Source organism: Pseudomonas sp. RIT-PI-q (assembly GCF_001297125.1).
In the GTDB taxonomy this organism is placed as follows: domain Bacteria; phylum Pseudomonadota; class Gammaproteobacteria; order Pseudomonadales; family Pseudomonadaceae; genus Aquipseudomonas.
Genome location: NZ_LHPC01000044.1, coordinates 111,224 through 225,793 on the forward strand (window position 1 = coordinate 111,224; position 114,570 = coordinate 225,793).

A 114,570-nucleotide genomic window follows, 5' to 3' on the forward strand; every position below is an offset into this window, starting at 1 on the left:
TGACCGCGTGGGAGGTGGCCCATGCTTAAAGCCATGAAACTGAGCGAACTGACCGGCGCACTGAATGCCCGTTTGCTGACCGCCGATGCCACGTTCAACGGCGTGAGCATCGACAGTCGCGCGATCCAGCCAGGCCAGCTGTTCATTGCCCTGACCGGTCCGCGCTTCGATGGTCATGACTATCTCAATGACGTCGCGGCAAAAGGCGCCGTGGCGGCGTTGGTCGAGCGCGAAGTCGCCGACAGCACGCTGCCGCAATTGCTGGTGAAAGACACCCGTCACGCGCTCGGTCAACTGGGCGCGCTGAACCGTGCTGCCTACACCCACCCGGTGGCGGCCATCACCGGTTCCAGCGGCAAGACCACGGTCAAGGAAATGCTCGCGAGCATCCTGCGCACCCGTGGTCCGGTACTGGCGACCCGTGGCAACCTGAACAACGACCTCGGCGTTCCGCTGACCCTGCTCGAACTGGCGCCGGAACACACCGCTGCGGTGATCGAACTCGGTGCCTCGCGGCTCGGCGAAATTGCCTACACCGTCGGCATGACCAAGCCTCACGTGGCCATCCTCAACAACGCCGGGACCGCCCACGTTGGTGAGTTCGGCGGGCCGGAAAAAATCGTTGAAGCCAAGGGCGAGATCATTGAAGGGCTGGCAGCCGATGGCGTTGCCGTGCTCAATCTCGACGACAAGGCTTTTCAAATCTGGAAGACCCGCGCCGGCGAGCGCAAGGTACTGACCTTCGCCCTGAGCAATCTCAGCGCCGATTTCTACGCCAGTGACCTGGACCGCGACGCACGCGGTTGCCCGGCGTTCAACCTGCACAGTCCTGAAGGTGTGGAGCGGGTTCAACTGAACCTGCTCGGCACGCATAACGTCGCCAATGCCTTGGCCGCTGCGGCTGCCGCCCATGCCTTGGGCGTGTCGCTGTTCGGCATTGCCACCGGCCTTGGCGCGGTGCAACCGGTCAAGGGGCGCACCGTCGCGCAACTGGCCAGCAATGGCATGCGCGTCATTGATGACACTTACAACGCGAACCCCACCTCGATGTGCGCCGCCGTTGATATACTCGCCGGCTTTTCCGGCCGCACCGTCCTGGTGCTCGGGGATATCGGCGAGTTGGGCGATTGGGCGGAGCAGGGGCACCGCGACGTGGGCGCGTACGCCCGTGGCAAGGTTTCCACGCTTTATGCCGTCGGGCCAAATATGGTTCACGCCGTAAACGCTTTTGGCGAACAGGCTTATCACTTCACCACTCAGGCTGAATTGATCAAGGCCCTCGGCGCCGAGCAAGACACAAACACCACCATTTTGATCAAGGGCTCGCGCAGCGCTGCGATGGAAAACATCGTCGCCGCTTTGTGCGGGACCAGTCTGGAGAAGCATTAATGCTGCTGCTGTTAGCGGAGTATCTACAACAGTTCTACAAAGGCTTCGCGGTCTTCCAGTACCTGACCCTGCGCGGGATCCTCGGTGTGCTGACCGCGCTGGTTTTGTCGCTGTGCTATGGCCCGTGGATGATCCGTACTCTGCAAAACCGTCAGATTGGTCAATCCGTTCGCAACGACGGTCCACAATCGCACCTGTCCAAATCGGGCACTCCGACCATGGGCGGCGCGCTGATTCTTTCGTCCATCGGCGTCAGCACTTTGCTTTGGGCTGACCTGTCCAACCGTTATGTCTGGGTCGTATTGCTGGTGACGTTGCTGTTCGGCGCCATCGGTTGGGTCGACGACTACCGCAAGGTAATCGAGAAGAACTCCCGTGGCTTGCCAAGTCGCTGGAAGTATTTCTGGCAGTCGGTGTTCGGCCTGGGCGCGGCGATCTTCCTTTATATGACTGCGGCGACACCGGTGGAAACCACGCTGATCCTGCCGATGCTCAAGGACTACAGCATTCCGCTGGGCGCAGGCTTCATCGTCCTGACCTATTTCGTGATTGTCGGCTCGAGCAACGCGGTCAACCTGACCGACGGCCTCGACGGTCTGGCGATCATGCCGACAGTGATGGTCGGCGGCGGGCTGGGGATCTTCTGCTACCTGTCGGGTAACGTGAAGTTCGCTGAATACCTGCTGATTCCTTATGTCCCGGGCGCCGGTGAGTTGATCGTGTTCTGCGGCGCGTTGATCGGTGCGGGCCTCGGCTTCCTCTGGTTCAACACATACCCGGCACAAGTTTTCATGGGCGACGTTGGCGCACTGGCGCTGGGCGCGGCCCTGGGCACCATCGCGGTGATCGTCCGTCAGGAAATCGTCCTGTTCATCATGGGCGGTGTGTTCGTGATGGAGACCCTGTCAGTCGTCATTCAGGTTGCCTCCTTTAAGCTGACCGGTCGCCGTGTGTTCCGCATGGCGCCGATTCACCACCACTTTGAACTCAAGGGCTGGCCCGAGCCGCGTGTGATCGTCCGTTTCTGGATCATCACCGTGATTCTGGTATTGGTCGGCCTTGCCACCCTGAAGCTGAGGTAGAACGAGTGTCTCTGATCGCTTCTGACCACTTCCGCATCGTTGTCGGCCTCGGCAAGAGCGGCATGGCCCTGGTTCGCTTCCTGGCGAACCGGGGCACGTCGTTTGCTGTCGCCGATACGCGGGAAAATCCACCGGAACTGGCCACGCTCAAGCGTGACTATCCGCACGTGGAAGTGCGTTGTGGCGAGCTGGACGTCGAATTCCTGTGCCGTGCCGACGAGCTCTACGTGAGCCCCGGCCTGGCACTGGCGACCCCGGCCCTGCAGGCTGCCGCCGCCCGTGGCGTGAAATTGTCCGGCGATATCGAGCTGTTCGCGCGTAACGCGAAGGCGCCGATTGTCGCCATCAGCGGTTCCAACGCGAAAAGCACCGTCACCACCCTGGTGGGCGAGATGGCAGCGGCGGCCGGCAAGCGCGTCGCGGTTGGCGGCAATCTCGGCACTCCGGCGCTGGACCTGCTGAGCGATGACGTCGAGTTGTACGTGATGGAGTTGTCGAGCTTCCAGCTCGAAACCACCGATCAACTCAACGCCGAAGTGGCCACCGTGCTCAACGTCAGCGAAGACCACATGGACCGCTACAGCGGTCTGCCGGCCTATCACCTGGCCAAGCACCGGATCTTCCGTGGGGCCAAGCAGTTCGTGGTCAACCGTCAGGACGCCTTGAGCCGTCCGCTGATGGGCGAGGGCCAGCCGTGCTGGACCTTCGGTTTGAGCAAACCCGATTTCAAGGCATTCGGTATTCGCGAAGAAGACGGCGAGAAGTTTCTGGCCTTCGAATTCCAGAACCTGATGCCGGTCCGCGAGTTGAAGATTCGCGGCGCGCATAACCAGTCCAATGCCCTGGCAGCATTGGCCCTGGGCCACGCTGTCGGCCTGCCGTTTGACGCTATGCTTTCGGCCCTGCGCACATTCGCCGGTCTCGAACACCGTTGCCAGTGGGTTCGCGACCTGGATGGCGTGGGCTACTACAACGATTCAAAAGCCACTAACGTCGGTGCCGCTCTGGCGGCCATCGAAGGCTTGGGCGCGGACATCGAAGGCAAGATCGTGCTGATCGCCGGTGGCGACGGCAAAGGTGCCGAGTTCAATGACTTGCGCGATCCCGTGGCGGTCAACTGCCGCACCGTGATCCTCATGGGCCGCGATTCCGACAAGATCGGTGCGGCCATCGGCGACGCCGTACCGTTGATCCGCGTCGCTTCGCTGGCCGAAGCCGTGGAGCAATGCCGCGCCGCTGCCCAACCGGGAGACGTGGTGCTGCTGTCGCCGGCCTGCGCCAGTTTCGACATGTTCAAGAACTACGAAGACCGTGGTCACCAGTTCGTCCGTGCTGTGGAGGACCTGGTATGAGCCTGAGAAACATCATCAAGCCGTATCCGTCGCCGATCATCACCGGGCGTGGTATCGACCTCGATTTCCCGATGCTCGCCGGTTGCCTGGCGTTGCTCGGCCTTGGGCTGGTGATGATTGCATCGGCCTCGACCGAAGTGGGGGCCGTGCAGTCGGGCAGCGCCCTGTATTACATGATTCGTCACCTTATCTACATTGTGCTGGGCCTTGGCGCCTGCATCGTCACGATGATGATTCCGATTGCCACCTGGCAACGCCTGGGGTGGCTGATGCTGCTCGGTGCGTTCGGTTTGCTGGTGATGGTGATCATCCCGGGGATCGGCCGTGAAGTGAACGGTTCGATGCGCTGGATCGGCTTCAGTTTCTTCAACGTTCAGCCTTCCGAAATCGCCAAGGTATTCGTGGTGATCTACCTCGCCGGTTATCTGGTGCGCCGGCAGAAAGAAGTGCGTGAAAGCTGGATGGGCTTCTTCAAACCGTTCATCGTGCTGCTGCCGATGGCGGGTCTGTTGCTGATGGAGCCGGACTTCGGCGCCACCGTCGTGATGATGGGCGCTGCGGCGGCAATGCTGTTCCTTGGCGGGGTCGGGCTGTTCCGTTTTTCCTTGATGGTGGTCCTGGCGGTCGCGGCGGTAGTGCTGTTGATTCAAGTGCAGCCGTATCGAATGGCGCGCCTGACCAACTTTGCCGATCCATGGGCCGATCAGTTCGGTGCCGGCTATCAGTTGTCTCAAGCATTGATCGCTTTTGGTCGCGGTGAATGGCTGGGCGTTGGCCTGGGCAACAGCGTGCAGAAACAGTTCTACCTGCCGGAAGCGCACACCGACTTCGTGTTCTCGGTCCTGGCTGAAGAACTGGGCGCCGTGGGTTCCCTGTGCACGGTAGCGCTGTTCGTCTTCGTCTGTATTCGTGGCATGTACATCGGTTTTTGGGCCGAGAAAGCCAAGCAATTCTTCGCTGCCTACATCGCGTACGGCCTCTCGTTCCTGTGGATTGGTCAGTTCCTGATCAACATCGGTGTGAACGTCGGTCTGCTGCCGACCAAAGGCCTGACCCTGCCGTTCCTCAGTTATGGCGGTAGTTCGCTGGTGATTTGCTGTGCCTGTCTCGGCTTGTTGCTGCGCATCGAGTGGGAGAGTCGAACCCACCTGGGCAGTGAAGAGATGGAGTTCCATGAGAGTGACTTCGCCGAGGAGCCACCCCATGGGCGCTAACGTATTGATCATGGCGGGCGGCACCGGTGGCCACGTGTTCCCGGCGCTGGCTTGTGCTCGCGAATTCCAGGCCCGCGGTTACACCGTGCACTGGCTCGGGACACCGCGCGGGATCGAGAACGATCTGGTCCCGGCGGCCGGTATTGAACTGCACCGGATCAACGCCAGCGGTCTGCGTGGCAAGGGCAAATTGTCCCTGCTCAAGGCGCCGTTCATGTTGCTCAAGTCGGTCTGGCAGGCGCGGGCGATCATTCGCCAGTTGCGGCCCGTCTGCGTGGTGGGCTTTGGTGGTTACGTGACCGGTCCTGGCGGCGTTGCTGCCAAACTGGCCGGCGTGCCGGTGATCGTTCACGAGCAGAACGCCGTGGCCGGGACCGCCAATCGGCTGCTGGTGCCGTTGGCCGCCCGAGTCTGTGAAGCGTTCCCCGACACCTTTACCCTGTCGGGCAGCCGCCGTACCACCGGTAACCCGGTGCGCACCGAGCTGTTCCTCGAAACACCGCGACCAGCCCTGGCCGGTCGCAAGGCGCGTTTGCTGATCCTCGGCGGAAGCCTGGGCGCAGAACCGTTGAACAAGTTGCTGCCTGAAGCCCTGTCGCAAGTCGCCCCCGACCTGCGTCCGGAAGTGTTTCATCAGGCCGGCAAAAAACACGATGAAGTGACTGCAGAGCGCTATCGCGCGGCTGGCGTCGAGGCGCAAGTGCAGCCTTTCATCAAAGACATGGCCCAAGCCTATGGCTGGGCCGACCTGGTGGTATGTCGCGCAGGCGCGCTGACCATCAGTGAACTGGCCGCTGCCGGTCTGCCCTCGATGCTGGTGCCTTTGCCCCACGCGATCGACGATCACCAGACCCGCAACGCCGATTATTTGGCCCGTGAAGGCGCTGCCTTCCTGATGCCACAAAGAACGACTGGCGCAGCGGATCTTGCCGCACGCCTGACAGAGGTCCTGATGCAACCGCAACGACTCAACGACATGGCCACCGCGGCACGCCGCCTGGCCAAACCCGATGCAACCCGTAACGTGGTCGATACCTGTCTGGAGGTGGCCCATGGTTGAGAATCAGAAAGCCATGCCGCAACCGGAAATGCGCCGCATCCGTCGCATCCACTTCGTCGGTATCGGCGGCGTGGGCATGTGCGGCATTGCCGAAGTGCTGCTGAACCTGGGCTATGAAGTGTCCGGTTCCGACCTGAAAGCTTCGCCGGTGACCGAGCGCCTGGAATCCTTTGGTGCGCAGATCTTTATCGGCCACCGTGCCGAGAACGCCGCGAATGCCGATGTGCTGGTGACCTCGAGTGCCGTGAACACCTCCAACCCGGAAGTCGCCACTGCCCTTGAACGCCGCATTCCGGTGGTGCCGCGTGCCGAAATGCTCGCCGAGTTGATGCGCTACCGCCACGGCATCGCCGTCGCTGGCACCCACGGCAAAACCACCACCACCAGCCTGATCGCTTCGGTGTTCGCCGCCGGTGGCCTGGACCCGACATTCGTGATCGGTGGCCGACTGAATGCCGCGGGCACCAATGCCCAGCTCGGCACCAGCCGTTACCTGATCGCCGAAGCCGACGAAAGCGACGCCAGTTTCCTGCACTTGCAGCCGCTGGTGGCCGTGGTCACCAACATCGACGCCGACCACATGGCGACCTACGACGGTGACTTCAACAAGCTGAAGAAAACCTTTGTCGAGTTCCTCCACAACCTGCCGTTCTATGGCTTGGCAGTGGTGTGCCTGGACGATCCGGTCGTACGTGAAATCCTCCCGCTGGTGAAACGCCCGACGGTCACTTATGGCTTCGGCGATGACTGCGACGTACGCGCCATCAATGTGCGCCAGCAAGGCATGCAGACCTTCTTCACCGTGCTGCGTCCTGATCGCGATCCGCTGGATGTCTCGGTGAACATGCCGGGCAACCACAACGTATTGAACGCGCTGGCAACCATCTGCATCGCCAGCGACGAGGGCGTCAGCGATGAAGCCATCGTCCAGGGCCTGTCCGGGTTCCAGGGTGTTGGCCGACGCTTCCAGGTCTACGGCGAACTGCCGGTAGACGGCGGCAACGTGATGCTGGTCGACGACTATGGTCACCACCCGACCGAAGTCGCGGCCGTGATCAAAGCCGTACGCGGTGGCTGGCCGGAGCGCCGACTGGTGATGGTTTACCAGCCGCACCGTTACAGCCGTACTCGCGACCTCTACGACGATTTCGTCAATGTATTGGCCGACGCCAACGTCCTGCTGCTGATGGAAGTCTACCCGGCCGGTGAAGAGCCGATCCCGGGCGCCGACAGCCGTAAATTGTGCAACAGCATCCGCCAGCGCGGTCAGCTCGACCCGATCTACATCGAGCGCGGTGTCGACCTCGCGCCGATCGTCAAGCCGCTGCTGCGTGCCGGCGACATTCTGTTGTGCCAGGGCGCCGGTGATATCGGTGGTCTCGCACCCAAACTGTTGAAAAGTCCGTTGTTCGCCGGTGCCGTGGCTGCGCCGGTCGAGGGGAAGTTGAAATGACTGCTGCTTACGCCAACCTCGTCTCCACGATTGCGCCGAAAGACTTCGGCCGCGTCGCCGTGCTGTTCGGCGGCAAGAGTGCCGAGCGTGAGGTCTCCCTGAAGTCGGGTAACGCTGTTCTCGACGCGCTGCAAAGCGCCGGCGTGGACGCGTTCGGCCTCGATGTCGGTGATGACCTGCTGCAGCGTCTGCTCAACGAAAAGATCGATCGCGCCTTCATCATCCTCCACGGTCGTGGCGGTGAAGACGGCAGCATGCAGGGCCTGCTCGAATGCCTGGGCATTCCGTACACCGGCAGCGGCATCCTGGCCTCGGCACTGGCGATGGACAAGCTGCGGACCAAACAGGTCTGGCACAGCCTCGGCATTCCGACGCCACGCCACGCGGTACTGACTTCCGAGGCCGATTGTATTTCGGCGGCGACGGAACTGGGCTTCCCTTTGATCGTCAAACCGGCCCATGAAGGTTCAAGTATCGGGATGGCCAAAGTGACCTCTGCGCTCGAGTTGATCGACGCATGGAAAGCGGCCAGTACCTACGATTCGCAAGTGTTGGTCGAGCAATGGATTCAAGGTCCGGAGTTCACCATCGCTACCCTGCGTGACCAGGTGTTGCCACCGATTGCCCTGGGCACGACGCACAGCTTCTACGACTACGACGCCAAGTACGTGGCTTCCGATACCCAGTACCGGATCCCGTGTGGCCTCGACAGCCACAAAGAACAAGAACTGATGGACCTCACGGCAAAAGCCTGTGAGGCGCTGGGTATCGCCGGTTGGGGCAGGGCAGACGTGATGCAGGACGCCGACGGGCAGTTCTGGTTCCTGGAAGTCAACACCGCACCGGGCATGACCGATCACAGCCTGGTGCCGATGGCGGCCCGTGCTGCCGGTCTGGATTTCCAGCAACTGGTTCTGTCGATTCTGGCTGCCAGCATCACCGGCAATGACGAGCCGCGAGGTTAAGACCATGCAAGGCGCACAGCTGAGACATCAGCCCTCCGCACCGCCCGGCCGCAAGCCGGTGCCGCGGGGTGCCAGCCGAATGGTGGCCAAAGAGCCGATGTCTGCGCGCCTGCCGAAAGCCAATTTTGGTTTTCTGAAAAGCCTGTTCTGGCCGGTGCTGTTGGTTGCACTGGGTTTCGGCACCTACGAAGGCGCGCAGCGTTTGTTGCCGTACGCCGACCGGCCGATCACCAAGATCAACGTGCAGGGCGATTTGAGTTACATCAGCCAGCAAGCGGTGCAGCAGCGGATCGCCCCTTACGTGGCGTCGAGCTTCTTCACCATCGATCTGGCGAGCATGCGCACCGAGCTTGAAACCATGCCATGGATTGCCCACGCCGAAGTGCGCAGGGTGTGGCCGGATCAAGTGGTGATCCGCCTGGAAGAACAACTGCCGGTGGCCCGTTGGGGCGACGAGTCGCTGTTGAACAACCAGGGTCAGGCGTTCACCCCGCGTGAGCTGGCGAACTACGAACACTTGCCACAGCTGTTCGGCCCACAACGGGCGCAACAGCAAGTGATGCAGCAATACCAGGTGCTGAGCCAGATGCTCAGGCCGTTGGGCTTCTCGATTGCACGCCTGGAGTTGCGTGAACGAGGCAGCTGGTTCCTGACCACCGGCGCCGGCAGCGCGGGCCCGGGAATCGAACTGCTGCTGGGACGCGGCAACCTGGTGGAAAAGATGCGCCGCTTTATTGCCATCTACGACAAGACGCTTAAAGAACAGATTACGAACATTGCGCGCATCGATCTGCGCTACGCCAACGGCCTCGCTGTTGGCTGGCGGGAACCTGTAGCGCCCACGACAGCCCAACCCGCTGTCGCGAAGAATTAAGAAGAGGCAGGACCCATGGCAAACGTGCAAAGCGGCAAAATGATCGTCGGTCTCGATATCGGCACCTCCAAGGTGGTGGCGCTGGTAGGCGAGGTTTCGGACGACGGCACGCTGGAAATCGTCGGGATCGGTACGCATCCGTCCCGTGGCCTGAAGAAGGGCGTGGTGGTGAACATCGAGTCCACCGTGCAGTCGATCCAGCGCGCGATCGAAGAAGCGCAGCTGATGGCCGGTTGCCGGATCCACTCGGCGTTTGTCGGCGTGGCCGGCAATCACATTCGCAGCCTGAACTCCCACGGCATCGTCGCGATTCGTGATCGCGAAGTCAGCTCCGCCGACCTTGAACGCGTCCTCGACGCCGCCCAGGCCGTGGCGATCCCGGCTGACCAGCGCGTGCTGCACACCCTGCCGCAGGATTACGTGATCGATAACCAGGAAGGCGTTCGTGAGCCCCTGGGCATGTCCGGCGTACGTCTGGAAGCCAAGGTCCACGTGGTCACCTGCGCCGTCAACGCCGCACAGAACATTGAAAAATGCGTGCGCCGCTGCGGTCTGGAAATCGACGACATCATTCTCGAGCAGCTGGCTTCCGCGTATTCGGTCCTGACCGACGACGAGAAAGAGCTGGGCGTGTGCCTGGTGGACATCGGCGGCGGCACCACCGACATCGCGATCTTCACCGAAGGCGCGATCCGTCACACCGCGGTGATCCCGATTGCGGGCGACCAGGTGACCAACGACATCGCCATGGCGTTGCGCACCCCGACCCAGTACGCCGAAGAAATCAAGATTCGCTACGCCTGCGCCTTGGCCAAACTGGCCGGTGCCGGTGAAACCATCAAGGTCCCAAGCGTGGGCGACCGTCCACCGCGCGAGCTGTCCCGCCAGGCCCTGGCCGAAGTGGTCGAGCCGCGTTACGACGAGTTGTTCACGCTGATCCAGGCCGAGCTGCGTCGCAGTGGCTACGAAGACCTGATCCCGGCCGGCATCGTGCTGACCGGCGGTACGTCGAAGATGGAAGGCGCGGTCGAGCTGGCCGAAGAAATCTTTCACATGCCGGTCCGCCTGGGCGTGCCGCATGGCGTCAAGGGCCTGGATGACGTGGTGCGCAACCCGATTTATTCCACCGGCGTTGGCCTGTTGATGTACGGCCTGCAAAAGCAGTCCGACGGGATTTCGTTCTCGGGCATCAGCAGCCGCGACAGCTACAGCAATGAAGAGCCGAAACCGGCCTTGCTCGATCGCATCAAGAGCTGGGTACAAGGCAACTTCTAAAGAATTACCGCAACACCGCAGCACCGCAACAAAAAGCAGTAGGCGAAAAAACTAGAGAATGTAAGGAGAGGGAAAATGTTCGAACTCGTAGACAACATCCCCGCAAGCCCGGTTATTAAAGTTATCGGTGTTGGCGGAGGCGGCGGCAACGCTGTCAACCACATGGTCAAGAGCAACATTGAAGGCGTTGAATTCATCTGCGCCAACACTGATGCCCAGGCGCTGAAGAGCATTGGCGCGCGGACCATCCTGCAACTGGGCACCGGCGTGACCAAAGGTCTGGGCGCTGGCGCCAACCCTGAAGTAGGTCGTCAGGCCGCTCTCGAAGACCGTGAGCGCATTGCCGAAGTCCTGCAGGGCACCAATATGGTGTTCATCACCACTGGCATGGGCGGTGGTACTGGTACTGGTGCTGCGCCGATCATTGCTGAAGTGGCCAAGGAAATGGGGATTCTCACCGTTGCGGTGGTGACCCGTCCGTTCCCGTTCGAAGGCCGCAAGCGCATGCAGATCGCTGACGAAGGTATTCGTCTGCTGTCTGAAAGCGTCGACTCGTTGATCACCATTCCCAACGAGAAGCTGCTGACCATCCTCGGTAAAGACGCCAGCCTGCTGTCGGCTTTCGCCAAGGCCGACGATGTACTGGCCGGTGCCGTTCGCGGTATCTCCGACATCATCAAGCGTCCGGGCATGATCAACGTCGACTTTGCCGACGTACGGACCGTGATGAGCGAAATGGGCATGGCGATGATGGGCACTGGCTGCGCCAGCGGTCCGAACCGTGCACGCGAGGCCACCGAAGCGGCCATTCGCAACCCGCTGCTGGAAGACGTGAACCTGCAAGGTGCACGCGGCATCCTGGTGAACATCACCGCCGGTCCTGACCTGTCCCTGGGTGAGTATTCCGACGTAGGTAGCATCATCGAAGCCTTCGCTTCCGAGCACGCCATGGTCAAGGTCGGTACTGTTATCGATCCAGACATGCGCGATGAGCTGCACGTGACCGTGGTTGCCACGGGGCTGGGCGCGAAAATCGAGAAACCTGTGAAGATTATCGACAATACCGTTCACACTTCCATGGCTTCCCAGCCACAACAACAAGCCCCTGCACGTCAGGAGCAGCCAGCGGTAAACTACCGTGACCTGGACCGTCCAACTGTCATGCGCAACCAGGCTCAGGCCGGTGCTGCGACTGCCGCGAAGATGAATCCGCAAGATGATCTGGACTACCTGGACATCCCGGCTTTCCTGCGTCGTCAGGCTGATTGATGGAATGTATCAGGGCTATGAAGTTGATTGGTGTTCAGCAAAGGTCTGGTCTGCTATCATCGCCAGCCTTTGTTGATACCAGTTCGCAATTTGCGCTGAAGCGGCCCAAGCCATGATTAAACAACGCACACTGAAAAATATTATCCGTGCCACAGGTGTAGGTCTGCACTCCGGGGAGAAGGTATACCTGACCCTCAAGCCCGCACCTATCGACACCGGCATTGTGTTTTGTCGTGCCGACCTCGACCCTGTGGTGCAAATTCCTGCCCGCGCGGAAAACGTTGGTGAAACCACGATGTCGACCACATTGGTCAGTGGTGACACCAAAGTGGATACGGTGGAGCACTTGCTCTCGGCCATGGCTGGCCTGGGCATCGATAACGCCTACGTCGAGCTCTCCGCGTCCGAAGTTCCGATCATGGATGGTAGCGCTGGACCTTTCGTATTCCTGATTCAATCGGCCGGCCTGGAAGAACAGGACGCAGCCAAGAAGTTCATCCGGATCCTGCGCGAAGTGACAGTGGAAGACGGCGACAAGCGCGCCACTTTCGTCCCTTTCGAAGGCTTCAAGGTGAGCTTCGAGATCGATTTCGATCACCCGGTTTTCCGTGACCGCACACAAAGTGCAAGCGTGGATTTTTCCAGCACTTCGTTCGTAAAAGAAGTCAGCCGCGCCCGTACCTTTGGTTTCATGAGTGACATCGAGTACCTGCGCAAGCACAACCTCGCACTCGGCGGCAGCGTTGAAAACGCTATTGTGGTCGACGCGGATGGTGTACTGAACGAAGACGGCCTTCGCTATGAAGACGAATTCGTGAAGCACAAAATCCTCGATGCAATTGGTGACCTCTACCTGCTGGGCAATAGCCTGATTGGTGAGTTCAAGGGCTTCAAGTCCGGCCACGCATTGAACAACCAGCTGCTGCGCAAGTTGATTGAGCAGACAGATGCTTGGGAAGTCGTGACTTTCGAAGACGCCAGCACTGCACCGATCTCTTACATGCGTCCAGTTGCGGCCGTGTAAGTAAAAAACCTCTCTAGTTTTTAAAGGCTACCTTCGGGTGGCCTTTTTTTATGTCCCAAGGAAAGTGATGCGGCGTCAGTGATGGCCTCTTCGCGGGCAAGCCTCGCTCCTACAGGAGATAGAGTACCCTTGTAGGAGCGAGGCTTGCCCGCGAAGGCGCCATCCGCCGCACAACCTATCTTCAGTCGGCAGCCACCACCCGATTGCGCCCACTTTCCTTCGCCTGATACAGCGCCTTGTCCGCCGCAAACAGCAAACTCTCCAGGCTGGTCTCGCTCGCCGCCGTCCAGGTGGCGATACCGATACTGACAGTAATAGGCGTCTTATCTCCCGCCATCGACGGCAGCTGCTCCACCGCCGCACGAATGTTTTCGGCTATCTGCTGTGCGCCCATACGGTCGGTTTCCGCCAGGATCACTGAACACTCCTCCCCGCCGTAACGAGCGACCAGGTCGGTGGGACGTCGCACGTTGGCGCAGATCACCTTGGCCACCGCGCGCAAGGCATCGTCGCCGCCCTGATGGCCGTGGCGATCGTTGAACGCCTTGAAGTGGTCGGCGTCGATCATCAACATCGACGGTGGCTTGCCGGAACGCTGGGCGCGAAACCATTCATGGCGCAGGGTCTGATCCAGGGTTCGGCGGTTGGCGACGCCGGCCACCGCATCGGTAGCCGCCAGTAGCGCCAGCTCTTTCTCGGCGCTATGGCGCAGGCGCAGCTCCCGGCAGAGCAGCCAGGTCAGCCACAGCAATCCGATGCACAACACGCCGGTGGCGCCGCTGATCACTATCGCTGTGCGCTTCCAGGCCGCGAACACTTCGTTGCCGGAGAGGGCGACGATGACCGTCAGCGGCAGGTTGCCGACCCTGGAAAAGGTGTACAGACGCTGGTGATGGTCCATGCTCGACACGCTGTCAAAGCTGCCATTGCCCTCACGCAGGATGCGCATGACGTTGGGCCGGCTGGCGAAGCTTTTACCGATCGAATCGTTTTGCAGGTACGGCTTTTGCGCCAACAGAATGCCGTCGTCATTGATGATGTTCAGCGTGCTGCCGGTGCCGATGTCCAGGCTGTTGAACAACTGGTCGAAGTACCCCAGGCGCATCGACGCCACGGCCCACCGAGAAACTCACCGGTGGAGGAGGAGATGCGCCGGCTGAACCTGATCCGCCATTCATCGCGGTCTTCACAGTTGCAGCGGGGCTTGAATGGCCGGCTGATGAACATGCCGGTGTCGCGGTTGGCAGCATGGGCGATGAAGTAGTCGCGATCAGCGAAGTTGCCGGGCTTGGGGTTGATCAGCGATGAGTCAGCGAGCACGTCGCCGTGCTTGTCCAGCAACAGGATGTCGCCCTTGAAGCGCGCGGTGGTGGAGCGGTCAAAAAGTACCAAGTGGCGGATCTGCGGCGAAACCTGTTTCAGATCGTCCCGTTGCGACGCGGCAATCAGCCCTTGCAGGGTGAGGTCGTAGAGTTCGACGGTGCGCAGTACGTCAGCGTCGATCAACTGCGCGATCGTGGTCGCGCTGCGAGTGGCGGCGTCCTGGGCATTGCCGTGTTCGCGGATCAGCAAATAGGCCACGATGCCGAGAATCGCAAAGACAGTCAGGCAGCTACCGAGGATCACCATGAGTTCAGGTCGCCCGGTCTTGGCTGAAAGGTGTGGGATACGGCTTGCGATCATGGGTCTGATATCTGCTCGATGGACTGTGTAAGCGTAGTTCCATAAACGTAACAGCCGTAATGGGACTGCCCGTCGCAGAGATGAGTCTTGAGGCTCTGGTGTCACGCGGCGAATGTATAAATCCCGAGCAAAAAAAAGGCCAGCTAAACATGCTGACCATTTATTTTGTTAGCGGGGTCAGAAACGTTGATCGGCTAGTCGACGATCACCTGGACTCATCGGCGGCCGGGGGGTTGGCAGCCATCGTTGCAGCGATTGCAATGAACAGTGGGCCGAGCTCCTGGATAAAGACACGTGCGCTACCGCTCCCCGGGGTCATGAGTGTCCGTTGTTGAATCGACGTTTTGTATTTCCTGTCGAGAGCGAGGACGTGCGTGGTGCTTTCTGCACAACGAAAAAAAGCCGCTGATAGCAGCGGCTTTGAAGACAACTTTTCAAAGGGAAGAGCCGATGAAAAGTGTCGAGGGAAACAGAGCGAAGACGATCGATCAGCTGTCTTTCTCAACCCGTTGTTGGGCCTGAGTGGTCGACGCTTGAGGGGTTTGCGCAGCCTCCTGGGCCTTGGCCGTCATTTCGCTCTGATACTGTTCGTAGGCTGCAACTCGCGCAGCATTTTGCCCGGCGAAAGTCTGCGACTCTTCAGCGATGGCGAACGGAGACAGGAACAATGAGGACAAAACGAAAGCGCTGGCAATACCCATAGTGTTGGACATCTTTAAAACCTTCTTGCTTGGCAAGTGCTGTTTGGTGGCGCAAAGATAAGGGGCTTTAGAGAAGGGAAAAAGAGCGGATTCATGAAAGGACTATTGCGCGAAAGGTAAGAGTCGCTACGCGATACCTGTAGCAGCTGCCGAAGGCTGCGTCCGGCTGCGCAGCAGTCGTAAATTCAGTCACCGCGGTCTGTCAGATGAATCGCGTGTGCAGGGTTTACGACTGCTGCGCAGCCGGACGCAGGCTTCGCCAGCTGCTACGGGATTAGGGTGCAGTCTGGAGGGTCAGACGGGCAGGTGGATGCCGAAGGTATTCATGCCATGGTCACTGCGCACAAACACATCCCCGCCGTGCATCAGCGCAATCGCCTTGACGATTGCCAAGCCCAACCCATGGTTGTTGCCACTGTTGCTGCGCGACGCATCAACCCGGTAAAAGCGCTCGAACAGTCGTGGCAAATGCTCGCTGGCAATCGGCGAGCCGGGGTTCGCAACGCCGATGCTGACCTGATGCCCCTCGACCTCGATCCGCACCTCAATCACCTGCCCAGGCTCGGTGTGCTGCACCGCGTTGCTCAGCAGATTGATCAACGCCCGGCGCAGATGCGCAATCTCTATTTGCACCTGCGCATCACCACTGACCTGCACTTTGACTTGGGCATCTTCAAGGATGAAATCCAGGTATTCCAGGGTCGTCGCCACTTCATCCGCCAGCGAGGTGGAGGTCAGTTTGGTGGCCTTGCTGCCTTGGTCGGCGCTGGCGAGGAACAGCATGTCGTTGATGATCGAGCGCAGTCGCTCAAGCTCTTCGAGGTTCGATTGCAGCACTTCGAAATAGTGTTCCGCCGAACGTCCGCGCGTCAGTGCAACCTGGGTCTGGCCAATCAGGTTGGTCAGCGGCGAGCGCAATTCATGGGCCACATCGGCGTTGAACGATTCCAGCCGCGAATAAGCCTGTTCGACCCGCTCCAGCGTCGAGTTGAACGAGTTGACGAACTGATTCAACTCCGGTGGCAATGACGACATGCGCAAACGCCCGGAACGCAATGGCGGGGCCAGGCGCTGGGCTTCCTGTGACAGTTTGATCAGCGGTTTGAGACCGATCCGCGCCACCCAATATCCCAGGGCCGAGGCCAGCAGCACGCCGATGATCGCCAGGCTGATCAGGGCAATCAGCAAGTGGTGCTGAGTTTGTAAAAATGTCTCGGTGTCGATGCCGATCATGAAGCGCAGCGGTGGTCGCTGATCCTTGGCCGGGAACTGGCTGACCAGCACTTTCAATGGGTAGGGCTGATCCGGCAACTTCAAGTCGCGCATGCCCAGCGGCCCTTCGGCAAAGGCGCGGATCTGCGGCGTCGGGTTGCCGTATTCGTAGTGCGGATCGCCACTGATGATCCAGAAACTGATGCGCTTGTCTTCTTCGCCGAGCAACTTGAGCTTGTTGTTGATCTTCACCCAATGCTCGGGCGTGCCGTAACGCCCGACCGTGGATTCGAGCACGCTGTAACGCGCGTCCAGCTCAGCCTCGGGCAGCAGACCCAGACCTTTGTCGACCTGTTGATACAACGCCCAGCCGATCAACAGAAACACCAAAAGCGCCACCAGCGTAAACATCCCGCTCAGGCGCAAGGCAATCGAGTTACTGGACACCACGGCTCTCCAGCACATAACCCATGCCACGAATCGTGTGCAGCAATTTCTCTTCGAACGGCCCGTCGAGCTTGGCCCGCAGACGTTTGATCGCGACTTCGACGACGTTGGCGTCACTGTCGAAATTGATGTCCCAGACCATTTCCGCGATGGCGGTTTTCGAGAGGATTTCACCCTGACGGCGGGCCAGCACACTGAGTAGCGAGAACTCTTTGGCGGTGAGGTCTAGACGAGTGCCGGCACGGGTAGCCTTGCGGCTGATCAAATCGATCCACAGGTCGGCGATGCTCACCTGCACCGGCTCATGACCGCCGCTGCGCCGGGTCAGCGCTTGCAGGCGCGCCACCAGCTCAAGGAAGGAAAACGGTTTGCCGAGGTAATCGTCGGCACCGTCGCGCAGGCCCTTGATGCGATCTTCCACACGCTCGCGGGCGGTGAGCATGATCACCGGGGTTTGCTTGCGCGCACGCAACGCGCGCAGTACGCCGAAGCCGTCGAGGCCCGGCAGCATGACGTCGAGGATGATCACCGCGTAGTCACTTTCCAGCGCCAGGTGCAGGCCTTCCACACCCTCGCGCGCCAGGTCCACGGTGTAACCCTGTTCCGTCAGGCCACGGTGCAAATAGTCCGCGGTTTTTTCTTCATCTTCGATAATCAGAACGCGCATGACCCCGCCTCAGTCTGTGGTCGCCAGTGCCGGCAGCGGCGCTGGTTTGGGCCTATGGAATAGCCGCTCAAGCCACAAGTATATGACCGGAGTGGTAAACAACGTCGGCGCCTGGCTCACCAGCAAGCCGCCGACCACCGCGATGCCCAAGGGCTGGCGCAGTTCGGCGCCGGTGCCGTAGCCGAGCATCAGCGGCAGGGCGCCGAGCAGGGCGGCGAGGGTGGTCATGATGATCGGCCGGAACCGTGTGATACAGGCCTGGTAGATCGCTTCTTCCGGTGGCAATCCCCCTTTGCGCTGGGCTTCGAGGGCGAAGTCGATCATCAGGATGCCGTTTTTCTTGACGATGCCAATCAGCAACACCAGGCCGATCAGCGCCATGATCGAAAAGTCCTGGCCGCAGATCCACAGCATGATCACCGCCCCGAGCCCGGCCGATGGCAGGGTCGAGATGATCGTCAGCGGATGCACGAAGCTCTCATAGAGCACGCCGAGAATGATGTACACCGCCACCAGCGCTGCCAGAATCAGCCACGGCTGGCTGGCCAGCGAACTCTGGAACGCCTGGGCCGCGCCCTGGAAGTTGCCGCTCATGGCCGCGGGCATGCCGATTTCAGCCTTGGCCTGGTTGAGCATGATCACCGCATCCCCCAGCGCCACGCCGGGTGCCAGGTTGAACGAGAGGTTGGCGGCCGGGAACATGCCGTCATGGGCGATGGACAACGGGCCGACCGTTGGCGCGTCGAACTTGGCCAGCGCCGACAGCGGCACCATTTCGCCGCTCAGGGGCGAGCGCAGGTAGAAATAGTTGAGGCTTTCGGCCTTGCCGCGCTGTTTGGTGTCGAGTTCCAGAATCACGTTGTACTGGTTGATCTGGGTCTGGAATTCGTTGATCTGCCGTTGGCCGAAGGCGTCGTACAGCGCTTCGTCGACGTCGCTGGCGGTCAGGCCAAAACGCGCCGCCGCGCTGCGATCGATGCTGATGTGGGTGATACTGCCGCCCAGTTGCAGGTCGTTGGAAATGTCGCGGAACGCCGGGTTGCTGCGCAGTTTTTCCGTGAGGCGCTGGGTCCAGGTGCTCAGGACCGCACCGTCGTTGCTCTTGAGCACGTATTGGTACTGGGCGCGGCTCGGGCCGGAGCTGAGGTTGATGTCTTGGCCGGCGCGCAGATAGAGCACGATGCCTGGGACTTTCATCAGTTGCGGGCGAATCCGGTCGATGAACTGGCTGGCCGAGACGTCGCGGTCGCCGCGTTTTTTCAGGGAGATCCAGAAGCGGCCGTTGGCGATGGTCTGGTTACTGCCCGAAACCCCGACCGAGTGGGAAAACGCCTGGACGGCCGGGTCAGCGGCGACGATTTCCGCCATCGCCAAGTGTTTTTTCACCATGTCGCCGTAGGAAATGTCGGCCGCCGCTTCGGTAGTGCCGAGGACGAAACCGGTGTCCTGCACTGGAAAGAAACCTTTGGGGATGAAGATGTAGCCGGCGATGGCCAGGGCCAGGGACAAGCCGAACACACCAATCATCAACTTCTGATGGGCGAGGGCGCGGCGCAGGAGCTTTTCATAGCCGGCCAGCAAGCGTTCGCCGAACGTCGGTTTGCTGTGGGCATGATGCACCGGAGCACGCATGAACAGCGCGGCGAGGGTCGGCGCCAGCGTCAGCGACACCACCACCGAAATCATGATGGTCGAGGTCGCCGTCAGGGCAAATTCCTTGAACAGCCGCCCGACCACGCCGCCCATGAACAGCAGCGGAATAAACGCCGCCACCAGCGAGAAACTGATGGAAACCACGGTAAAACCGATCTCGCCGGCGCCTTTGATCGCCGCCTCGCGCATGCCGTCGCCGGCCTCCAGGTGCCGGTGGATGTTCTCCACCACCACAATCGCATCGTCGACCACAAACCCCACGGCCACCACGATTGCCACCAACGTCAGGTTGTTCAGGCTGAAGCCCATGATGTACATCAAGGCGAAGCTGGCGGTCAGTGAAACGCCGAGCACCGCCGACACAATCATCGTCGCCGACCATTGGCGCAGGAACAGCGCCATCACCGCCACCACCAGCATGATCGCAATCAGCAGGGTGATTTCCACTTCATGTAGCGACGCGCGGATGGTCTGGGTACGGTCGACCAGCACTTTGACCTGCACCGAAGCCGGCAGCATCGCTTCCAGGCCGGGCAGGGCCGCTTGAATGCGGTCCACGGTCTCGACGATGTTGGCCCCCGGTTGCCGGGAGATCACCAGGTTCACCCCCGGCTGATCACCGGCCCAGGCTTGCACGTAGGCATCTTCCGAACCGTTGACGACTTTGGCCACATCCTTGAGATGAACCGGTGCGCCGTCCTTGTAGGAAACGATGAGTTGGCTGTATTCCTCGGGGTGAAATAGCTGATCGTTGGTCGACAGGGTCGAGATACTCGACTCCCCGTACAGCGCACCTTTGGCCAGGTTGAGGCTGGTGTTCTGGATCGCCAGGCGAATGTCCGCCAGGGTCAGGCCGATGGCCGCGAGTTTGTCCGCCGAGGCTTGCACGCGGATGGCCGGACGTTGCTGACCGGTGATGTTGATTTGGCCTACGCCGTCGATCTGGCTGATCTGACGCGAAAGCAGGGTTTCCACCAGGTCGCTGAGTTCGGTGCCGGGCATCTGGGTCGAGTTGACGCTGAGGATCAGCACCGGGCTGTCGGCCGGGTTGACCTTGCGCCACGTCGGCAGGGTCGGCATGTCCTTGGGCAGTTTGCCGGCGGCGGTGTTGATCGCGGCCTGGACTTCCTGGGCGGCAGTGTCGATGCTTTTGTCGAGGGTGAATTGCAGGGTCAGGTTGGTCGAGCCGAGGGCGCTGCTCGAGGTCATTTGGGTCACGCCGGGGATGGCGCTGAATTGCACTTCAAGGGGCGTCGCCACGGACGAGGCCATGGTTTCCGGGCTGGCACCGGGCAATTGGGCCGCCACCTGGATGGTCGGGAATTCGGCTTCCGGCAGCGGCGCAATCGGCAGGCGCGGGAAGGCGATGACGCCCAGCAGCACCAGCGCGAAGGTCAGCAGGATCGTCGCGACCGGATGATCGATGCACCACGCAGAGACCGAGCCATGGCCCTTCATGGTTTCGGCTCCGATTGCACCACTTGCGGTGGATCAGTCAGGACCTGGACCGTCGAACCCGGCTTGAGCCGCGACTGGCCGTCGCTGACCAGTATATCGCCCGGATTGACGCCCTTGATGGTGTCCTGGCCGCTGCCTTGATAGACCATTTGCACCTGGACGGTTTCGACCTTGTCACCTTTGACCCGGTAGACGAAGTGTTGATCGAGCCCGCGTTGTACGACCGTGGGCGGTACGACCAGCGCATCTTTATCCAGCGCTGTCTGAATTTTTACCGTCACCAGCAGACCCGGCCAGAGTTTCTGCCCGGGGTTGTCGAATTCAGCCTTGGCGCGGATGGTCCCGGTGTTGGTGTTGATCTGGTTGTCGATCAGGGTCAGGTGCCCTTCGCCCAGCAGGTTGCCGGTTTCGCCATCGGTGTCGGCGCCGATGTAGGCCTTCACTTTTGCCCGCTGCGGGTCACCGATCAGGCCTTGCAGGGTCGGCAGCATTTGTTGCGGCAGGGAGAACTCTACGGCGATCGGGTCGATCTGGGTCACGGTGAACAGGCCTTGGGCGTCGGTCATGCGCAGGAAGTTGCCTTCGTCGACTGTGCGAATACCGACGCGACCGGTCACCGGGGAGCGAATCTGGGTGTAGGAAAGCTGAACCTGTGCGGCGTCGATCGAGGCTTGGTTGCCTTGGGCAGTGGCCTTGAGTTGGTTGACCAGGGCTTGTTGCTGGTCGTAGGTCTGTTTGGATACGCCGTCGTCGACGCTCAGCAGTTTGTAGCGCTTGAGGTTGACCAGGGCAACTTGCAGTTGCGCCTGGCTTTCGCCCAATTGGGCCCGGGCCTGGTCGAGGCTGGCGCGGATCGAGCGGTCGTCGATGGTGGCCAGCAGGTCGCCTTTGTTGACGAGTTGGCCTTCTTTGACCAGCAATTTGGTGAGGATGCCGTCGATCTGTGGGCGCACGACGACGCTGTGCAGGGACAGGACCGAGCCGATGCCGCTGACGTAGCGAGGGACGTCTTTTTCGGTGACGCTGACCACTCGCACGGGGATGGCGGTGGAGGTGGCGAGTTTTGTCGTGGCGGGTTTGGTGGCGTACCACAGGCCCAGCGCTGCCAGAACGATCAGAAGGGCGACGAGCAGGGCGGGTTTTTTCTGAATTCGCATGCGAGTGGGGCGCCGGGGCTGGGTAGTCGGTAGGTTGGTATTTTCCTTTATAAACCTGTTTGACGGTCAGGAAGGTGACTGCTAACTGACGGCGCTGTCAGTTTCCGCCTGTACGCGCTCGTACTGTAGGAGCTGGCTTGCCAGCGAAGGCTATATGTCAGGCGGTAGATTTTTTGCGGGTGTACATATCCATTTCTGCGGTAACGGCCTCTTCCGGTTTCGCCCTAACTTGTAGGAGCTGGCTTGCCAGCGAAGGCTGTGTGTCAGGCGACAGATTTTTTGAAGGTGTACATATCCATTCCTGCGGTAACGGCCGCTATTGGTTTCGCCCTTACGGCGAGTCACTTGGAAAAGCCCCAAGTAACCAAGGGCTCTTGCCCCTTTCGTTCGGTGCCTCGCCTAGGCTCGGCATGCCCTCGCTCCGGTCCTGCTCCGTGGGCCCGCCGCCATCGGCCATCCCTGGCCGGGGGCGGCTAACCCGGCATCCATGCCGGGTTGCCCACTGCGCAGAACCTGCGCTCGGCCTCACGATGGGGCGCTCAGATCAAGATCAAAAGCCAAGGCGAGCTAACGCTCGGCCTGATGAGTGGTGAAAAGCCGAAGCTGCACACCGGTCTGTTTCTGTAGGAGCTGGCTTGCCAGCGAAAACGGGCTGACAGCCAACCAATTTCTCGCAGGTGTCCCCCGTTCAAATTTGGGAGCGAGCCTGCTCGCGAAGCTGTTGATCTTGCCGTTGCCGTTGCCGTTGCCGTTGCTGTGGCTGTGGTTGTGGTTTTTGAACTTGATCTTGATCTGCCGCCCCTTTCCCAGAGGCCGAACGCAGGCGTTGCGCAGGGGGCACCGCGGCAAGGATGCCGCGGTAGCCGCCCCGGCCATGGATGGCCGATGGCGGCGGGCCCCCGGAGCAATGCCGGAGTGAGGGCATGCCGAGCCTTAGCGAGGCACCGAATGGAGGGGCAAAGCCTTTTGCTTACTTTTCGGCGTCTGGAAAAGTGAGTCGCTGTAAGAGCGAAACCATAAGCAGCCGTTACCGCAGCAACGGATATGTGCACCTGAAAAAGAATGGTTGGCTACCAGGCCGCCATCGCAGGCAAGCCAGCTCCCACATTTGGACTTTGTACATCTGCAAGAGAATGGTCGGCTATCAGGCCGCCTTCGCTGGCAAGCCAGCTCCTACATTTGAATGGGGTGCATCTGCAAGAGATTGGTTGGCTGTCAGGCCGCCATCGCTGGCAAGCCAGCTCCTACATTTGAATGGGGTGCATCTGCAAGAGAATGGTCGGCTACCAGGCCGCCATCGCGAGTAGGCTCGCTCCCACATTTGGGCTGTGTACATCCGCATAACCGCGAACTCAATTCGCCACCCGAACCCCACCCATGCTCCCGCTCAGTTCATAGGCCGTGAGTTCTGCCTGGTGCGCCGCCAATATCTCCGGCAGCGAACCACGCAAGTACTCGACCCAGGTCTTGATCTTCGCATCCAGGTATTGCCGCGATGGGTAGATCGCATACAGGTTCAGTTCCTGCGAGCGATATTTGGGCATCACCCGTACCAGACTGCCGTTGCGCAACCCTTCAATCGCCGCATACACCGGCAAAACCCCAACCCCCATGCCACTGGTAATCGCAGTCTTCATCGCATCAGCAGAGTTCACCAGAAACGGCGAGCTGTTGATGGTGACCATCTCCTGACCCTCAGGCCCGTCGAAGGTCCACTTCTCCAGCGGAATCACCGGGCTCACCAGCCGCAAACAAGCGTGGTTCAGCAGGTCGCTGGGTTTCTGCGCGCAGCCGTTAACTTTCACATACGCCGGCGAGGCGCACACGATGCTGTAGGTGATGCCCAGGCGCTGCGAGACGAAACCCGAGTCCGGCAGTTCGCTGGCCAGCACGATGGACACGTCGTAGCCCTCGTCCAGCAAGTCCGGCACGCGGTTGGCCATGGTCAAGTCGAAAGTGACGTCGGGGTGGGTCTTGCGGTAACGGGCAATAGCGTCGATCACGAAGTGCTGACCGATGCCGGTCATGGTGTGCACTTTGAGCTGCCCGGCCGGGCGCGCGTGGGCGTCGCTGGCTTCGGCTTCGGCTTCTTCGACGTAGGCCAGAATCTGCTCACAGCGCAGCAAATAGCGCTTGCCGGCTTCGGTCAGGGCGATACGACGAGTGGTGCGGTTGAGCAAGCGGGTTTGCAGGTGGGCTTCCAGGTTGGAGACCGCGCGCGAGACGTTGGCCGTGGTGGTGTCGAGTTGCACGGCGGCGGCGGTGAAGCTGCCGGCCTCGGCCACGTAACTGAAGGCGCGCATGTTTTGCAAAGTGTCCATGGGGTGCTCTCTGGGCGAATGACAAATTGTGACACGAAGTTTCTGCTTTTTTACAGGCGACTAAAGGTGGACCAACGGATTATCGCGCGAACGGTAACAAAGATTCACAGGAATCCCGGCTTATCGCCAACAAGGCACACCCCTAGAATTGCGCCAATCCCTGTAGGAGCGAGGCTTGCCCGCGAAGAGGCCATCACTTTCAACATTGATGTTGGCTGACACACCGCCTTCGCGGGCAAGCCTCGCTCCTACAAGAATCTTGTGCCTCCCCCCACCTCAGGAATTTTCAGCAGTGCCGCGTCGCATCAGCAGAGCGCTTCAGACGCTCAGTGTTTTGGCTTTAACCCTGGCAATCAGCGGCTGCATCGGAACCGGAGGTATTGCCCCACAGGGCAAGGCACTGGAGGCCAATTCATTGGCCACCGACGAAGCGATCCAGAGCGCCGCTCAGGATGCACACTGGCCCACCGCCCAATGGTGGCAGGCTTATGGCGACCCGCAACTGAACCGTTGGATCGACCTCGCCGTGCAAGGCAGCCCGACCATGGCCATGGCTACCGCGCGGGTGCGTCAGGCCAAGTCCATGGCCGGTATCACCGAGTCGGCGGAGTCGTTGCAGATCAATGGCGAATCCACGCTCAAGCGCCACAACTGGCCGACCGATCAGTTCTACGGGCCGGGCGAGCTGGCCAACACCACCACGTGGGACAACAACGCTGCGCTGGGCTTCAGCTATGCCCTCGACCTCTGGGGCCGCGAAAGCAACGCCACCGAGCGCGCCGTCGACATGGCTCACATGACTGCCGCCGAAGCGCGACTGGCCCAACTCGAATTGCAGAACAACATCGTTCGCGCCTACATCGAACTCTCGTTGCATTACGCGCAACGAGACATTGTCGAGGCGACCTTGAAGCAGCAACAGCAGATTCTCGACCTGGCGCAGAAACGCCTGAACGGTGGGATCGGCACGCATTTCGAAGTCAGCCAGGCCGAGACGCCGCTGCCGGAAACCCATCGCCAGATCGATGCGCTGGACGAGGAAATCGCCCTGAGCCGTAATCAACTGGCCGCACTGGCAGGCTTTGGGCCGGGGGAGGGTGCGCAGTTGCAACGGCCGACGTTGTCGTTGGGGGCGGCGCTGAAGCTGCCGTCGTCGCTGCCGGCACAATTGCTCGGTCAGCGTCCGGACGTGGTTGCCAGTCGCTGGCAAGTGGCGGCCCAGGCACGGGGCATCGATGTTGCCCACGCCGGTTTCTACCCTAACGTCGATCTGGTCGGCAGCCTTGGCTACATGGCCACCGGCGGCGGGGCGCTGGAGTTCCTGACCGGCAAGAAGCTCAACTACAGCGTCGGCCCGGCGATCTCGCTGCCGATCTTCGACGGCGGCCGTTTGCGTTCGGAGTTGGGCGAAGCCTCGGCCGGGTATGACATCGCCGTGGCCAAGTACAACCAGACGCTGGTCAACGCGCTGAAAAACATCTCCGACCAGTTGATCCGACGCGAGTCCATGGACAAGCAGCAGGCGTTCGCCGCCGAGTCGGTGGCCACCGCGCAGAAGACTTACGACATCGCGATGGTCGCCTATCAGCGTGGCCTCACCGACTACCTCAACGTGCTGAACGCCCAGACGCTGTTGTTCAAACAGCAGCAAGTCCAGCAGCAGGTTCAGGCGGCACGCCTGAGTGCGCATGCCGAGTTGGTGACGGCGCTCGGTGGCGGGCTCGGTGCCGGCAGCGATGTGCCGAAAGACAGTCAGACCGCGGCACCCAAAACTCCGGTCCTGCTTAAAAGCATCATGAATTGAACACAAAACCTGTGGGAGCGAGCTTGCTCGCGATGACTGCGGGTCAGTCGACATCATTGTTGAATGTCAGACCGCAATCGCGAGCAAGCTCGCTCCCACAGGGATTGCGTCTTGACTGAATCTCAGCACAACCTTTGACCATTGAGCAGGATTCCATGACTCCCTTGCCCGCACCTTTGCGCTGGCTGTATTCCCTTGAATGGCGCCGGGGTTTCTTCGACTGGGCGCGCAGCGATGGCGTGACCTGGGTGTACATTTTCAAAGTGCTGTTCGCCGCGTTCCTGACCCTGTGGCTGGCCATGCGTCTGGAATTGCCGCAGCCGCGCACGGCGATGATCACCGTGTTCATCGTCATGCAACCGCAAAGCGGCCACGTGTTGGCCAAGAGCTTTTATCGCTTCCTCGGCACTTTGACCGGGTCGGCGGTGATGGTGGCGTTGATTGCCTTGTTTGCGCAAAACACCGAACTGTTCCTTGGCTCGCTGGCGATCTGGGTCGGCATCTGCTCGGCCGGTGCGGCACGTTATCGCAACTTCCGCGCCTACGGTTTTGTGCTCGCCGGCTACACCGCGGCGATGGTCGGCTTGCCCGCCTTGGCGCACCCGGACGGCGCGTTCATGGCGGCGGTCTGGCGGGTGCTGGAAATCTCCCTGGGGATTCTCTGCTCGACCCTGATCAGCGCCGCGATCCTGCCGCAAACCGCCAGCGCGGCGATGCGCAACGCGCTGTATCAACGCTTCGGCGTGTTCGCCTTGTTCGTCACCGATGGCTTGCGTGGGCGCAGCAAACGCGACGCCTTTGAAGCCAGCAACGTGCGCTTCATCGCCGAAGCGGTGGGCCTGGAAGGGCTGCGCAGCGTCACCGTATTCGAAGACCCGCACATGCGCCGACGCAACGGTCGACTCAGTCGCTTGAACAGCGAGTTCATGGGCATCACCACGCGCTTCAACGCCTTGCACCAACTGCTCGAACGCTTGCGCAGCAGCGGCACCGATCATGTGGTTGCGGCGATCAAACCGGGTTTGCAGGACCTCGCCGAATTGCTCGACGGCTTCACCGGTCGAGCCTTGACCGATGCCGATGCCCGACGCTTGGTGATCGCGCTGACCACCTACAAAGAAGGTTTGCCGGCGCGGGTTCGCAGCCTGCGCGCGACCTTTCAGGAGAGTGATCCCAGCGACGCCGAACAACTGGATTTCCACACGGCCTACGAGTTGCTCTACCGCTTCGTCGACGACTTGCACAGTTATGCACAGACCCACGCGTCGCTGGCCGATCACAGCCACGAACGCGAGCAATGGGATGAGCCGTTCACCCCGCAAACCAACTGGATGGCGTCGGCCGCATCGGGGATTCGCGCGGCGTTCATTCTGGTGGTGCTGGGCAGTTATTGGGTCGCCACAGCCTGGCCGAGCGGGGCGACCATGACCCTGATCGCCGCCGCCACCGTCGGTCTTTCCGCCGCCACGCCGAACCCGAAGCGCATGGCGTTTCAGATGGCCTGCGGGACGTTCCTCGGGGCGTTGATCGGCTTCTTCGAGATGTTTTTCATCTTCCCGTGGATCGACGGTTTTCCGTTGCTGTGCGTGATGCTGGCGCCGGTGATCGTGCTCGGTTCGTTCCTGACGTCGCGGCCGCAATATGCCGGTGTCGGCCTCGGTTTGCTGATCTTCTTCAGCACCGGTTCGGTGCCGGACAACCTCACGGTCTACAACCCTTACGCGTTCATCAACGACTACATCGCCATGGTGCTCGGCATGCTGGTGTGCGCCGCGGCTGGGGCGATCATATTACCGCCCAACAGTCGCTGGTTGTGGCGTCGGCTCGAGCAGGATCTGCGCGGCCAGGTGGTGTATGCCATCAGCGGCAAGCTCAAGGGCCTGGCGTCGGGTTTTGAAAGCAGCACCCGCGACCTGTTGCATCAGGCCTACGGTCTCGCCATGGGGCAGCCGCAGGTGCAGCGGGACTTGCTGCGCTGGATGTTCGTGGTGCTGGAAGTCGGGCACGCGATCATCGAGTTGCGCAAGGAACAGGCGATCCTGCCGGTGCACCCAGCCTATGCCGAATCGCAGCCGTGGCGTCAGGCGATCCGGGTGATGGGCCGCTCGCTGGTGCGGCTGTTCCTGCAGCCGAGCCAGAGCAATCTGGAGCGCGGACTGATTGCCGTCGACCATGCGATCAGCCGCGTGCAAGCGACCGATGAACCTTTCGCCCCGCACTTCGACACCTCGGCGTTGCGCCGGGTGAAGAGCTACCTGCACTTCATCCGCACCTCGTTGCTCGACCCGCAATCACCGCTCGCCGCCTATGCCGCCAGCAAGCCCCAAGGACTTGAACATGCCTCGTGAAATCGCCTTCCACGGCGTGTACATGCCGACCATGACGCTGATGTTTTTCATCGCGGCGGCGCTGGCCTGGGCACTGGACCGGTTCCTCTCCGGGTTCGATTTGTACCGCTTTTTCTGGCACCCGGCGCTGCTGCGCCTGAGCCTGTTTACCTGTCTGTTCGGCGCCCTGGCGCTGACTGTTTACCGTTGAGAACACTCTGATGAAAAAGCTCTTCAGCCTGCTCGCCACCCTGCTGGTGCTGGCCCTCGCGATATGGATCGGCCGGACCCTCTGGGTGCATTACATGGACACGCCGTGGACCCGCGACGGCCGGGTGCGCGCCGACATCATCAACGTCGCCGCCGACGTCACCGGCGAAGTGGTGGACGTGCCGGTGCGTGACAACCAATTGGTCAAGAAGGGCGATTTGCTGATGCAGATCGACCCGGAGCACTACCGCATCGCGGTCAAGCAGGCGCAGTCGCTGGTGGCCTCACGCAAGTCGACGTGGGAAATGCGCAAGGTCAACGCCCATCGTCGCGCCGACATGGACAACCTGGTGATCTCCAAGGAAAACCGCGACGACGCCAGCAACATCGCCGACTCGGCCCTGGCCGATTACCAGCATGCCCAGGCGCAACTCGAAGCCGCCGAACTCAACCTCAAACGCACCGAAGTCCGCGCGGCGGTGGATGGCTATGTGACCAACCTCAACGTCCATCGCGGCGACTACGCACGCATCGGCGAAGCGAAAATGGCTGTGGTCGACATGAACTCGTTCTGGGTCTACGGCTTCTTCGAAGAAACCAAACTGCCCCATGTGCGGGTCGGCGATAAGGCGGACATGCAGCTGATGAGCGGCGAAGTGCTGAAGGGGCATGTGGAGAGTATTTCGCGCGGCATCTACGATCGTGATAACCCGGAAAGCCGTGAGCTGATTGCCGATGTGAACCCGACGTTTAACTGGGTGCGGCTGGCGCAACGGGTGCCGGTGCGGATTCACATTGATGAAGTGCCGGATGGGGTGCTGTTGGCGGCGGGGATTACTTGTACGGTGGTGGTTAAGCAAGGTGATGGTGCATAGCTTGTAGACCGAGTCGCGCCCTTCGCGGGCAAGCCTCGCTCCTACATTTAACCGAGTTCTCTCAGGAGGATGCGATCGAATGTGGGAGCGGGCTTGCCCGCGATGGGCGCGCCTCGGTCATCCGCCGGGTGAAAAAATCACCCGTTGCAGAACGTCTCCTGCAAGTGCCGCCAAACCACCTTGCCACCGGCCTGTTTCTCAAACACCACGGTCGAGCGCCGATCCGAGTGCAGTCCGGTCGCATCGGTTTGTTGTTCGCGGTAACTCACGGTTGCGCCCGTGTCGTGCAGCGCAATGCCACGCAACTCACTGAGCTCGATGCGGAACCCGAGTTTCCTGCCACCCGCCAGCAGGAACAATTCGTTCAACGCGTCGAAATCCAGCACCCGGCCCAACGGCGAGACCATGGAAAACTGCGGGGAAAAACGCGTCAGCAGGTGTTCAAGTTCGCTCGCCTCCCGCTCCTCGGCCAGCCACTGTTCGATGGCGATATGGGCCTGGATCACTTCGTCGAAGTATTCGGTGTAGTCGGTCATGTGGCTTCCTGAAATTATGTGGAGTCTGTTCTGACGCCTTCGCGGGCAAGCCTCGCTCCTACAGGTGATGCACAACATTCAAAATGGCGCTAATCCTGTAGGAGCGAGGCTTGCCCGCGAAGAACGATAACTCGGTCTCAGAGCTGCCCACGCAACCCGAAGCGCTTCATCAACCCCGACTCCAACAACCCCTTGGGCAACAGCCCCGCCAACAACGGCAATGCCCGGCTGCCATTGCCCAATCGAATCAGGCGCGGCGGTTTGCTCTGTTGCACGGCCTTGAGCAAACCTTCGGCAAATTCACTGGCCGGGGTCGGGTTGTCCTGGGAAGCCTTGGCCCGCGCGCGAATGCCTTCACGCAAGGGGAACCACGGCGATAGTTCAGTGATTAACTGCTCAGCCTCATGCCCGGCATTCTTGGCGAAACTGGACGCGATAGCGCCCGGCTGGACCTCCATCACCCGCACGCCGAACGGCGCCAGTTCCATGCGCAACGCATCGCTCAAGGCATGCACCGCCGCTTTTGATGCGCAGTAGGCACCGGCAAACGGGGTCACCAAAACCCCCGACACGCTGCCGATATTGACCACTATTCCTTTGGCCCGGCGCAGCACGGGAAACAGCGCGCGCGTCACGCCGACGATGGCAAACACATTGGTTTCGAACTGGCGCTGCATGGCCGGCACACCGCCATCGAGCAGCGGCCCCATGGCGCCGTAACCCGCATTGTTGATCAGCACATCGAGGCCGCCATGTTGCTGGTTGATCCGCTCGCTCAACTGTTCGAGTGCGGCGCCGTCGTTGACGTCCAGTTGCACAGCGGTGAAACCGGCCGCCGCCAGAACGGCCACATCTTCAGCCTTGCGGGCGCTGGCCCAGACGGTGTAACCGGCGACTTTGAAGGCGTCGGCGAGGGCGCGGCCAATGCCGCTGGAACAACCGGTAATCAACGCAACGGGCATGGCGCGGTCCTTGTGCAAAGGGAAGAAGGAAGGATCAGTCGGAGAAACTACCCTGCAAACGCTCGGCGCGAAACTCCAGGGTTTCCGGGCGGTAGCCGGGGCGCAGTGGCGGCAGTGGCAAGCAGTCTTCCCAGCTACCGCCAGCCTGTAGTTCGCCGGGACCGCGATAACGTGGGGCGCTGTATTGATTGTCGGCGAGATTGACCGTGTCGCCGGGTGCATAAGCGGCGACACGCCAGCGCAGTTCGGTCAGCGGCACGTCGTTGCCGTTGTTCATGGTCAATTGCAGCGGCCGGTCTGCGGGGCAGTGTTGCGGCGCATAGCTGATGCGCAACTCAAGACGCTGCAGTTGCTTCACCTCACGGTGGTCCATCCAGATCACCCACGTGGCGACTACGCCCAATCCAACGGCGGCGGCCAGGGACACCGGCAGGGCTTTGGCGGGATAGCGCAACAACAGGATGAGCCAGGTGAAGACCAGCAAAACGCCGATGAACATGACGCTAAACCTCGGGAGCAGAGAAGGTCATCCTACCTAAGCGTGGGTGCGGTTGGCGATGGGTAGGGCAAGATCAAAAGATCGCAGCCTTCGGCAGCTCCTACAGGTGTGCACATAACCTGGTAGGGGCTGCCGAAGGCTGCGATCTTTTGATCTTGTTTTGTTGAATACAAAAAAGCCCCCACCCAACCCGCTGCGGATAGGGAGCGCAGCGGGCTGGACGGGGGCTTCTTGTGCTACTGAACGCTTACTGCGCGATGGTTTTCACCGATACGCCACGCTCAATCGGGTTCGAACGACCGTAGATATCTTCAAACCGCTCGATATCGTCTTCACCCAGGTAGCTGCCCGATTGCACTTCGATGATCTCGAGTGGAATCTTGCCCGGGTTGCGCAGACGGTGAACCGAAGCGATCGGGATGTAGGTCGACTGGTTTTCAGTCAGCAGGAACACGTTTTCGTCGCAGGTCACTTCAGCAGTGCCGCTGACCACGATCCAGTGTTCGGCGCGGTGGTGGTGCATCTGCAGCGACAGGCACGCGCCCGGCTTGACCGAGATGCGCTTGACCTGGAAGCGGCCGCCCATGTCCACCGAGTCGTAGGAGCCCCACGGACGATAGACTTCGCAGTGGGTCTGGGTTTCGCTGCGGCCCAGTTCGTTGAGGGTGTTGACCATCTGTTTCACGCCTTGGACCTTGTCCTTGTGGGCGATCATCATGGCGTCCTTGGTTTCGACGACCACGATGTTTTCCAGGCCGATCACCGACACCAGTTTGCCGTTGCCGTGGATCATGCAGTTTTTGCTGTCCTGAATGACCACGTCGCCTTTGGTGACGTTACCGTTGGCGTCTTTTTCATTCACTTCCCACAGCGACGACCAGCAGCCGACATCGCTCCAGCCGGCAGTCAGTGGCACGACGCAGGCGCGCTGGGTTTTTTCCATCACGGCGTAGTCGATGGAATTGTCCGGGCAGCAGGCGAAAGTGGCGGAGTCGATGTCGACGGTGTCGGCATCCTGCACGCTGCGTTCCAGGGTCAGGACGCACGTGTCGTAAATGTCCGGATCGTGCTTTTTCAGTTCTTCGAGGAAGCGGCTGGCGCGGAACAGGAACATGCCGCTGTTCCAGAAGTAACCGCCGGACTGGACGTATTCGGTCGCGCGTTTCACGTCCGGTTTTTCGACGAAGTGCGAGACACGGCTGACGCCTTCGGGCAGCAGCGAGTCATTGGTCGACTTGATGTAGCCGTAGCCGGTTTCCGGTTTGGTGGCCGGTACGCCGAATAGCACCATTTCGCCGTTTTCGGCGGCGACGGTGGCCAAGGCGAGGGCGCGTTGCAGGGCTTTCTGGTCTTCCAGCACGTGGTCGGCCGGCAGTACCAGCATCAACTCGTCGCGACCTTCATTGACCAGCATCATCGCGGTCAGGGCCACGGCCGGCGCGGTGTTGCGACCGAACGGTTCCATCAGGATGCGCTGGGTGTCCAGCTTGCGGGCACTCAGCTGCTCGTTGACGATGAAACGGTGGTCTTTGTTGCAGACCACGATCGGGGTGTCCATGCCTTCGAACACCAGGCGTTCCAGGGTTTGCTGGAACAGCGTGTGTTCGCCGGTCAGGGCGAGAAATTGCTTGGGGAATTGCTTACGCGAAAGCGGCCAAAGACGTGAGCCGCTACCACCTGACAAGATCACCGGAATCATGTTGTTACTCCTTGAAAATCGTATGGGTCAGAGCTACTGCGTTCTGTCGTTTCACTCTTGTTCTTATTCCGTGTCCGGACTGACACCTTGACCTTGTGGGAGCTGGCTTGCCTACGATTGCATCACCTCGGTCTGAACGTTGCACCGAGTCGTCTGCATCGCGGGCAAGCCCGGCTCCCACAGGGAAATGGGTCAATCCGGAAAATTCATTAGCGCGTCGAAACCGGGCGTTTTACCCAGACTGGCGACAGGCTGCTGCCGCTGCCGGTGACGTACAGCACCGCCGCTTCGCCGCGTTCCAGGGCAACCGGTTTCACATCGCCGACTTTCGTTGCGCCATCGTATAGCGCCAGGCTGACTTTCACCGGGTTGATTTCACGCTCGCCACGGCCCTTGGCCGCTACGGTCGGAACCACTTCGGTCTTGCCGTCGGCGGTTTTCAGGGTCAGGGCCTTGTCGCTGAGGTTCTGCACGCGAACCAGGGATTTCTGCTTGTTCTTGAACGGCGGCTCTTCGATCAGTTGTGGCGCGCCGCTGGCGTTGTTGACCAGGGTGTAATAGTGGTCACCGGCCAGTTTCACCGGCAGGGACTGGCTGCCGACCTTGGCGCTGTAATCGCCGCCGGGCATGAAGCTGAAGTCACTGCTGGACAGCGGCGCGACATCGCTCAGGTTGGTGCTGCCGACGGTGGCGCTGACTTCAGCGTTACCGGCGTTGTAGATACGCACGAAGCTCGAACCTTTCGGAGCGGTCGGACCGTAGAGCGCTGCATCGCCAGCGAAGGCGGACATCGACAACACGCTCATGCCTGCAACGAGGGCGAAGGTCTTGGCGAGACGGCGAGGAGTAGTAGTGAAAGTCATGGTAGTACCTCTCTCTTTCAGTTTTGCGCCCGGTCGGGCGTCTCGGATTTAGTGTTTGCGGCTACGTTTTGTTGGCGGGCGCCGGCTTGTTTAAGCTCTGCGACCCACTGCGGGTCGGCGTCACCGATTTCGTTGTTCACAGGCAGATAACGTTCAGGAAACTCCCAGATCAGCACTTGTGGCGGGCTGTTCTTGAAGGCATCGCTTTTCAGGTAGCTGAGCATCGGCAGAATCGGGCCATGGCCGTCTTCGGCGTAATTGACCACGTCGCTGTGCAGCGCTTCTTTCAGCGCACCGACGAAGTTCCAGTTAGGGTTGGCGCTGTAGCTGGTGCCGATCAGGGCCACCGGCACTTCAGTGTTGGCGAACAACGCGTCGTCACCGGCAGGCTGGCCTTGGGCTGCCACGGTGTTGCGTTTTTGCAGAGGCTCTGGCGCCGGCATCAGGTTTTCAAACAGCGGATCCAGCGGCAGGAACAAACGCAGGTCGCCCTTGTGCGTCACCTTCTCCGCCGGTTCAGTGACGAAGTCTTGCGGTTCGCCGCTGAGCGGGGTTTTCTCGGCAATGGTTTTGGCCAGGGTCTCGGCGGCGATTTGCGCGCCTTCCGGGGTCCAGTGGGTGTCGGTGCGCAGGAACACTTGCTGACCGTCCAGCTTGGCCTTCAGCATCGGGCCGAACAGGTCGGGAGCGAGGATCTTGGTGGCCGCCACACGAGCGTGGAAGTCCTCATAAAGGTTGGCGTGAATGCTCGAAGGCTTCACTTCACCCAAATGTTCCGGGTACAGGCGAGTCTTGGCCGGCACAATCGCCATGACCAGTTTCACGCCTTTTTCCTTGAGCTCTTGGCGCACGCCTTCGACCAGCGCGTAGTTGCCTTGCAGGTTCAGCTCTTCGTTGACGATCGGGTTGAATTCCTCATCGCTGTACAACCACTGGTCGCGACCGAGCACAACGCCCGGACGACCTTCGTTGAACAGTTTGAAATCCAGCGCGGCCCAAAGATTGGTGCCCAGGCGCTTGATCGGGAACTCGTCGTCGTAATGTGTTTCAACGGCTTTGGTCCAGCGGCCGTTGAGCACCGTCGTTTCGGCTGAGGTGTTGAAGCCGAAGAAACTGCGCGTGGACCACACACCCAGCACCAGCAGGGTCAGCAGGAACAGCGCGATGTAGAGGATGCGTAATGAGCGGGTCATGGTCAGATCCCTCAGAACTGGAAGTAAAGGAACGGCGAGAAGCTTTGCGCCGAGAGTTTGAAAATCGAGGCGATGAACAGCACCAGTACCAGCGTGCGCATCACGTAACGCGACCAGTCAGCGGTCCAGTAGGCCGGTTGCACCGTCGCTTCAACGCCGACGGTGTAGCCAGGCTGGTGGATGCTGCCCGGGTTGTCGCCCGGTACGGCCTTGATCATTCCAGGCGTTGCAGTGGCCGGGCCATCGGCCTCGACGTTCACGGCAGGCTTGGTCTTTTCAGGCGGCAGGTTGCTGTAGAAATCACGAATGCCGAAGAACGCCAGGGTCATGTAAGCCACCACCAGGGTCGCCACTTGCAGACCGGTGAGGCTGGCCTGGTTGAGTTCCGACAGCGACCATTCGCCGAAGCTGAACATCGCGCCGTACATACGGCCGGCGACGTGCAGGTTTTCCGAGCGGAAGATCACCCAGCCCATGACCACGAGCAGGAACGTCAGCGCCCAGCGGATCGGGTTGATGCTGCGCGGCGAAGTGTTCAGGCCCAGCGCTTTTTCAATCGCCAGCCACATGCCGTGCCACGCACCCCAGACGATGTAAGTGATGTTCGCGCCGTGCCACAGACCACCGAGCAGCATGGTCAGGAACAGGTTGCGATAGGTCATCAGCGTGCCTTTACGGTTACCGCCCAGCGTGATGTACAGGTAGTCACGCAGCCAGGTGGACAGGCTGATGTGCCAGCGACGCCAGAACTCGGTGATCGACTGGCTGATGTACGGCTGCTTGAAGTTTTCCATGAAGCGGAAACCCATCATCAAGCCCAGGCCGATGGCCATGTCGCTGTAACCGGAGAAGTCGAAATACAACTGCGCGGTGTACGCCAGGGCGCCGAGCCAGGCATCGCCGGTGGTCGGGTTCTGCAAGGCAAAGCAATGGTCGGCCACCACCGCGAGGGTGTCGGCGATGAAGACCTTCTTGATGAAGCCCTGCATGAACCGCGTGGCACCTTCGGAGAATTTGTCGAGGGTGTGGGTGCGGTTGTTGAACTGGTCGGCGAGGTCGCGAAAACGCAACACCGGGCCGGCGATCAAGTGCGGGAAGATCGCCACGAACGCTGCAAAGTCGATCAGGTTACGAGTCGCCGGTGTGTCACCCCGGTAGACGTCGATGATGTAGCTGATGGACTCGAAGATGTAGAACGAGATCCCGATCGGCAACAGCACGTGGGTCAGGATGAACGGCGACAGACCGACCGAGGTCATCATCGCGTTGATGCTGTCGACGCCGAAGTTGGCGTACTTGAAGTAGCCGAGAATGCACAAGTCGACGGCCACGCCCAGGAGCAACCAGCGCTGCGCCGGTTTGGTCCTGACGCCGGCGGCACCGACTTTGAGGCCGATCCAGTAGTTCCACAGCGTGACGGCGGCGAACAGCGCCAGGAAGTCCACGCGCCACCAGGCATAGAAGACATAGCTGGCGATCAGCAGCAGCAGGTTGCGATAGCGTATTCCGCTCAAGTAGTACATGCCGAGAAAGATCGGCAAGAACAAAAACAGGAACACATTGGACGAAAATACCATCCCGATCTCTCCGTGTTTAACCAACAATCGGGGACCGCAGCCCCCCCAAACCCCCCACCCAAAAACGGGGGAATAACACTTAACTCACATCGTGTACTGACCTGTAGGAGCGAGGCTTGCCCGCGAAGGCGGCGTGTCAGTCGACATCATTTGTGAATGTCAGACCGAATTCGCGGGCAAGCCTCGCTCCTACAGGGGTTTTGCGTTTGTTCTACGAGCCCTTGCCTTTTTCGTTGGCCGGGTCGTAGACCTTGGTCAAATCCCCACCGAGGCGGAAGGTCTTGAACGGCTGCATCTCGTGCTTTTTCTCCAGCACATCCGGCGAGCAGGTGTAGAGCGTGCAGAACGGTTCGAGCCAGGCGAATTTCGAGTCGATTTTCAGGTCGGTCATGTCCTGTTCTTTACCGTTCTTGTTCTCGAATTCGTCCGGGTCTTTAACCCCGGCCAACACTCGATCACCCAGGCGTTTCAGCGCGCCGTTGTTTTCCTGACGCAAGTCCACACCGTTGACCTGGGCGAAACTGGCGATCATCGCCAGCGGCGGCAGGGCATAGTTGTGGTAGGCGAGGGCGCGTTGCTGGCGCTTGAGTTCGTTGGGCAGGAAGCCTTGGGCGTCGATTTGATTAGCGCCGACCTTGTATTCCTTCACGGCCCAATCGAACAGATCGCGGCGATTGGTGGCGACCGACGTGGCCATCACCGACCAGGCAGCCCAGTACGAGTGGTTGTTGGTCTTGTCGAGCGGCAGGTTGTCCCAATCGCTGACGACCTGATCGGCCATTCTGCTGAACCAGGCTTCAATCAGCTGCGACTCTTGCTGATGGTTCGCCAACGGATGGGAGTCGGAGAACTTCAGGCGAATGTACGACGACGCCATGCTGCCCAACGCCCATTTGCGCATGGACTTGCCGGTGTGGTTGAAGTCCTTGGACATCAATGCATCGGACTTGGCCCAGGCGGTCAACCAGTTCAGGGTGCATTCCAGCTGTTCCGGACGACCGTCACGCATGAACTGCATCACACGCTTGCTGGTGCCGCGCTCCATCTTGGTGATGTCGGCGGTGGTGTCGCGGAAGGCTTTTTCCGAGACCTCGTTCAGGGTCGAACGGGCCTTGTCGGAGCCTTCGTACTTGCTGCGAAATTGCAGCGAGCCGGTGTACGGCGTCGGCATGGCGTCGCAGCCGTCGGCCTTGTCGCCGGTTTTGACTTTTTCAATCGGCGCGAAATAACCCTGGGGTGGACGCAGGGGCGCGGCGGCCTGAGTCGCACCGGCAAACATGGCCAGGCTCAACAGGGACGGTGCGATCAATCTTTTCAAAGTTCGGGTTTGCATAGTTGCCTCATTGCCCGGCCTGAGCGGTACGCTGCCCAGTGCCAGGGAACACGTTGCGTTTGCAGATTTTCGCTTCGACTTTCTGCGGCGCGGCACCTGCTTCAGGGCCCTGGATTTCGACGGCCAGCAGATTCTGCGAGGCCCAGTCTTCGTCCGTGCGCAACTCAAAGGCGAAACGCCCGTCGGTGTCGGAGGTTTCCGGTTTCTCGATCTTGATGTCCTCGTGGCGACCGTTCATGTACCAGAGGGTGGCTTGCAGAACTTTCACCGACGGATCGGCGAAGCGGATGTCAACCTGGTGGCTGCTGTTTTGCAGGTTCAGGTTCTTGCTGTTGACCATCAATTCGTTCTTGCCCGGTTTCAACGTGGTGCTACCGGTCATCTGTGCATCCTTACCTTCGCAACCGTTGTCCAGTAGCGCCATCATCTGGCGGTAGATGGTTTCCTGGTCCAGGCGATAGAGCGGCGAAAATTCCCAGATCAGAATCTTCGGCGGCTTGGTCTGGAACTCTTCGCTGCCCAGGTACTGCAGCATCGAACCTTCCAGGCCACCGCCGGGGAACGCCACGTTGAGGATGTCGGCGCCGATGGCCTCTTCGAGGAAACCGGCGAAGTTGTAGTTCTTGCCACTGTGGCTGGTGCCGACCAGGGTGATCTCCGGATTACCGGAATCACTGAACAGATCGCCATCGGCTGCTTCGCCTTTTGGCTCGGTGGTGAACTGATCCATGTACTGGATCGCGTAGCTGGTGCCACAGAGTTGACCGGCCATGTTGTGTAACGTTCCGGTCTTACCCATGCGACCCGACTTATGGCTCTCGAATTCGCGCTTCGGAACGTCGGCAAACGCCGGCATTTTCTTGATTTGCTCACCGACGATTTTCGCCGTGCGCTGGGCACCATATGGCGTCCAGTGTTGGTCGCCGCGGAAGTAGAAATCGTGGGCCGGCAGGGTGTCGGGCAGCGACTCATTGGTCAGCGGCGACAGGTCCGGCACGGTGTAACCCATGGCGGCGAAACGGCCGAGCATGGTCTTGTAATTCTTCAGGGCCTTGTCGAAATCGAACCTGGCCTTGTCTTCCGGATTGAGCTTGTTGCGATTCACCAGACCACGCGTGGGTTGATAAACAACAACGAGCTCCACGCCTTTGCTCTTGAACGCGTCATGCAATTCTTTCATGCGTTTGTAGCCGGCGGGCGTGGTGTCGAATTCGGTGCGCAAGTCTTCTTGCGTACGGAACAACCAGTCGCCCTGAGCCTGCACCAGCGTGGTGAAGTTCTGCTGATAGCGCGTGGTGTAGTTCTTCGCGTCGTGGGCTTCCGGGCACAAGTTGCAGCACGGTTCGGCGCTGAAGCTCGGTGCTTTTGCTTCATCGGCACGCGCGCCGGCGCTGGCCGCGAAAATGCCGGCGGCCAGGGCCGACAGGCTGAGTAATTTGATCAAGTGTGGGTGCATAAAATTATCCTCAGTCCCGCATTTCGGTCTGGCGTTCGACAGGGTCGATCAGCACGGCTTTCTGCTGGCGTACCAGCAGGTCGAGAATTTCATCCTGGCGCTCGCCGAGAATCCCCGAGAAGCTGATGCCGCTGGATTTGGTCGGGGCAAGCATGGACACGCGATACAACTCGACGCTCAGCGGCGAGTCGATCGACAGCGGCCCGCTGCCGTTGCCGGCCAGTTCGCCGCCGACCACGATCAGCGACACCTCGGCGTCGAACGGGTCGAGCTTGATGTCCCGGTCGGTGTCGCTCAGGTCCTTGATGTGCCCGTAGACACCGGTCAGGCCGTTGGCCATCGACAGGTTTTCGTAGAGGCGGATGTTCACGCTGTTACGAATACGGATGCCGTGGCGACGGTTGCTGATCACCTTGTTGGCATACAACAGGTTGTCGGCACTCTCGTAGAGGGTGATGCCGTCCGTGTGGTTCTTGTAGATCTCGTTGTAGGCGATCAGGTTGTTCACGCTGTTACGGTCGATCACCAGGCCCGACAACTTGTTGTCGTAGCTGCGGTTGTTGAAGATGAAGCTGTCGTTGACCTCACGGGAAATAATGATCCCGTGCTTCTTCTTGGTCCCGTACACCGTGTTGTCGGCAATGATCAGACCGTGGGAACGGTCATGCGGGTCGATGCCGTAGACGATGTTGTCTTTGTAGGTGTTGCCCTTGACCACGAAGTCGCGGGTTTCGTAGCAGTAGAAGCCGTACCACATGTCCGAGAACTCGGAGCCGACGATCCAGCCAGTCGGTTCAGGGCGCTTGAGCACCTTGGCCATGTTCGGCGTGTATTGGGAAATACTCACGCCGTAGGACTTACTGTTGGCATAGCCGAAACTGGCGATCTTGCTGTTCGCGATGTAGGTCTCGGTGCCGCCCCAGGACAGCAGGAACGGACGGAATTCTTTCGGCGAGTTGAACGTCGCCGGACCGTTGTCCTTTTCACGCCAGCCAGTGATGTTGGTATCACGCACAAACAGCTGACCGTCGTTGACCAGGAACGAACCGGCCTCTTGGGACAGGCGCAATTCCTGGGTCTGCTTGTCGATTTCGAGGATGCCGTTCTTACCGACCACGATCGGCAACTTCGCCAGGTACACGCCCGGCGAGGTTTCGCTGAAGTACTGCTTGGGCAGCTTCTTGGCCAGGTCCTTGAGGTTCATGTAGCCGTCGTCGATGAAGATCGCCTGCGGGATGCCGTGCTGACGCACCACCCACTCGGCCATCTTGTTATCGCCGCCGATGAAGTCCTTCAGCGCGTCTTCCTGCATCATTCGACGCACGCTGATTTTGCCGGCCTTGGTGCGCACGATTTTCGCGGCAATGGCTTCGGCGGTGTAGCCGGAGGTGTCCGGCAACTTCGGTTTGGCCAGCTCCAGCGGCGCGGTCGGGGCGCTGCTGACGGTGTAGGTCTTGGCCTGTTGCAAGCCCTTGGCAATGGTCGCCGGCTGCCCTTTTGGCACAGGGGCGGCCGGCTCCACATTGGCGAAGGCCGCCGAGCTTGCCAGCAGCATCGCGCCGGCCAGCAAGGTGATCGAGCCTCTCTTCGGACTGTTCATGTCAGGAACTCCCTTCGCGGTTCGCATCAGAAGCGCCAGATCACGTCGATAAACGCACGGTGCATGTACGAGTCGACGCCTTTGCCGTAGGCATCGCCTGGCTTGAACACACCGCCACGCAAACGCACCAGGGCCGAAGGCTCATCGATCGATTGGCTCAGGGAGGCCGGCAGCAGGCCTTGCTTGAAGTATTTGGTGACGACCACGTCCATTTCCTGGCCGAGGTCTTTGCTGCCATCTTCCAGCGGCAGCGAGGTGCTGGAGAGCACCGCGCCGGTGACGTCGTCGGTATCGTTCTGTACGGCATTGATGCCGTTGCTGCCGACCGGCTTGTTGCCGTCTACGCGCCAGAATTTGTGGTAGATCACGCTGGCGTCGTATTCGTCGTTGAGCATCCACGAACCGAACAGGGTGGCGGACTGCATGTTGTTCATTTCGCCGCGGAACGCTTCGCCGAAACGGTGAACCCGCGATTGAGTACCGGTGTAGTTCGAGCGGTTACTTTCCAGACCGTTCTGTTCGTAATCGGCGCTGGCGCGGGCATAGGCTGCACCGACTTGCCATTGTGGATCGAGGCGCAGACGCACGCCCAGGTCGGTGGCCCAGCCATCGACGTTGCCACTGGTTTTGGCCTGGGCCGGCGCGGTGCCGTCGGCGTTCAGCGGGTTGACCTTGTCGCGGTCGCCGCTCATGCCGGTCACGCTGCCCCAGTAATTGACGGTGTTGGTGTTGCGCCAGTTGTAGGCATCGCTGTCGGCGGTGAGGCCGATCCAGCTGAGGTCGCCATTCTGTTTCTTGTCCAGCGAATCGGCAGCCACACCCGGCTCGGCGTAGTCCAGCTTGCCGTCATCGTGGGTGTGATGACCGCGAATACCGACCCAATTGCCTGGCGTCCACTGATACGCCGCATCGGCGTAAGCGTGCAGGCGATCCTTGTCCTTGGGCGCCAGTTCGGTGAGGTCGGTGCGGTATTCACTGAAGCGTTCGGCAACACCGGCGTTGGCGCGCAACAGGGTGGTGTCGAAGGTCCAGTTCAGGGCTTCGATGTTGGTGTCGCGCCATTGCCCGTCGTCGTTACGCAGGCGTTGGCGACCGAGCTTGAGCATCTCGCCGGGGTACGGCGTCAGGCCGCTGTAACCGACCCAGAACTCGCGCATCGCCAGGTAGTTTTTCTTGCTCTTGCGATCACCGTTGTCGGTGGTCTGGGTGCCGTCGCTGTCGGACTGTTGCAGGGTGTCCGTCTCGATGATGTCGGTGGACGTGACCGCCTGACCCATGGCGTAGCCGCTCCACGCGCCGCTCTCGCCATAGATCCATGGACGCAGGTCGAGGCCGACGCCGTTGACGTCGCCGCCGCTCTGCGTACCCAGGTCAGTGTCGTCTTCGGACTGGGCGGTGACTTTCACGTCAAGACCGTAGTTCTTGCTTTCGGTCAACGCTGCCAGGGTCGGGCACGACCACAACAGGGCAAATGACAGGCCGATACCGGCCTTAACGAATGGATTCAACTTCATAGGGATTCCTCGCCGTCTTCTTCTTGCAGGGCATGCAGTTCCAGCGTGTTCTGGCTCAAGGCACCACGAACGGCCTGTTCTTGTTTCAACAGGCGTTGGGCCTCGGCGAGCTGGGCAGGCGGCAGTTGCGCTTCGAGTGTTTGCGCAAGCTCGGTGGCTTGCGGGGTGTCCTGAGCCTTGGCCAGCTGGCTGAAGACGTAAGCGTTGACCGGGTCGGGCCTGGTGCCCTTGCCTTGGGAAAACAGTTGAGCGATGGCGAAGTCGGCGCTGTTCTGGCCGTTACGCGCAGCCTTCAACAGGTGATCCAGGGCTTTTTGCGAGTAGACCTTGCCCAGGTAACCACGACGGTAAATCTGGCCGAGGTAGTAATCGGCGGCGACTTCTTTATCGACGGCTTTCTGGAAATGTTCTTCGGCGACCTTGGCGTCGGCCGGCACCCATTTGCCTTCGTAGTAGAGCTTGCCCAGCAACAGTTCGGCGCGCGGTTGATCCGCGGCGCGGCCGTTGTCCAGGTACTTCATCATCGCGTCGACGTCGCCCAATTCAGGGAAGTCGTAGAGCAATTGCGCGAGGCTGACCCAGGAAGCGGGGTAGCCGGGGGCAATGCTTTCGAGCAGCGTCTGAGCGGTTTTCTCGTCGGTCTTGCCCAGGCTGGCATCGCCGAGTACGCGGGCGACGCTGTCCATGCGCTGGGCGGACACCGTGCCGCGAGCGTGAGCGGCTTGCATCTGTTTGATCAGTTCGGCCTGTTTCTCTGGCTGGGCTTTTTTCTGATAGACCGTGGCCAGTTCGACGTAGCAGATATCAGTGGTGTTCAACGCCGCTTTGCAGATGGTTTCCACTTCGTCCAGGTGCTGGTCGTAAGTGCCTTGGGTGCGATACAGCAGCACCTGGGCCAGGCCCGCTTCCGGCTTGCCTTCGGCGCGCCATTGGCTGATCTGCTGCTGGGCGTTGACGTTGGGGAAACTGTGGGGGTATTGCAGGTACAGCATCGCCAGCGGAATCAGGGTGTTGCCTTCGCCATTGGCCGAGGCTTTTTTCAACAGGCCTTCGGCTTCGTGCTGTTCGGCTTCGGTAGAGCCGGGTTTGGCCACCAGCAGGCGACCCAGGCGAGCCTGGGCCCGCGGCGAGACATCGGCCGCGGCGCGGTAAGTCGCCTCGGCCTGCTTGATCTGCGCCGGGTCACGACTGTCGACCTGGATATCGGCCAGGCCCACTTGGGCTTCGCTGTAACCGAGGTCGGCCAGTTGCTTGTAGTTCTGTTGAGCCAGCGCGGTGTCGCCGCGCTTGAGGGCTTCGTTGGCCAGGCGCTGGTCGGGCAGGCCGGCGCAACCGGCCAGGCTGACTGCCAGGGCCAGTGAGCACAGCACATATCCCCTGTGGGAGCGGGCTTGCCCGCGATTCATGCGACTCGGTGCTTCAGAACGACCGCATTGATCCAATCGCGGGCAAGCCCGCTCCCACAGGGATCGCGGTGTTTTGAGGAGATTGATGATCATCACGGGCATGTCCTCTTTAAAGACCGGCGGCCATGGCTTTGTCGATCAGCCAGTTCATGTTCGGACCACGGGTGCTATTCACTTCAACCGGGCGACCGGCGAACTTGCTGTCCAGTGGCTCGTCAGGCTTGATTTGCACGCGGATGTCGGACGACAGGTCGGCGCTTTTCAGGCTGGTGCTGCTGATGATCGTGCCGCTGCGGGTTGTGTCTTCGCCGGCAATCTGGAAGCTGACCTTGGCGCCTGGCAGCACGTCGCCGAACTGGCGATAGGAGAAGCGCGCTTCGACATTGGCTTCGCTGTTACGCGGCACCAGTTGGAAGATCACGTCGCCCTTGCTGGCGTACTGACCGTCGGCGACCAGTTGCTGGGCCACGGTGCAATCGCACGGCGACGTCAGGGTGCCGGTCATTTGCTTGCCGAACAGTTCTTCAACCTTGGCCGGTTGCAGTTGATCTTCGTCCAGATGGCCCTTGAGCACGTCGAGCATGCTGGTGCTGAAGGTCGCCAGCGGTGCGCCTTTAGCGGCAACGCCGTCGGGTTTGATCAGGCTCTGCACCGTGCCGTCGCGCGGCATGGTGATGTTCATGCCGGCCACGCTGACCAGGCCGGCCTGGGCGTGGCTGACGAAGTACATGCCGTACACCGACTTGAAGACGAAACCGAATGCCGTCAGGCCGACGAGGAAAATCGCCAGGCTGAACGTCACCGCACGCAGGCGACCAAATGCCGACATGCCATCGCCGCCGTCCTTGACCTTGCGCGCCTTGGTAAAGTTGTCGCGCTGCAGGGTCGCCAGCACTTCACCCATGCTGACGATGTCGCCGGCCAGGTGCGAAGTGATCAGGTGGCGCAGGGTGGAAATATCCTGGGGTTCCAGGTTCTGGAACTGGCAACCGACACGACCGGTCTGGCGATCGAAGGAGCGCACTTGCAGCTCCACGTCCATGGCCAGGCCGAGGTTATCGATGACGAATTGCAGGCGAGCCTTGTACACATCACCGATCTTCAGTGGCAACTGACCGGCATTAAAGGCCAGGCCGCCAGCGGAGAGGTCGAGGACTCGAGCTTCAACCGGGGTCCGGTCAGGACCGAAGAAACGCAACTTGGCCGGAATTTTCACTCGGGCGTGTTGGCGCTGGGCTTCTGACTCATGCACTACGTTGGCGTTGACGGCGGTATTCATATGGGCGATTTCCTAGTTAATTCAGGCGAGTTCGGTCAGACCATCATCAGCAGCACGGCAACAAAAATGCTGCCGGCGGAGAAGGTCATGGTCCGAGACGACCAAGTGTTGAACCAACCTTGAAAGCTGGCGAGATCACGGGTCAGGGAAGTGGGCTGGCGACTCCAGGACTGTCGGTCGAGGCGGAAGAACACGTAGATCTTCACCAGCGCGCCAACGATCTGGTTGTAATAGAGAATCGCCGGGTAGGCCGGGCCGATCCGGTGACCGGACAACGACAGCAGCACGGTCAGGATCAGGCGGGTAATGCCGATCCACAGCAGGTAAGCCAGGATGAAGGCGCCGCCGTACTTGAAGCTGGCGATCAGCGCGACGGTCAAGCCCAGCAGCGAGGTCCACATCGACACGCGCTGATCGAACAGCACCACCGAGGTGAACAGGCCGAGGCGTTTAACCCCCAGGCCCAGGGCGCGGGCGTTCTGGCGCAGGTTGTTGCCGTACCAGCGGAACATCAGTTTGCGACTGGCCTTGATGAAGCTTTTTTCCGGCGGATGTTCCACGGTGTGGATCGCGGCGTCCGGTACGTAGAACGTGTCGTAGCCCAGGCGCATCAGGCTGAACCAGCTCGACTTGTCATCACCGGTCAGGAACTTGAAGCGGCCCAGGCGCCAGTGTTGCAGCGAGTCGCTTTCCACGTCGGCGATGAAGTCCGGGTTGGTGACCACGGTGGCGCGGAATACTGACATCCGGCCGGTCATGGTCAGTACGCGCTTGGACAGGGCCATCGAGCACATGTTGATGTGGCGTTGGGCAAAGCGCAGTTTGTGCCATTCGGCCATGACGTAACCGCCGCGCACTTCGCAGAACTCGTTGGTGGTCAGGCCGCCGACATTGCCGAACAGCTGGAACCACGGCACGGTCTTGAGCACGACGCCCGGGGCCAGCACGGTGTCGCCATCGATCACTGCAACCACGGCGCGGTCGTCCGGCAAGTGGCGGGAGATGGCGCGAAAACCGTAGGCCAGGCCGTCACGCTTGCCGGTGCCGGGAATACGCACGAAGTCGAGCTTGACGCGAGCCGGTGGATTCATCCGCGACCACAGGCTTTTCACCAGCTTCTCATCGGACATTTCCACGATGGAGCAGACCATGGTGGTTGGCAGGCCGCAGTCGATCGCTTCGCGAATCACCGAGGCATAGACCTGAGCGGTGGTCAGGGCGTCGATACGGAAACTGGTGACCATCAGGAACACATGCGAGGGGTCTGCCGATTTGCCCAGCTTGCGCACTTTGCGCCGCAGGTGCGGGTAGACCACGTACAGGAACAGCATGCCGCGCAGAAAGTGCGTGGCACCCATCGAGTAGCGCCAGATCCCGATGAAACCAATCAGGAAGATGAAGTCCTTCGACTCGGAGTCGAACGTGGACGCAGGCAACGCCATGGCGATGCCCATCAAAATACTTAGGTAAAACAGCCAACCGGCGGCCTGAAGTAGGCCGTGCTTTAGCCTGTGCATAATCTGCATCCGTCTCTATCTCGGGCGAGCCTGTGGGGTGGCCCGATGGGGTTAAGGCAGGCTTACGAAAACTGGCGACACCCGGTCTGGGTGACGCCAGAAATCCTGTAGGAGCTGGCGAAGCCTGCGATCTTTTGATCTTTCGCTTGAAACTCAAATGGATCTGGAAAGATCGCAGCCTCGTTTCTCTCGACAGCTCCTACGACCGCGTTACCAGCAGATGCCTTCGGTGCGATCAGTTACGCTGGTGGCTTGGGACATGAAGCCGACCAGGTCGATCACTTGCTTGCCGTGTGGCGCCTGTTCCGCCAGAGCGCGGAATTTCTCGTCACGGTTGCCAAGGATGATCACGTCGGCGTTGTTGATCACGTCGTCGAAGTCAGCGTTGAGCAGGGACGAGACGTGAGGGATCTTCGACTCGATGTAATCGCGGTTGGCGCCGTGAACACGGGCGTATTCGACGTTGCTGTCGTAGATGCTCAGGTCGAAACCCTTGCCGATCAGCATTTCCGCCAGATCAACCAGCGGGCTTTCGCGCAGGTCGTCGGTGCCGGCCTTGAAGCTCAGGCCCAGCAGGGCGACTTTGCGTTTGTCATGGCTGGAGACGATGTCGAACGCGTTCTGCACTTGCGATACGTTGCTGCGCATCAGCGAGTTGAGCAGCGGTGCTTCCACGTCGAGGGAACCGGCACGGTAGGTCAGGGCGCGGACGTCTTTGGGCAGGCAGGAACCGCCGAAGGCGAAACCAGGGCGCATGTAGTATTGGGACAGGTTCAGCGTCTTGTCCTGGCAGACCACATCCATCACGACACGACCATCGACGCCGACGGCCTTGGCGATGTTGCCGATCTCGTTGGCGAAGGTCACCTTGGTGGCGTGCCACACGTTGCAGGTGTACTTGATCATCTCGGCGACAGCGATGTCCTTGCGGATGATCGGCGCGTCGAGTTCTTCGTACAGCGATTGCAGAACGTCACCCGAAGCCTTGTCGAATTCGCCGATGACGGTCATCGGTGGCAGGTCGTAATCGGCGATCGCGGTGCTTTCACGCAGGAACTCAGGGTTCACTGCAACGCCGAAATCAACGCCGGCTTTCTTGCCGGAGCAGTCTTCGAGGATCGGGATCACCACGTTGGCGACGGTGCCCGGGAGCACGGTGCTGCGAACCACGATGGTGTGGCGGGAGGTCTTGTCACGCAGGACAAAACCGATCTCGCGGCACACGGCTTCGATGTAGTTCAGTTCCAGGTCGCCGTTCTTCTTGCTCGGCGTACCGACGCAAATCATCGACAGGTCGGTGTCGCGAATCGCCTCGGCGAAGTTGGTCGTGCCGCGCAATTTGCCCGTCTCGATACCTTTCGCCAGAAGCTCGCCCAGACCCGGTTCAACAATCGGTGATTTACCGGAGTTGATCATATCGATTTTGTCTTTGGAGATATCGACGCCAACGACGTCATGGCCCCGTGCAGACAGGCAACCGGCACATACTGCACCGACGTAACCCAAACCAAATATGCTGATGCGCATCGCATTTACCTCTGTGTTGATCAAGCCATTACATGGCCGGAGTTAATGGTATTCAGCGGTCATAGTGCACTCGGAAGTGCGGCATACAGGCGCCACAATGCCGCGTGCAGGCATATAAGTTCCGAGTGTCTAAATAAGTTCACTCAAGATGTGCGCAACTAGGCTTTTATTGTTATTGCTGGCCCTGTTAGGCAGCTGGTCTTCTGGTCAGAAGACTTTGTGCAAAGGTCTTGCGCGCTCAATGCCAGGCCAGAAGCCCGTAAATCAAGCGGTTGGGTGCTCAGGTGAGCACGTTTATAGGGGCGCAGCCTTGGCCGTGTAGGGGATATTTATGATGCTTATCTCCTGGTCCTTCATGTGTTGCGCAAATCAGGGATTATTAAGCAGAAGTTCATGTGACAACTTCGCTATGTGAATCTCTTCTTTGCGTAAGTTATCTCGTACAAGCACGGTGAGAATCGTTACCGGTGGTATGAGCGGCGCATTTGGACATAGTTCCAGTCCGCCCATCGCGAATCTTGAAATTTCTTGAAATATTGAGAAAGATGGCACTGCTTTCATATTGCTAGCAACACCTGTTTCACCCTTGATACATAGGGTGATGGGCGGATTGAATAGTTAATTGCCACTACCGATAAAAATTTTCAGTGCCACTACTGAAAAAAATCATCAAAGTCGAGTGAAACAAAAGTTAGAAAATCGAGTGCTTGTATTTTGGCGCCAGGAATATGGCGAATCAGGCGGGAAATTGTTGGACGATCAGGCGATGGCGCACGACGAATCAGGGAGGTCGTGCGCCGATCGTTTGCTTACTCTGGCGCGTGATCGCGCAGGAAAACCAGCGTGTCCGGTTTAGACTGCTCGGCGCTGTAGCGATAGCCTTGTGCATCGAAATGTTTGAGCGCTGCCGGGTCGTTGACACGCTCTTCGATGACGAAACGGCTCATCATTCCGCGGGCTTTTTTCGCGTAGAAGCTGATGATTTTGTATTGGCCGTTCTTCAGGTCCTTGAACTCGGTGTTGATGATGCGTGCGTTGAGAGCGTTGCGTTTGACCGCCGAGAAGTATTCGTTGGAGGCCAGGTTCAGCAGCACATCATCGCCCTGATCGGCCAGCGCTTCGTTCAGCCATTCGCTGATCCGCGTGCCCCAGAAGGTATACAGGTCCTTGCCACGGGCATTCGCCAGTCTGGTGCCCATCTCCAGCCGATACGGCATCATCAGATCCAGTGGGCGCAACAGGCCGTACAGGCCGGACAACATGCGCAAATGCTGCTGGGCGTAATCGAAATCGGCTTCGCTGAAGGTTTGCGCATTGAGCCCGGTATAAACGTCGCCCTTGAAGGCCAGCAAGGCCTGTTTGGCGTTGGCCGGAGTGAAGGCCGGGGTCCAGCTGCCGAAACGCGCGGCATTGAGCCCGCCAATCTTGTCGGAGACGTGCATCAATTCGCTGATCTGCGCCGGCGTCAACTCACGCAGCTGCAGGATCAACTCCTGGGAATGGTCGAGGTATTGCGGCTGGGTGAAGCGCTGGGTCGCCGGCGGCGTTTCGTAATCGAGGGTCTTGGCGGGGGAAATCACCATCAGCATGAAGTCGTCTCCTTTAATCGTGGGGCGATTCTAGGGGGTTGTCGGTGTTGACTCCAGCTATGGGTGTCATAGGTGATCGGTGGTGTCATGGGAAAGATCGCCGCCTCGCTTCACTCGACAGCTCCTACGGGACCGAGTTGACGTGGAATTGGGATAACCCGGACGCGATGATCCCTGTAGGAGCTGTCGAGCGAAGCGAGGCTGCGATCTTTTGACCTTCCCGAGATATAGTGCCGCGCGGGTTTTGTTATGGAGACATCCCATTGCGTATCGTTTTTCTATTCATTGCGTGGCTGTTGAGCTTCGGTGCCCTGGCGGCGCCGGGCGATGTGGCGACGCTTGATCGCAGCACATGGCCGGAACAGCTCGGCAACCCGACCTTGTTCGACGTCGCCTCGCGGGCCGAGATCCTGATGTTCGCCCGCGTCCTGCTGGCCAGCGAATCCCTGGATGAGGCGGGCCTGGCCCGGCGCCTGGGCTTGCGCACGATCAATCTGGACGCGATCAACCGCGTGCGCGAGCACCTGTGGCAACGCTTGCTGGCCAACTACAACTTCGCCCAGCAGAGCTGCGACCAGGATGCGTCTTTCTGTTTTCTGGTCGAGGACATGGACACCCTGCGCCAGCAAGCGGCCAAGTTTCAGGTCAGCGATGACAGCTACTACATAAAGTGGGCCGAGCCGAGCCGACTGTTTCATGCCCAGTACCTTGACGAACAATTGCGCAAGGCTGCGCTGTTTCCGCAGACCAGCAGCGAAGTCGATCGTTTTGGCGACTATGAGCGCAACGGCGACGAGATGCATGACCGGCTGTTTCTGCTGACATTCGACAGCGCCGCCAACGCCGCGCCGGACAACACCGCCTGGGCGTCGGACTACCTGCGCAAGTGGAACATGAGCGCTACGTTCTTCGTTCTCGGCAAGGACATCCAGGCCCGTTTGACAGAAAGTCCGGTGGCCAGCCTGCAAGCGACTTACTCCAAGCAGTGCATCGGCGTGCAAGGTTGGGAGTTCCGCTCCCACAGCCACTGGCAGGACTGGCAGGATTCGGTACGGCGCAGCGTCGACCTGGTGAAAAACAAACTGCCGGAAAACTACGTGCCGCTGTTTCGTCCCCCGGATGGCCAGCGCCGTTCGGACGCTGAAGCGTTCTTCAGGTCCCAGGGCTTGCAAGTGGCGTTGTGGGACATCGATGCCCAGGACGGCGCCGGCAAGCTCAAGGGCAATCAGAGTGCGCAACGGGTGTTGACCCTGATGCTGCTGTGGCGACACGGGGTAATCAATTTCAACGTAAAACAGGACGCAGTGAAGACGGCGTTGCCCTGGCTCGTCGCGCAAACGGCGCCCAGCGGGATCGGCTGGGAAGACTGTCAGGATGCGTTTCGCTGAAAACGACGAAAAGCCCGTAAACATTGGGCGAGGGGCGATTTTTGAAGGGAATTCGATGCAGGCGGACTTCCGACTTTAACGGCACATTGCCTGCACGCCAAGGGCTATTCGTCACTCTGAAAAATAAACTTCAAAAAAACGTCAAAGTGCTTTTTTCTGTCACAGGTTTTGGAGTATTACGAAGACAGACCGCCGAAACCTGCAACACAGGTGGCGTCTCCCAAGACCCAGCTTGATGCAGTTCACTTGCGTCCACTCTTTGTCGGTAGTGCGGGGTGAAATTCGGCGGCCACTTCGAGGCGCAGCACTGTCACGGTATTGCGTCGACTGGCTCCCACAAAGGTGACCGAGTATGGATGATCACGGACGTAGTTCTTCCTCCAACCAGCCAATCCTTTATGTACTCGATACCAACGTATTGATTCACGATCCAAACGCCCTGCTTAATTTCGAAGAACACCACGTCGCGATCCCGATGACCGTGCTTGAAGAGCTCGACAAGCTCAAGAGCGGGCATCACAGCGTTGCGGCCGAATGCCGTCAGGCCATTCGCCTGATCGACAAGACCCTGGGCGATGCCAGCCCCGAAGACGTTGAGCTTGGCGTACCGATCCAGCGCGGCAAAAGTGGGCCCAAGGGTTTGCTGTCAATTCTGATGAGCAAACGCGCCGAACCGAACATCATTCTGCCCGAGCATCTGAACGACAACATCATCATCAACCAGTTGATCGACCTGCACGCGCGCGAACCAAAACTGCCCGTGGTGCTGGTTACCAAAGACATCAACATGCGCCTCAAGGCCCGGGCGTGCGGGATCGCGGCCGAGGACTACAGCACCGACCAACTGGTTGACGACGTCTCGTTGCTGCCCAATGGTTATCACAACATGGACGGCTCATTCTGGGATCGGGTGAAGAATGTCGATACCCGTCAGGACCACGGGCGCACCTGGCACCAGGTGCAGCTGATCGACAACCTGCCAGCTGTGCACATCAATGAGTTCATCATCGACGAACAGGGTTTTGTCGGCTGGATCAAGGAGATCGAGGAAGACCGGCTGCTGATTCTCGACCTGCATCAGGAACCCCTGTTGCACCAGGAAGCCTGGGGCCTGAAACCGCGTGACATTTACCAGAGCCTGGCGCTGTACGCCTTACTCGATCCAGATATCCACCTGGTCAACCTGACCGGGGCTGCGGGCTCGGGTAAAACCATCCTGGCCCTGGCGGCGGCGATCGAGCAGACCATGGTCAGCAAGCGCTACCGTCGAATCATCGCCACCCGTAGTGTGCAGGGCCTGGACCAGGAGATCGGTTTCCTGCCCGGCACCGAAGCGGAAAAAATGGAGCCTTGGCTGGGCGCCATCACCGACAACCTCGAAGCCTTGCACATGGATGACGAAAACACCCATGGCAGCGTCGATTACATCCTCAGCAAAGTGCCGTTGCAGTTCAAATCCCTCAACTACATCAGGGGTCGCAGCTTCCAGCAGAGTCTGATTTTGATCGATGAATGCCAGAACCTCACGCCGCACCAGATGAAAACCATCATCACCCGTGCCGGCGCCGGTTCCAAAGTGGTGTGCCTGGGCAACCTGGCACAGATCGACACTCCATACCTGTCCGCGACCAGCTCGGGGCTTACGTACCTGACAGAACGCTTCAAGGATTTCCCCAACGGTGTGCACATCACCCTGCAAGGGGTGCCACGCTCGATCCTGGCCGAATACGCCGAATCGCATCTGTAACCGCTTCACCCGAACCGGGCGGCACCAAAGCCGCCCGGTTTTTTTATGCCTGAATGATTACCTGTGGGAGCGTGGCTTGCCCGCGATGGCTTCACCGCGGTGTACCTGCTGAACCGCAGCGCCTGCATCGCGGGCAAGCCACGCTCCCACAAGGTTGTGGTAACCCGACAATCAAACGTGCGGAAATTTGACTCGCAGGTTTACAATCGGGGCTCCTGATCAGGAGTAACCCCGTGCTGACTCATCTCGATTCCCAAGGTCGCGCCAATATGGTCGACGTCACCGAAAAAGCCGTGACGTTCCGTGAAGCGACGGCCCAAGCGCTGGTGCGCATGCTGCCCGAAACCCTGCAGATGATCGTCAGCGGCGGTCACCCAAAAGGTGATGTGTTCGCCGTGGCGCGTATCGCCGGCATTCAGGCGGCGAAGAAAACCAGCGATCTGATCCCTTTGTGCCATCCGCTGATGCTCACTGGCGTCAAGGTCGAGCTCAGTGCCGAAGGCGACGACACCGTGCGCATCGTTGCGCGCTGCAAATTGTCCGGGCAGACCGGTGTAGAGATGGAAGCCCTGACCGCCGCCAGCGTCGCGGCGCTGACCATCTACGACATGTGCAAGGCCGTTGACCGTGGCATGACCATCGAAAGCGTGCGTCTGCTGGAAAAGCTCGGCGGCAAGAGCGGCCATTTCCAGGCGGATCAGCCATGAACGTCACCGTGAAGTTTTTTGCCCGTTATCGTGAAGCGCTGGGCGTGGATTCGGTCAAGGTTGAAGGCGACTTCGCCACCGTCGACGACGTGCGCGCACTGCTGGCCGGCCGTGAGGGTGCTGATGTGCTGGGCGAGCAGAACCTGATGTGCGCCCGCAACGAAGACCTTTGCCAACTCGACGAACCGGTGAGCGATGGCGATGAAGTGGCGTTTTTCCCCACCGTGACCGGAGGCTGAGCCATGGCCATTCGCGTTCAAGCCATGGCGTTCGATCCGGGTGCTGAAGTCAACGCCATGCACGCTGCCAATGTCGGTGTTGGGGCGGTGGTGAGTTTTGTCGGCTACGTGCGCGACTTCAATGACGGACTCGACGTCGCCGGGATGTTCCTTGAACACTATCCGGGCATGACCGAAAAAGCCCTCGGCAAGATCGCCGTTGAGGCCGAGCAGCGCTGGCCGTTGCTCAAGCTCGAAGTGCTGCACCGCATAGGCGCCCTGGAACCGGGCGAGCCGATCGTCTTCGTCGGCGCCGCCAGCGCCCATCGCCAGGCCGCATTCGATGCCTGCGCGTTTGTCATGGATTACCTGAAAACCCGTGCGCCGTTCTGGAAAAAAGAAAACACCAGCGATGGGGCACGTTGGGTTGAAGGGCGTGACAGCGATCATGCGGCGGCGGATCGCTGGAAGCAGTAATTCCTGCCGTGTTCTTGAGTCCGTCTTCGCGGGCAAGCCTCGCTCCTACAGTTCGATGTTGTTCACGCAATGGGTGAACGACACAAAACCTGTAGGAGCGAGGCTTGCCCGCGAAGAGGCCATCCGCACCACCCAACTTCCCGTTGAATCACTCCGACCGCCGGCGCAGCAGAGCCGCGCGCACGCGATTGACGAATTGTACGTAGAAGTCCAGTATGGAATTATAAGTACAAAAAAGGCGTTACCCCCGTTTCTGCTCTTTCTTCTGTCTTGCCAAACCAACAACAACCCGCGAGAAAACGAACATGAAGAAATTCCCCCTCATCACCGGCCTGGCCCTGAGCCTGTTGGCGTGCAGCACGTTGTTCGCCGCCGATAAGACCCTGCGTATTGGCATCGAAGCGGCTTACCCTCCGTTCGCCTCGAAAACCGACAAAGGCGAAATCGTCGGTTTCGACTACGACATCGGCAATGCCCTGTGCGCGCAGATGAAGGTCAAGTGTGTGTGGGTCGAAGGCGAATTCGACGGTCTGATTCCTTCCCTGAAAGTGAAGAAAATCGACATGGCGCTGTCGTCCATGACCATCAACGAAGACCGCAAGAAGTCGGTGGACTTCACCCACAAATACTACTTCACCTCATCGCGACTGGTGATGAAGGACGGTGCCGTTGTCGATGACCAGTACGCCAGCCTCAAGGGCAAGACTATCGGCGTGCAGCGCGCAACCACCACCGACCGTTACGCCACCGAGGTTTTCGAGCCGAAGGGTATCAACGTCAAGCGCTATGGCAACAACGAAGAGATCTACATGGATCTGGCAGCCGGTCGCCTCGATGCGATTTTTGCCGACACCATTCCGTTGAACGATTTCCTGTCGATGCCGCGCGGCAAAGGCTATGCGTTTGTCGGGCCAGAGCTGAAGGACCCGAAATACGTGGGTGAGGGCGCCGGGATTGCGGTGCGCAAGGGTAATGCCGAGTTGGTCAGTGAACTGAACACGGCCATCGACGGCATTCGCGCGAATGGCGAATATCAGAAGATTTCCGAGAAGTATTTCAAGTCCGACATCTACGGCGATTGATCAATTGCCATCGCGGGCAAGCCCGCTCCCACAGGGATCAACGGTAAACACGGGATTTGTGTTTCATGAAGATCATTGTGGGAGCGGGCTTGCCCGCGATGAGGCCCTGTCAGCCGAAACATTTCTCAGGGCCTACCCCTTCAATTCCTTCAAATGCTTGTAAACCGTCGCCCGCCCCATGTTCAGCACATTGGCCACATAGTTCGAGGCGCTTTTGCCTTTGAACGCGCCTTCGGCGTGCAGCGCCAGCACCAGTTCGCGTTTGTGGTCGCGGGTCAGCACGCTCAGGCTCAGCTGACGCTCGCGCAGCCAGGCGTGGAGGAAGGTGTTGATCCGCTCCTGCCAGTCATCGCGAAACAGTGAATCCGGTTGCGGGATCAACTTGGTCGGCGACAGGAACAAGTCCAGCGCCGCCTTGGCATTCTCGAACAGCGAAATATTCAGATTGATGCACAGCACCGCCAGCGGATGACCGTCGCTGTCGCGCAGCACGCTGCTCAGGCTGCGAATTTTCTGACCATCCCAATTGAGCTTTTCGTACGGCCCGATGTTTCGTTCGCTGACATCGTCGCTGAGCATGTCCTCCAGCGCAGCGTCATCGCCGATTTCCCGTTTGGACAGGTTGTTGGCGATGTAATCGATCTTTTGCGTGCGCAGATCGTGCAGCACCACCTCGGCGTGGGGGAAGAACAACGTGGCGATCGCGTCGGCGATTGCCCGGTAATTATCCAGGGCCGGGTCTTTTTCAGGTGCATTCATAAGGTGGAGCTCCAGGCAGCATCAGCGCCCCATCAAAAAAGGGCGCTGGAAGTTTGCCGCAATCGTGTCGACACGTCACCTGAGGACGAAGATCAGCCCAGGCGAGCGGGGGAGAGCATCCCGGCGTCGAGGCCGAAACGGGTGAGTTGCTCGGGCAAGGCTTCGCCGCGTACCAGTGCGGCGCTGGCCTGGCCCATGGCGGGCGAGGTCTGGATGCCGTAGCCGCCTTGTGCCGCGACCCAGTACAGGCCCGGCACGTGCGGATCGAAGCCGGACAGCAAATCGCCGTCGCTGACGAAACTGCGCAAACCGGCCCAGGTTCGGGTCGGACGGCGGATGGTCAGCGTGGTGGCTTCTTCGATCTGGTAGATGCCCATGGCGATGTCCAGCTCTTCCGGCTGCACGTCGTGCGGTTCCACCGGGTCGGCGTTGGCCGGCGAGCCGAGGAACATGCCGGCGTCGGGTTTCATGTAGAACGATTCGTCGAGGCTGACCAGCATTGGCCAATGGTGAATGTCCACGCCTTCCGGGCCGGCGAAGATGAACGCGGCACGGCGCTTGGGTTGCAGGCCCAGTGGCTTGGCGCCGGCGAGTTCACCGATCTTGTCAGCCCAGGCACCGGCAGCATTGATGATCACCGGGGCGCTGAAGGTCTGGCCATTGGTTTGTACGTGCCACAGGCCTTCGGTGTCACGGGTTAGGCTCAGGACCTCGCTGTCGGTGTGAACCTCACCTTTATTGCGCCGGATACCCCGCAGATAACCCTGATGCAAGGCGTCGGTGTCGATGTCGCTGGCGGTCGGGTCGTAGATCGCGCCGTGGACTTTTTCCCGGCGCAGGATCGGCAGGCGTGCGCAGGCTTCATCGGCGCTGAGCAGTTGCATCTCGGTCACCGTAGCTTTGGCGCTGAGGTATTGATTGTTCAGCTCGGCCGGGGCGCCAGTGAAGTCCACGGTCATTTCGCCGCGCGGGGTCAGCAGCGGGTGCTCGCAGAAACCGGCTGGCGGGGCATCGAAGAAATCCCGGCTGGCCAGGGTCAGCGCGCGAACCTGCGGTGTGCCGTAGGCAGCGGTGAACAGCGCGGCCGAACGTCCGGTGGAGTGGTAAGCCGGATGGGATTCGCGTTCGAGCACGATCACCCGAGCGTGCTGCGACAGCCAGAAACCGGTGGAAGCGCCGGCAATCCCGCCGCCGATGATGATGAAGTCTGCCTGGCTCATGAACGTCTCCTGATGGGGCGAAAATGCCAAAATTGTAGAGCCCCCCTGCTGGACGGTGGGGCTGGCACCTTGGAACACTGGAACACTGGAACACTGGAACACTGGAACACTGGAACACTGGAACACTGGAACTGTAGGAGCTGTCGAGTGAAACGAGGCTGCGATCTTTTGATCCTGTTTTTTTCAAGATCGAGATCAAAAGATCGCAGCCTCGTTTCACTCGACAGCTCCTACGGGGAGCGGTGTTCAGGGGTAAAGGGTTGTGGTGTCAGGGCTGCAAGCGGTAGATGGCATTCGCCAGCGCGATGTCTTCCAGGCCCAGGCCGATCGAGCGGAAGAACACATGACGGTCGTAGTCAGGGCGTTTTACCTTCTCGCTGAGTAGATCGGGCAGGTCGCCGACGATGGCGCTTTTGTCCCAGCCATGTTGCTCGCCCGCAATCAGCATCTCGCCGGCCGAGCCCGGGGTGGTCAGACGATAGTCGCAGTACACCTGCATGTCATTGAGGCTCTGCGGCGGCACTTCGTGGGCACGCGGGGCGTTGGTGCTGATCGACGTGATCAGCGCCGGTTTGCTCAGGCTCGCCGGGTCGATTACCGGGCCGGCGGACGAGGTGCACAGCATGATCACGTCGGCGTCCTGGATGGCGGCTTCGCGAGTGTCGACGATGGTCAGGCGCGGATCGAGGCTTCTGAGCCGGGCCAGCTCCTCGGGGGGGCTATCGCTCAGGCCCGGCGAGTACAGGCTGATGCTCTGCCAGTCACGCAGGCCCTTCACATAATGCAGGTGCGCCTGAGCCACTTTGCCGCTGCCGATGATCGCCAGGCGCTGTGCGTTAACCGGTGCGAGCGCGTCGACCGCCACTGCGGTGGTCGCAGCGGTGCGCGCCGTCGTCAGTTCGCCGGCATCGCAAAGCAGCAGCGGTTGGCCGGTCTGCATCGACATCAGCAGGGTCCAGGCGGTCACCAAAGGGCCTTGCTCGCGGACGATGTAAGGCGAGGTCTTGACCCCGTAAACGCCATCTTCGGCCAGCACGCCCAAGTAGTTGATAAAGTCGCCGGCACCTTGTGGAAACTCCACCAGTTGCTGCGCCGGTTGCACCGCTTGCCCGGCGGCCAGGTCACGGAACAGTTTGCGCAGGATCTGCGGCACGTCGACCTGCGCCAGCAACTCGCGGGCCTGGGATTGGTTGATCACGTAAGGCGTACTGGACATGGTCGGCTCCGGGGCTGGAAATAAACTAATTTGTCTATTATGGACTTTTAGTTGTCTCGAACAAGCTCCTGTTGAAAAAACCAGACGAAAAAAAAGCGCAGTCCGTTTCCGGCTGCGCCTCTTTATCAATACGCCTGCGTTATGGACGCTTGCGCTCAACCGCCCGCAACAGATGCGTCGGTGGTGTCTCACAGCTGATCTTGCGACCCAGCAGCGCCTCGATGGACGGTAGCTGGTAGGAGTCGTCTTCACCGGCAAAACTGATGGACACGCCATCGGCGCCGGCGCGACCGGTACGGCCGATGCGGTGCACGTAGTCGTCCGGAACTTCCGGCAGGGTGAAGTTGATCACGTGGCTGATGCCATCGATGTGGATACCGCGACCCGCGACATCGGTGGCGACCAGCACGCGGATCTTGCCTTCGCGGAAACCTTCCAGGGTCTTGATGCGCTTGTGCTGCGGCACGTCGCCGGACAGCTGCGCGGCGTTGACACCATCGCGCACCAGGCGTTCTTCGATGCGCCGCACTTCATCCTTGCGGTTGGCGAAGACCATCACCCGCTCCCAACCGTTGTCGTTGACCAGGTTGTAGAGCAGTTTGTATTTGTCGGCACCGGCTACGGCGTAGATGTGCTGCTCGACGTTTTCGCTGGCCACGTTCTGCGACTCGATCTCGACGATCGACGGGTCGGTGGTCCATTGCTTGGCCAGGTTCATCACGTCTTCGGTGAAGGTCGCGGAGAACAGCAGCGTCTGACGCTCGTTCTTCGGCGGCGTCTGGCGAATGATCTGACGCACTTGTGGGATGAAACCCATGTCGAGCATCCGGTCGGCTTCGTCCAGGACCATGACTTCGACCATGTCCAGGTGCACGTCGCCGCGCTGGTTGAAGTCCAGCAGACGGCCCGGGGTGGCCACGAGGATGTCGCAGTGACGGGCTTCGAGGTTTTTGAGTTGCTTGTCGAAGTCCATGCCGCCCACGAACGTCATGACGTTGAGGCCGGTGTACTTGGTCAGGTCGGCGGCGTCCTTGGCGATCTGCACCACCAATTCACGGGTCGGCGCGATAATCAGCGCCCGCGGCTCACCCATGTAGCGCTCTTTCGGCGGCGGGGTTTCCAGCAGTTGGGTGATGATCGAGATCAGGAACGCAGCGGTTTTGCCGGTGCCGGTCTGGGCGCGACCGATGGCGTCTTTGCCCGCGAGGGTGAAGCCCAGCACTTGCGCCTGGATCGGCGTGCAATACGGGAAACCCAGGTCCTGGATGGCATGCATCAGTTCGGGGGCGAGTTTGAAATCGTGGAAACGGGTTTTGCCTTCCTGGGGCTCGACGGCGAAGTCTTCGAGTTTCCAGGGAATGACCGGCGCTTTTGGCTTCGGTTCGCGACGCGGTTTTGCAGGTTTTGGAGCTTCGCTGCGCGGTGGTTCGGCGGCGAGAATCTCGACAGGGTGGGCGGCCGGTGTGGTCACTGGCTCGTGTTTCGGTGCCGCTGCGGGTGCGGTCCGGCCAGGCTGATGACCGTCGGTGCGGTGGCTGGGGATGTGAGACGGAGCGCTGGAGACTGGCGCGAGCTGCTCAGTCTCGCTTTTACCGAACATTTTCTTGAGTGCTTTGAGCACGGTCATCTCATCAATTGATTAAGGAATATACGCCGGCCAGTGTAATGCAAGAATCGGGCGCGGCGTAGTGGGATGATCAATGGGCGCTTTTTAACGCAAAAGGCTAACGCAAGCGCTCGGCGAGCCAGACGCCGATATCACGAATTTCCTCGGGTAACACTTCATGGCCCATTGGGTATTCCTGCCATGTCACGGTGACACCATGCTGCTTTAAATACTCGTAGGCAGTGCGGCCCATGGAGTTTTGCACGACGTCATCGTACTGGCCGTGTAAAGACAGCACGGGAATGCGCTGCTGGCTGGCCGAAAGCTCCAGTTCATCGCTGAAGGTCGGTGCATAAGTAGAGAGGGCAAGTACGCCACCCAACGGCCCCTGCCATTTAAGGAAAGCGGCATGCAAGACCACGGCGCCGCCCTGGGAAAATCCGGCGAGGAAAATCCGTGAGGCGTCTATTCCGCTGGCTCGCTGTTCTTCGATCAAATCAATGACCCTTTGCGCGGACACTTCCAGCTGTTCGCGGTTGATCGCGCGCGCCGGGCTCATGGCCAATATGTCGTACCAGCTCGGCATCTCGTAGCCACCATTAATGGTGACAGCGCGGGTCGGTGCTTGAGGCAGAACGAAGCGAGTGCTCAGCAGGGTTTCCTGCAGCGCTTCGGCCACCGGGAGAAAGTCGTAGCGATCAGCGCCGAGGCCGTGCAGCCATATAACGCAGGCGTCTGCGGGCTTGACGGGTTGAAGTATCAGGGGCTCGGTCATGGCTGCTCCATTTTTGTGCGCGCGCTCTCATTAAGTGCGAGGTCTGAGTGCGTGTCTGGTTGATCAGTTAAGAAGATGTCGCAAGGCTACAAGTTTTGCTATTGACCTGCCGCTGAATCGCTTCTGCGGACGGTGTGGTACGGGCTTTGCTATGGGAGAACGGTGCAACCCATCTCGCGCCTTGCGGTAACACTATCAGTGTACTGCTGGCGACGGGATAGCAAAGAATCCGGTGATGGATGTTCGCCAGTGGCCGCTACGGGCTTCGCGAACGTGAAAGGGCTACAGCCCGTTCGGCCGATTGGTGAGAAGTGAGTTGTCCATGATGTGGATTTTCTCCTACTAGACTCATAGCGCAGGTCCTACGTCGGTTGACCCTAAAAAAAGCCAACACGGGTCGACTACGCCTCATAAGGGTGCGACAGGACTCAAGCTCCGACACAACAAGAGCAAAACTGGAGGTTTGAATGAAGATGTTGAAATCCACCCTGGCTATCGTGACTGCAGCCGCAGTACTCGGTGTCAGTGGGTTCGCTCAGGCGGGTGCAACCCTGGATGCAGTGCAGAAGAAAGGTTTCGTACAGTGCGGCGTAAGTGACGGTCTGCCGGGCTTCTCGGTTCCGGACTCTACCGGCAAGATCATCGGTATCGATGCTGACGTCTGCCGCGCTGTGGCCGCTGCCGTTTTCGGCGACGCGACCAAGGTCAAGTTCAGCCAGTTGAACGCCAAAGAGCGCTTCACCGCGCTGCAGTCCGGCGAAATCGACGTGCTGTCGCGTAACACCACCTGGACCAGCTCCCGCGATTCGGGCATGGGCCTGGTGTTTGCCGGCGTGACTTACTACGACGGCATCGGCTTCCTGGTGAACAACAAGCTGGGCGTAAAAAGCGCTAAAGAGCTCGACGGCGCCACCATCTGCATTCAAGCCGGTACGACTACCGAGCTGAACGTTTCCGACTACTTCCGCGGCAACGGTCTGAAATACACCCCGATCACCTTCGACACCTCCGATGAAAGCGCCAAGTCGCTGGAATCCGGTCGTTGCGACGTGCTGACCTCCGACAAATCCCAGCTCTACGCACAACGCAGCAAGCTGGCGACCCCGACCGACTACGTCGTTCTGCCGGAAACCATCTCCAAGGAGCCATTGGGCCCGGTCGTGCGTAAAGGCGACGAAGAGTGGTTCAGCATCGTCAAGTGGACCCTGTTCGCCATGCTCAACGCTGAAGAAATGGGTATCACCCAGAAAAACGTTGAAGCTGAAGCCAAATCCACCAAGAACCCGGACGTTGCTCGTCTGCTGGGCGCTGACGGTGAATACGGCAAAGACCTGAAAGTGAAGAAAGACTGGGTCGTGCAGATCGTCAAGCAAGTAGGTAACTACGGTGAAGTGTTCGAGAAAAACCTCGGCAAGAGCACTCCACTGGCCATTGACCGCGGGCTGAACGCTCTGTGGAACAACGGCGGCATTCAATACGCACCACCAGTGCGCTGATGGTTCTATCACCCGGTGGGCCAACCGCCGGGTGATGTTCTGTTCCATTATTTCCGGGGCACTTCATGCAAAATTCAATCGGCGCACCAAAGCAGAGGCTCAGCCTTAGCGATCCGAAAGTGCGTGCGTGGCTGTTTCAGATCATCACCATTGTGGCGGTGGTGTCGATGGGGTGGGATCTGTTCGATAACACGCAGACCAACCTTCAACACCGGGGCATTACTTCCGGTTTCAGCTTTCTGGAGCGCAGTGCCGGTTTCGGCATCGCTCAACACCTGATTGACTACACCGAATCGGACACCTATGCCCGAGTGTTTGTCATCGGCCTGCTCAATACGCTGCTGGTGACCTTTATCGGCGTGATCCTGGCGACGATCCTCGGGTTCATCGTCGGTGTGTCACGACTGTCGAAGAACTGGATCATTGCCAAGCTGGCGACAGTGTATGTAGAGGTTTTCCGTAACATTCCGCCGCTGCTGCAAATCCTGTTCTGGTACTTCGCGGTGTTCCTGACCATGCCGGGGCCACGCAACAGCCACAACTTCGGCGACACTTTCTTCGTCAGCAGCCGTGGCCTGAACATGCCGGCCGCGTTGACGGCGGACGGTTTCTGGCCGTTTGTCGTCAGCATCGTCGTGGCCATTGTCGCCATTGTGCTGATGAGCCGCTGGGCCACCAAACGCTTCGAAGCGACCGGTGTGCCGTTCCACAAATTCTGGGTGGGCCTGGCGCTGTTCCTGGTGATCCCGGCGCTGTGCGCCTTGATCTTCGGCGCGCCACTGCACTGGGAAATGCCCAAGCTGCAAGGCTTCAACTTCGTCGGTGGCTGGGTGCTGATCCCGGAACTGCTGGCGCTGACCCTGGCCCTGACGGTGTACACCGCGGCGTTCATCGCCGAGATCGTGCGTTCGGGCATCAAGTCGGTCAGCCACGGCCAGACCGAAGCGGCGCACTCGTTGGGTCTGCGCAACGGCCCGACCCTGCGCAAGGTAATCATCCCGCAAGCCCTGCGTGTGATCATTCCGCCGCTGACCAGCCAATACCTGAACCTGGCGAAAAACTCCTCGCTGGCGGCCGGTATCGGTTACCCGGAAATGGTCTCGTTGTTTGCCGGTACGGTGCTGAACCAGACCGGGCAGGCGATCGAGGTGATTGCGATCACCATGAGCGTGTACCTGGCGATCAGTATCAGCATTTCCCTGCTGATGAACTGGTACAACAAGCGCATTGCGCTGATCGAGCGGTAAGGAAAAGCGCATGAGCACTCATACTTTCAAACCTGACATGCCACCCCCGAACCGCAGTATCGGTGTCGTGGCGTGGATGCGCGCGAACATGTTCTCCAGCTGGCTCAACACCCTGTTGACCCTGTTCGCATTCTACCTGATCTACCTGGTGGTTCCGCCGATCCTGCATTGGGCGATCCTGGACGCCAACTGGGTGGGCACCACCCGCGCCGACTGCACCAAGGAGGGCGCCTGCTGGGTGTTCATCCAACAGCGCTTCGGCCAGTTCATGTACGGCTACTACCCACCGGAACTGCGCTGGCGCGTGGACCTGACCGTGTGGCTGGCAGTCATCGGCATCGCACCGCTGTTCATCTCGCGCTTTCACCGTAAAGCGGTGTATGGCCTGAGCTTCCTGGTGCTGTACCCGATCATTGCCTACTTCCTGCTGCACGGCGGCCTTTTCGGTCTGACCACGGTGGCGACCAGCCAATGGGGCGGCCTGATGCTGACCCTGGTGATCGCCACCGTCGGTATTGCCGGTGCGTTGCCGCTGGGGATTGTCCTGGCACTGGGTCGTCGCTCGAACATGCCGGCGATTCGAGTGGTCTGCGTGACCTTCATCGAATTCTGGCGCGGCGTGCCGTTGATCACGGTGCTGTTCATGTCTTCGGTGATGCTGCCGCTGTTCCTGCCTGAAGGCATGAACTTCGACAAGCTGCTGCGGGCACTGATCGGCGTGATCCTGTTCCAGTCGGCCTATGTGGCTGAAGTGGTGCGTGGCGGTCTGCAAGCGATTCCCAAAGGTCAGTACGAAGCGGCCGCAGCGATGGGTCTCGGTTACTGGCGCAGCATGGGCCTGGTGATTCTGCCGCAAGCCTTGAAGCTGGTTATCCCTGGCATCGTCAACACCTTCATTGCGCTGTTCAAGGACACGAGCCTGGTGATCATCATCGGCCTGTTCGACTTGCTCAACAGCGTCAAACAAGCCGCCGCCGACCCGAAATGGTTGGGCATGGCCACCGAAGGCTATGTGTTCGCGGCCCTGGTGTTCTGGATTTTCTGTTTTGGTATGTCCCGCTACTCCATGCATTTGGAACGTAAGCTGGACACTGGCCACAAGCGTTAGGAGCGTAGTTTATGAGTGAAGCGATCAAACAGCCTGTGAGCCCTGAAGGCATTATTCAGATGCAGGGCGTGAACAAGTGGTACGGCCAGTTCCACGTGTTGAAAGACATCAACCTGAACGTTAAACAGGGCGAGCGTATCGTCCTGTGCGGCCCGTCGGGTTCCGGCAAATCGACCACCATCCGTTGCCTCAACCGCCTGGAAGAACACCAGCAGGGCCGCATCGTGGTCGATGGCGTGGAACTGACCAACGATCTCAAGCAGATCGAAGCGATCCGTCGTGAAGTCGGCATGGTGTTCCAGCACTTCAACCTGTTCCCGCACCTGACCATCCTGCAAAACTGCACCCTGGCGCCGATGTGGGTACGCAAGATGCCCAAGCGCAAGGCCGAGGAAATCGCCATGCATTACCTGGAGCGCGTACGCATTCCGGAGCAGGCGCATAAATTCCCGGGGCAACTGTCCGGCGGTCAGCAACAGCGTGTGGCGATTGCCCGTGCCCTGTGCATGAAACCGAAAATCATGCTGTTCGACGAACCGACTTCGGCACTCGACCCGGAAATGGTGAAAGAGGTGCTCGACACCATGATCGGCCTGGCCGAAGACGGCATGACCATGCTCTGCGTAACCCACGAAATGGGCTTTGCGCGTACCGTGGCCAACCGCGTGATCTTCATGGACAAGGGCGAAATCGTCGAACAGGCGGCGCCGAACGACTTCTTTGATAATCCGCAGAATGAGCGGACGAAGCTGTTCCTGAGCCAGATTTTGCATTGATGGCAGGCTGACAGGTAAAACAAACCCGGCCTCGCGCCGGGTTTCTTATGTCTGCTGTTCAGGACACGGTGAGTGTTTCATGCTCTTTGTGAACGGTGTCCTTGAACCCTCTCAAGTCTGCGCCTTCGGCCAAGGTTCGCGCATCGACGAGCAAATGCGGGTAACGATCAAGCAAACGCATCAGCACCATCAATGCTTTGGGTGGAAGCAGTTCGCCGCGCTCATAACGAGAAAATGCGTTGTGTCCGCCTCCGGACAACAGCAGAACCGCTTCTTTTTGCGACAGATGCAGCTTGCGGCGGATGCGCTTCATCTCGTCGCCAATCATCTTTCTGCCAGCGAGGACCAACTCGTCGCCGGCATCCGAATGGCGCTCCGAGCAGCCGGGGTCGAGTATGACTTCCCCGCATGCCTGGCACTCCCATCCAGACAAATCATCAATCCGGCGCTCCATTCCTTTCACGCTCATGGTTTCACCGCGACCTTCGAAGTGCCGCATTCCTTCAGGTGCCCCGCAACTGAAGCATTGTTTAGTGTTCATGGGTTTTTCTCCTTGAATGAGATCACCGGAGGTTCACCGCCTGAGCAATAAGTGACCTTGATGTAAATCTCCAGATCGTGCGAAGTGATGTGGTACACGTCTTGCCAAACCCGATGATCGCTATAGGTCGTCATCGATTTGTACAACATCCGGCTGTGTAATTCGAAAACGACTTCCTGCATTTCCTTGCTGGTGAAACCCAGGTCTCTGCCGTATTTCCGTGCGGTCGTGGTAAATGCGTTTTTCCCAAGCCTCCTGACATCTTCCTTGATCACCATCAGGTTGTAATGGGGTGTGTTCTTCTCCATTCTTAAACCTATCCCTGAAATTACCCTTAAAGGGTAATTTTGACTAATCGAAAATCCCGCTCCATTTCCCTCTCTCTGACCGTAGGCGGTTGCCGTCCTACATGAAGCTGACTAACATGTCAGAAAATTCATCCTATGATTGGATGAAAGGGCGATTCCTATGTCAGACATTTCTCCATTAATTAAACGTTCCCTGGTCGATCAGGCCCTTGAACAGTTGCGCCTGCGCATCACCGAAGGTGTCTGGACTGTCGGTCAGCGCCTGCCCACCGAACCCGAGCTATCCGCTGAGCTGGGCATCAGCCGCAACACCGTGCGTGAAGCCATGCGCGTTCTGGCGTTTTCCGGGTTGATCGAAATTCGTCAGGGCGATGGTAGTTACCTGCGGGCGGTCATCGATCCGCTGGACACCATGAAGGCGCTGTCCCGCTGCTCCCACGAGCAGGCCCGGGAGACTCGACACATTCTGGAAGTCGAGGCCATCGGCCTGGCCGCGCTGCGCCGTACCGATGAAGACCTGGTGGCATTGCGCGAAGCGCTGGGTGTCAGCGGCAGCCATTACCACGGTGATCTCGACAGCTACATCGCCTGCGACCTGGTGTTCCATCGCCGTCTGGTGGACGCCGCGCATAACCCGACGCTCAGCGAGTTGTATGGCTATTTCTCCAGCGTCGTCGGGGCGCATTTGCGCGAAACCCTGAACATCACGCCCCGACGCCAAGAAGTGTTCGACCTGCACATCGAACTGCTCGATGCCGTCGAGCAACGCGACCCGGAAAGGGCCAAAGCCCTGTCGAGGCAGTTGATCAATGAACCTTGAAACCGAGAACCCCATGTCCAGCCACAACAGCAACCTGACACCCCCCAAGCGCACGGCGGAACTCGAAGAGTTGCTGATCGACGCCGAGGCCGATGACGAACAGGTGCAGCAAAGCCATCCGATTCTGCGGCGGCCGTGGCTGTTGTTGCTGGGGCTGATTCTGGTGGCGCTGAACCTGCGCCCGGCGCTGTCGAGCATGGCGCCGATGCTCAGTGAAGTCTCGAAAACCCTCGGTTTGTCGGCGGCTAAAGCCGGTTTGCTGACGACCTTGCCGGTACTCTGCCTCGGCTTGTTCGCACCATTGGCGCCTGTGCTGGCGCGACGTTTCGGCGCGGAACGGGTGGTGTTGGGGATTCTTCTGGCCCTGGGCGGCGGGATCATTCTGCGCAGTTCGTTCGGCGAGATCGGGCTGTTTGCCGGTAGCGTGCTGGCCGGCGCCAGCATTGGTGTCATCGGCGTTTTGCTGCCGGGCATCGTCAAACGCGACTTTGCCAAACATGCCGGGACCATGACCGGGGTCTACACCATGGCCCTGTGTCTGGGCGCGGCGATGGCGGCCGGCGCGACCGTGCCGTTGAGCGAGCATTTCGACAAGAGCTGGGCACTGGGCCTTGGTTTTTGGGTGGTTCCGGCGTTGGTTGCGGCGATTTTCTGGTTGCCGCAAGTCGGTCAGAAACATGCCACGCACAATGTCGCCTACCGGGTTCGCGGTTTGCTGCGTGATCCGCTGGCCTGGCAAGTAACGCTTTACATGGGGCTGCAATCGTCCCTGGCGTACATCGTGTTCGGCTGGTTGCCGTCGATTCTGATTGGTCGTGGTTTGACGCCGACCCAGGCGGGCCTGGTGCTTTCGGGTTCGGTGATCGTTCAACTGGCCAGCTCACTGGCGGCGCCATGGTTGGCGACGCGCGGCAAGGATCAACGCCTGGCGATCGTGATCGTCATGGCCCTGACCCTCGGTGGTTTGTTCGGTTGCCTCTATGCGCCGCTCGAAGGCCTGTGGGGCTGGGCGATCCTGCTCGGTCTGGGGCAGGGCGGCACGTTCAGCCTGGCGCTGACCCTGATTGTGCTGCGCTCGCGGGACGCGCATGTGGCGGCGAACCTGTCGAGCATGGCCCAGGGCTTCGGTTACACCCTGGCGTCCATGGGGCCGTTCGCGGTCGGTATCGTGCATGACTGGACCGGTGGCTGGACCGCATTGGGCTGGATCTTCGGCGTGATCGGTCTGGGCGCAATCATCGCCGGCCTCGGCGCCGGGCGTTCGCTGTACGTGCAAGTAGAAAGCGAAAAGGTCTGATAACCGCGCACTGGCGGTATTCGGCCCGCGAATGCCAATAGTGTTCCGCGCATTTGTTGACTATCGTGCAGGCACTCTTACGAAGCGATTTTGTAACCCAGGGAGCCTGCACATGAGTGATGCCCACAACGCATTGATCACCCAGTTCTACCAAGCCTTCCAGCGGCTGGATGCCGAGGCCATGAGTGCCTGCTACACCGATGATGTGGTGTTCAGTGATCCGGCGTTCGGCGAACTGCGCGGCCGTGATGCCGGCGACATGTGGCGCATGCTCACCACCCGGGCCAAGGATTTTTCCCTGTCGTTCGATAATGTGCGCAGCGATGAACGCACCGGCGGCGCTCATTGGGTGGCGACGTACTTGTTCAGCCAGACGGGCAACACCGTGGTCAACAACATTCAGGCACGCTTCGTTTTTCGTGACGGCAAGATTTGCGAGCATCACGACAGTTTCGATCTTTGGACGTGGTCCCGACAGGCGCTGGGTTTTAAAGGACTGCTGTTGGGCTGGACGCCACTGGTGAGAAACGCCGTTCGCGCTCAAGCCTTGAAGGGGCTGAAGGCATTTCAGGCCAGTCGCTGATAAGATCGCGGCTTGTTTCCTTTCAAGTCCTGATCGTTACGTGACCACCCTTAGCGAAAATTCTGTCGACGCCGATATCCCCGTGAGCAAGCCCTGGTTCGTCTATCTGGTTCGCGCGGCCAATGGTTCGCTCTATTGCGGGATCAGTGATGATCCCGTACGTCGTTTCGCCACTCACCAGAGTGGCAAGGGCGCACGCTTCTTTCTTTCCAGCCCGGCCGTGGCACTGGTCTACACCGAAGTCTGTCGCGACAAAAGCGAAGCGCTGCGCCAGGAGCGACTGATCAAAAAACTCAAGAAAAGCGCCAAGGAATGCCTGTGTAGGAGCTGGCTTGCCTGCGAAAGACGTTAACGATGACGCGTTTATACTGGATTGACGCGGCGTTCTTGGGTCCATCGCTGGCAAGCCAGCTCCTACAGGTCATCATTCTGATTGATCAGTGCCCATCAGGCAGATCTGTAGGCTGCCTCCGGATTGCGCGCTAAGCTGCGGATTCCTAATCCGTGCGGCGGAGCCGAGCATGTCAGAGTTGATTCTTCATCATTACCCGACGTCCCTTTTTGCCGAAAAGGCCCGCTTGCTGCTGGGTTTCAAAGGGCTGTCCTGGCGCTCGGTGAAGATTTCGCCGGTGATGCCAAAACCTGATTTGACCGCGCTCACTGGCGGCTACCGCAAGACCCCGGTGTTGCAGGTTGGCGCGGATATCTATTGCGACACCTCTTTGATCGCCCGCCGTCTGGAACAGGAAAAAGCCTTGCCGGCATTCTTCCCGGAAGGTCAGGAAATGATCGCCGCGACCTTCGCTGCCTGGGCCGATTCGGTGGTGTTCCAGCATGCGGTCAGCCTGGTGTTTCAGCCGGAATCGATCGCCGTGCGCTTCGGCCATTTACCGCCGGAAGCGATCAAGGCGTTCCTCGCCGATCGTGCCGCGTTGTTCAGTGGTGGTAGCGCCACTCGGTTGTCGGCCGAGCAGGCCCGGCACCAATGGCCGACGATCATGGCTCGACTGGAGCAGCAGCTTCTGCGCGAGCAGGGCGACTTCCTGTTCGGCGAGCCGTCGATTGCCGACTTTGCCCTGGCGCATCCATTGTGGTTTTTGAAGGCGACACCCGTGACCTCACCGCTTGTGGATAACTATCCAGCGGTGTCGGCCTGGTTGGCGCGGGTTCTGGGTTTCGGTCATGGGGCGCCGAGCGAAATGACGTCGCAAGAGGCGCTGGCTGTTGCACGCAACTCCACGCCCGCAGCGCTGCCGGACGAACAGTTCGATGAGCCGAATGGATTTGAGGCAGGCCAGCAGGTGGTGATCGCTGCGACCGATTACGGCGTTGATCCGGTGGCCGGGGAATTGCTATTTGCCGGCAGCGAAGAACTGATTCTGCGTCGCGAAGACGAGCGTGGCGGTGTGGTGCATGTGCACTTCCCGCGGTTTGGATTTCGTATCGAAAAACGCTGAACCCCGTAGGAGCGAGCGGTGCGGCGATCCGACTTGCCCGCGAAGAACGATGATGCGGTCTAGCTATTACACCGCGTCATCGTTCTTCGCGGGCAAGCCTCGCTCCTACAGGGTTAATTCAGGGCGGCGAGTATCGCGTCCGGGTCATACCCGCGGATCAGCGTCCCGTTCACATCAATGATCGGGATCCCGCCACCGCCCAACGCTTCATAGGCCTTGCGTGCCTCGGCATCTTTCTCGATATCGAATTCCTTGTACGGAATGCCTTTCTGGTCGAGAAAGCGCCGGGTCAGTTTGCAGTAACCACACCATTCGGTGGCGTAGAGCACAACATTGGCCTGGGCCTGGGTCTGCTCCGACACCACTTGGGAGGGGTTGAACACTCGCTCGATCTTGCCCCAATTCTGATAGACCACGACCACCAGCAGGATCAGCAGGAATTTCTTCAGCACGCCGGCCAACATCAGTTGCGTCGCTTGAGCTGGTCGGTCAACTGCGTCGGCAGGCCTTTGATGATCAGCGTGCCGGCTTCTTCGTCGTACTCGATCTTCGAACCCAACAGGTGCGCTTCGAAGCTGATGGACAAGCCCTCGGCGCGACCGGTGAAGCGGCGGAACTGGTTCAGGGTGCGTTTATCCGCCGGAATCTCGGGCGACAGGCCGTAGTCCTTGTTGCGGATGTGATCGTAGAAGGCTTTCGGGCGTTCTTCGTCGATCAGTTCCGAGAGTTCTTCCAGGCCCATGGGTTCGCCGAGCTTGGCCTGGCTGCTGGCGTAATCGACCAGGGTCTTGGTTTTCTCGCGGGCGGACTCTTCCGGCAAATCTTCGCTTTCAACGAAGTCGCTGAAGGCCTTGAGCAAGGTGCGGGTTTCGCCCGGGCCGTCGACGCCTTCCTGGCAACCGATGAAGTCGCGGAAATACTCCGAAACCTTTTTGCCGTTCTTGCCTTTGATGAACGAAATGTACTGCTTGGACTGCTTGTTGTTCTGCCACTCGGAAACGTTGATCCGCGCCGCCAGGTGCAACTGGCCCAGGTCCAGGTGCCGGGACGGGGTCACGTCCAGCTGTTCGGTCACTGCAACGCCTTCACTGTGGTGCAGGAGCGCGATGGCCAGGTAATCCGTCATGCCCTGCTGATAATGCGCAAACAGCACGTGGCCGCCCACAGAGAGGTTCGACTCTTCCATCAGCTTTTGCAGGTGTTCCACCGCCACGCGGCTGAACGCGGTGAAATCCTTGCCGCCCTCGAAGTATTCCTTCAGCCAGCCGCTGAACGGATGCGCCCCGGACTCGGCATGGAAGAAACCCCAGGCCTTGCCTTGTTTGGCGTTGTAGCTTTCGTTGAGGTCGGCAAGCATGTTCTCGATGGCGCTGGACTCGGCAAGTTCAGAGTCGCGGGCATGGAGAACTGCGGGTGTGCCGTCGGGTTTTTTGTCGATCAGGTGGACGATGCAATGACGGATCGGCATGGGCTTCTCGGCTGATTGAAGAGAGGAGGGCGTGCTCCCCGAAAAAGCGCTCAGTGTCCCGCAACCACTGGTTTTGGCGCGGCGCGAAGGGCAATTCGCAGCCGACCGCCGGTGCTTATGCAGTTTTTTACCGGTTTAGAGCAATAAAGCTGACCAAATGGGTAGCTAGAGGCGGATATTTCCCCGTCTCTGTGCTAGTTTTGCCCCGTCTTACGCGAAGTCACTGCGTTAAGCGTGCATTCAGCATCTGTCAGGTCGAACCAAACCCGGATTTCGGTATCTATAACCCCGATCCCGTGGTTATTGGCCGAGGGTGCCAGATCCAGAAGATCGGGCTCGATGGCTGACACTGCACTCTGCAATCCATATGAATTTGATAGGGAAGGAACACTACATGGCTCTTACTAAAGACCAACTGATCGCCGACATCGCTGAAGCTATCGACGCGCCAAAAACCACCGCGCGTAACGCTCTGGACCAACTGGGCCAAATCGTTGCCGATCAGCTGGAAAACGGCGGCGAAATCACTCTGCCAGGTATCGGCAAACTGAAAGTGACTGAGCGTCCTGCCCGTACCGGCCGTAACCCTTCGACTGGCGCTGCCATCGAAATCGCTGCCAAGAAAGTTATCAAGCTGGTTGTGGCCAAAGGCCTGACCGACGCTGTTAACAAGTAAGACTTGTTAAAAAAAACCGTGCTCCGGAGCAATCCGGGCACGGTTTTTTTGTGTCTGATTTTTTTTCAAGACATTACAGATCCTTGTGGGAGCGGGCTTGCCCGCGATGACGGTGTGTCAGTCGCCTTCCTTGTCATCTGACACATCGCTTTCGCGGGCAAGCCCGCTCCCACAGGGATTTCAGCGCTCAAAAATTTGAATTGTCAGGCTGAATCAGCTTTTTTTTACCCAGCGTTGACGCCATACCTGCTGCTCGGATTTGGTCTGGAAAGTCCAGGCAACGAAGCGGCTTTGTTTCTGCCCCTGGGACATTTCCACCACCTGGCTTTCCAGTACGCCGGCCTTTTTCAGCGCGGTCTGGATCACCGGCAGGTTCGAGGCTTTCGACACCAGGGTGCTGAACCAAAGCACTTTGTGCTGGAAATGCGCGCTCTCGGCAATCAGTTGCGTCACAAAGCGTGCTTCGCCACCTTCGCACCACAGTTCGGCCGATTGACCGCCAAAGTTCAGCACCGGCAGTTTACGTTTCGGGTCGGCGCGGCCCAGGGCGCGCCATTTACGCTCGCTGCCCTTGGTCGCTTCGTCCATCGAGGCGTGGAACGGCGGGTTGCACATGGTCAGGTCAAAACGTTCGCCGGGTTCGAGCAGGCCCAACAGAATGTGCTTGGGATTGCTTTGCTGACGCAACTGGATGGCTTTGTTCAACCCGTTGGACTGCACGATAGCTTTCGCGGCGGCAACGGCCGTCGGGTCGATTTCCGAGCCGAGGAAGTGCCAGCGGTAGTCGCTGTAGCCGATCAATGGATAGACGCAGTTGGCACCCATGCCGATATCGAGCACCTTGACCGGCGCGCCGCGCGGGATCTCGCCGTCGTTGACGCTGGCCAACAGGTCGGCCAGGAAGTGCACGTAATCGGCACGGCCCGGAACCGGTGGGCACAGATAGTCGGCGGGAATGTCCCAATGGGCGATGCCGTAGAACGACTTGAGCAGCGCCCGGTTGAACACCCGCACCGCGTCCGGGCTGGCGAAGTCGATGCTTTCCTTGCCATACGGGTTGATGATCACGAACTTCGCCAGTTCCGGCGTGGTTTTGATCAGCGCCGGGAAGTCGTAGCGACCCTGATGGCGATTGCGCGGGTGCAGGCTGGCCTTCTCGCGCGGTTCCACGGCTTTGGCCGGGGTGGCGGAGTCAGGCTTCTTGCGCGCAGGGCGGGGTGTGCGGGGGGCGTTCATGGGCGTGGTCGATTCGGGTATGGCTAAAAGTGGCGGGTATTGTCACCCATCCAGCCGTTGTGAACCCAATTGTAAAGTTCGCCGCTGTTCCCTGTGGGAGCGGGCTTGCCCGCGATGAGGACATCACATTCATCATTGATGTGGCTGCAAGGACGCCATCGCGGGCAAGCCCGCTCCCACAGGGATTTGTGGTGTTTTGGGGGGAAAGGGGCGGGCACAAAAAAGGGAGGCCATTGCAGGCCTCCCTTTTTCATCACGAGTTGCCGTTACAGGCTGGCAATCCGCGCATGTTGCTCGGCCAGCTTGCCCAAAGCCTGTTCAGCTTCAGCCAGTTTGGCGCGTTCTTTCTCGATGACGTCGCTAGGGGCCTTGTCGACGAAACCGGCGTTGGACAGCTTGCCGCCAACCCGCTGAACTTCGCCCTGCAAGCGCAGGATTTCCTTGTCCAGGCGCGCCAGCTCAGCGTCTTTGTCGATCAGACCGGCCATCGGCACCAGCACTTCCATCTCGCCCACCAATGCGGTGGCGGACAGCGGTGCTTCTTCGCCGGCAGCCAATACGGTGATCGATTCCAGACGCGCCAGTTTCTTCAGCAGCGCTTCATTCTCGGTGAGGCGGCGCTGATCTTCGGCGCTGACGTTTTTCAGGAACAGGTTCAGCGGCTTGCCTGGACCGATGTTCATTTCGCCACGGATGTTGCGCGTGCCGAGCATCAGTTCCTTGAGCCATTCGATGTCGTCTTCGGCAGCCGGATCGAAGCGCTCTTCATTGGCCACTGGCCAAGGTTGCAGCATGATCGTCTTGCCTTCGATTCCGGCCAGCGGCGCGACGCGCTGCCAGATTTCTTCGGTGATGAACGGCATGAACGGGTGCGCCAGGCGCAGCGCGACTTCCAGCACCCGAACCAGCGTACGGCGGGTGCCGCGCTGACGTTCGACCGGCGCATTTTCGTCCCACAGCACAGGCTTGGAGAGTTCCAGATACCAGTCGCAATATTGGTTCCAGATGAACTCGTACAAGGCTTGTGCGGCCAGGTCGAAGCGGAACTGGTCGAGTTGACGAGTCACTTCGGCTTCGGTGCGCTGCAGCTGCGAGATGATCCAGCGATCCGCCAGGGACAGTTCGTAGGCTTCGCCGTTCTGGCCGCAGTCTTCGCCCTTGTCCAGAACATAGCGCGCGGCGTTCCAGATTTTGTTGCAGAAGTTGCGATAGCCTTCGACGCGACCCATGTCGAACTTGATGTCGCGACCAGTGGAGGCCAGCGAGCAGAAGGTGAAGCGCAGGGCGTCGGTGCCGTAGCTGGCGATGCCCTCGGCGAACTCGTCGCGGGTCTGCTTCTCGATCTTCTTCGCCAGTTTCGGCTGCATCATGCCGGAGGTGCGTTTCTGCACCAGCTCTTCGAGCTCGATACCGTCGATGATGTCCAGCGGGTCCAGGACGTTGCCCTTGGACTTTGACATCTTCTGGCCTTGGCCATCACGCACCAGGCCGTGCACATAAACGGTCTTGAACGGAACCTGCGGCGTGCCGTCTTCGTTCTTCACCAAATGCATGGTGAGCATGATCATCCGGGCAACCCAGAAGAAAATGATGTCGAAACCGGTCACCAAGACGTCGGTGGAGTGGAATTTCTTGAGGAATTCGGTCTGCTCTGGCCAGCCCAGGGTGGAGAAGGTCCACAGGCCCGAACTGAACCAGGTGTCGAGAACGTCGTTGTCCTGTTGCAGCGCAACGTCCGGGCCGAGGGTGTGCTTGGCACGCACTTCGGGTTCGGCGCGACCGACGTAGACTTTGCCCGACTCGTCGTACCAGGCCGGAATCCGGTGGCCCCACCACAACTGACGGCTGATGCACCAATCCTGGATGTCGCGCATCCACGAGAAGTACATGTTTTCGTACTGTTTCGGCACGAACGCGATGCGACCGTCTTCAACGGCGGCGATGGCGGGCTCGGCCAACGGCTTGGTCGACACGTACCACTGGTCGGTCAGCCACGGCTCGATGATGGTCCCGGAGCGGTCGCCTTTCGGCACTTTCAGGGCGTGATCGTTGACGCTGACCAACAGGCCGGCAGCATCGAATGCCGCGACGATCTGCTTGCGCGCTTCGAAGCGGTCCAGACCGGCGTATTCGGCCGGGATCTTGCCGTCGATGCTTTCGTTCAGCGTGCCGTCGAGGTTGAACACCTGGCAGGCCGGCAGTACGGCGGCGTTCTTGTCGAAGATGTTCAGCAGCGGCAGGTTGTGGCGCTTGCCGACTTCGTAGTCGTTGAAATCGTGGGCCGGGGTGATTTTCACGCAGCCGGTGCCGAATTCAGGGTCGCAGTAATCGTCGGCGATGATCGGGATGCGGCGGCCGACCAGCGGCAGCTCGACAAATTTGCCGATCAGGGCTTTGTAGCGTTCATCGTTCGGGTTAACCGCAACGGCGGCGTCGCCGAGCATGGTTTCCGGGCGAGTGGTCGCGACGATCAGGAAATCGTTGCCTTCAGCGGTCTTCACGCCGTCGGCCAGCGGGTACTTGAGGTTCCACAGGAAACCTTTTTCGTCGTGGTTTTCCACTTCGAGGTCGGAAATCGCCGTGTGCAACTTGGTGTCCCAGTTGACCAGGCGCTTGCCGCGATAGATCAGGCCGTCTTCGTGCAGGCGCACGAACGCTTCTTTAACGGCTTCCGAGAGGCCGTCGTCCATGGTGAAGCGCTCGCGGCTCCAGTCGACGGACGAGCCGAGGCGGCGGATCTGACGGCTGATGTTGCCACCGGACTGATCCTTCCACTCCCAGACTTTCTCGAGGAATTTCTCACGACCGAGGTCGTGACGACTCTGGCCCTGGGCTTCGAGTTGGCGTTCCACCAGCATTTGCGTGGCGATACCGGCGTGGTCGGTGCCCGGCTGCCACAGGGTGTTGCGACCCTGCATGCGGCGGAAACGGATCAGGGCGTCCATGATCGCGTTGTTGAAGCCGTGACCCATGTGCAGGCTGCCGGTGACGTTCGGCGGCGGGATCATGATGGTGTAGGACTCGCCCGCGCCTTGCGGGGCGAAGTAATTCTCTGACTCCCAGGTGTTGTACCAGGAAGTTTCAATGGCGTGCGGCTGGTAGGTCTTATCCATGCGCGGCGGGACCCTATTGGCATTTATTCAGGAAAAGCCGGCAAGTATAGCGGGGATGTTCCGATGCGCGTAGAGCGAGGTGACAACGGGTGGGCGAAATTTGTGTTCGGTTGCAGGGCGATTTTTGTCTGTAAGGACGTCATCGCGGGCAAGCCCGGCTCCCACAGGGCTGATGTCGATCACAATGTTGTGGTACGACCGATAACCTGTGGGAGCGGGCTTGCCCGCGAAGGCAATCTATCAGGCCACCCGATTCAAATCGTTATGACGCGTTTCCTTCAAACACAGCACCGCGATCAAACCCAGCACCGCCGCCCCTGACACATACCCGCCGACATAACTCAATCCACCCATCGCCACCAGTTTCTGCGCAAAGAACGGCGCCGCCGAGGCGCCGACAATGCCGCCCAGGTTGTACGCCGCCGATGCGCCGGTATAGCGAACGTGGGTCGGAAACAGCTCCGGCAACAGCGCGCCCATCGGCGCAAACGTGACGCCCATCAGAAACAGTTCGATGCACAGAAACAGTGCCACGCCCCAGGTCGAGCCCTGGGTCAGCAGCGGTTCCATCAGGAACCCGGACAGAATCGCCAGCACCCCGCCGATAATCAGTACCGGTTTACGCCCGTAACGGTCGCTGGCCCAGGCTGAGAGTGGTGTCGCGGCGGCCATGAACAGTACGGCGAAGCACAGCAGTGCGAGGAATGTTTCGCGAGTGTAGCCGAGTGTGGATACGCCATAGCTCAGCGAAAACACGGTCGAGATGTAGAACAGTGCGTAGCACACCACCATCGAGCCAGCCCCCAGCAACATCGGCGCCCAGTATTGGCTGAAGAGCTCGACCAGCGGGATTTTCACCCGTTCCTGGCGAGCCATGGCGTTGGCGAACACCGGGGTTTCGTGGAGCTTGAGGCGCACGTACAGGCCCACCATCACCAGCGCGGCACTGAGCAGGAACGGTATCCGCCAGCCCCACGAGCGAAACTGTTCGTCATCCAGTGTCATCGCCAGGGTCAGGAACAGGCCGTTGGCCGCGAGAAAACCGATCGAAGGGCCAAGCTGCGGAAACATGCCGAACCAGGCGCGTTTGCCCTTGGGCGCATTCTCCGTCGCCAGCAACGCCGCGCCGCCCCATTCGCCGCCCAGCCCCAGACCCTGGCCGAAACGCAGTACGCAGAGCAGGATCGGCGCCCAGGCCCCGATGCTGTCGTAACCCGGCAGCACGCCGATCAGCGTGGTGCACACGCCCATCAATAATAGAGAAGCAACCAGGGTCGACTTGCGGCCGATCCGGTCACCGAAGTGGCCGAACAGCGCCGAGCCCAGCGGGCGGGCGAGGAAGGCGATGCCGAACGTAAGGAACGCCGACAGCATCTGCGCAGTGCCGGAGGTCTGCGGAAAGAACACCGGACCGATCACCAGCGCTGCCGCAGTGGCGTAGACGTAGAAATCGTAAAACTCGATGGCGGTGCCGATGAAGCTCGCGGTGGCCACGCGCGTGGCGGAGTTCGTCGGTTGCGCAGGCGTGGTTTCGGTATAGATCGTGCTGGTCGTCATGCAGTTATCCCTGACAGTCATGTGCCCGTTTGAGCGATTTATTATGGTCGAATACCCAGGGATGTGGGTTTAACGCAGAGTGCGGGTAGCACTGGATGTGGCGGGGCTTGGGTAAGCGGTCGGATTATGCCACGGGAAATGGTGCTTTTTGTAGGAGCCAGGCTTGCCGGCGAAAGCGGCCTCAAGAACGCCTTCGCCGGCAAGCCTGGCTCCTACGCAATCGTGTAATCAGGCGACTGTGGGCGCTGTCGCCGTATGCCAGATCAACACCCGGGTGACCCGATTGTCTTCGGTCTCCAGAATCTCCAGCCGATAACGGCCGATCTTCAGGCATACCGCGCTTTCCGGAATGGTTTCCAGCGCCTCGGTCACCAGGCCGTTGAGGGTTTTCGGGCCATCGCTGGGCAGGTGCCAGCCGAGACTTTTGTTCAGGTCGCGTATGGATGCGGCGCCATCGATCACCAGGCGCCCGTCGGCCTGCGGATGGATATGCGGGTTATCCAGGCTGTGCTGGCTTTCGAACTCGCCGACGATTTCTTCGAGAATGTCTTCCAGGGTCACGATGCCAAGCACTTCGCCGTACTCGTCGACCACCATGCCCAGGCGTCGCTGCTGCTTGTGGAAATTCAGCAATTGCAGCTGCAACGGCGTGCTTTCGGGCACGAAGTAGGGTTCGTGACTGGCAGCCAGCAAGGCTTCCAGGGTCAGGCTCCCATCGGCCAGCAAGTGGCGGATCTGCCGGGTGTTGAGCACCGCTTCGACCTGGTTGATGTCGCTGTGGAACACCGGCAGGCGCGTGCGTTTGTTGTGGCGCAGTTGTTCGATGATCTCTGAAAGGGAGTCGTCGAGGTTGATCCCGTCGACATCACTGCGCGGCACCAGAATGTCATTGACCGTAATGTTGTCCAGCGCGTGGATGCCCGACAGCGGGTGAGGGCGGCGAGTGGCTTGCTCGTGATCGTCGTGTCGATCTGTCGGTGCCTCGTCTTCGCTCTGCTGCACCACTTTGGCTTTACGGGCGAATGGTCGCATCAGCAACTGGCTGATGCCATTGAGCACCCAGGCGGCGGGGTAGAGGATTTTCAGTGGCGCGCGGAGCAAGGTGTTGCCCAAGGCTAGAATCGCATCCGGATAACGCACGGCAAGGGTGCGCGGCAGGTAGTCGGCGAACACCAGCAGAATGGCGCCAGCCCCGATGCAAGCGACCCATGGACCGTTTTCAGCCCAGGTAAAAATCGCCAGCAAGGTGCTGATGACTACTACCAGGGCGCGGCACAGGGTATTGCAGAGGATCAGGCTGTTGAGCGGAAAACTCAGCTTCGCCACCGGTTTGTCGCTTGAGCGCGAAGCGGTGCGTTGAGCCAGCAAGTGCTGTTGCGCCGCTTCGATGGCGGTAAACAGCCCCGACCATAAAATCAGCAGGGCCATGACTGCGAACATCGGCCCTATGGGCAAGTCGTCCATTAATGCCGCCCGTCAGATGTGCAGGATGTATTCGCGAACCAGTTTGCTGCCGAAATACGCAAGCATCAGCAGGCAGAAACCGGCGAGGGTCCAGCGAATCGCCTTGTGTCCGCGCCAGCCGAGGCGGTTACGGCCCCAGAGCAGCACGCTGAAGACAATCCAGGCCAGGCAGGCCAGCAAGGTTTTGTGCACCAGGTGCTGGGCGAACAGGTTGTCGACGAACAACCATCCCGAAATCAACGACAGCGACAGCAGGGTCCAGCCAGCCCAAAGGAAACCGAACAGCAGGCTTTCCATGGTTTGCAGCGGCGGGAAGTTCTTGATCAGCCCGGAGGGGTGTTTGTGCTTGAGTTGATGGTCTTGAACCAGCAGCAGCAAAGCCTGGAACACCGCGATGGTAAACATGCCGTAGGCGAGGATTGACAGCAGGATGTGGGCGAGAATGCCTGGTTCTTCGTCGATGATCTGCACGGTTCCGGCGGGGGCGAACTGTGCCAGCAACACGGTCGCAGCCCCCAGCGGGAACAGCAATACAAGCAGGTTTTCCACCGGGATCCGCGAGCAGGCCAGCAGGGTCAAGGCAATGACCGCGGCAGCGATCAGGCTGGCAGCGCTGAAAAAGTCCAGGCCCAGACCGATCGGCGTCAGCAGATGGGTGAACAGGCTGGCGCTATGAGCCAGCACGGCCAGTACGCCGAGCGTGACCAGCAGGCGCTTGTTCGCCTTGGCGCCGGTGGCCAGACGAGTGCCCTGATAGAGAGTCGCAGCGGCATATAAGCAGGCGGCGGCGAGGGTAGTAAGCAAGCTGGGTGACAAGGGGAGCATAAATCCTGTTAGGCAAGCCCGAAAGGCGCTGAGTTTGGCATAGAACCCACAGTGCACGAAAGACCATGCAACCTGACGGCGAGGTGTCCGCCGGGCGCAGTCTTCGCTATAATCCGCGACCTGCCCACGCCGCAGGCTCGCCGAGCACATGTTTATCACGGTCTGGGCCGCCATTACCTCGGTCTACATAGGGCCTGAAAGGATCGCGCATGTTTGAAAACTTAACCGACCGTCTCTCGCAGACGCTGCGCCATGTCACCGGCAAGGCCAAGCTGACCGAGGACAACATCAAAGACACCCTGCGTGAAGTGCGCATGGCGTTGCTCGAAGCCGACGTCGCCCTGCCGGTGGTCAAGGACTTCGTCAATTCGGTCAAGGAACGCGCCGTCGGCACCGAGGTGTCGCGCAGCCTGACGCCGGGCCAGGCCTTCGTGAAGATCGTCCAGGCCGAACTCGAAAGCCTGATGGGCGCGGCCAACGAAGATTTGAACCTGAGTGCCGTTCCGCCTGCCGTCGTGCTGATGGCCGGTTTGCAGGGGGCTGGTAAAACCACCACCGCCGGCAAACTTGCGCGCTTCCTTAAAGAGCGCAAGAAGAAATCGGTCATGGTCGTGTCCGCGGACGTTTACCGTCCGGCGGCGATCAAGCAGCTGGAAATGCTCGCGGGTGAAGTCGGTGTTACCTTCTTCCCGTCAGACCTGAGCCAGAAACCGGTCGACATCGCGCAAGCGGCTATTAAAGAAGCAAAACTCAAATTCATCGACGTGGTCATCGTCGATACCGCCGGTCGCCTGCACATCGATGAAGAGATGATGGGCGAGATCAAGGCGTTGCACGCCGCGATCAACCCGGTCGAAACGCTGTTCGTGGTCGACGCCATGACCGGCCAGGACGCCGCCAACACGGCCAAGGCCTTCGGTGATGCGCTGCCGCTGACCGGTGTGATCCTGACCAAGGTCGACGGCGACGCCCGTGGCGGTGCCGCCCTGTCGGTGCGTGCCATCACCGGCAAGCCGATCAAGTTCATCGGTATGGGCGAGAAGAGCGAAGCGCTCGAACCGTTCCACCCTGAGCGTATTGCTTCGCGCATCCTCGGTATGGGCGACGTGCTCAGCCTGATCGAGCAGGCCGAACAGACCCTCGACAAAGACAAGGCCGACAAACTGGCCAAGAAGCTGAAGAAGGGCAAGGGCTTCGACCTCGAAGACTTCCGCGATCAGCTGCAACAGATGAAAAACATGGGCGGCCTTGGCGGCCTCATGGACAAACTGCCGAACATGGGCGGTGTGAACCTGGCGCAGATGGGCAATGCCCAGAACGCGGCAGAGAAACAATTCAAGCAGATGGAAGCCATCATCAATTCCATGACCCCGGCCGAGCGCCGCGACCCTGAGATGATCAGCGGTTCGCGCAAACGCCGGATCGCCATGGGTTCGGGCACTCAGGTGCAGGACATCGGTCGCTTGATCAAGCAGCACAAGCAGATGCAGAAGATGATGAAGAAATTCTCCGCGAAAGGCGGAATGGCCAAAATGATGCGCGGCATGGGCGGTATGTTGCCCGGCGGCGGCATGCCTAAGATGTAAAGATTTCGCGCAAGGGCTTGCCCTTGTGCTGCCCCACACGGAAGTGGGATCTCCAGCAAACCCGCACTTGGCGGGAGCTGACTGGCCGTTTTCAACGACGGCTCTATAGCAAATCTTGATGGCGGCCGAAAGACCGTCGGAAAAAGACATTTGCAAAAGTCCGGATATTCCTTAGAATATGCGGCCTTTCGGGCACCTATGCCCGCTGTGCCTTTAGATTTGCAGCACCGACTACAGGAACGATGTTCACATGCTAACAATCCGTCTTGCCCTTGGCGGCTCCAAAAAGCGCCCGTTTTACCACTTGACCGTAACCGACAGCCGCAACCCGCGCGACGGTTCGCACAAGGAACAGGTTGGTTTCTTCAACCCTGTTGCTCGTGGTCAAGAAGTTCGTCTGTCCGTGAACCAAGAGCGCGTAGCCTACTGGCTGAGCGTTGGTGCACAACCTTCTGAGCGTGTTGCTCAGTTGTTGAAGGAATCTGCTAAGGCTGCGGCCTGAGCAATATGAACGCGACGCCAGCTGTTGCTGATGATTTGATCGTTATCGGCAAAATTTATTCTGTTCATGGCGTTCGCGGCGAAGTGAAGGTGTATTCCTTTACGGATCCGACTGAAAACCTCTTGCAATACAAAACCTGGACGCTCAAGCGCGAAGGCAGCGTAAAGCAGGTTGAGCTGGTCAGCGGACGCGGGAACGACAAGTTCCTGGTCGCGAAGCTCAAGGGTCTCGATGATCGTGAAGAAGCTCGTCTTCTGGCCGGTTATGAGATCTGCGTGCCACGCAACCTGTTCCCTGAATTGACCGACGGCGAGTACTACTGGTACCAGCTGGAAGGTCTGAAGGTCATTGATCAACTCGGGCAATTGCTCGGGAAAATCGATCATCTTCTGGAAACCGGCGCCAATGATGTAATGGTGGTCAAGCCTTGCGCTGGCAGCCTGGATGATCGCGAACGCCTGTTGCCCTATACGGAGCAATGTGTGTTGGTTGTCGATCTGGCCGCAGGCGAGATGAAGGTGGAATGGGATGCGGACTTCTAAACGTGGCTAATTTGCGCGTAGAAGTGATCAGTTTGTTTCCCGAGATGTTCTCCGCCATCAGCGAGTACGGCATCACCAGTCGTGCGGTGAAACAGGGGCTCTTGCAGCTCACCTGTTGGAATCCGCGAGACTACACGACGGATCGACATCACACTGTGGATGATCGCCCATTTGGCGGTGGTCCGGGCATGGTGATGAAGATCAAGCCCCTGGAAGATGCTCTGGTTCAGGCCAAGGCAGCAGCCGGGGAGGCGGCGAAGGTAATTTACCTGTCCCCCCAAGGCCGTCAACTGACTCAGTCGGCGGTACGCGAGTTGGCGAATTCGGATGCATTGATCCTGATTGCCGGCCGCTATGAAGGCATTGACGAGCGTTTTATTGATGCTCATGTCGATGAAGAGTGGTCGATTGGCGACTATGTACTGTCTGGCGGCGAGCTGCCGGCGATGGTCCTGATCGATGCGGTTACACGACTGCTGCCTGGAGCTTTAGGGCATGCGGACTCCGCCGAGGAAGATTCCTTTACGGATGGTTTGCTGGATTGCCCGCACTACACCCGACCGGAGGTGTATGCGGATCAGCGTGTTCCCGACGTATTGCTAAGTGGCAATCACGCGCACATCCGGCGTTGGCGTTTACAGCAGTCCCTTGGTAGGACCTTTGAACGACGCGCCGATCTTCTGGAAAGCCGCTCGCTTTCTGGAGAAGAGAAGAAGCTGCTCGAGGAATACATCCGCGAGCGGGACGATAGTTAACAACGTATCGATGGTAGATCCGACGATTTACCTTAGGAGCACAGCATGACTAACAAAATCATCCTTGCACTCGAAGCAGAGCAGATGACCAAAGAGATCCCTACCTTTGCCCCGGGCGACACCATTGTCGTTCAGGTGAAAGTGAAGGAAGGCGACCGTTCGCGTCTGCAAGCGTTCGAAGGTGTTGTTATCGCCAAGCGTAACCGCGGCGTAAACAGTGCATTCACCGTTCGCAAAATCTCCAACGGTGTTGGCGTAGAGCGTACTTTCCAGACCTACAGCCCGCAAATCGACAGCATGGCCGTTAAACGTCGCGGTGACGTACGTAAAGCCAAGCTGTACTACCTGCGTGACCTGTCCGGTAAAGCAGCTCGCATCAAGGAAAAACTGGCTTAAGTCCAGCTTCCGATGCAGAAAAAAGCAGCCTACGGGCTGCTTTTTTGTTGCCTGCGATTTATCGGTGCTGCCGGGGTTTGCGTGCATGATCCGGAACCGGGTTGTGTCTTCGATTCTGTAGGAGCGAGGCTTGCCGGCGAAGACGGACTTACATTCCACATTGATGTTGGCTGATATGACGTCTTCGCGGGCAAGCCTCGCTCCTGCAAGAGATCACGACGTCGTCACCGTAATTGCATCAGGCACTGTGAAGGTCTCTGCGGCTATGAAAGACTTACTCTCGGATTCCCGCTACCTGAGCCTTTATGCCCGCCATCGATCATCCACTGATAGACCAGTTCCTCGACGCCCTGTGGCTGGAGAAAGGCCTTTCCGATAACACCCGCGATGCCTATCGCAGTGACCTGGCCCTGTTTAACGGCTGGCTGCAGGAGAAGGGCCTGGAGTTGATCAATGCCGGGCGCGAATTGATCCTCGATCACCTGGCCTGGCGCCTCGAGCAAAACTACAAACCCCGTTCCACCGCGCGATTTCTCTCTGGCGTGCGTGGTTTCTATCGCTATTTGCTGCGGGAAAAACTGATTGCTGTCGATCCGACCTTGCGCGTCGATATGCCGCAACTTGGCAGGCCGTTACCCAAATCCCTGTCGGAAGCAGATGTCGAGGCGCTTTTAAAAGCTCCGGACTTGAGCGAAGCCATCGGTCAGCGGGATCGCGCCATGCTCGAAGTGCTGTATGCCTGCGGCTTGCGGGTGACGGAACTGATCAGCCTGACGCTGGAGCAGGTCAATCTGCGTCAAGGCGTGCTGCGAGTGATGGGCAAGGGCAGCAAGGAACGGCTGGTGCCGATGGGTGAAGAGGCGATTGTCTGGGTTGAGCGCTACATGCGCGATGGCCGTGACGAGCTGCTCGGCGGGCGGCCCAGCGATGTGATGTTCCCCAGCCAGCGCGGCGAGCAGATGACCCGGCAGACCTTCTGGCACCGGATCAAGCACCAGGCCAAGGTCGCCGGGATCGGCAAGTCGCTGTCGCCGCACACGCTGCGACACGCCTTCGCCACGCACTTGCTCAACCACGGCGCTGACTTGCGGGTGGTGCAAATGCTCCTCGGCCACAGCGATCTTTCGACCACCCAGATCTACACTCACGTAGCCCGCGCACGCTTGCAAGACCTGCACGCCAAACACCACCCACGCGGCTAGTCGCAACCCTTGTAGGAGCGAGCTTGCTCGCGATGATCTCAAAAGCGCCGTGTTGAGCCAGTAAGCACGCGTTATCGTTAACGACCATCGCGAGCAAGCTTGCTCCTACAGACTACGTCTTGCGACAGGCGCATTCGGCCACGCGGGCCTTATGTGGTAGGCTTTGCCGGTTTGCACGATGGGCGATTATGACCCGGTGTTTCGGCACGGGCGTTCTGATCGTCCCATTTGTCCGCCTTCAGGAGTTCTCATGCGTCTGACCCAGATTTTCGCCGCCGCAGCCATTGCGTTGGTCAGCACCTTTGCCGTCGCCGATGACGCGGCCGACAAAGCCATTCGTAAAAGCCTGGAAAACCTCCAGCTCGACGTTCCGGTAGAAACCATCACCGCCAGCCCGCTGCCAGGCCTGTACGAAGTCAAGCTCAAGGGCAGCCGCGTGCTCTACGCCAGTGCCGACGGCCAGTATGTGGTTCAGGGCTACATGTTCCAGCTCAAGGACGGCAAACCGGTCAACCTGACCGAGAAGACCGAGCGCTTGGGCATTTCCAAACTGGTCAACGAAATTCCGGTGGCTGAAACCGTCGTCTACCCGGCGATCGGCGAAACCAAATCGCACATCACCGTGTTCACCGACACCACTTGCCCGTACTGCCACAAACTGCACGCCGAAGTGCCCGAGCTGAACAAGCGCGGCATCGAAGTGCGTTATGTCGCGTTCCCGCGTCAGGGTCTGGGCTCGCCGGGTGACGAACAGCTGCAAGCGGTCTGGTGCTCGAAAGACAAGAAAGCCGCCATGGACAAAATGGTCGACGGCAAGGAAATCAAGGCCGCCAAGTGCGATAACCCGGTTTCCAAACAGTTTGCCCTCGGTCAGTCGATCGGCGTAAACGGCACACCGGCCATCGTTTTGGCTGACGGCCAAGTCATTCCGGGCTACCAGCCTGCGCCACAAGTCGCCAAACTGGCGCTGGGCGCGAAGTAAATTCGCATCGTCACGGTCAGCCATTGACGATCGTGGTCCGGCGGCAACAGGTGCCGGGCCATTAATAGAGAACCGCGAGCATGCGGTTGTTTTCACGGCCGGCCTTGAGTCGGCCGTTTTATGGGGAGTTCACAGTGAAACCGGTCAAAGTAGGCATCTGTGGGTTAGGAACCGTCGGTGGCGGGACCTTCAACGTACTTCAGCGCAACGCCGAGGAAATCGCTCGTCGTGCCGGGCGTGGAATCGAAGTGGCACAAATTGCCATGCGCACGCCAAAGCCTCAGTTCCAAACGACCGGTATTGCGATTACCAACGATGTGTTCGAAGTGGCCACGAACCCAGAGATCGACATCGTTATAGAGCTGGTGGGCGGCTACACCGTTGCCCGTGAGCTGGTACTCAAGGCCATCGAGAATGGCAAGCATGTGGTCACCGCGAACAAGGCGCTCATCGCCGTTCACGGTAACGAAATTTTCGCCAAGGCTCGCGAGAAGGGCGTGATCGTCGCGTTCGAAGCGGCCGTGGCCGGTGGCATTCCGGTGATCAAGGCGATCCGCGAAGGCCTGTCCGCCAACCGCATCAACTGGGTGGCCGGGATCATCAACGGCACCGGTAACTTTATCCTTACCGAAATGCGCGAAAAGGGCCGGACCTTCGAAGACGTCCTCGCCGAGGCGCAAGCCCTGGGTTACGCCGAAGCCGATCCGACGTTTGACGTCGAAGGCATCGACGCAGCCCACAAGCTGACGATCCTCGCGTCCATCGCGTTCGGTATTCCGCTGCAATTCGACAAGGCCTACACCGAAGGCATCACCAAGTTGACCACCGCTGACGTGAACTACGCCGAAGCGCTGGGCTATCGCATCAAGCACCTCGGCGTGGCGCGCAGCACGGCTGCCGGCATCGAGTTGCGCGTGCACCCGACGCTGATCCCGGCGGATCGCCTGCTCGCCAACGTCAACGGCGTGATGAACGCGGTGATGGTCAACGGTGACGCTGCCGGTTCGACCCTGTTCTACGGCGCCGGCGCCGGCATGGAGCCGACCGCTTCGTCGGTGATCGCCGACCTGGTGGACGTGGTTCGCGCCATGACTTCCGACCCGGAAAACCGCGTGCCGCACCTGGCCTTCCAGCCGGACTCGCTGTCGGCGCACCCGATCCTGCCGATCGAAGCCTGCGAAAGCTCCTACTACCTGCGCATTCAGGCCAAGGACCATCCGGGCGTGTTGGCCCAGGTGGCGAGCATCCTGTCGGAGCGCGGCATCAACATCGAATCGATCATGCAGAAGGAAGTCGAAGAACACGACGGCCTGGTGCCGATGATCCTGCTGACCCACCGTGTGCTGGAACAGCGCATGAACGACGCGATTGACGCCCTGGAAGCCTTGGCTGGCGTGGTCGGTCCGGTTGTACGGATCCGCGTCGAGCATTTGAACTAAGTCGTTTTTGTTCACCGGGCCCGTGAGCGGGCCCGGGTTTGCGAACACAGTCTATTGGAGCCAGTCATGCGTTATATCAGTACCCGCGGCCAGGCACCGGCCCTGAATTTCGAAGACGTCCTGCTGGCAGGTTTAGCCACTGACGGCGGCCTGTACGTGCCGGAAAACCTGCCTCGTTTCACCCAGGAAGAAATCGCTTCGTGGGCCGGCCTGCCCTATCACGAGCTGGCCTTCCGGGTGATGCGCCCGTTCGTGACCGGCAGCATTCCTGATGTCGATTTCAAAAAGATTCTCGAAGAAACCTACGGCGTGTTCTCGCACAACGCCGTGGCGCCGTTACGTCAGCTGAACGGTAATGAATGGGTATTGGAGCTGTTCCACGGCCCGACCCTGGCGTTCAAGGACTTCGCCCTGCAACTGCTCGGTCGTTTGCTCGACTACGTGCTGGAAAAGCGCGGCGAGCGCGTGGTGATCGTTGGCGCCACCTCCGGTGATACCGGTTCGGCTGCCATCGAAGGCTGCAAGCACTGCGAAAACGTCGACATCTTCATCCTGCACCCGCACAACCGCGTGTCCGAAGTGCAGCGTCGCCAGATGACCACCATCTTCGGTGAGAACATCCACAACATCGCCATCGAAGGCAACTTCGATGACTGCCAGGAAATGGTCAAGGCCAGCTTCGCCGACCAGAGCTTCCTCAAGGGCACGCGCCTGGTGGCGGTGAACTCGATCAACTGGGCGCGGATCATGGCCCAGATCGTTTACTACTTCCACGCAGCCCTGCAGTTGGGCGGCCCGGCGCGTTCGGTGTCGTTCTCGGTGCCGACCGGCAACTTCGGCGACATCTTCGCCGGTTACCTGGCGCGCAACATGGGCCTGCCGATCAACCAGTTGATCGTCGCTACCAACCGCAACGACATCCTGCACCGCTTCATGAGTGGCAACCAGTACGTCAAGGAAACCCTGCACGCCACGCTGTCGCCGTCGATGGACATCATGGTCTCGTCGAACTTCGAACGCCTGCTGTTCGACCTGCACGGTCGCAATGGCGCGGCGATTGCCGGTCTGATGGACACCTTCAAGCAGGGTGGCGGTTTCAGCGTTGAACAGGAACGCTGGACCGAAGCACGCAAACTGTTCGACTCCCTGGCCGTGGATGACGCACAAACCTGCGAAACCATTGCCGAAGTCTACGAGCAGACAGGCGAGTTGCTGGACCCGCACACCGCCATCGGGGTGAAGGCAGCGCGTGAGTGCCGTCGTAGCCTGGATATTCCAATGGTGATCCTGGGCACGGCCCACCCGGTCAAATTCCCGGACGCCGTGGAAAAAGCAGGCGTAGGAAAAGCGCTTGAACTGCCTGCACATCTTTCTGATTTGTTTGAGCGAGATGAGCGTTGCACCGTGTTGCCCAATGACCTGAAAGCCGTGCAGGCCTTTGTCAGTCAGCATGGCAACCGTGGCAAGCCTCTGTAACCGGTAAACGCTGTCACATTTTGAAGCCCGTCTCCTGACGGGCTTTTTCATGTGTGCATGCCACACTTGGCGCATTCATGTTCATGGAGTGCCGTCGATGAAGCACCGCTGCTGAAGGGCGGGCCAGTCGATTACAAGGAAGTGGCAATGCAGTTTTGCAAAGGGATAAGGCCAGCCGTGTGCTGGGTGTTTTTGATTGGCGTCATGGGCATTGCTCAATGGACGTCGGCGGCGCAATTGGCGATTCCTGAGGTCACAGGCGCCATGATCGAATTGGATGCGCAGGAGCTGAAATGGATTGCCGAGCACCCGCGAGTCATTGTCGTGTCGACGCAGTATCCGCGGTATCTGTTCAAGGATGAGCAGGGCCAGTGGAGTGGTTTGAACAACGATGTGCTCCTGCGCATCAGTGCCATGACCGGATTGCGCTTCGTGCACGAGGAGACATTTTCCACCGAACAAATGCTCGGGCGACTGGAAAATGGCTCGGCGGACATGAACACGACGCTGGCCATGAATGACGAGCGCAAGGCGTTCCTGGATTACAGTCATGCCTTCGGTGGCGCGGGCTGGGTGTTTGTCGGGCGGGCAGGGGAGCCGGTGCTGCAATCGCTGAAACAGCTGTCGAAACGCGTGTTGGTGCTGCCGGCCAGGCATGCACTCGAGTCGGTGATTCGCCGTGACCATCCGGCCATTGAGTTGCGCTCGGTCAAAACCTACGCCGAGGCCCGGGCGCTGGTCGAGAGTGGCGAGGCCTACGCCACCATCGAGAACGAAATCGGTGCGCACCTCTATCCGTCGGGACAGCTGCAGATCGGGCATACGCTGGAGGGAAAGTGGGACCCCGATTACCTGACGGTGCGCAAAGGCCATCCGCAGTTGCTGAGCATCCTCAACAAGGCGCTTGAGGCCTTTCCACCTGCTGAATTGCGCGCCCTTCGTCTGAAATGGCTCAACGGGATTGCCCCGGCTTCAGCGCCCACCACTTGGCAGCGGATGACACAGTGGGGCTGCTGGGGTGTGTTGGTCGCCAGCCTCTTCGGGCTGCTTTCCGTGCTTTGGAACCGTCGACTCGCGGCGCTGATTCAACAACGCCTGGCCGCCGAAAAAGACCTGCGCGATCAACTGGCGTTTCAGCATGCGTTGATGGACGCCATGCCCGATCCGGTGTTTGTGCGTGATCTGCAAGCGCGTTTGATCATGTGCAATAAACGTTATGAGGAGGGTTTGTCGACCCGCTTCGATCAGGTCCAGGGACGGCAGCTGATCGAACTCGATGTCTTGCCCAAAGCGACCGCCGAGCTGCTGCATGCAGAGTTCATGGCCCAGCTTGGCACTCGCAAGAGCCGTTTCAGTGAACGTCAGTTGCTGTTCAACAGCGGCGTCAGGGATATCTACCAGTGGACGGTGCCGTTTTACAGTGCCGATGGGCAATTGCGGGGCCTGCTGGGCGGTTGGAGCGATATCGGCAAGCGCACGGCGCCGAGGTGAGGCGACTGTTTTTTCTCTGTCATCTTTGCCGTGCATGCTCAACCGACCAGAGACGCCGGGTTGTCTGCAGTCGGTAACCAGAACTTTCTTCTCGGGCCAGTGGTCATTTAAGGTAGACATGCCCCAGGCACTTTGTTTTCGGACTATTGAGTGGTGATCGAGATGGAAAGTATCAGTCTATTGCTCGGTGAGGCTCTGAGCCCGTATCAGGTTACGTTGACCCCGTCGGGGGCCCATGGCGAATGCCTGGTGACACTGAAGAGTTCGACCGGCGCTATCGTGGTCGAACGGGAGTTCAATCAGGCCCAGTTGACCGATAAGCGTCTGCTGACGGATGTGGTCGACGGTTTGCATCGCGACGTACTGATTGCCGAAGGACGTCTGGAGCCCTGTGTCATCGCGGCATTGCGCAATGCGGCTCAGGACAAGATCCTGGCCAGCCGTAATTGAATTGTCGTTTTGTGGGAACCTTCCTGCTCCAGGGTCGTCAGAACATGTAACAGCAGGATCAAGCATTGTGCTCCGGTGCTTGTAGCTTGCTGCTACTGGTCTTTATGTAGGCCACGTTTAACCCCGAGTCGTCTCCCCACTTCTCGGGGTTTCTTTTGCCTGCGATTTGTCACTGCCCGGCCTGATGCTCGAAAAACTCCTTGGCCGCTTGCAGGTACTCACTGCGACTTTCCGGGTCGAGCCAAGCGGCGTAGGCCTCGCTCAAATGCTCGCGGGGCAGGGTGCGCAGCAGTTGGTTGATCTCGATGATCGCCTGTCGGCCCTGGGGGGTATCGGTGCAGCCGATGTAGCCCGACAGGTATTTGCCCGTGCCGCGAATCGGGTAGAACTGCAACTCATCCTCGGCGATGCCTTGTTGCAGGGCCTGGTAGCGAATTTCCGGACGATACCCCAATAGCAGCTGCAAGCGTCCCAGACGCTGCATTTGCAACAGGCTGCCCAACGCGTTGTTGCCGTAGTGGAGCGTCAGCGTCTTGGGTGGCGCTTGTTTGAGCTGCGAGTCGAGAAATTCGCCGTAGTTGCGCTCGGCAATAATGCCCAGGGTCACGTTGCCGGTGGCCAACAAGGCCGCAAGGTCAACCTCTCCCTCCTTGATGAAAGGCGTCAGGACCTCCCGATCAATACGTCGCACGGCCAGGCCATTGCTCATGGCGCGAAAGACCGGGATGGAAAACGCGATCCAGCGTTCGCGCTCCTTGCTCCAGTTCAGCGCCGCATCGCAGGTGAGGGAGGGCTCGTGGAGCATCTGCAATCCGCGAGCACGATTGACCTTGATCACGCTGTGTTGGTACTGAGGCATGCCGGCGATTAACGTCGGCAGCAATTGATCGATGACCCCTTGGCCCTTCTTCGGCCCTTCAAAAATAAACAGCGGCGGTAGATCCCGCTTCAGCCAAACCAGGTTTTCTTTCGATTGCGCCAACGTTAACGGTGCCTGACCGGCGAGGCAGAGGACAATCGCCAACGCGCACGCTGTTCGTCCGCTGCACGTCAGGCAGAGGTTGATGGGCCGCGCAATCAAGCGCCTCAGTTTAGATGGCTCCGTCTTCACGCAGCTTTGCGATCTGTTCCAAGTCGTAACCAAGATCGTGGAGTACCTGCGCATTGTGTTCGCCCAACTGCGGCCCGACCCATTCCGAAGTGCCAGGTGTCTCTGAGAGTTTCGGCACGATTCCCGGCATCTTGAAATCTTTGCCGTCCGGCAACTTGGCTTTCAGAAACATTTCCCGGGCCAGGTACTGAGGATCACTGAACATGTCTTCGGCGCTGAAGATCCGGCTGGCGGGTACTTCGGCCTGATTCAACCGCTCGATGATCGTGTCCAGCGGCAGAGAATTGACCCAACGATCAATGACCCCGTAAATCTCGTCGCGACGGCTATCGCGTCCGTCGTTGCTGGCCAGAACCGGGTCGTTGCCCAGGTCTTCGCGCCCGATGATCAACATGAAGCGCTTGAAGATCGCATCGCCGTTCGCGCCGATCTGTACATGTTTGCCGTCGGCGCTGGTGTGGATCGAGGAGGGCGTGATACCGGGCATGATGTTGCCGGTGCGTTCGCGGATGAATCCGAACACGTCAAACTCCGGGACCATGCTTTCCATCATGGCGAAGATCGCTTCGTACAGTGCCACATCGACCACTTGGCCCTGGCCGCCGTTGACCTCGCGATGACGCAGGGCCATCAGTGCACCGATCACACCCCACAGTGCGGCAATCGAGTCACCGATGGAAATCCCGGTGCGCACCGGTGGCCGGTCCTCGAACCCGGTGATGTAGCGCAGGCCGCCCATGGACTCACCGACCGCGCCAAAACCTGGCTGATCCTTCATCGGCCCGGTCTGGCCGAAACCGGAGAGACGCACCATCACCAGTTTCGGATTCAGTGCGTGCAACACGTCCCAGCCCAGGCCGAGTTTTTCCAGAACGCCGGGGCGAAAGTTCTCGATCAGGATGTCTGCTTCACTGAGCAGTTTTTTCAGAATCGCCAGGCCATCCGGGTGTTTCAGGTTCAGGGTCAGGGACTTCTTGTTGCGCGCCTGGACGAACCACCACAACGAGGTGCCTTCATACAACTTGCGCCATTTGCGCAGCGGATCGCCACCGTCCGGGGATTCGACCTTGATCACTTCGGCACCGAACTCACCGCAGATGCGCGAGGCAAACGGGCCGGCGATCAACGTACCCAATTCAATGACTTTCAGACCTGAGAGTGGTTTGGCGGTGAACGGCATGCTGGATCCTGTAGGACAAATATTGAGCGAAGGCGGAGTTTTAGCATAGCCGACCGTCAGTCGCCCGAAGTTGATCGCCTTCTATTCGTTGATTGCCTGCGGCATCGGTTAGACTTGCCGCCTTTCCTCGTATCAAGAAGCCCGTTCATGGCCCAGCCGTCCACGACCTACAAGTTTGAACTGAACCTCACCGACCTTGACCGCAGCGTCTACGAGAGCGTGAAGCAGACCATCGCCCGTCACCCTTCGGAAACCGAAGAGCGCATGACCGTGCGGCTGCTGGCCTACGCCTTCTGGTACAACGAGCAGTTGTCGTTCGGCCGTGGTCTGTCAGACGTGGACGAACCTGCCCTGTGGGAAAAGAGCCTGGACGACCGTGTCCTGCACTGGATCGAAGTCGGCCAGCCGGACGCCGATCGCCTGACCTGGTGCTCGCGTCGCACCGAGCGCACCAGCCTGCTGGCCTACGGCAGCCTGCGCGTCTGGGAAACCAAAGTGATCCCGGCGATCAAGAACCTGAAAAACGTGCACATCGCAGCGGTGCCTCAGGAAGTCCTGGAAACCCTGGCCAAAGACATGCCGCGCGTTATCAAGTGGGATGTGATGATCAGCGAAGGGACGATTTTCGTCACCGACGACCGTGGTCAGCACGAAGTCCAGTTGCAGTGGTTGAGCGGCGAGCGCGGCTGATTATTCGCCGCTGATTCGCGTTCCCCGGTTTTATCCTACGTATTCAAGAGAAGCACCTGTCACCCCATGCGCATCGAACCTCGCCTGCTGCCCGACACCCTGCCATTCCTTGGCGATCTGCCACCGCTGTTGACCCGTTTGTACGCAGCGCGGGGGGTGCAGACCGAGGCTGAACTGGATAAGAGCTTAAAGCGCCTGATTCCATACGAGCAGCTTAAAGGCATCGATGCTGCTGTGGATTTGCTGGTGACGGCGCTTGAACAGCGTCAGCGGATTCTGATCGTCGGCGACTTCGACGCCGATGGCGCCACCGCCAGTACCGTGGGCGTGCTGGGCTTGCGTCTGCTGGGCGCGGCGCATGTCGACTATCTGGTGCCGAACCGTTTCGAGTACGGCTATGGCCTGACACCGGAAATCGTTGAGGTGGCGCTGACCCGCACGCCGCAGTTGCTGATCACCGTGGACAACGGCATCTCCAGCGTCGAAGGCGTGGCGGCGGCGAAAAAGGCCGGGTTGAAGGTGCTGGTCACCGATCACCACTTGCCCGGCGACGAGTTGCCGCTGGCCGATGCCATCGTTAACCCGAACCAGCCAGGCTGCGAGTTTCCGAGCAAGGCGCTGGCCGGTGTCGGGGTTATTTTCTATGTGCTGATGGCGCTGCGTGCGCGATTGCGCAGCTTGGGCTGGTACGAGAGCAAGCCGCAGCCGAACATCGGTGAGTTGCTGGATCTGGTGGCCCTGGGCAGCGTCGCCGACGTGGTGCCGCTGGATGCCAACAACCGGATCCTGGTGCACCAGGGGCTGGAGCGGATCCGCGCCGGGCGTGCTCGTCCGGGGATCAAGGCGATCCTCGAAGTCGCCAAACGCGATCATGCGCGCATCACTTCCACTGATCTGGGTTTCATTGTCGGCCCACGCCTGAACGCGGCGGGGCGGCTGGATGACATGAGCCTGGGCATCGAGTGCCTGCTCACCGAAGACGCTGGCATGGCGCGTGAAATGGCGGCCCAGCTCGACGGCATGAACCAGGATCGCAAGTCCATCGAGCAGGGTATGCAGCGCGAGGCGCTGGCTCAGCTCAAGGATTTGCCGGTGGAGTCGATGCCGTTCGGTTTGTGCCTGTTCGATCCCGAGTGGCACCAGGGTGTCATCGGGATCCTCGCGTCGCGTATGAAAGAGCGCTATTTCCGCCCGACAATCGCCTTCGCTGATGCGGGAGATGGCTTGCTCAAGGGCTCGGGACGTTCGGTCCAGGGTTTTCATATTCGCGACGCCTTGAGCGTGGTGGCGGCGCAGCATCCGAACCTGATCAGCAAGTACGGCGGCCATGCGATGGCTGCCGGCCTGACGCTGCCGGAAGCGAATTTTCCGTTGTTCGCCGAGGCCTTTGACGCTGAAGTGCGTAGGCAATTACGCGAAGAAGACCTGACCGGGCGCCTGCTGTCGGACGGCACATTGGCGGTCGAAGAATTCCACCTGGAACTGGCGCGTGCCTTGCGCCACGCCGGCCCTTGGGGGCAGCACTTCCCGGAGCCGCTGTTTCACGGGGTGTTCCAACTGGTCGAGCAGCGCGTCGTCGGTGAACGCCACCTTAAGGTGGTGCTGAGAAGTGAATGTGGCTCGGTGAAGCTCGATGGCATCGCTTTTGGGATTGACCGCGATATCTGGCCGAATCCGACCATTAAATGGGTGGAATTGGCCTACAAACTCGACCTCAACGAGTTTCGCGGGAATGAGACTGTTCAACTGATGATTGCTCATATCGAACCGCGTTAAGCCCTTCGCGGGCAAGCCTCGCTCCTACAGGTACGGGTGATCCTGTAGGAGCGAGGCTTGCCCGCGAAAGCGATTTCCCTCACACCGAATCCCTCGGAATCCTCCCGCATCCCACGATGTCGACTAGGCTCTAAGCACTGCTTGATAATCCTTGTGACGTCTTGTCAATTTTTTGCCCGCGGGGGCGGGTGCTGCACCTTTTTCCTGTCACTCGTCGACTTTTCAAACAGAACCCTGGAGCCTGCCCACTGATTCGAGAGGTGCCCCATGAGTCTGCTGCTTGAACCCTATACCCTGCGCCAATTGACCCTGCTCAACCGCATTGCCGTGTCACCCATGTGCCAGTATTCGAGCGTCGATGGCCTGGCCAATGACTGGCACCTGGTCCACCTCGGCAGCCGCGCTGTCGGCGGCGCCGGCCTGATATTTACCGAGGCGACGGCCGTCACTGCCGACGGCCGCATCACCGCCGAGGACCTCGGCCTGTGGAACGATGAACAGATCGAGCCGCTGCAACGCATCACCCGTTTCATCGCCGCCCAGGGCGCCGTTGCCGGCATTCAGTTGGCTCACGCCGGGCGCAAGGCCAGCACTTTTCGCCCGTGGCTGGGCAAGCATGGCAGCGTCAAGCCTGATGATGGCGGCTGGGTCCCGGTCGGTCCGTCACCGATTGCTTTCGACCCGCAACACACGCAACCCAAACAGCTCGATGAAGGGGAAATCGCCAAGGTTATCCAGGCCTTTGTCGAGGCGGCAAAACGCTCGCTGACCGCGGGCTTCAAGGTGGTGGAAATCCACGCCGCCCACGGTTACCTGCTGCACCAGTTTCTTTCGCCACTGAGCAATCAGCGCCGCGATCAATATGGCGGCTCGTTCGAGAACCGCATTCGGCTGGTGCTGCAAGTCACCGAAGCGGTGCGGGCCGTCTGGCCGGAAGAGTTACCGGTGTTTGTGCGGGTATCGGCCACCGATTGGGTGGAAGACGGCTGGAACCCCGATGAAACGGTGGAGCTGGCGCGCCGCCTGAAAGGCTTGGGCGTGGACCTGATCGATGTGTCGTCGGGTGGTACGGCGGCCAACGCGGAGATTCCGACCGGGCCGGGTTACCAGACCCGCTTTGCCGAACGTGTACGCAAGGAGTCAGGCATTGCCACCGGTACGGTAGGAATGATTACCGAGCCGGCGCAGGCCGAGCACATTCTGCGCACTTGCCAGGCCGACATCATCTTCCTCGCCCGCGAGCTGTTGCGTGATCCGTACTGGCCGCTGCATGCCGATGATGACCTGGGAGGGCACAAGGCAATCTGGCCGGCGCAATACCAGCGGGCCACCCATCGGGACCAGCCGATCCATGAGTCGGATCTGCGCGACTGAAGATCAAAAGATCGCAGCCTTCGGCAGCTCCTACACGCAAACGCATCCCCCTGTAGGAGCGTAGGAGCTGTCGAGTGAAACGAGGCTGCGATCTCTTGATCCTGACCCAACAAAAAACCCCGCGCTCTTTCGAGACACGGGGCTTTTTTAATTGAGGCTGTCCAGTCAGGCCGCTTCGATCTTGCTGCGGTTCTGCTCGACCTTGTTCAGGTAATCCTTGAGCTTGTCCTGTTCTGCCGGAGTGGTGAACAAGCCGAGTTTGCTGCGGCGCCACAGAATGTCATGCGCGGTGGTCGCCCACTCTTCGCTGCACAGGTAATCGACTTCGCGGGTGTAGAGACCGCCGCCGATGTGTTCGCCCAAATCACTGAGGTTCTGCACGCCTTCGAGCATGCGCCAGGTGCGGCTGCCGTAGGTAGTCGACCAGCGGCGCGAGATCTCCGTCGGCACCCAGTCGAACTTGTCACGGATCAGCGAGCTCAGCGCCTGCGGGGTGGTCATGTCTTCGCCGCCCGGCAGGGTCGCGGTGGCCGTCCAGCTTGGCTTGATGTCCTTGAAGTACGGGGCCAGTTGCGCCAGCGCCGACTCGGCCAGTTTGCGGTAGGTGGTCAGCTTGCCGCCGAACACCGACAGCAGTGGCGCTTCTTCACCACTGCCCGACAGCGCCAGGGTGTAGTCGCGGGTAACGGCCGACGGGTTGTCGGATTCGTCGTTGCACAGCGGACGAACACCGGAATAGCTGTGCAGGATATCGTCGCGGCTGATGCGTTTCTTGAAATGCGAGTTGACCACTTTCAGCAGGTAATCGGTTTCGCCTTCGGTGATTGCGACTTTCGCCGGATCGCCGGTGTACTCGCGGTCGGTGGTGCCGATCAGGGTGAAGTGGTTCAGGTACGGAATGGTGAACACGATGCGCTGATCTTCGTTTTGCAGAATGTGCGCGTGTTCGCCTTCGTACAGTTTTGGCACGATCAGGTGGCTGCCCTGGATCAGGCGGATGCCGTAAGGCGATTCCATCTTCAGGTCGTCACGAATGAACTTGGCGACCCATGGGCCAGCCGCGTTCACCAGTGCCTTGGCGCGGATCGAAAACAGGCTGCCATCGGCACGTTCCAGGTGCAGGTGCCACAAACCCTTGGTGCGACGAGCGCTGACACAACGGGTCTGGGTGTGAACGTGGGCGCCATTTTCGCGGGCGGCCATGGCGTTCAGTACCACCAGGCGAGCATCGTCGACCCAGCAGTCGGAGTATTCGAAGCCTTTGGTGATTTCGCTTTTCAGCGGGCTGTCCGGGCCGAACTTGATGCTTTTCGAACCTTCGAGTTTTTCCCGTTTACCGAGGTGGTCATACAGGAACAGACCGGCGCGAATCATCCATGCCGGACGCAGGTGCGGGCGGTGCGGCAGCACGAAGCGCATTTGTTTGACGATGTGCGGCGCCTTGGCCAACAGCACTTCGCGCTCGGCGAGGGCTTCACGCACCAGGCGGAATTCGTAATGTTCAAGGTAGCGCAGGCCACCGTGGATCAGCTTGCTGCTGGCCGACGAGGTGTGGCTGGCCAGATCATCTTTTTCACAAAGGAACACCGAAAGACCGCGACCGGCGGCATCCGCTGCGATCCCCACGCCATTGATCCCACCACCGATGACGGCGATATCGTAGACCTCGGCGAGAGGGGGCGTAGGCAAGGTAGAAGTGGGCATCGGCTGGCCTCGGGCTTTTCTGATTTTCTGTATTGGAATTCGAACATTAATGTTCATTTGCGAAAATGGTAGCCCATAAAGCCGCGCACAGCCAGTTAACTTCGATTGAAAATACTCATCGAAGGGCGGTTAAAGGAAAATATTCGAACATTTAGAGGCGCGATAGAGCGCAAGAGATGTGTTGCCTGGACGACCGCCATCGCGGGCAAGCCCGCTCCCACAAGGGTTAACGCATAACCTGTGGGAGCGTGGCTTGCCCGCGATGGCGCCGCTACAGGCGCCGAGGATGTGAGGGGAGGTTAGACGACTTCGAGTCGAATCTTGTGCTGACTCAACAACTGCGCCAGCGCCGGCACAGGCTGCTGGTCGGTCACCAGGCAATCGATCAGGCTGATCGGCCCCAGGCGAATCATAGCGTTGCGCCCGAACTTGCTGGAGTCGGCGGCGAGGATCACTTGCCGGGCGTTGGCGATGATCGCCTGGGACACCCGCACTTCCTGATAATCGAAGTCCAGCAAACTGCCGTCTTCATCGATACCGCTGATGCCGACCAGGGCGAAGTCAACCTTGAACTGGTTGATGAAATCGACACTGGCCTGACCCACTACACCGCCGTCACGTCGTACGTTGCCGCCGGTCAGCAACACGTCGAAGTCGTCCTTGGCACTCAGCATCGAGGCCACGTGCAGGTTGTTGGTGATGATCTTCAGGTGGTTGTGGTTGAGCAGCGCGCGGGCAATCGATTCGGTGGTGGTCCCGATATTGATAAATAACGAGGCGTGGTCGGGAATCTGCGCCGCAATGGCTTCGCCGATGCGCTGTTTTTCATCGCGCATCTGATCGGCGCGCATGGCGTAGGCGGTATTTTCGACGCTGGAATCGTAGGCTGCGCCGCCATGGTAGCGACGCAACAGATTGGCTTCCGCAAGCTGATTGATATCGCGGCGGATGGTCTGCGGTGTAACGACGAACAGCTGAGCCATTTCCTCGATGCTGACATAGCCGCGTTCGCGGACCAGTTCGAGGATTTGCTGCTGACGGGGAGGCAGATTCATGGGGCTTCCTTTGGGCTGCCGTGCAAAAATTTGCCCATGATGCCGCAGGAATCCGCTCCCGACCAGTTACATACGGATACGACTACTCAGGTTAGCTTATTCAGCGCCTTCATGCGGTTCCCAATCACGGGTGCGACTGACCGCTTTCTTCCAACCGGAATAGAGTTTTTCCTTGGCGGTTTCGTCCAGGGCCGGCTCGAATTCGCGCTCGATCACAGCCTTGCCGCGCAACTCATCCAGGCTGCCCCAGAAGCCGCATGCCAGGCCAGCCAGGTAGGCCGCGCCGAGTGCCGTGGTTTCACGCATTTGCGGACGCTCGACCTGCGTGCCGAGGATGTCGGCCTGGAACTGCATCAGGAAGTTGTTCGCCACCGCACCGCCGTCCACGCGCAGGGATTTGAGGCGTTCGCCGGAGTCCTGTTGCATCGCGTCGAGAACGTCTCGGGTCTGGTAGGCAATCGACTCCAGCGCTGCGCGAATAATGTGGTCCACGCGTACGCCGCGAGTCAGGCCGAACAGTGCGCCACGGGCATAGGGGTCCCAGTACGGAGCGCCCAGGCCGGTGAAGGCCGGGACCAGGTACACGCCGTTGCTGTCCTTGACCTTGTTGGCGAAGTATTCGGTGTCGTGGGCGTCGTTGATGATTTTCAACTCGTCACGCAGCCACTGAACGGTCGAACCACCGTTGAACACTGCGCCTTCCAGTGCGTAGGCGACTTCGCCACGTGGGCCGCAAGCGATGGTGGTGAGCATGCCGTGCTTGGACTTCACGGCTTTGTCGCCGGTGTTCATCAGCAGGAAGCGGCCGGGGCCGTAGGTGTTTTTCGCCGGGCCGGGCTCACCGCACATCGGGCCGAACGGGGCGGCTTGTTGGTCGCCGGCGATACCGCCGATGGCGATGCCGCTTTTGGTGTGGCCATAGATTTCGGACGAGGATTTAACTTCCGGCAGCATCTCGCGCGGAATATCCAGCACCTCCAGCATCTTCGCATCCCACTCCAGGGTGTGGATGTTGAAGAGCATGGTGCGCGAGGCGTTGGTGTAGTCGGTGACGTGGACTTTGCCGCCGGTAAATTTCCAGATCAGCCAGCTGTCGACGGTGCCGAATAGCAGCTCGCCTTTGCGCGCACGTTCGCGGCTGCCTTCGACGTTGTCGAGGATCCACTTGAGCTTGGTGCCGGAAAAGTACGGGTCGGTGACCAGGCCCGTGGTGTCGCTGATGTATTGTTCGTGACCGTCGCGCTTGAGTTGCTGGCAGATCTCGGTGCTGCGGCGGCACTGCCAGACGATCGCGTTGTAGATCGGGCGGCCGGTGGTCTTGTCCCAGACCACGGTGGTTTCGCGCTGGTTGGTGATGCCGATGGCTGCGACCTGGTCGTGATGCAGGCCGGCTTGGGCCAGGGCCTCGACCATCACGGCGCTTTGGGTGGCGAAGATTTCCATCGGGTCATGTTCGACCCAGCCAGGCTGCGGGTAATGCTGGACGAATTCCCGTTGGGCGGTGCAGACCACGTTCGCGTCGCGGTCGAAAATGATCGCGCGGGAGCTGGTCGTACCCTGATCGAGGGCAATGATGTAGTTCTTGTTCTGTGTGTCGGTCATGTCGATTGCCTTGGACGAAAAAAGGAGTGGAGTCAGGCGCGCGATCAATTGGCAGGATCACGCGCCAGCGGAATCAAGAAGTTCTTGGTTTGCCGTCGATGGCCGGTGCTGCTTCCTTTGTAGCAGGTTCGGCACTCGGCAGATGACGGGCAATCAGCCCGCGATATGCCGCAGCACCCAGGCAGGCACCGACAATCGGTGCGAAAACCGGAATCAGGAAATACGGGATATCGCGCCCGCCGGTGAAGGAAATTTCACCCCAGCCAGCGAAGAAAGTCATCAGTTTAGGACCGAAGTCTCGCGCCGGATTCATTGCAAATCCGGTCAGCGGCCCCATCGAACTGCCGATCACCGCAATCAGCAGGCCGATCAGCAGCGGCGCCAGCGGGCCCTTTGGCAGGCCGTTGTTGTCGTCAGTCAGAGACATGATCACGCCCATCAGGATCGCGGTGATGATCACTTCAACCAGAAAGGCCTGGGCGGTAGACAAGACCGGGTTGGGGAAGGTGGAGAACACCGATGCCAATTCAAGGCTGGCCTGGGTGCCACGAACCATATGGTGAGTTTGTTCGTAATCGAAGAATAGATTGCTGTACAGCGTGTACACCAACAATGCGCCACAGAAGGCGCCCGCGACCTGGGCCAGTATGTAGAACGGCAATTTGCGCTTTTCGAAGTCAGCGAAAATGCTCAGGGCGATGCTGACGGCAGGATTGAGGTGAGCACCGGAAACCCCGGCGGTCAGGTAGATCGCCATGCTCACGCCAACGCCCCAGATGACGCTGATTTCCCACAGGCCGAAGCTGGCACCCGCTACTTTGAGCGCGGCAACGCAACCCGTACCAAAAAATATAAGCAGTGCAGTACCGAGAAACTCAGCCATGCATTGGCTGGAGAGCGACGGTTGTTGTAAAGCAGTTGTCATTGAAAACCTCTTTTTTGTTGTTGTCTGGCGCTTTTTTCATCATGGCCAAAGCGCGATTTCCTCCGAGGCAGAATCCCCATCCTGTTCCCGGTTTACTGCTGGGTGCTGCAGTGACACATTCGTACAGTATTCACATTCGAAAAAATATAGACAAGAAACGCTGCTGTCAAAGGTCGAAAGTGAACCATCAGTCACAATTCAACTATTAGTCACGTGAATGATCTTGTTGTTCACGGTGCCGGGGGAATGTGGACGAACGGCAAAGGGCGTCGCCAAGCCTTTGAAGTAATGCCGCAATAGAGCCTTTTATCGATCAATGTCCTAGAATCCAGCACAATATTTTTCTTCCGCCGCCCAGTCTGGAGCTGCCATGACCCCCGCATTGGATTTGTTGAAAAAAGTTCGTGCCGAACATCGCGTGCACAGTTACGAACATGATCCCAAGGCAGCGTCCTATGGGCTGGAGGCCGCGGAGAAACTGGGATTGGACCCGGCGCAGGTGTTCAAGACCTTGCTGGCGGCAAGTGAGAAAGGTGAATTGCTGGTGGCGGTGGTGCCGGTCGTCGGAAGTCTCGACTTGAAGGGGTTGGCTCATGCTGCGGGTGTGAAAAAAGTCGAAATGGCCGACCCTGCTGCTGCACAGCGATCCACCGGTTACCTGCTGGGCGGGATCAGTCCGCTGGGGCAGAAGAAGCGCTTGCGTACCTTCATCGATAATTCTGCCCAGCCTTTCGCCAGCATTTTCGTCAGCGCGGGGCGGCGAGGTCTGGAAGTGGAATTGGCGCCGGCCGTATTGGCTGAACATACCCAGGCAAAGTTCGCTGATATCGGCCGCGCCTGACGAAGGAGAAGGTTATGCAACTTGAGTTTCACCAGGTCGATGCGTTCAGTGATCGGCCATTCGGTGGTAACCCGGCGATGGTCTATCGCCTTGATGCCTGGCTCGCCGATGAGTTGATGCAGAAGATCGCCGCCGAACACAACCTCGCCGAAACGGCGTTCGTGGTGCGAGAAGGGCAGGCCTGGCACATCCGCTGGTTCACCCCAACGACTGAAGTGCCGTTGTGCGGTCATGCGACGCTGGCCAGCGCCTATGTGCTGTTTGAAATCTACAAGGAACCGGTCGAGCGTCTGGACTTCGTGTGCAAGTCCGGGCCGTTGAGTGTGAGCCGTGAGGGTGAGCGCCTGTGGCTGGACTTCCCGGTCATCGTGCCTTCTGAAGTAGGCGTGACCCTGGATGTCGAGCGCGCACTCGGTGTGGAAGCGGTCGATGTGTTGGGTTCGAATGAATTGTTTGTGGTGCTGGAGTCCGAGCAAGCCGTGCTCGAATGTCAGCCGGACATGGTCGCCCTGGCCAAGCTGCCGTGGCTGGGCGCAATCGTCACCGCCAAGGGCAGCAAGCATGATTTTGTGTCCCGTTACTTTGCGCCTGCGGTTGGCATCAATGAAGACCCGGTGACCGGATCGACCCATTGCAGCCTGATTCCGTACTGGTCGAAACGTTTGGGCAAGTCGAGCCTGACGGCTTATCAATGTTCGGCGCGGGGCGGGGAGTTGTTCTGCCGGCTGGAAGGGGACCGGGTGAAGATCGGCGGGAATGCGACGCTTGTTGCGAGCGGCAAATTATTGCTTGGCTGATTTTTTGTGTAGGAGCGAGGCTTGCCCGCGAAGGCGCCGTGTCAGTCAATAGTGATGTCGACTGATACGACGCCTTCGCGGGCAAGCCTCGCTCCTACAGGTTCAGGTGTTAGTAAGCGGTGCTGTGGCGCCGGACGCCGGATTCTGTCTCCGGAATCTGCGCCGCAGTGCTGCCGGACGCCTGGAACAGCACCAAGTGTTCAGCCGCGACACGAATGCCGACGTCCGACCCCACCTGATGATCAGCATGACTCGCAAATATCGACTCAAGCTGTGCGCCCGTCGGCAGCTGCAAGCGATACAAGGTGGACGCACCCTGGAAAGACTTGCCAACAATCCGCGCCTTCAACGCGCTATCCGGCGCATAAACGATGTCATCCGGACGCAACAACACATCCACCGCGCCACCCACTGGCCAGGTGTAGGCACGATTACCACGCAACTCGCCCAGCTCGGTCTGCACCGACTCCGGGCTGCTCAGCTGGCCGCGAATGAAGTAACCCTGACCGATGAAACTGGCCACGAACGGCGTCAGCGGTTCGTGATACAGGTTGTAGGGCGTGTCCCATTGCTCCAGCCGACCTTCCTTGAAAACCCCGACATGGTCACTGACCGCGAAGGCTTCTTCCTGGTCGTGGGTGACCAGAATCGCGCTGGTGCCACGGGCCTTGAGAATGTCGCGCACCTCTTGGCTGAGCTTGCGTCGCAGCTCGCCATCGAGGTTGGAGAACGGTTCGTCGAGCAGCAGCAGTTGCGGTTCCGGCGCCAGGGCGCGGGCCAGTGCGACACGCTGTTGCTGGCCACCGGACAGCTCATGGGGGAAGCGCTTGCCGAGGTTTTTCAGGTTGACCAGTTCGAGCAATTCTTCGGTGACGCGATCCTTTTGCGGGTGCTTGCGGATCCCGAAGGCGATGTTCTCGGCCACGCTCAAGTGCGGAAACAGTGCGTAGTCCTGGAACACCATGCCGATCCGGCGTTTCTCCGGGGCGAGGGTAAAACCGGCGCGGGAGATGGTCTCGCCCGCTAGCTGGATTTCACCTTCGTGCACCGGTTCGAATCCGGCAATGGCCCGCAGGGTAGTGGTCTTGCCGCAGCCCGAAGAGCCCAGCAGGCAACCGATATCGCCGGCATTCAAATGCAGGTTGAGGTTCTGCACGACCCGCTGGTCTTGGTAGCCGCAGGCGAGGTTGCGCAGGTTAAGCAGTAATGGCTGGCTCATGCGTGGTGGTACGAAGGCGGGACGAGAAATTCGAGCAGGGCCTTTTGTGCGTGGAGACGGTTTTCCGCTTGATCCCAGGCCACCGAGCGCGTGTCGTCGAGCAGGTCGACGCTGATTTCCTCGCCACGGTGGGCCGGCAGGCAATGCATGAACAACACGTCGGGGGCGGCCAGGTCGAGCAGGGCTCGGTTGACCTGGTATGGCGCGAACAGCTTCAGGCGCTTGGCGGTTTCCTCTTCCTGGCCCATGGAGGTCCAGACGTCGGTGCTGACCAGATGGGCGCCGCGCACGGCATCCTTCGGATCGCGCAGGATGGTGACGCGATCACCGGCCTTGGCCATGAACTCAGGGTTGGGCTCGAACCCTTCCGGGCAGGCGATGCGCAACTGGAAGTCGAACTGGATCGCCGCTTCTATATAGCTGTTGCACATGTTGTTGCCGTCACCGATCCAGGCCACGGTTTTGCCCTGGATCGAACCACGGTGTTCGAGGAACGTTTGCATGTCGGCCAGCAACTGGCACGGGTGCAGGTCATCGGACAGGCCGTTGATCAGCGGGACGCGCGAATTGGCGGCGAATTCGGTCAGGGTGCTGTGGGAAAACGTACGGATCATCACCGCATCGAGCATGCTCGACATGACAATGGCGGCATCGCCGATCGGCTCGCCACGGCCCAGTTGGGTGTCGCGCGGCGACAGGAAGATCGCCTGGCCACCGAGCTGGATCATGCCGGCTTCGAAGGAAATTCGGGTGCGGGTCGAGGACTTCTCGAAAATCATCCCGAGCACGCGGTTTTTCAGAGGCTCGAACAGTACGCCGCGGTTACGCAGGTCTTTGAGCTCAACGCCTCGACGGATCACGCTGACCAGCTCTTCGGGCGTGCAATCCATCAGGGAGAGAAAGTGCCTTGCGCTCATCATTGACTACCTTTTTGCAACAGACCGCAGATACTCAAAGCCTTGTTTAACTGAAAAACGGGCGAGACCTGCGGCGTAAGCCGCACGGGGCGACGAAATAGGGGAAGGCGCGATCTTATAATTAAATGTCGCGTCTTACCAATAGGGCTACGGTTTTTAGGGGATTTCAGAGAGGCTACGGGGTGACCGCAGTAGCGCTTTTGAAGCCTGTTTCCTGACAGCAGCCCACCATTTGTACACTGCGGTCGCGGGGCTTTGCAATCAACAGGGGCGGGGATCTCGCTCGGGTGGTCGGTTTCTGACCCGGTATTCGAGGTCTCGGCTGGCCATGTGCCTCGTCTGAAACACTTGCTAATGCAAAGTGCTGGGTTATAACTAACTCACGAACGACGCAGGAAGCCTTCGGAATGGAATCGAAAGAACAGCAACTCATGGAGCTACTCGGCCTCACCGCCCGCTCTCTGACCCACCTCACCGCTTCAATGACCTCGATGTCTTTCGAGTTGATGCGCAGTAACGACGAAGTGACGAAGGCCGCCGGCCGAAAGATGATCGACCGCATGGCCACGATCAGCACCGGGCTCGACGAGCACTGGCGACTGATCGGTGAACTCACTGGCGTGCACCTCGCGCAGGAGCAGATCGAAACCATTCAGGAGATTCAGTTGCAGGCGCCGCCGAGGATGCCGCCGAACTGATCCCGAGCGGCCATCGGCTGGCCTGATGGTCACCGATTCACAAGACGAACGTCGCTGGCGCAGTCGCGGGGCAGGCGCCATAGTTTTGTTCCCGCGGCCGATATTGCCCGCCAAGAACAAGACAGAGACTGGCCATGACCAAGACTCTCCATCACCGTGCCTGCCACCTGTGTGAAGCCATCTGCGGCCTGACCATCGAAACCACCGAGGTCGACGGCAACGTGCAGATCACCTCGATCAAGGGGGACCCCCAGGACACCTTCAGCCGCGGGCATATCTGCCCCAAGGCGGTTGCCCTGCAAGATATCCAGAATGATCCGGATCGCCTGCATCAGCCGATGTTGCGGGTTGGCAGCGAGTGGCAACCCATCGAGTGGGAAGACGCCTTCAATCTTGTAGCCGAGCGTTTGGCGGCCATTCAGGAACGTCACGGGCAGAATGCGGTGGCGGTCTATCAAGGCAATCCCAGCGTGCATAACTACGGGCTGATGACCCACAGCAATTACTTTCTCGGCCTGCTGAAAACTCGTAACCGGTTTTCCGCGACATCGGTCGACCAATTGCCGCATCACCTCACCAGCCATTTGATGTACGGCCATGGCTTGTTGTTGCCCATCCCTGACATCGATCACACCGATTTCATGCTGATCCTCGGCGGTAATCCACTGGCGTCCAACGGCAGCATCATGACCGTGCCGGATGTGGAAAAACGCCTGAAGGCGATTCAGGCCCGGGGCGGCAAAGTGGTGGTGGTCGATCCGCGCCGCAGTGAGACGGCGGCGATTGCCGATCAGCATTTGTTCGTGCGTCCGGGGGGCGATGCGGCGCTGTTGTTCGGGCTGCTCAATACCCTGTTTGCTGAAGGCCTGACCCACGACAGTCACTTGCCGGTGGACGGGCTGGATGAGGTTCGCCAGGCGGTGGCAGATTTCACCGCTGACGCCATGAGCCCGCTGTGCGCGGTGCCCGCCGAGCAAATCCGTCAACTGGCCCGGGATTTCGCAGCCGCGCCGACAGCGGTCTGCTATGGCCGCATGGGGGTGTCGACCCAGGCGTTCGGCACCTTGTGTCACTGGGTGGTGCAGTTGATCAACCTGGTCACCGGCAACCTCGACCGCGTGGGCGGTGCGTTGTGCACCGAACCGGCGGTGGACCTGGTGGCGTCCACGTCGGGTGGGCACTTCAATCTGTGGCAGAGCCGAGTGTCCGGGCGCCCGGAATACGGCGGAGAACTGCCGGTGTCGGCGCTGGCCGAAGAGATGCTCACCGAAGGGGAAGGGCAGGTCCGTGCGCTCATCACCGTGGCGGGCAATCCGGTGTTGTCGACGCCCAATGGCCGGCAACTGGAACAGGCACTGGACGGCCTGGAGTTCATGGTCAGCGTCGACCTGTACATCAACGAAACCACGCGTTATGCCGACCTGATCCTGCCCTCCACCTCGGCCCTGGAAAACGATCACTACGACACCACGTTCAATATGTTTGCGGTGCGTAATGTCAGCCGATTCAATCGCGCGATCCTGGCGAAACCAGAGGGGGCGTTACACGACTGGGAGATCTTCGTCGGACTGGCCAAGGCGTTTGCGGCGAAGACCGGCAAGGAATTGAAACCGACCATTGCTCCAGCGCAGATGATCGACCGTGGTTTGCGGATGGGCCTGTATGGCGATGCTTCAGAGCATAAATTGTCGCTGGCGACCTTGTTCGATCCCCCGCATGGGGTCGATCTCGGGGCGCTTAAATCCAACTTGGCGCCACGGCTGAAAACCGCCAACCAGTGCGTTCAGGCAGCGCCGGCAGTAATTCTCGCCGACCTGGCGCGCTTTGCGGCCTTGCAGGCTCCGGCGGCCGATGAGTTGCTGATGATCGGCCGTCGTCATGTACGCAGTAATAACTCGTGGATGCATAACTATCACCGTCTGGTGAAGGGCAAGCCACGCCATCAATTGCTGATGCACCCGGACGACCTGGCCAGCCGCGGGCTCAATGATGGGCAGCGAGTGCGGGTCAGTTCGCGGGTCGGCGTGATTGAAGTTGAAGTGCTTGGCAGTCTGGATATGATGAAAGGCGTGGTCAGCCTGCCTCACGGTTGGGGCCATGCGCGCCCGGGTGTGCAAATGACCATTGCCAGTGGCCAGCCGGGCTCCAGCGCCAATGACCTGACCGATGAGTGTCAACTCGACGAGTTGTCAGGCAATGCAGCATTGAACGGCGTGCCAGTGACCGTGGCGGCGGCTTGATCAAGTCTGTCGGGGAGACCGAGCATGGCGCTCGGGTTTCCGTTACAATGCGCCACCGTGCCGACCCCTGAGTCGGAAAGTTCAGCCGAGGTGCTTCATGGATATCATCGAAACGATTAAAGAGCAGATTGCTAACAACACCATTCTGCTTTACATGAAAGGTTCGCCGAATGCCCCGCAGTGTGGCTTCTCCGCGAAAGCCGCGCAGGCCGTGATGGCGTGTGGTGAAAAGTTTGCGTACGTGGACATCCTGCAGAACCCGGAAATCCGCGCCAACCTGCCAAAATACGCCAACTGGCCAACCTTCCCGCAACTGTGGGTCGGTGGTGAGCTGGTCGGCGGTAGCGACATCATGACCGAGATGTCGGCTGATGGTTCGCTGCAAGCCACGATCAAGGCGGCTGTTGAAGCTGCTGCTGCCAACAAGACCGAAGCCTGATTCGGTCTTTGTAGGAGCAAGGCTTGCCCGCGAAGAACGATGACGCGGTGCACATGCTGAACCGCGGCGCCTGATTCTCGGGCAAGCCTCGCTCCTACAAGAGCAGTCATTAAAAAGCCCCGCCTCTTTAAAAGAGAGCGGGGCTTTTTAGTGTCTCGAGTTCAGCGGGCGCTAACTTACTCTTCGCCCATCTGCGATTGCAGATAGTTCTCAAGACCGACTTTATCGATCAGGCCCAGTTGGGTTTCCAGCCAGTCGATATGTTCTTCTTCGGACTCAAGGATGTCTTCGAGCAGTTCGCGGCTGCCAAAGTCGCCAACGGTTTCGCAATGAGCGATAGCCACTTTGAGATCGGCGTGCCCGGTGCGTTCGATACGCAGGTCGCACTCCAGCATTTCCTGGGTGTGCTCGCCGATTTGCAGCTTGCCCAGGTCCTGGACGTTCGGCAGGCCTTCAAGGAACAGAATGCGCTTGATCAGCTTGTCCGCGTGCTTCATCTCGTCGATGGATTCGTGGTATTCGTGCTTGCCGAGCTTGTTCAGGCCCCAATCTTCGTACATGCGCGCATGCAGAAAGTATTGATTGATCGCGACCAGCTCATTGGCAAGGATCTTGTTGAGATGCTGGATGACTGTAATGTCGCCTTTCATGATGGGATCCTGCCCTGTATTAGCTGTCTATAAGGCAGAGTTTGAGCCGCGTAATTAAGAGTGTCAAACCTAAGTTATTGAAACTTAAGTGAAAATTAATCGGAATAAGAATGTTTGTGTTCCGCGTCTAGAGCGTAACCGATTGATTTGCGGACATAAAAAAACCGGACATAGAGTCCGGTTCTTTGAAATACGGTATTTACGCGGCTGTAAATTCTACAGGGTAGGGAATCGCAGCCTGGGCAGATTGCAGTTTGGTCAGTGTTTCGCGGACCACTTCCTTGGCAAGGCAGGCGCATTTGCCGCATTGGCTGGCGACGCCGGTGGCTTGACGGACTTCCTTATAGCTGCAGCAACCTTCATAGATTGCATCGCGGATTTGACCGTCGGTAACGCCAGTGCAGAGGCAGACATACATAAGTGAAAACCGTCGCTGGTTGTGACTCAATTGCGATGGATCTTAATGTTAACGAGAATGATTGTCAAAGTAGTTTCTGAAAGCTTTGCGTTATAAGCGCGCGTGACTGACGAACGGTTTTCTTCAAGGCCATCTGCCAGTAATCGGGGCAGTGGCAAATTTACCCGTCTGCGAAAAACCGTTGAGGACAGGTCAAAAACGCAGTGTATGATGGCCGGTCCTTATGAAGCGGGTGGGTGTCACAGGGCTGTCGCCTGAGGGTGGCAGGCTGGCGCAAACCCGGAACTTCACGTTTATACACCAGGAGATATTCAATGAGCGTACTCGTAGGCAAGCAAGCCCCTGACTTCACCGTACCGGCCGTACTCGGCAATGGCGAGATCGTAGACAGCTTCACCCTGTCGTCGGCCATCAAAGGCAAATACGGCCTGGTGTTCTTCTACCCACTGGACTTCACCTTCGTTTGCCCGTCCGAGCTGATCGCTCTGGACAACCGCATGTCTGACTTCAAGGCACGCAACGTTGAAGTGATCGCCGTGTCGATCGACTCGCACTTCACCCACAACGCCTGGCGTAACACCCCGGTCAACAATGGCGGTATCGGCCAGGTCCGTTACACCATGGCTGCCGACATCAAGCAGGAAATCATGAAGGCCTACGACGTTCAGTCCGCTGACGGTGTAGCGTTCCGTGGTGCGTTCCTGATCGACGACAAAGGCGTTGTCCGCTCGCAGATCATCAACGACCTGCCGCTGGGCCGTAACATCGAAGAGCTGGTTCGTCTGGTCGACGCGCTGCAATTCCACGAAGAGCACGGCGAAGTTTGCCCGGCCAACTGGAAAAAAGGCGACAAAGGCATGACCGCTTCGACCGAAGGCGTCGCGGCTTACCTGACCGAGCACGCTGCGGCGCTGTAAGGCACGTTCGAGGCATAAAAAAACCGGCCCTGGAGGCCGGTTTTTTTATGAGCGGTACATGACCCTTGTAGGAGCTGGCTTGCCAGCGAAGGCGTTTATTGCCACACCGCGCAATTGCGCGCGTATGGGAGGGACCCTTCGCTGGCAAGCCAGCTCCTACAAACAATCACGGTTAGTCGTTGAAGTCTTCCCAGCCGCCCATTTGCTTCCAGCGATTGACGATGCCGCAGAACAGCTCGGCCGTCTTCTCGGTGTCGTAGCGAGCCGAGTGAGCCTCACGACCGTCGAAGTCGATATCGGCTGCCTGACAGGCCTTGGCCAATACGGTTTGACCGTAAGCCAGCCCAGCAAGCGTTGCGGTGTCGAAGCTGGAGAACGGATGAAACGGGTTGCGTTTCATGTCCAGGCGCGCAACAGCGGCGTTGAGGAAACCCAGGTCGAAGCTGCTGTTATGACCGACCAGGATCGCCCGCTTGCAACCGTTGGCTTTCAGGGCCTTGCGGATGCCACGGAAGATATCGGTCAGCGCCGCTTCTTCACTCACGGCCATGCGCAGCGGGTGATCGAGCTTGATTCCGGTGAATTCCAGAGCGGCCGCTTCGATGTTCGCGCCTTCAAAAGGCTCGACGCGGAAGAAGTAGGTGTGATCGGGATACACGAACCCTTTTTCGTCCATGCCGATAGTGGTCGCGGCAATTTCCAGCAAGGCGTCAGTGGCAGAGTTGAAACCACCGGTTTCAACGTCGACAACGACTGGCAGGTATCCACGGAAGCGCTCGGCCATCGGGTGGCGTGAACCACCTCCGCCGCCTTGACCGTCCTGTTCGTCGTCGTAATGGTCTTCACTCACGCGTTTTCCTCCAGCAGGCGCCAGCGCAGTTTTTCACCGGCGCGCAGCGGGATTACGGTCAGCTCGCCAAATGGCAGGCTGGTTGGGGCGGTCCACTCTTCACGGACCAGGGTAATGCGATCGGTGTTCACCGGCAGGCCGTAGAAACGCGGGCCGTTCAGGCTGGCAAAGGCTTCGAGCTTGTCCAGCGCGTTGCGCTGTTCAAAGGCCTCGGCATACATCTCGATGGCTGCATAAGCGGTGTAGCAACCGGCACAGCCGCAAGCGGCTTCTTTGGCGTGCTGGGCATGCGGCGCCGAATCGGTGCCGAGGAAGAACTTCTCGCTGCCGCTGGTGGCGGCGTCGAGCAGGGCTTCCTGGTGGGTGTTGCGCTTGAGGATCGGCAAGCAATAGAAATGCGGCCGAATCCCGCCCACCAACATGTGGTTGCGGTTGTACAGAAGGTGATGGGCGGTGATGGTTGCGCCAACGTTGGCCGAGGCCTCGTTGACGAACTGCACGGCGTCTGCGGTGGTGATGTGTTCGAACACCACTTTGAGCGTCGGGAAGCGTTCGACCACACGACGCATGTGCTCGTCGATGAAGATTTTTTCGCGGTCGAACACGTCGACATCGCCACGGGTGACTTCACCATGAATCAACAAAGGCATCCCGACTTCGGCCATGGCCTCAAGTGCAGGGAAGATCTTGTCGATGCTGGTGACGCCAGAGTCCGAATTGGTGGTCGCGCCGGCCGGGTACAACTTGGCGGCGTGAATGAAACCGCTGGCCTTGGCCTCGCGAATTTCTTCAGGCTGGGTGCGGTCGGTCAGGTACAGGACCATCAATGGTTCGAAGCGACTGCCGGCCGGGCGTGCAGCGAGAATCCGCTGGCGATAGCCGTCGGCTTCAGCCGCATTACGCACCGGAGGTACCAGGTTAGGCATGATGATGGCGCGACCAAAGGTGCGCGCGACATCCGCAACGGTATTGGTCAACACGGCACCATCGCGAAGATGAATGTGCCAGTCGTCGGGACGCAGCAGGGTCAGGCGGTCGGACATGAGGGGATTCCAGGCGGGTCAAACTGAGGGGAATGCTACCGGAAAAGACTCTCTCAGGCACTCGCTATCAAGTTTTGCAGGAAGCTTCCGATATCCAACAGGTATGCCGTAAAC

The 114,570-nt window shown here is 59.7% G+C and carries 100 protein-coding genes and 1 pseudogene (1 of these 101 running past the window's edge); 52 read left to right on the forward strand and 49 right to left on the reverse strand.

Translation table 11 applies throughout. The annotated features are described in order from the left end of the window. The 12 genes from AEQ67_RS23560 to lpxC all read left to right on the forward strand — a co-directional run. On the forward strand, window positions 1–29 hold the 3' portion of the coding sequence (locus AEQ67_RS23560; RefSeq protein ID WP_059406206.1) for a UDP-N-acetylmuramoyl-L-alanyl-D-glutamate--2,6-diaminopimelate ligase. It extends 1,435 nt beyond the left edge of the window; only the last 29 of its 1,464 coding nucleotides appear in the window; the start codon falls outside the window, past its left edge; its stop codon occupies window positions 27–29. Further along, window positions 22–1,389, forward strand: a complete 1,368-nt coding sequence (locus tag AEQ67_RS23565) for a UDP-N-acetylmuramoyl-tripeptide--D-alanyl-D-alanine ligase (RefSeq protein WP_059406207.1) — start codon at window positions 22–24, stop codon at window positions 1,387–1,389. Before AEQ67_RS23560 ends, AEQ67_RS23565 begins: the two co-directional genes overlap by 8 nt. After that, on the forward strand, window positions 1,389–2,471 hold the full coding sequence (gene mraY / locus AEQ67_RS23570; RefSeq protein WP_016773275.1) for a phospho-N-acetylmuramoyl-pentapeptide-transferase: 1,083 nt from the start codon (window positions 1,389–1,391) through the stop codon (window positions 2,469–2,471). The genes AEQ67_RS23565 and mraY overlap by 1 nt, the downstream gene beginning before the upstream one ends. A gap of 5 nt (window positions 2,472–2,476) precedes the next feature. After that, window positions 2,477–3,823, forward strand: coding sequence for a UDP-N-acetylmuramoyl-L-alanine--D-glutamate ligase (murD, locus tag AEQ67_RS23575; protein ID WP_059406208.1), 1,347 nt, complete (start codon window positions 2,477–2,479; stop codon window positions 3,821–3,823). Then, window positions 3,820–5,037 carry a putative lipid II flippase FtsW gene (gene ftsW / locus AEQ67_RS23580; RefSeq protein WP_059406209.1) on the forward strand — a complete coding sequence of 406 codons (1,218 nt, stop codon included), beginning with the start codon at window positions 3,820–3,822 and terminating at the stop codon, window positions 5,035–5,037. The genes murD and ftsW overlap by 4 nt, the downstream gene beginning before the upstream one ends. Then, window positions 5,027–6,097 carry an undecaprenyldiphospho-muramoylpentapeptide beta-N-acetylglucosaminyltransferase gene (murG, locus tag AEQ67_RS23585; RefSeq protein WP_059406210.1) on the forward strand — a complete coding sequence of 357 codons (1,071 nt, stop codon included), beginning with the start codon at window positions 5,027–5,029 and terminating at the stop codon, window positions 6,095–6,097. Before ftsW ends, murG begins: the two co-directional genes overlap by 11 nt. Beyond that, on the forward strand, window positions 6,090–7,550 hold the full coding sequence (murC, locus tag AEQ67_RS23590; RefSeq protein ID WP_059406211.1) for a UDP-N-acetylmuramate--L-alanine ligase: 1,461 nt from the start codon (window positions 6,090–6,092) through the stop codon (window positions 7,548–7,550). The genes murG and murC overlap by 8 nt, the downstream gene beginning before the upstream one ends. Further along, window positions 7,547–8,515: a D-alanine--D-alanine ligase gene (locus AEQ67_RS23595; protein ID WP_059406212.1), complete on the forward strand. Its 969-nt coding sequence runs from the start codon at window positions 7,547–7,549 to the stop codon at window positions 8,513–8,515. The genes murC and AEQ67_RS23595 overlap by 4 nt, the downstream gene beginning before the upstream one ends. A gap of 4 nt (window positions 8,516–8,519) precedes the next feature. Continuing rightward, a complete protein-coding gene (locus AEQ67_RS23600) occupies window positions 8,520–9,389 on the forward strand; it encodes a cell division protein FtsQ/DivIB (protein WP_059406213.1) in 870 nt (289 codons plus the stop codon). A gap of 15 nt (window positions 9,390–9,404) precedes the next feature. Next, the gene (ftsA, locus tag AEQ67_RS23605) at window positions 9,405–10,664 is read left to right on the forward strand and encodes a cell division protein FtsA (protein WP_059406214.1); all 1,260 of its coding nucleotides are present in this window, start codon (window positions 9,405–9,407) and stop codon (window positions 10,662–10,664) included. A gap of 75 nt (window positions 10,665–10,739) precedes the next feature. Then, a complete protein-coding gene (gene ftsZ / locus AEQ67_RS23610; protein WP_059406215.1) occupies window positions 10,740–11,933 on the forward strand; it encodes a cell division protein FtsZ in 1,194 nt (397 codons plus the stop codon). Between the two features lie 112 nt (window positions 11,934–12,045). Next, entirely contained in the window at window positions 12,046–12,957 is a 912-nt protein-coding gene (gene lpxC, locus AEQ67_RS23615; protein ID WP_045059296.1) for a UDP-3-O-acyl-N-acetylglucosamine deacetylase, read from the forward strand. 181 nt (window positions 12,958–13,138) lie between these two features. Here the strand turns inward: lpxC and AEQ67_RS23620 are convergent. The 7 genes and pseudogenes from AEQ67_RS23620 to AEQ67_RS23660 all read right to left on the reverse strand — a co-directional run bounded on the left by AEQ67_RS23620 (window position 13,139) and on the right by AEQ67_RS23660 (window position 24,256). Continuing rightward, window positions 13,139–14,640, reverse strand: a pseudogene (locus tag AEQ67_RS23620) (sensor domain-containing diguanylate cyclase). A 488-nt stretch (window positions 14,641–15,128) separates the two neighbouring features. Continuing rightward, complete coding sequence (locus tag AEQ67_RS23630) at window positions 15,129–15,353, reverse strand: hypothetical protein (RefSeq protein WP_059406217.1); 225 nt, start codon at window positions 15,351–15,353, stop codon at window positions 15,129–15,131. A gap of 282 nt (window positions 15,354–15,635) precedes the next feature. Continuing rightward, window positions 15,636–17,000 carry a heavy metal sensor histidine kinase gene (locus tag AEQ67_RS23635; protein ID WP_059406218.1) on the reverse strand — a complete coding sequence of 455 codons (1,365 nt, stop codon included), beginning with the start codon at window positions 16,998–17,000 and terminating at the stop codon, window positions 15,636–15,638. Continuing rightward, window positions 16,990–17,667 (reverse strand): heavy metal response regulator transcription factor, encoded by a 678-nt coding sequence (locus tag AEQ67_RS23640; protein WP_059406219.1) that lies wholly within the window; start codon window positions 17,665–17,667, stop codon window positions 16,990–16,992. The genes AEQ67_RS23635 and AEQ67_RS23640 overlap by 11 nt, the downstream gene beginning before the upstream one ends. Window positions 17,668–17,676: 9 nt before the next feature. Then, a complete protein-coding gene (locus tag AEQ67_RS23645) occupies window positions 17,677–20,778 on the reverse strand; it encodes a multidrug efflux RND transporter permease subunit (protein ID WP_059406220.1) in 3,102 nt (1,033 codons plus the stop codon). Next, window positions 20,775–21,935 carry an efflux RND transporter periplasmic adaptor subunit gene (locus tag AEQ67_RS23650; RefSeq protein ID WP_059406221.1) on the reverse strand — a complete coding sequence of 387 codons (1,161 nt, stop codon included), beginning with the start codon at window positions 21,933–21,935 and terminating at the stop codon, window positions 20,775–20,777. Before AEQ67_RS23650 ends, AEQ67_RS23645 begins: the two co-directional genes overlap by 4 nt. Window positions 21,936–23,287: 1,352 nt before the next feature. Then, entirely contained in the window at window positions 23,288–24,256 is a 969-nt protein-coding gene (locus AEQ67_RS23660) for a LysR family transcriptional regulator (protein WP_059406223.1), read from the reverse strand. 292 nt (window positions 24,257–24,548) lie between these two features. Here AEQ67_RS23660 and AEQ67_RS23665 point away from each other — a divergent pair, with 292 nt between their 5' ends. The 4 genes from AEQ67_RS23665 (at window position 24,549) to AEQ67_RS23680 (ending at window position 29,472) form a co-directional block, all read left to right on the forward strand. Beyond that, window positions 24,549–26,060, forward strand: coding sequence for an efflux transporter outer membrane subunit (locus AEQ67_RS23665; RefSeq protein ID WP_059406224.1), 1,512 nt, complete (start codon window positions 24,549–24,551; stop codon window positions 26,058–26,060). Window positions 26,061–26,215: 155 nt separating this feature from the next. Continuing rightward, window positions 26,216–28,408 (forward strand): FUSC family protein, encoded by a 2,193-nt coding sequence (locus tag AEQ67_RS23670; RefSeq protein WP_059406225.1) that lies wholly within the window; start codon window positions 26,216–26,218, stop codon window positions 28,406–28,408. Continuing rightward, a complete protein-coding gene (locus AEQ67_RS23675; RefSeq protein WP_007896379.1) occupies window positions 28,398–28,598 on the forward strand; it encodes a DUF1656 domain-containing protein in 201 nt (66 codons plus the stop codon). The genes AEQ67_RS23670 and AEQ67_RS23675 overlap by 11 nt, the downstream gene beginning before the upstream one ends. Before the next feature lie 10 nt (window positions 28,599–28,608). After that, window positions 28,609–29,472: an efflux RND transporter periplasmic adaptor subunit gene (locus AEQ67_RS23680; RefSeq protein ID WP_059406226.1), complete on the forward strand. Its 864-nt coding sequence runs from the start codon at window positions 28,609–28,611 to the stop codon at window positions 29,470–29,472. Window positions 29,473–29,609: 137 nt separating this feature from the next. On the opposite strand, the gene AEQ67_RS23685 is transcribed toward AEQ67_RS23680, so the two are convergent. From AEQ67_RS23685 to yaaA, 16 genes are all read right to left on the reverse strand, one after another. Then, window positions 29,610–30,008 (reverse strand): hypothetical protein, encoded by a 399-nt coding sequence (locus tag AEQ67_RS23685; protein ID WP_059406227.1) that lies wholly within the window; start codon window positions 30,006–30,008, stop codon window positions 29,610–29,612. A 137-nt stretch (window positions 30,009–30,145) separates the two neighbouring features. Continuing rightward, on the reverse strand, window positions 30,146–30,970 hold the full coding sequence (locus AEQ67_RS23690; protein WP_059406228.1) for an SDR family oxidoreductase: 825 nt from the start codon (window positions 30,968–30,970) through the stop codon (window positions 30,146–30,148). A 34-nt stretch (window positions 30,971–31,004) separates the two neighbouring features. Continuing rightward, window positions 31,005–31,469: a hypothetical protein gene (locus tag AEQ67_RS23695; protein WP_059406229.1), complete on the reverse strand. Its 465-nt coding sequence runs from the start codon at window positions 31,467–31,469 to the stop codon at window positions 31,005–31,007. A gap of 247 nt (window positions 31,470–31,716) precedes the next feature. Further along, complete coding sequence (locus tag AEQ67_RS23700) at window positions 31,717–33,168, reverse strand: mannose-1-phosphate guanylyltransferase/mannose-6-phosphate isomerase (RefSeq protein ID WP_059406230.1); 1,452 nt, start codon at window positions 33,166–33,168, stop codon at window positions 31,717–31,719. Between the two features lie 209 nt (window positions 33,169–33,377). Further along, window positions 33,378–34,031, reverse strand: a complete 654-nt coding sequence (locus AEQ67_RS23705) for an alginate O-acetyltransferase AlgF (protein ID WP_059406231.1) — start codon at window positions 34,029–34,031, stop codon at window positions 33,378–33,380. 17 nt (window positions 34,032–34,048) lie between these two features. Then, complete coding sequence (locus AEQ67_RS23710) at window positions 34,049–35,224, reverse strand: alginate O-acetyltransferase (RefSeq protein ID WP_059406232.1); 1,176 nt, start codon at window positions 35,222–35,224, stop codon at window positions 34,049–34,051. 11 nt (window positions 35,225–35,235) lie between these two features. Further along, on the reverse strand, window positions 35,236–36,801 hold the full coding sequence (locus AEQ67_RS23715; protein WP_059406233.1) for an MBOAT family O-acyltransferase: 1,566 nt from the start codon (window positions 36,799–36,801) through the stop codon (window positions 35,236–35,238). A gap of 211 nt (window positions 36,802–37,012) precedes the next feature. After that, window positions 37,013–38,134 (reverse strand): mannuronate-specific alginate lyase, encoded by a 1,122-nt coding sequence (locus AEQ67_RS23720; protein ID WP_059406234.1) that lies wholly within the window; start codon window positions 38,132–38,134, stop codon window positions 37,013–37,015. 7 nt (window positions 38,135–38,141) lie between these two features. Next, on the reverse strand, window positions 38,142–39,590 hold the full coding sequence (locus AEQ67_RS23725; protein ID WP_059406235.1) for an alginate O-acetyltransferase: 1,449 nt from the start codon (window positions 39,588–39,590) through the stop codon (window positions 38,142–38,144). A 10-nt stretch (window positions 39,591–39,600) separates the two neighbouring features. Continuing rightward, window positions 39,601–41,190 (reverse strand): mannuronan 5-epimerase AlgG, encoded by a 1,590-nt coding sequence (algG, locus tag AEQ67_RS23730; protein WP_059406236.1) that lies wholly within the window; start codon window positions 41,188–41,190, stop codon window positions 39,601–39,603. Between the two features lie 26 nt (window positions 41,191–41,216). Continuing rightward, entirely contained in the window at window positions 41,217–42,704 is a 1,488-nt protein-coding gene (locus AEQ67_RS23735) for an alginate export family protein (protein WP_059406237.1), read from the reverse strand. Then, window positions 42,701–44,203, reverse strand: coding sequence for an alginate biosynthesis TPR repeat lipoprotein AlgK (gene algK / locus AEQ67_RS23740; RefSeq protein WP_082377947.1), 1,503 nt, complete (start codon window positions 44,201–44,203; stop codon window positions 42,701–42,703). The genes AEQ67_RS23735 and algK overlap by 4 nt, the downstream gene beginning before the upstream one ends. A 16-nt stretch (window positions 44,204–44,219) precedes the next feature. Then, entirely contained in the window at window positions 44,220–45,389 is a 1,170-nt protein-coding gene (locus tag AEQ67_RS23745; protein WP_059406239.1) for an alginate biosynthesis protein Alg44, read from the reverse strand. 35 nt (window positions 45,390–45,424) lie between these two features. Next, window positions 45,425–46,906: a mannuronan synthase gene (gene alg8 / locus AEQ67_RS23750; protein ID WP_442965670.1), complete on the reverse strand. Its 1,482-nt coding sequence runs from the start codon at window positions 46,904–46,906 to the stop codon at window positions 45,425–45,427. A 210-nt stretch (window positions 46,907–47,116) separates the two neighbouring features. Then, a complete protein-coding gene (locus AEQ67_RS23755; RefSeq protein WP_059406241.1) occupies window positions 47,117–48,433 on the reverse strand; it encodes a nucleotide sugar dehydrogenase in 1,317 nt (438 codons plus the stop codon). 809 nt (window positions 48,434–49,242) lie between these two features. Continuing rightward, window positions 49,243–50,022, reverse strand: coding sequence for a peroxide stress protein YaaA (yaaA, locus tag AEQ67_RS23760; protein WP_059406242.1), 780 nt, complete (start codon window positions 50,020–50,022; stop codon window positions 49,243–49,245). 263 nt (window positions 50,023–50,285) lie between these two features. Between yaaA and AEQ67_RS23765 the strand changes: the two genes are divergently transcribed. The 6 genes from AEQ67_RS23765 (at window position 50,286) to AEQ67_RS23790 (ending at window position 55,641) form a co-directional block, all read left to right on the forward strand. After that, window positions 50,286–51,410 (forward strand): polysaccharide deacetylase family protein, encoded by a 1,125-nt coding sequence (locus AEQ67_RS23765; RefSeq protein WP_059406243.1) that lies wholly within the window; start codon window positions 50,286–50,288, stop codon window positions 51,408–51,410. Between the two features lie 352 nt (window positions 51,411–51,762). After that, complete coding sequence (locus tag AEQ67_RS23770) at window positions 51,763–53,157, forward strand: PhoH family protein (protein WP_059406244.1); 1,395 nt, start codon at window positions 51,763–51,765, stop codon at window positions 53,155–53,157. Between the two features lie 233 nt (window positions 53,158–53,390). Beyond that, window positions 53,391–53,864 carry a cyclic pyranopterin monophosphate synthase MoaC gene (gene moaC / locus AEQ67_RS23775; protein ID WP_059406245.1) on the forward strand — a complete coding sequence of 158 codons (474 nt, stop codon included), beginning with the start codon at window positions 53,391–53,393 and terminating at the stop codon, window positions 53,862–53,864. Further along, the gene (locus AEQ67_RS23780) at window positions 53,861–54,103 is read left to right on the forward strand and encodes a MoaD/ThiS family protein (RefSeq protein ID WP_059406246.1); all 243 of its coding nucleotides are present in this window, start codon (window positions 53,861–53,863) and stop codon (window positions 54,101–54,103) included. The genes moaC and AEQ67_RS23780 overlap by 4 nt, the downstream gene beginning before the upstream one ends. A gap of 3 nt (window positions 54,104–54,106) precedes the next feature. Next, window positions 54,107–54,559, forward strand: coding sequence for a molybdopterin synthase catalytic subunit MoaE (gene moaE / locus AEQ67_RS23785; RefSeq protein WP_059406247.1), 453 nt, complete (start codon window positions 54,107–54,109; stop codon window positions 54,557–54,559). Between the two features lie 305 nt (window positions 54,560–54,864). Beyond that, entirely contained in the window at window positions 54,865–55,641 is a 777-nt protein-coding gene (locus tag AEQ67_RS23790; protein WP_059406248.1) for an ABC transporter substrate-binding protein, read from the forward strand. Window positions 55,642–55,773: 132 nt separating this feature from the next. Here AEQ67_RS23790 and AEQ67_RS23795 read toward each other — a convergent pair whose 3' ends face one another. The 5 genes from AEQ67_RS23795 to AEQ67_RS23815 all read right to left on the reverse strand — a co-directional run bounded on the left by AEQ67_RS23795 (window position 55,774) and on the right by AEQ67_RS23815 (window position 61,217). Beyond that, window positions 55,774–56,400 (reverse strand): helix-turn-helix transcriptional regulator, encoded by a 627-nt coding sequence (locus tag AEQ67_RS23795; protein WP_059406249.1) that lies wholly within the window; start codon window positions 56,398–56,400, stop codon window positions 55,774–55,776. Between the two features lie 92 nt (window positions 56,401–56,492). Next, window positions 56,493–57,620 (reverse strand): NAD(P)/FAD-dependent oxidoreductase, encoded by a 1,128-nt coding sequence (locus AEQ67_RS23800; protein ID WP_059406250.1) that lies wholly within the window; start codon window positions 57,618–57,620, stop codon window positions 56,493–56,495. 268 nt (window positions 57,621–57,888) lie between these two features. Beyond that, window positions 57,889–58,836 (reverse strand): ornithine cyclodeaminase family protein, encoded by a 948-nt coding sequence (locus AEQ67_RS23805; protein WP_059406251.1) that lies wholly within the window; start codon window positions 58,834–58,836, stop codon window positions 57,889–57,891. 139 nt (window positions 58,837–58,975) lie between these two features. Next, window positions 58,976–60,463, reverse strand: a complete 1,488-nt coding sequence (gene rhlB, locus AEQ67_RS23810) for an ATP-dependent RNA helicase RhlB (RefSeq protein ID WP_059406252.1) — start codon at window positions 60,461–60,463, stop codon at window positions 58,976–58,978. Window positions 60,464–60,560: 97 nt separating this feature from the next. Next, window positions 60,561–61,217, reverse strand: a complete 657-nt coding sequence (locus AEQ67_RS23815; protein WP_059406253.1) for an alpha/beta hydrolase — start codon at window positions 61,215–61,217, stop codon at window positions 60,561–60,563. 467 nt (window positions 61,218–61,684) lie between these two features. On the opposite strand from AEQ67_RS23815, the gene AEQ67_RS23820 reads away from it, so the two are divergent. From AEQ67_RS23820 to AEQ67_RS23835, 4 genes are all read left to right on the forward strand, one after another. Then, window positions 61,685–62,713, forward strand: a complete 1,029-nt coding sequence (locus AEQ67_RS23820) for an amino acid ABC transporter substrate-binding protein (protein ID WP_059406254.1) — start codon at window positions 61,685–61,687, stop codon at window positions 62,711–62,713. Between the two features lie 65 nt (window positions 62,714–62,778). Then, entirely contained in the window at window positions 62,779–63,960 is a 1,182-nt protein-coding gene (locus AEQ67_RS23825; RefSeq protein ID WP_059406255.1) for an amino acid ABC transporter permease, read from the forward strand. Window positions 63,961–63,970: 10 nt separating this feature from the next. After that, on the forward strand, window positions 63,971–65,068 hold the full coding sequence (locus tag AEQ67_RS23830; RefSeq protein ID WP_059406256.1) for an amino acid ABC transporter permease: 1,098 nt from the start codon (window positions 63,971–63,973) through the stop codon (window positions 65,066–65,068). A gap of 11 nt (window positions 65,069–65,079) precedes the next feature. After that, window positions 65,080–65,844: an amino acid ABC transporter ATP-binding protein gene (locus tag AEQ67_RS23835; protein WP_010444394.1), complete on the forward strand. Its 765-nt coding sequence runs from the start codon at window positions 65,080–65,082 to the stop codon at window positions 65,842–65,844. Window positions 65,845–65,902: 58 nt separating this feature from the next. On the opposite strand, the gene AEQ67_RS23840 is transcribed toward AEQ67_RS23835, so the two are convergent. Both AEQ67_RS23840 and AEQ67_RS23845 read right to left on the reverse strand, forming a co-directional pair. Beyond that, the gene (locus AEQ67_RS23840) at window positions 65,903–66,385 is read right to left on the reverse strand and encodes a type II toxin-antitoxin system MqsA family antitoxin (RefSeq protein WP_059406257.1); all 483 of its coding nucleotides are present in this window, start codon (window positions 66,383–66,385) and stop codon (window positions 65,903–65,905) included. Then, a complete protein-coding gene (locus AEQ67_RS23845; RefSeq protein ID WP_059406258.1) occupies window positions 66,382–66,693 on the reverse strand; it encodes a type II toxin-antitoxin system MqsR family toxin in 312 nt (103 codons plus the stop codon). Before AEQ67_RS23845 ends, AEQ67_RS23840 begins: the two co-directional genes overlap by 4 nt. Before the next feature lie 160 nt (window positions 66,694–66,853). On the opposite strand from AEQ67_RS23845, the gene AEQ67_RS23850 reads away from it, so the two are divergent. The 5 genes from AEQ67_RS23850 (at window position 66,854) to AEQ67_RS23870 (ending at window position 70,850) form a co-directional block, all read left to right on the forward strand. Continuing rightward, entirely contained in the window at window positions 66,854–67,513 is a 660-nt protein-coding gene (locus AEQ67_RS23850; RefSeq protein ID WP_059406259.1) for a FadR/GntR family transcriptional regulator, read from the forward strand. Further along, on the forward strand, window positions 67,503–68,810 hold the full coding sequence (locus AEQ67_RS23855; RefSeq protein ID WP_059406260.1) for a CynX/NimT family MFS transporter: 1,308 nt from the start codon (window positions 67,503–67,505) through the stop codon (window positions 68,808–68,810). Before AEQ67_RS23850 ends, AEQ67_RS23855 begins: the two co-directional genes overlap by 11 nt. 112 nt (window positions 68,811–68,922) lie before the next feature. Then, complete coding sequence (locus tag AEQ67_RS23860; protein WP_059406261.1) at window positions 68,923–69,393, forward strand: nuclear transport factor 2 family protein; 471 nt, start codon at window positions 68,923–68,925, stop codon at window positions 69,391–69,393. Window positions 69,394–69,433: 40 nt separating this feature from the next. Then, window positions 69,434–69,745 carry a GIY-YIG nuclease family protein gene (locus AEQ67_RS34210; RefSeq protein WP_082377945.1) on the forward strand — a complete coding sequence of 104 codons (312 nt, stop codon included), beginning with the start codon at window positions 69,434–69,436 and terminating at the stop codon, window positions 69,743–69,745. A gap of 169 nt (window positions 69,746–69,914) precedes the next feature. After that, window positions 69,915–70,850 carry a glutathione S-transferase family protein gene (locus AEQ67_RS23870; protein ID WP_059406263.1) on the forward strand — a complete coding sequence of 312 codons (936 nt, stop codon included), beginning with the start codon at window positions 69,915–69,917 and terminating at the stop codon, window positions 70,848–70,850. A gap of 113 nt (window positions 70,851–70,963) precedes the next feature. Here AEQ67_RS23870 and AEQ67_RS23875 read toward each other — a convergent pair whose 3' ends face one another. Further along, entirely contained in the window at window positions 70,964–71,314 is a 351-nt protein-coding gene (locus tag AEQ67_RS23875) for a glutaredoxin family protein (protein ID WP_059406264.1), read from the reverse strand. Next, window positions 71,314–72,318 carry a nucleoid-associated protein YejK gene (yejK, locus tag AEQ67_RS23880; protein ID WP_059406265.1) on the reverse strand — a complete coding sequence of 335 codons (1,005 nt, stop codon included), beginning with the start codon at window positions 72,316–72,318 and terminating at the stop codon, window positions 71,314–71,316. Before yejK ends, AEQ67_RS23875 begins: the two co-directional genes overlap by 1 nt. 394 nt (window positions 72,319–72,712) lie before the next feature. On the opposite strand from yejK, the gene AEQ67_RS23885 reads away from it, so the two are divergent. Then, window positions 72,713–72,994: an HU family DNA-binding protein gene (locus AEQ67_RS23885; protein WP_007905514.1), complete on the forward strand. Its 282-nt coding sequence runs from the start codon at window positions 72,713–72,715 to the stop codon at window positions 72,992–72,994. A gap of 213 nt (window positions 72,995–73,207) precedes the next feature. On the opposite strand, the gene rlmF is transcribed toward AEQ67_RS23885, so the two are convergent. The 5 genes from rlmF to AEQ67_RS23910 form a co-directional block, all read right to left on the reverse strand. Beyond that, on the reverse strand, window positions 73,208–74,230 hold the full coding sequence (gene rlmF, locus AEQ67_RS23890; protein WP_059406266.1) for a 23S rRNA (adenine(1618)-N(6))-methyltransferase RlmF: 1,023 nt from the start codon (window positions 74,228–74,230) through the stop codon (window positions 73,208–73,210). Window positions 74,231–74,496: 266 nt separating this feature from the next. Further along, window positions 74,497–77,343, reverse strand: a complete 2,847-nt coding sequence (locus AEQ67_RS23895) for a valine--tRNA ligase (RefSeq protein WP_059406267.1) — start codon at window positions 77,341–77,343, stop codon at window positions 74,497–74,499. 240 nt (window positions 77,344–77,583) lie between these two features. Then, window positions 77,584–78,900: an MFS transporter gene (locus AEQ67_RS23900; protein WP_059406268.1), complete on the reverse strand. Its 1,317-nt coding sequence runs from the start codon at window positions 78,898–78,900 to the stop codon at window positions 77,584–77,586. A gap of 228 nt (window positions 78,901–79,128) precedes the next feature. After that, window positions 79,129–80,364, reverse strand: a complete 1,236-nt coding sequence (locus AEQ67_RS23905; protein ID WP_059406269.1) for an HlyC/CorC family transporter — start codon at window positions 80,362–80,364, stop codon at window positions 79,129–79,131. Between the two features lie 12 nt (window positions 80,365–80,376). After that, complete coding sequence (locus AEQ67_RS23910) at window positions 80,377–81,189, reverse strand: cytochrome C assembly family protein (protein WP_059406270.1); 813 nt, start codon at window positions 81,187–81,189, stop codon at window positions 80,377–80,379. Between the two features lie 209 nt (window positions 81,190–81,398). Here AEQ67_RS23910 and ffh point away from each other — a divergent pair, with 209 nt between their 5' ends. The 11 genes from ffh (at window position 81,399) to AEQ67_RS23965 (ending at window position 92,010) form a co-directional block, all read left to right on the forward strand. Continuing rightward, window positions 81,399–82,775 carry a signal recognition particle protein gene (ffh, locus tag AEQ67_RS23915; protein WP_059406271.1) on the forward strand — a complete coding sequence of 459 codons (1,377 nt, stop codon included), beginning with the start codon at window positions 81,399–81,401 and terminating at the stop codon, window positions 82,773–82,775. 250 nt (window positions 82,776–83,025) lie between these two features. Continuing rightward, the gene (rpsP, locus tag AEQ67_RS23920; protein WP_003198088.1) at window positions 83,026–83,277 is read left to right on the forward strand and encodes a 30S ribosomal protein S16; all 252 of its coding nucleotides are present in this window, start codon (window positions 83,026–83,028) and stop codon (window positions 83,275–83,277) included. Window positions 83,278–83,282: 5 nt separating this feature from the next. Continuing rightward, window positions 83,283–83,819, forward strand: a complete 537-nt coding sequence (gene rimM / locus AEQ67_RS23925; RefSeq protein WP_059406272.1) for a ribosome maturation factor RimM — start codon at window positions 83,283–83,285, stop codon at window positions 83,817–83,819. Next, entirely contained in the window at window positions 83,801–84,574 is a 774-nt protein-coding gene (trmD, locus tag AEQ67_RS23930; protein ID WP_177333675.1) for a tRNA (guanosine(37)-N1)-methyltransferase TrmD, read from the forward strand. Before rimM ends, trmD begins: the two co-directional genes overlap by 19 nt. Window positions 84,575–84,619: 45 nt before the next feature. Beyond that, on the forward strand, window positions 84,620–84,970 hold the full coding sequence (gene rplS, locus AEQ67_RS23935) for a 50S ribosomal protein L19 (RefSeq protein WP_003175895.1): 351 nt from the start codon (window positions 84,620–84,622) through the stop codon (window positions 84,968–84,970). Between the two features lie 305 nt (window positions 84,971–85,275). Next, window positions 85,276–86,172: a site-specific tyrosine recombinase XerD gene (gene xerD, locus AEQ67_RS23940; RefSeq protein ID WP_059406273.1), complete on the forward strand. Its 897-nt coding sequence runs from the start codon at window positions 85,276–85,278 to the stop codon at window positions 86,170–86,172. Window positions 86,173–86,422: 250 nt separating this feature from the next. Then, the gene (dsbC, locus tag AEQ67_RS23945; protein WP_059406274.1) at window positions 86,423–87,154 is read left to right on the forward strand and encodes a bifunctional protein-disulfide isomerase/oxidoreductase DsbC; all 732 of its coding nucleotides are present in this window, start codon (window positions 86,423–86,425) and stop codon (window positions 87,152–87,154) included. A gap of 134 nt (window positions 87,155–87,288) precedes the next feature. Further along, the gene (locus AEQ67_RS23950) at window positions 87,289–88,593 is read left to right on the forward strand and encodes a homoserine dehydrogenase (RefSeq protein ID WP_059406324.1); all 1,305 of its coding nucleotides are present in this window, start codon (window positions 87,289–87,291) and stop codon (window positions 88,591–88,593) included. Between the two features lie 66 nt (window positions 88,594–88,659). Further along, window positions 88,660–90,069 (forward strand): threonine synthase, encoded by a 1,410-nt coding sequence (gene thrC / locus AEQ67_RS23955; protein WP_059406275.1) that lies wholly within the window; start codon window positions 88,660–88,662, stop codon window positions 90,067–90,069. A 147-nt stretch (window positions 90,070–90,216) separates the two neighbouring features. Further along, window positions 90,217–91,560, forward strand: coding sequence for a transporter substrate-binding domain-containing protein (locus tag AEQ67_RS23960; protein WP_059406276.1), 1,344 nt, complete (start codon window positions 90,217–90,219; stop codon window positions 91,558–91,560). Between the two features lie 162 nt (window positions 91,561–91,722). Continuing rightward, the gene (locus AEQ67_RS23965; RefSeq protein WP_059406277.1) at window positions 91,723–92,010 is read left to right on the forward strand and encodes a DUF3509 domain-containing protein; all 288 of its coding nucleotides are present in this window, start codon (window positions 91,723–91,725) and stop codon (window positions 92,008–92,010) included. Window positions 92,011–92,179: 169 nt separating this feature from the next. Here the strand turns inward: AEQ67_RS23965 and AEQ67_RS23970 are convergent, their stop codons facing one another. Together AEQ67_RS23970 and AEQ67_RS23975 are read right to left on the reverse strand one after the other, a co-directional pair. Continuing rightward, the gene (locus tag AEQ67_RS23970) at window positions 92,180–93,175 is read right to left on the reverse strand and encodes a TIGR02285 family protein (protein ID WP_059406278.1); all 996 of its coding nucleotides are present in this window, start codon (window positions 93,173–93,175) and stop codon (window positions 92,180–92,182) included. Then, window positions 93,102–94,301: a CaiB/BaiF CoA transferase family protein gene (locus AEQ67_RS23975; protein ID WP_059406279.1), complete on the reverse strand. Its 1,200-nt coding sequence runs from the start codon at window positions 94,299–94,301 to the stop codon at window positions 93,102–93,104. The genes AEQ67_RS23970 and AEQ67_RS23975 overlap by 74 nt, the downstream gene beginning before the upstream one ends. Before the next feature lie 147 nt (window positions 94,302–94,448). Between AEQ67_RS23975 and AEQ67_RS23980 the strand changes: the two genes are divergently transcribed. The 3 genes from AEQ67_RS23980 to AEQ67_RS23990 all read left to right on the forward strand — a co-directional run bounded on the left by AEQ67_RS23980 (window position 94,449) and on the right by AEQ67_RS23990 (window position 98,141). Beyond that, on the forward strand, window positions 94,449–94,991 hold the full coding sequence (locus tag AEQ67_RS23980; RefSeq protein ID WP_007897614.1) for a YaeQ family protein: 543 nt from the start codon (window positions 94,449–94,451) through the stop codon (window positions 94,989–94,991). 66 nt (window positions 94,992–95,057) lie between these two features. Beyond that, window positions 95,058–96,767: a single-stranded-DNA-specific exonuclease RecJ gene (gene recJ, locus AEQ67_RS23985; RefSeq protein ID WP_059406280.1), complete on the forward strand. Its 1,710-nt coding sequence runs from the start codon at window positions 95,058–95,060 to the stop codon at window positions 96,765–96,767. Window positions 96,768–97,034: 267 nt separating this feature from the next. After that, window positions 97,035–98,141 (forward strand): NADH:flavin oxidoreductase/NADH oxidase, encoded by a 1,107-nt coding sequence (locus AEQ67_RS23990; protein WP_059406281.1) that lies wholly within the window; start codon window positions 97,035–97,037, stop codon window positions 98,139–98,141. Between the two features lie 165 nt (window positions 98,142–98,306). On the opposite strand, the gene glpD is transcribed toward AEQ67_RS23990, so the two are convergent. The 4 genes from glpD to AEQ67_RS24010 form a co-directional block, all read right to left on the reverse strand. Next, window positions 98,307–99,845 (reverse strand): glycerol-3-phosphate dehydrogenase, encoded by a 1,539-nt coding sequence (glpD, locus tag AEQ67_RS23995; RefSeq protein ID WP_059406282.1) that lies wholly within the window; start codon window positions 99,843–99,845, stop codon window positions 98,307–98,309. A gap of 299 nt (window positions 99,846–100,144) precedes the next feature. Further along, window positions 100,145–100,900 (reverse strand): DeoR/GlpR family transcriptional regulator, encoded by a 756-nt coding sequence (locus AEQ67_RS24000; protein WP_059406283.1) that lies wholly within the window; start codon window positions 100,898–100,900, stop codon window positions 100,145–100,147. Between the two features lie 96 nt (window positions 100,901–100,996). Next, a complete protein-coding gene (gene glpK, locus AEQ67_RS24005; RefSeq protein ID WP_059406284.1) occupies window positions 100,997–102,502 on the reverse strand; it encodes a glycerol kinase GlpK in 1,506 nt (501 codons plus the stop codon). A 73-nt stretch (window positions 102,503–102,575) separates the two neighbouring features. Further along, window positions 102,576–103,427, reverse strand: a complete 852-nt coding sequence (locus tag AEQ67_RS24010; protein WP_059406285.1) for an MIP/aquaporin family protein — start codon at window positions 103,425–103,427, stop codon at window positions 102,576–102,578. A gap of 370 nt (window positions 103,428–103,797) precedes the next feature. On the opposite strand from AEQ67_RS24010, the gene ybaK reads away from it, so the two are divergent. Both ybaK and AEQ67_RS24020 read left to right on the forward strand, forming a co-directional pair. Then, window positions 103,798–104,268, forward strand: a complete 471-nt coding sequence (gene ybaK, locus AEQ67_RS24015; RefSeq protein ID WP_007971306.1) for a Cys-tRNA(Pro) deacylase — start codon at window positions 103,798–103,800, stop codon at window positions 104,266–104,268. Between the two features lie 14 nt (window positions 104,269–104,282). Beyond that, window positions 104,283–105,065: a PhzF family phenazine biosynthesis protein gene (locus AEQ67_RS24020; RefSeq protein WP_059406286.1), complete on the forward strand. Its 783-nt coding sequence runs from the start codon at window positions 104,283–104,285 to the stop codon at window positions 105,063–105,065. Window positions 105,066–105,174: 109 nt separating this feature from the next. Here AEQ67_RS24020 and AEQ67_RS24025 read toward each other — a convergent pair whose 3' ends face one another. Together AEQ67_RS24025 and argF are read right to left on the reverse strand one after the other, a co-directional pair. Continuing rightward, window positions 105,175–106,284 (reverse strand): ABC transporter ATP-binding protein, encoded by a 1,110-nt coding sequence (locus AEQ67_RS24025; protein WP_059406287.1) that lies wholly within the window; start codon window positions 106,282–106,284, stop codon window positions 105,175–105,177. After that, window positions 106,281–107,201, reverse strand: coding sequence for an ornithine carbamoyltransferase (argF, locus tag AEQ67_RS24030; protein ID WP_059406288.1), 921 nt, complete (start codon window positions 107,199–107,201; stop codon window positions 106,281–106,283). Before argF ends, AEQ67_RS24025 begins: the two co-directional genes overlap by 4 nt. A 407-nt stretch (window positions 107,202–107,608) precedes the next feature. On the opposite strand from argF, the gene AEQ67_RS24035 reads away from it, so the two are divergent. The 3 genes from AEQ67_RS24035 (at window position 107,609) to grxD (ending at window position 110,578) form a co-directional block, all read left to right on the forward strand. Next, window positions 107,609–107,899 carry a hypothetical protein gene (locus tag AEQ67_RS24035; RefSeq protein WP_059406289.1) on the forward strand — a complete coding sequence of 97 codons (291 nt, stop codon included), beginning with the start codon at window positions 107,609–107,611 and terminating at the stop codon, window positions 107,897–107,899. A 134-nt stretch (window positions 107,900–108,033) separates the two neighbouring features. Next, entirely contained in the window at window positions 108,034–110,139 is a 2,106-nt protein-coding gene (locus AEQ67_RS24040) for a molybdopterin oxidoreductase family protein (protein ID WP_059406290.1), read from the forward strand. 97 nt (window positions 110,140–110,236) lie between these two features. Further along, complete coding sequence (gene grxD, locus AEQ67_RS24045) at window positions 110,237–110,578, forward strand: Grx4 family monothiol glutaredoxin (RefSeq protein WP_010457686.1); 342 nt, start codon at window positions 110,237–110,239, stop codon at window positions 110,576–110,578. Between the two features lie 176 nt (window positions 110,579–110,754). On the opposite strand, the gene bfr is transcribed toward grxD, so the two are convergent. Both bfr and AEQ67_RS24055 read right to left on the reverse strand, forming a co-directional pair. After that, entirely contained in the window at window positions 110,755–111,228 is a 474-nt protein-coding gene (gene bfr, locus AEQ67_RS24050) for a bacterioferritin (RefSeq protein WP_017340571.1), read from the reverse strand. Between the two features lie 199 nt (window positions 111,229–111,427). Next, on the reverse strand, window positions 111,428–111,646 hold the full coding sequence (locus AEQ67_RS24055) for a bacterioferritin-associated ferredoxin (RefSeq protein ID WP_033057470.1): 219 nt from the start codon (window positions 111,644–111,646) through the stop codon (window positions 111,428–111,430). A 314-nt stretch (window positions 111,647–111,960) separates the two neighbouring features. Here AEQ67_RS24055 and AEQ67_RS24060 point away from each other — a divergent pair, with 314 nt between their 5' ends. Continuing rightward, window positions 111,961–112,563: a peroxiredoxin gene (locus AEQ67_RS24060; RefSeq protein ID WP_008155583.1), complete on the forward strand. Its 603-nt coding sequence runs from the start codon at window positions 111,961–111,963 to the stop codon at window positions 112,561–112,563. Window positions 112,564–112,735: 172 nt separating this feature from the next. Here the strand turns inward: AEQ67_RS24060 and rnt are convergent, their stop codons facing one another. Together rnt and pyrC are read right to left on the reverse strand one after the other, a co-directional pair. Further along, window positions 112,736–113,413 carry a ribonuclease T gene (gene rnt, locus AEQ67_RS24065; protein WP_059406291.1) on the reverse strand — a complete coding sequence of 226 codons (678 nt, stop codon included), beginning with the start codon at window positions 113,411–113,413 and terminating at the stop codon, window positions 112,736–112,738. After that, window positions 113,410–114,456: a dihydroorotase gene (gene pyrC, locus AEQ67_RS24070; RefSeq protein WP_059406292.1), complete on the reverse strand. Its 1,047-nt coding sequence runs from the start codon at window positions 114,454–114,456 to the stop codon at window positions 113,410–113,412. Before pyrC ends, rnt begins: the two co-directional genes overlap by 4 nt. Window positions 114,457–114,570 lie beyond the last annotated feature (114 nt).

What these genes read in the sequence shown, in the direction of transcription:
- algG (WP_059406236.1), bottom strand. Translation starts at nt 41,190, where the DNA reads ATGAACAGTCCGAAGAGAGGCTCGATCACCTTGCTGGCCGGCGCGATG.
- AEQ67_RS23850 (WP_059406259.1), top strand. Translation starts at nt 66,854, where the DNA reads ATGTCAGACATTTCTCCATTAATTAAACGTTCCCTGGTCGATCAGGCC.
- bfr (WP_017340571.1), bottom strand. Translation starts at nt 111,228, where the DNA reads ATGAAAGGCGACATTACAGTCATCCAGCATCTCAACAAGATCCTTGCC.
- AEQ67_RS23645 (WP_059406220.1), bottom strand. Translation starts at nt 20,778, where the DNA reads ATGAAGGGCCATGGCTCGGTCTCTGCGTGGTGCATCGATCATCCGGTC.
- AEQ67_RS23735 (WP_059406237.1), bottom strand. Translation starts at nt 42,704, where the DNA reads ATGAAGTTGAATCCATTCGTTAAGGCCGGTATCGGCCTGTCATTTGCC.
- ybaK (WP_007971306.1), top strand. Translation starts at nt 103,798, where the DNA reads ATGACCCCCGCATTGGATTTGTTGAAAAAAGTTCGTGCCGAACATCGC.
- murC (WP_059406211.1), top strand. Translation starts at nt 6,090, where the DNA reads ATGGTTGAGAATCAGAAAGCCATGCCGCAACCGGAAATGCGCCGCATC.
- AEQ67_RS23845 (WP_059406258.1), bottom strand. Translation starts at nt 66,693, where the DNA reads ATGGAGAAGAACACACCCCATTACAACCTGATGGTGATCAAGGAAGAT.
- AEQ67_RS23980 (WP_007897614.1), top strand. Translation starts at nt 94,449, where the DNA reads ATGGCCCAGCCGTCCACGACCTACAAGTTTGAACTGAACCTCACCGAC.
- AEQ67_RS23600 (WP_059406213.1), top strand. Translation starts at nt 8,520, where the DNA reads ATGCAAGGCGCACAGCTGAGACATCAGCCCTCCGCACCGCCCGGCCGC.
- rpsP (WP_003198088.1), top strand. Translation starts at nt 83,026, where the DNA reads ATGCTAACAATCCGTCTTGCCCTTGGCGGCTCCAAAAAGCGCCCGTTT.
- AEQ67_RS23720 (WP_059406234.1), bottom strand. Translation starts at nt 38,134, where the DNA reads ATGCAAACCCGAACTTTGAAAAGATTGATCGCACCGTCCCTGTTGAGC.
- AEQ67_RS23725 (WP_059406235.1), bottom strand. Translation starts at nt 39,590, where the DNA reads ATGCACCCACACTTGATCAAATTACTCAGCCTGTCGGCCCTGGCCGCC.
- AEQ67_RS23650 (WP_059406221.1), bottom strand. Translation starts at nt 21,935, where the DNA reads ATGCGAATTCAGAAAAAACCCGCCCTGCTCGTCGCCCTTCTGATCGTT.
- AEQ67_RS24025 (WP_059406287.1), bottom strand. Translation starts at nt 106,284, where the DNA reads ATGAGCCAGCCATTACTGCTTAACCTGCGCAACCTCGCCTGCGGCTAC.
- AEQ67_RS23800 (WP_059406250.1), bottom strand. Translation starts at nt 57,620, where the DNA reads ATGAGCCAGGCAGACTTCATCATCATCGGCGGCGGGATTGCCGGCGCT.
- AEQ67_RS23805 (WP_059406251.1), bottom strand. Translation starts at nt 58,836, where the DNA reads ATGTCCAGTACGCCTTACGTGATCAACCAATCCCAGGCCCGCGAGTTG.
- rlmF (WP_059406266.1), bottom strand. Translation starts at nt 74,230, where the DNA reads ATGAACGCCCCCCGCACACCCCGCCCTGCGCGCAAGAAGCCTGACTCC.
- AEQ67_RS23595 (WP_059406212.1), top strand. Translation starts at nt 7,547, where the DNA reads ATGACTGCTGCTTACGCCAACCTCGTCTCCACGATTGCGCCGAAAGAC.
- murG (WP_059406210.1), top strand. Translation starts at nt 5,027, where the DNA reads ATGGGCGCTAACGTATTGATCATGGCGGGCGGCACCGGTGGCCACGTG.
- yaaA (WP_059406242.1), bottom strand. Translation starts at nt 50,022, where the DNA reads ATGCTGATGGTGATTTCCCCCGCCAAGACCCTCGATTACGAAACGCCG.
- AEQ67_RS23695 (WP_059406229.1), bottom strand. Translation starts at nt 31,469, where the DNA reads ATGTTCATCGGCGTTTTGCTGGTCTTCACCTGGCTCATCCTGTTGTTG.
- AEQ67_RS23825 (WP_059406255.1), top strand. Translation starts at nt 62,779, where the DNA reads ATGCAAAATTCAATCGGCGCACCAAAGCAGAGGCTCAGCCTTAGCGAT.
- AEQ67_RS24055 (WP_033057470.1), bottom strand. Translation starts at nt 111,646, where the DNA reads ATGTATGTCTGCCTCTGCACTGGCGTTACCGACGGTCAAATCCGCGAT.
- AEQ67_RS23820 (WP_059406254.1), top strand. Translation starts at nt 61,685, where the DNA reads ATGAAGATGTTGAAATCCACCCTGGCTATCGTGACTGCAGCCGCAGTA.
- AEQ67_RS23710 (WP_059406232.1), bottom strand. Translation starts at nt 35,224, where the DNA reads ATGACCCGCTCATTACGCATCCTCTACATCGCGCTGTTCCTGCTGACC.
- algK (WP_082377947.1), bottom strand. Translation starts at nt 44,203, where the DNA reads ATGATCATCAATCTCCTCAAAACACCGCGATCCCTGTGGGAGCGGGCT.
- AEQ67_RS23780 (WP_059406246.1), top strand. Translation starts at nt 53,861, where the DNA reads ATGAACGTCACCGTGAAGTTTTTTGCCCGTTATCGTGAAGCGCTGGGC.
- AEQ67_RS24040 (WP_059406290.1), top strand. Translation starts at nt 108,034, where the DNA reads ATGACCAAGACTCTCCATCACCGTGCCTGCCACCTGTGTGAAGCCATC.
- argF (WP_059406288.1), bottom strand. Translation starts at nt 107,201, where the DNA reads ATGAGCGCAAGGCACTTTCTCTCCCTGATGGATTGCACGCCCGAAGAG.
- AEQ67_RS23795 (WP_059406249.1), bottom strand. Translation starts at nt 56,400, where the DNA reads ATGAATGCACCTGAAAAAGACCCGGCCCTGGATAATTACCGGGCAATC.
- AEQ67_RS23990 (WP_059406281.1), top strand. Translation starts at nt 97,035, where the DNA reads ATGAGTCTGCTGCTTGAACCCTATACCCTGCGCCAATTGACCCTGCTC.
- AEQ67_RS23840 (WP_059406257.1), bottom strand. Translation starts at nt 66,385, where the DNA reads ATGAACACTAAACAATGCTTCAGTTGCGGGGCACCTGAAGGAATGCGG.
- dsbC (WP_059406274.1), top strand. Translation starts at nt 86,423, where the DNA reads ATGCGTCTGACCCAGATTTTCGCCGCCGCAGCCATTGCGTTGGTCAGC.
- AEQ67_RS23965 (WP_059406277.1), top strand. Translation starts at nt 91,723, where the DNA reads ATGGAAAGTATCAGTCTATTGCTCGGTGAGGCTCTGAGCCCGTATCAG.
- mraY (WP_016773275.1), top strand. Translation starts at nt 1,389, where the DNA reads ATGCTGCTGCTGTTAGCGGAGTATCTACAACAGTTCTACAAAGGCTTC.
- ftsA (WP_059406214.1), top strand. Translation starts at nt 9,405, where the DNA reads ATGGCAAACGTGCAAAGCGGCAAAATGATCGTCGGTCTCGATATCGGC.
- AEQ67_RS24010 (WP_059406285.1), bottom strand. Translation starts at nt 103,427, where the DNA reads ATGACAACTGCTTTACAACAACCGTCGCTCTCCAGCCAATGCATGGCT.
- AEQ67_RS23630 (WP_059406217.1), bottom strand. Translation starts at nt 15,353, where the DNA reads ATGTCCAACACTATGGGTATTGCCAGCGCTTTCGTTTTGTCCTCATTG.
- AEQ67_RS23690 (WP_059406228.1), bottom strand. Translation starts at nt 30,970, where the DNA reads ATGCCCGTTGCGTTGATTACCGGTTGTTCCAGCGGCATTGGCCGCGCC.
- thrC (WP_059406275.1), top strand. Translation starts at nt 88,660, where the DNA reads ATGCGTTATATCAGTACCCGCGGCCAGGCACCGGCCCTGAATTTCGAA.
- AEQ67_RS23815 (WP_059406253.1), bottom strand. Translation starts at nt 61,217, where the DNA reads ATGACCGAGCCCCTGATACTTCAACCCGTCAAGCCCGCAGACGCCTGC.
- AEQ67_RS23895 (WP_059406267.1), bottom strand. Translation starts at nt 77,343, where the DNA reads ATGGATAAGACCTACCAGCCGCACGCCATTGAAACTTCCTGGTACAAC.
- rimM (WP_059406272.1), top strand. Translation starts at nt 83,283, where the DNA reads ATGAACGCGACGCCAGCTGTTGCTGATGATTTGATCGTTATCGGCAAA.
- glpK (WP_059406284.1), bottom strand. Translation starts at nt 102,502, where the DNA reads ATGACCGACACACAGAACAAGAACTACATCATTGCCCTCGATCAGGGT.
- AEQ67_RS24020 (WP_059406286.1), top strand. Translation starts at nt 104,283, where the DNA reads ATGCAACTTGAGTTTCACCAGGTCGATGCGTTCAGTGATCGGCCATTC.
- AEQ67_RS23705 (WP_059406231.1), bottom strand. Translation starts at nt 34,031, where the DNA reads ATGACTTTCACTACTACTCCTCGCCGTCTCGCCAAGACCTTCGCCCTC.
- AEQ67_RS23700 (WP_059406230.1), bottom strand. Translation starts at nt 33,168, where the DNA reads ATGATTCCGGTGATCTTGTCAGGTGGTAGCGGCTCACGTCTTTGGCCG.
- AEQ67_RS23870 (WP_059406263.1), top strand. Translation starts at nt 69,915, where the DNA reads ATGTCAGAGTTGATTCTTCATCATTACCCGACGTCCCTTTTTGCCGAA.
- AEQ67_RS24035 (WP_059406289.1), top strand. Translation starts at nt 107,609, where the DNA reads ATGGAATCGAAAGAACAGCAACTCATGGAGCTACTCGGCCTCACCGCC.
- AEQ67_RS23745 (WP_059406239.1), bottom strand. Translation starts at nt 45,389, where the DNA reads ATGAATACCGCCGTCAACGCCAACGTAGTGCATGAGTCAGAAGCCCAG.
- AEQ67_RS23755 (WP_059406241.1), bottom strand. Translation starts at nt 48,433, where the DNA reads ATGCGCATCAGCATATTTGGTTTGGGTTACGTCGGTGCAGTATGTGCC.
- lpxC (WP_045059296.1), top strand. Translation starts at nt 12,046, where the DNA reads ATGATTAAACAACGCACACTGAAAAATATTATCCGTGCCACAGGTGTA.
- xerD (WP_059406273.1), top strand. Translation starts at nt 85,276, where the DNA reads ATGCCCGCCATCGATCATCCACTGATAGACCAGTTCCTCGACGCCCTG.
- AEQ67_RS23860 (WP_059406261.1), top strand. Translation starts at nt 68,923, where the DNA reads ATGAGTGATGCCCACAACGCATTGATCACCCAGTTCTACCAAGCCTTC.
- rhlB (WP_059406252.1), bottom strand. Translation starts at nt 60,463, where the DNA reads ATGACCGTGCTCAAAGCACTCAAGAAAATGTTCGGTAAAAGCGAGACT.
- rplS (WP_003175895.1), top strand. Translation starts at nt 84,620, where the DNA reads ATGACTAACAAAATCATCCTTGCACTCGAAGCAGAGCAGATGACCAAA.
- AEQ67_RS23970 (WP_059406278.1), bottom strand. Translation starts at nt 93,175, where the DNA reads ATGCGCAGGTACTCCACGATCTTGGTTACGACTTGGAACAGATCGCAA.
- AEQ67_RS23715 (WP_059406233.1), bottom strand. Translation starts at nt 36,801, where the DNA reads ATGGTATTTTCGTCCAATGTGTTCCTGTTTTTGTTCTTGCCGATCTTT.
- AEQ67_RS23680 (WP_059406226.1), top strand. Translation starts at nt 28,609, where the DNA reads ATGAAAAAGCTCTTCAGCCTGCTCGCCACCCTGCTGGTGCTGGCCCTC.
- AEQ67_RS24000 (WP_059406283.1), bottom strand. Translation starts at nt 100,900, where the DNA reads ATGAATCTGCCTCCCCGTCAGCAGCAAATCCTCGAACTGGTCCGCGAA.
- ftsZ (WP_059406215.1), top strand. Translation starts at nt 10,740, where the DNA reads ATGTTCGAACTCGTAGACAACATCCCCGCAAGCCCGGTTATTAAAGTT.
- AEQ67_RS23675 (WP_007896379.1), top strand. Translation starts at nt 28,398, where the DNA reads ATGCCTCGTGAAATCGCCTTCCACGGCGTGTACATGCCGACCATGACG.
- AEQ67_RS23770 (WP_059406244.1), top strand. Translation starts at nt 51,763, where the DNA reads ATGGATGATCACGGACGTAGTTCTTCCTCCAACCAGCCAATCCTTTAT.
- moaE (WP_059406247.1), top strand. Translation starts at nt 54,107, where the DNA reads ATGGCCATTCGCGTTCAAGCCATGGCGTTCGATCCGGGTGCTGAAGTC.
- ftsW (WP_059406209.1), top strand. Translation starts at nt 3,820, where the DNA reads ATGAGCCTGAGAAACATCATCAAGCCGTATCCGTCGCCGATCATCACC.
- AEQ67_RS23960 (WP_059406276.1), top strand. Translation starts at nt 90,217, where the DNA reads ATGCAGTTTTGCAAAGGGATAAGGCCAGCCGTGTGCTGGGTGTTTTTG.
- AEQ67_RS23975 (WP_059406279.1), bottom strand. Translation starts at nt 94,301, where the DNA reads ATGCCGTTCACCGCCAAACCACTCTCAGGTCTGAAAGTCATTGAATTG.
- AEQ67_RS23875 (WP_059406264.1), bottom strand. Translation starts at nt 71,314, where the DNA reads ATGTTGGCCGGCGTGCTGAAGAAATTCCTGCTGATCCTGCTGGTGGTC.
- AEQ67_RS23660 (WP_059406223.1), bottom strand. Translation starts at nt 24,256, where the DNA reads ATGGACACTTTGCAAAACATGCGCGCCTTCAGTTACGTGGCCGAGGCC.
- AEQ67_RS23885 (WP_007905514.1), top strand. Translation starts at nt 72,713, where the DNA reads ATGGCTCTTACTAAAGACCAACTGATCGCCGACATCGCTGAAGCTATC.
- AEQ67_RS23640 (WP_059406219.1), bottom strand. Translation starts at nt 17,667, where the DNA reads ATGCGCGTTCTGATTATCGAAGATGAAGAAAAAACCGCGGACTATTTG.
- AEQ67_RS23670 (WP_059406225.1), top strand. Translation starts at nt 26,216, where the DNA reads ATGACTCCCTTGCCCGCACCTTTGCGCTGGCTGTATTCCCTTGAATGG.
- glpD (WP_059406282.1), bottom strand. Translation starts at nt 99,845, where the DNA reads ATGCCCACTTCTACCTTGCCTACGCCCCCTCTCGCCGAGGTCTACGAT.
- AEQ67_RS23910 (WP_059406270.1), bottom strand. Translation starts at nt 81,189, where the DNA reads ATGCTCCCCTTGTCACCCAGCTTGCTTACTACCCTCGCCGCCGCCTGC.
- AEQ67_RS23855 (WP_059406260.1), top strand. Translation starts at nt 67,503, where the DNA reads ATGAACCTTGAAACCGAGAACCCCATGTCCAGCCACAACAGCAACCTG.
- pyrC (WP_059406292.1), bottom strand. Translation starts at nt 114,456, where the DNA reads ATGTCCGACCGCCTGACCCTGCTGCGTCCCGACGACTGGCACATTCAT.
- grxD (WP_010457686.1), top strand. Translation starts at nt 110,237, where the DNA reads ATGGATATCATCGAAACGATTAAAGAGCAGATTGCTAACAACACCATT.
- AEQ67_RS23685 (WP_059406227.1), bottom strand. Translation starts at nt 30,008, where the DNA reads ATGACCGACTACACCGAATACTTCGACGAAGTGATCCAGGCCCATATC.
- ffh (WP_059406271.1), top strand. Translation starts at nt 81,399, where the DNA reads ATGTTTGAAAACTTAACCGACCGTCTCTCGCAGACGCTGCGCCATGTC.
- AEQ67_RS24060 (WP_008155583.1), top strand. Translation starts at nt 111,961, where the DNA reads ATGAGCGTACTCGTAGGCAAGCAAGCCCCTGACTTCACCGTACCGGCC.
- AEQ67_RS23905 (WP_059406269.1), bottom strand. Translation starts at nt 80,364, where the DNA reads ATGGACGACTTGCCCATAGGGCCGATGTTCGCAGTCATGGCCCTGCTG.
- trmD (WP_177333675.1), top strand. Translation starts at nt 83,801, where the DNA reads ATGGGATGCGGACTTCTAAACGTGGCTAATTTGCGCGTAGAAGTGATC.
- alg8 (WP_442965670.1), bottom strand. Translation starts at nt 46,906, where the DNA reads ATGCACAGGCTAAAGCACGGCCTACTTCAGGCCGCCGGTTGGCTGTTT.
- yejK (WP_059406265.1), bottom strand. Translation starts at nt 72,318, where the DNA reads ATGCCGATCCGTCATTGCATCGTCCACCTGATCGACAAAAAACCCGAC.
- AEQ67_RS23835 (WP_010444394.1), top strand. Translation starts at nt 65,080, where the DNA reads ATGAGTGAAGCGATCAAACAGCCTGTGAGCCCTGAAGGCATTATTCAG.
- AEQ67_RS23900 (WP_059406268.1), bottom strand. Translation starts at nt 78,900, where the DNA reads ATGACGACCAGCACGATCTATACCGAAACCACGCCTGCGCAACCGACG.
- AEQ67_RS23830 (WP_059406256.1), top strand. Translation starts at nt 63,971, where the DNA reads ATGAGCACTCATACTTTCAAACCTGACATGCCACCCCCGAACCGCAGT.
- AEQ67_RS23790 (WP_059406248.1), top strand. Translation starts at nt 54,865, where the DNA reads ATGAAGAAATTCCCCCTCATCACCGGCCTGGCCCTGAGCCTGTTGGCG.
- recJ (WP_059406280.1), top strand. Translation starts at nt 95,058, where the DNA reads ATGCGCATCGAACCTCGCCTGCTGCCCGACACCCTGCCATTCCTTGGC.
- AEQ67_RS23565 (WP_059406207.1), top strand. Translation starts at nt 22, where the DNA reads ATGCTTAAAGCCATGAAACTGAGCGAACTGACCGGCGCACTGAATGCC.